Genomic DNA, 100,387 nt, shown 5'->3' with positions numbered 1-100,387 from the left:
GCGCTGTGTGGGCTACTGCTCGGTGGCGGGCGCCTGTCGGTGCGTCGGCCAACCTGATGCTGCGTGCATTCGCTCGCTGTCGATATCGATGAGTCCAAGTTCCAGCAGGTGGAGGAGGGCTTCGCGGACCGCGTTGTCGACGATGTCAGCGAGGGGCCGGTTCCGAGCGTAGGCGCCGTCGGGTCCGAGGGCCCATCCGGTGGCGGCACTCCCGGCGATCCGGTCCAGACGGTAGAAGTCGCTGTTCGGGCTCGTGTCGATCGGGATACGGGGCCAGGGGTCGAAGGTACGCGCCGGGAGCGGGGGCTTCGTGTCGCTCATGGTCGTGGTCCTCACTGCTCGATGGCGGCGTTCGCGACGGCGCGGACGATGCTGACACGGAAGCCGCCGCCGCTGACGATGCCCTGTCGCTCGGCCTCGTCGCATAGGGCCAGAACGTTCCCGATCCGGGCCTCGGCCGTCGCGAGCTGCTTCTGAATGGCCCGCAGGTCATCCAGAGTGATGCCGGTGCGAACGCCGCTGCCGTAGATGTTGCTCGTCGCCTCGGCGACCAGCCAGCCGCCGTCGGTGTCGGCGTGTGCGGCGAGCGTGTGAGCCAGCCGCTCAGCGAGGGTTGTCGGCTCGGGGCCGAGCTGCTCGATCGTCTCCTGGCGGATGCGGTTCATGGACGAAGCCATGGTCAGTTCTCCTTGTGGTGTCGGTTGACGTGGTTGTTGATGCTGGACGGGGCCCCGGCGTACCCGCACCCCCGGGGGCAGAGTTCCCAGCCGCCCCGGTCGAGGGCGGCTTCCCGGATGGTCTCGCGGTTGCCGGGGGCGAACCCGGTGTCGGAGAGAAGCTGAGCTACGGACGCGTCGTGGTGCACGGCCATGTACGCCGCTTCGGCGATCTTGTCGTGGCCCTGGGCGAAGAACTTCCCGAGCCCGATCTCCTTGCCACACCCGCACCAGCAGAAGCCGGTAGGGAGAAGGCGGGGCTTGTCGTTGCTTGGCATGAACCCAAGATAGCAAGTCAAGGCTTACAGTCAAGACTCACGACGAAAGAAAGCTCGGACGGGACTAGACTCGAACACATGTACGACCTACCGCCCGACCTGGACCGCCTCCGCACACTGCGGACCTGGCACACCATGTGGGTCCAGCGCATCGACGAGGCGATCAAGCAGGCCGAGGAGCAGCAGAAGGTCGAGGAGCTCAAAGCCCAGCGGAAAGCCGCCGCTGCACCCGACTGGGTCGTCGAACTCGACCGTGCCACCAGCAGCCCCTACGCCGACGTCCACATCGGCGGATGCCACATGATCGGGAAACGGTCCAAAGCCATCACCCGAGAACAAGCCGCCCAGCTCATCAACCAAGGCATCACACCCTGCACCCACTGCCGACCCGACACCGAACTCGGCATCCTCGGGTAGCAGCCACCACACCCCCGGCGCACCCTGGAACCATGGCCGCGCCCATCGTCATCCACCGCCCCTCCCCCACCGGCGGCCGGCGAGTCACCATCCGAGGGCGGATCGCCGGCCTCGCACACACCGACGGGGACGTCGTCGAATTCCTGCGCCGGGCCGGACTCCCCGACGCTGCCGACCTCCTCGACCAGGCCGACTGGGTCGAATGGCGGGGCGGAAGTGCGCACCACTACGAAGCGGCGTGACCGGCGGCAGGGCAGAGCAGGGGGAGTGTTCAGCCGAACCCGTGCGACGGTGAAGGCATGGACAATCCGAAGCAGCGATACCCGCTATCCGTAGCCAACAGGCTGCGCCCCCACCCCTGCCCCGACTGCCGCAAGACCAGTCAGCCCGAGATCCTCGACACGCCAGACTTCACCGCCGCCGACCTCGACCCGGACGTGCTCGTCGTCTGGATCTGCCCGGACAACCTCTGCAACCAGCACGACGGCTTCTTCATCGAGACCCGCTAGCCGAGCCGGCGCCGCCGCTCCTGCGGGGATTCAGGAGCGGCAGCCGACCACTGTCAGACCCGGCAGCGAAGATGTCCTCATGCCGATCACCATGCAGAGTTACGCCCTCACCTGGACCGATACCAACGGAACCCGCCGCGCGTCCAGGGTCTCCTACGACAAGCCCAGCGCCGAGCACCGGAAGGCCGAGCTCGAAGCCGGCGGCGCCACCGACGTCACCGTCGTGCCGATCCGGCCCGGAGAACTCCCCCAGCCCTGAACGCGGGCAGCCGCGAAGCCTCCCGTGGGGAGCCGGGAGGAGCGGCAGGCCCCGCCTGGAACGGGGGGTGACACAGGCGGGGCCTGAAACGAGGCCCTCAACCTGGCGGGAATCCGGCGCCGCGAGAGCAACGATGCACCCGAATCGGCCACAGGGGTAGAGGTGTGACCGGAAACGGTTGCTCAGCTCTTCGCGCGGATGAGTGAACAGTAGGGCGTCACCTGCGCTTCACTTCGTCCAGGCGTACACCTTCTCGCCGCCGATCATCGGTGCCCCCTCTGGACCTTTGACGTGAGGGGCAATCCAGACAGGGCGGTGCACCTGTCGCTTCGGATGCCAGTGGTTGCGCCAGTGGCCGCGCACAATCCACTGGTGGTGAAACTCGCGCGATCCATCACCTGGGCCGCTCTGCTGCGGACGCCTGAGCTCGATTACGCGGACGGCAGCAGGCTCCCGTCCTGTGCGTCGCAGGCGCTTGCGGGTAGCCCGATCCGCCTCGATGTCAGAGATCTTGGCCAGGGGTTGCTGCATCAGCAGCCACATAGCTCTGATGGTCCGGGTGAATCGCTCATCTTCCTCCGAGGCTTCCACCGGGTCGTGCCCGAAGTGGATCAGCGCCTCAGCCGACATGGGCGAGAGGCGGCCCACTAGGCTCCGATGCGCCGCAACTTGCTCTGTCGTCGCACTTCCTGCGGCAAGCATTTCCGCGAGCATCACTTCCGTGTCGCAGTAGAAGTTGAGCCGCACGCCGCTGCCCATAGACCACCACTCGACCGCGGCGATGGATCGCAGGCTGCCAGCCGGAGTGTGCGTCCCTGGAGCGATGTACGCAAACCCGAACTGGGATGGCACATCCTCGGGCAGCAGAGTGAACGGTGGCAGCGACTCCGCTGCCGCCTTGGCGAGCTCGTACATCTCCTCGGCGACGAAGAAGAGTTCGTCGCAGAGCAGCCCCAGGACTTCCTTCTCTTGCAGCTCCCCTGGAGTCACGTGCTGGTCAAGGCGACGACTCAGCGCAGGTGCACGGCCCTCGTAGAACCACGCCATTTCAGGCTTGGCGAGCACCGTCGCCAACTCAGCTCGCAGTTCCGGCAGGTCAACGGGGCGGATGCTCATGCGCGTGCCCCCTTCTCTAGGTGGCGGTAGATGGTGGGCCTGCTGACGCCGAACTCGTCGGCGATCTGTTGCACGGTGTACTTCCGCTTCCCGTCCGAGCCGAGCTCGTCGTACATCTCCTGCGCGAGCTTGATCTGGCGGGCCTTGAGCTTCGGCTTCTGCCCGCCGGTCCGGCCACGGGCTCGCGCGGCGGCAAGGCCGTCCATCGTGCGCTGCGACATGAGGGAGTGCTCGAACTCCGCTACCGCCCCAAGGATCTGGAAGAACATGCGGCCCACCGGCGTGGAGGTGTCGATGCCCTGATCAAGGACCGTGAGGCCGACGCCCCCTTCGTCCAGCCGACGGGACAGGGCAAGCAAGTCCTCCAGGGAGCGCCCCAGGCGGTCGAGCTTGGTGATGACGAACTGGTCGCCTTCACGCACCACCATCAACGCCTGGTCCAGGCCGGGGCGCTTGGCGAGCTTCCCCGTGATCCTGTCGACGAAGACCTTCTCGCATCCAGCCGCCTTGAGGGCGTCCTCTTGGGCCTCCGGGTTCTGTTCGCGCGTGGAGACTCGCGCGTATCCGATTCTCATGACCTCAGTGTACTTAAAGGGGGTTGAGCGTTACATAGGTGCGTACACGGGAAGTGGACGTATTTTGCCTACGCCAGGGCTGATCGCCGCGACCTGTACGTAGACGTTCGTTTCTCGACACTGCGATGACGTGCTCCTGGCACGACGAAGGGCCCCGCTCCGAGAGAAGCAGGGCCCGCGATACGGCATGTTATCGAGAGTCGTGGCGGCCAAGAGGCCGCGCTTCGCAAGACGTGGCGCGCTACCTCGCTCGTGCTGTCACCCCACCGCGCTACCGTCTTCTCATGACGACCGCCACGCGCACGACCGTCGACTGGGTTCGCCTCACGCTCGGCGGCGCGGAGATTCCCCTATCCCCTTCGCCGGGTATTGAGCTGCGGCTGATCTTGGACTCGGTCGCGGACAGCCTCAGCTTCGATCTGCTCACTCCACCCGGCCCGCCAGAAGTTCGGGTGGCGGTCGACCTGATTCCCGCCGACGGGAGCGCGGTCGCCCAGTGCGAGTCATGGGCAGCGCGCGTCGCCACACACCTCGGGGCAAACGCTGCACCCCTGGGGGACCTCAAGGAGTTCTCACTGGAGGCGGCCATCAGCGGAGGGGAGCACCCCTACAGCCGACTGGTAGTACCGCACCTCACACTCACTCCAGGGCCTCCGCCCTTCCTGGACAAAGAGGAATCTCTGCCTGGCGTCCGCGTCTTCACCGCGAAGGCCCACACTGGCAGCGATGGCAGCAAGTACCAGCTGTATCGCGCCTGACCCGCCGGAGGCGACACTGCGCCCCGCCCTCGGATGAGAGCGGGGCGCAAGCGCGTCTACCTCTCCCCCGCCGTTTGGTCACAACTCCGTCACCACCGGAACATGTGGCACCACAGGTTGTGCAGGGGTCGTTACGGTCAGGCCCTCATGAACCACCTCTGGGGGACACCTTGAACACCCGCACACTCTCTGTCGCGCTCGCATGTATCGCCACGGCAGCCCTCGTTGGCTGCGACCCGGCAGCCACAGAACCCGCACCGGACGCCCCGGCCGCGACTGAACCGGCGACCAAGACCCCCTCCCCCTCGGCCACCGAGGAGGAGCCGGCGGAGAAGAAGGCGGTGCCGAACTTTGTCGGTATGGGCCTCCAGTCCGCGCAGGACACGGCGCAGGCCGAGGGCTTCTTCGTTCTCACGTCTCATGACAGTGCCGGGCGGGGCCGGGCGCAGGCCTTCGACAGGAACTGGAAGGTGTGCTCGCAGAACATGGCGGCGGGCAAGACCGTCCCTGTCGACACCAAGCTGGACTTCGGGACGGTGAAGCTGGAGGAGGACTGCCCCGCCCGCGATGCGGAGGAGCCTGAGGCGGTGGGCGGGAAGATGCCGGACTTCGTTGGGAAGTCCGTGAAGGTGGCCCGTGATGCGCTCGACTCCGGCACGTCGATCACCGTCACCGACGCGGCCCAGGGCCGCATGGTGTTGCTGGAGTCCAACTGGCAGGTGTGCACCCAGAAGCCCGCCGCCGGGGCTGCGCTGAACGGGCAGCCGGTCGAGTTCACCGCGGTGAAGTTCGAGGAAGGCTGCCCGTAGCCGGATCGTGGCGGGGCCTCGTCAGAGCTGGGTGATGGCGAGGTTCCGCCAGAACGGCCGTACTGCGGTGTCGGTGATGCTGCCGTTGCTGAGCCCCAAGTAGCCGCCGCGGTGTGTGGTGTCGGCGATGGGCCCGGTGGTCCAGGCGGCGTTCCCGAGCCGGCGGGCTTCGATCGTCGTCGGAGTGACGTCGACCTGGATGGTCATGGACTGGCCGGCCACTACGGCTTCCGTCGCGATGTCTCCGCCCCCGAGGGCTACACCGCCTGTCTGGGTGGTGAGGTGCCGGTAGAGGCGTAGCACCCCGTTCTGGCGGAGGATGAGGTGGTATCCAGCGGTGGCGTTGAGGGTGGAGAACTCGTAGACATCGTCGGACGCCTTCCCGAGGTAGAGGCCTCCGTGGACGGCGAGGTCCCCGCTGAGCTGGTCGTACTTGATTTCGATCTGGATGCGGTACCCGCCTGCCCCGGGGGCGATGGGGCAGTACCGGCCGAGACCGTAGGTGCCGCGGGATCGGTTGATGGAGACCCAGCCGTCGGTTTCGGAGAATTTGAGGGCGGCGGCTTCGGTGTAGTCCGACATGGGTGTGCCGCCGGATTCCTTGACTTGCTGGTCCCACCTGGATGCGGTGGCTTGTGCGGTGGTGCCGCGCACGTACACGGGGTCGGACGACATGAGGCCGACGACTCCGTCAGCTTCGAGGGCGGCCCGCTGGGAGCGCCGGTACACCGGCCACGAGAAGACCGGCTTCCCGCCCGGCCGCTGGACAATCTCCTTGCGGCGGGCGGACGACATGGACGTGGAGACCCCCCAGTAGTCCACCAGGCTGTCTTTGCCGTCGAGGACTGCGTTGCTCGAACCGTCATCGACATAGCACCAGGTGCGGTACCCCTGCTGCTTCGGCCACACGAAGGACGTGCCGACGTGGGCTTTCCAGATCACGGAGGCCGGGGCGTGCGGGTACGACGTGGCCAGCAAGGTCTGGAGGGGCACGACAGCATCGTTTCCCTTGGGCTCGACGAAGAGGACGACGCGGCCGAGGTATTTGTCGAGCATGGTCCGGAGCGGCGCCATCGGCTGGTCGGTCCAGCCTTGGCCGTGTAGCACCCTGCCGTTCGTGAGGACCCGGTTCGCGATCCCGGTCGACGGATACGTGTTGAGCGCCCCGGTGCTGTACGTCGTCCGGTCCAGGCTGAGGTCGTGCAGGCACCACAACTGGCCTTCGCTGTCGACGTTGACGCTGAGCTCCATGGCCTGGATGCCGTGCGAGATCGCGTAGTCGTAGGAGACCTCGGTGTGCTCCGGGCAGACCATGCCGGCGCCGCGGTGGCCGAACACCTTCGTGCCCGCCTGGGCCATGAACGTGTCGACGGTGAGGATCGCCTTGGGGAGGTAGAGGCCGGCTGCGGCCGAGGCGGCGGTGGACACGGCGGCGCTCTGGGCGGTACCTGCCTTCGTCGCCGCGTCCGCAGCGGCCGTGGCGATTGCGGTGTCCCGTGCGGTGTTCGCCTTCGTGGTGGCGTCCGCCGTTGCGGTGTTGATGGCTGCGACCTGGGCTGCTGTGGCGGCGCCGGCTGGGTCGTAGGCGGTGTCCGCTCGGGCGACTTCGGCGGTGAGGGCCTGGCCGAGCTGTTCGTCGGTGTAGTCGTTGGCTGCGGTGATGTCGCCGGGTGGGCCGACGAGGCTCGCGAGGAAGTCGTCTTCGTCACCGTCGTTGCCTGCGCGCCGCCATGCGTCGTAGGCGGATTCTCCTGGTACGGCGAGGTACTGGGCGAGGTCGGGGGCGAGCTGCTGAACAGCTCCGAGGTCGACTTCTTCGGCGTCGGCGTCGAGGGCGAAGTAGAAGTGGCGGGGTTGGGTGCCGTTCACGGATTCGATGCCGAGCCACGCCCACACCGCGGGATTGGCGCCGGCGACGTTGGTGGGGAGGAGGCGTATCTGCTCGCCCTCGCCGTCAACGAGCTGCCCGCCGGCGAACTGGTAGGTGCCGCCGCCGGTGAACACCCCGTCCTGGCCGGGGATGCGGATCGCGGGGACGGTCGGCATCAGCTGCAAGGTGCCCTCGCCGGGGCCGCCGCCGGCTGGGGAGGTGATGCTGTAGCGGACGGGCACGGACGGGACGTCCTCGGGGAACGGCATTAGTGCTCCTTGTGGCGCTGGGCGCGGATCACCATGACCGTGCGCTGGATGAACAGTGCGGCGATGGCCAGTACGACGAGGGTGCGGACGACGCGAAGGGGCCACAGTTCGGGCCAGGCGGTGATGGCGACGGTGTAGGCGCTGAGCGCGGTAACGGCGACCCCGAACGCCATCAGGTGCCTGCCCGTCTCGGACTTCCACCAGGGGGCGAGGAGGTGGTAGGCGGCTATGAACACCAGGCCCGCACCGACCATGACGGCTGAGGTGATGACGTTCAGGAGTCGGTCCCAGGTGCCCATCACTGGCCACCGCCTTCCATGACTGCTCTGATCTTTGCTTCGAAGTGGTTTTCGTGGCGGAGGGCCCGGAGGCGGTCGCTGAGGTGGCTCGTCTCCGGGCGCTGCCGTTCGAGGTCTGTGCTGGCCTTTTCGGCTCGGGCGATGGCCGCCTTGGCGTCTGTGGGGCCGTTGCGCCGCTTACGTCGCCAGAGTTTGATCCCCATCGGCTGTCACCTCCTCCCCGCGGGGTAGGGCGTTGAGGAGGTGGACGCCGGTACGGGACAGTTCGATCAGTTCGCTGGTTTGCCGTATCGCTTCGACTCGGGCCACTTCGCTTTTGCTGTGGGCCGTGCGCCAGTCGTTGCGGTCCTCTTTCATGTCGTCGAAGGTGCGCCGTGGTACGAGTCGGCCGGTGAGGACCATGAGGACGACGATGGCGAGGAGTGCGACAGCGCCGCCTTCTGCGACGTTGACTCCGAACAGTTCGGCTGTCATTGGCCGCCGCCCTTCTTGGTGGTTCTGTGCACGGTTGGTCAGGCGGCGGTCTTGACGGGGCTGGTCTGTTCGACCCGGGTGGTGGGCAGGGGTGCTTCGACGGCGGGCCGCTCGATGACGATGAGGACTGCGGACACGAACGCCATCCATCCGGCCTGCTGTTCGACGGTCATGTCGAGGCCGAAGCCGACGAAGAGGGCGAGCCCGGCGGAGGCGGCCTGGAGGAGGGCGGCGTAGAGGGCGCCGTTCTTGAGGACGACGGCGGAGGCGACGGCGACGGCGACGGCGAGGAACGTGTTGATGAGGGTCTGCTGTGTCTCGGACACTTCGATGCCGTAGCCGGCGAGGAGCTTGAGGAACACGGCGATCGCGCCGAGGATGACGACGGGTTCGCGGCCGAAGATGCGCATGGTGGTCTCGTTTCTGGGGTGGGGTCAGGGCTTGGGGACGTGGAGCTTGTCCCAGGTGGTTTTGCCGGGGGGCCACTTGGCGGCGGTGCCGGTGTAGCCGCATTTCCGCTGCCAGGCTTCGTAGCTGTTGACGTCGGCCTGGCCGAGTTCGGGGCCGGGGCCGACTGTGTATCGGCCGCAGCCGACGGCGACGAGGCGTTTGCCCATGGCGGTGAAGATGGGGGACTTCTTGCCGAGGGCGGGCCGGCTGCCGTTGAGGAAGAAGCTGGCCCCGGGGTACGGCTCGTACTTCACGGCGGGGGGCTTCACGGCCGGGGGCTTGGTGGCGGGGGCCGGCTGCGGCTTCGCGGGGACTTTGAGCTTCTGCCCGATGGCGAGCTTGTTGGGGTCGGCGAGCCGGTTGAGCTTGGCGAGGTCGGGTGGGTTGGTGTTGTGGGCGGCGGCGATGCTGGTGAGGGTGTCGCCGCGCTTCACGGTGTACGTGCCGGCGGGCGGCTGGGCGGCGCCGGGCTCGTCGTCGTCCTCGGCCGGGCGCGGGGCGCCCTTCTTCACCCAGGCGTAGAGGGGTCCGCCGGGGCAGGCGGTGGCGTATCCGTCGCGGTGGCCTTTGATCTCGTTGCCTGCGCCGTTGTTGCGGTGGAGGTCGATGCCGTCGCGGATCGCGGTGAGCATGGCGTCGGTGGGTTCGGTGAGGCCGCTGCTGCCGACGAGTCCGACGATGGCGTAGTGCCCCTGGTTGAGGCTCTGGTTGCCGTTGGCTCCGGTCCGGCGACGTAGCCCGCGCCCTTCGAGGAGGTAGCCGTGGGGGCAGGCGGCGTGGTTGTAGGCGACGTCGCTGTAGCCCTCGGTTTTGTTGGCGAGGTGGCTGCGGCGGATGTCCTTCCATAGGGCGAGGCATTCGCCGTGGTCCGACAGCAGCTTCGTGCTGACGGGAGACCCGAGGTAGTGGACCTTGACGCCCTTGGTGGTGGCCTGTGACGGGGCGGCGGATGCGGGCCATCCGAGTTGGGCTCTGGTGATGAGCTTCATGGGTGTCTCCTGCGGGGTGGCGGGGTGCTGGCCCGCATCGACCGTTGACCTTTGAATCATAGGCTTTCGATTCGCATATGCCTACGATTCCAAGGCTTAGGGGTTATGGTGCACCTAGGTCGTTGCCGCGAGGCGACCTCGGTGGCTGGCCCGGCCGTGCGGGTCTGGGCCAGCCACCCCAACCCGCACCCACCCGCACCGGAGGCGGACATGACCGCTATCGATTACGACCTTGAGTTCCTCGAAGACGGCCGCACCATCGAACTGATCTCCATCGGGATGGTGAGCGACGACGGCCGCGAGTACTACGCCGTCAGTGCCAACCTGGCGGGCCGGACATGGCGCGGCTGGGTCGTCCCGTTCTCCGGCTGGAGCCTCCGCCGCCGGGTCCGCAAGCACACGTGGCTGATGGAGAACGTCATCACCTCCCTGCCACAGCCGCACGGTGACTGGCGGCTCCACATGCCGAAGTCCTGGCTGTTCAACTACCGCGACCCAGCGGTGAAGCCCCGGAAGCGGATCGCCGCCGAGGTGGCTGCGTTCATCCAGGCCACTGACGACGTCGAGCTGTGGGCGAACTACGGGGCCTACGATCACGTGGCGCTCGCTCAGCTCTGGGGGCCGATGATCGCCCTGCCGGACGGGGTGCCGATGTTCACCCACGACATCCAGCAGGAAGCGCGGCGCCTCGGGTTCGACTGGGACGACCTGCCGAAGCAGGCGTCCGGCGAGCACAACGCGCTGGCGGACGCCCGTCACAATCAGACCGTGCGCCGCTGGCTCGCCCGGCGGGCATGGAGGGGGGCGTCGTGACTCCCGTCGAGCGGGTGGCTGCGAACGTAAAGCTGCTCCGCACCCGACGCGGCTGGACCCAGAACGAGCTAGCCGCCGAGATGGGGCTAAAGTTTTCGCAGGTCGTGGCGACCACCGAGGGCGGCAAGCGGCGCATCACCGTGGACGACCTGGTCGACTTCGCCAACGCCTTCAGCGTGACACCTGAGCAGATGATGTCCGACGATCCGGACGCAGGCGGCCCCCAGGTGTACGAGGTGACCGTGGACGGCGGCCACACCCAGTCGTTCTCTGCCGACACCGTCGACCCGGGCGACACGTGGACGTCGTTCTACCTGCGGGAGACCCGAGTGTTCCTCGCCCCGACCGCCCGTGTTCTCGGCATACGGCTGACCACGGAGGAGACCCCCGATGCGTGAGGCTCAAGGCTCCTTCGTCCCGCCGTCCGACGCTGCGGCCCTAGAGCTGGCGCTCTGTCGCTTGCGGGATCAGCTCGCCGTCATTGCAGGCGCGCGCCCCACGCCACAGGAACTCGCCGATGACCATGCCGCTGACATCGCCACGGCAAGGCGCATCCATCAGGCCAGGCCCGGGGTGCCCGTGCACCACGTGCTCGCCGTTCTGGAAGTTCTCCGGGCGATGAGCGAGATGGAAGCCCCCGATGCCTGACGCTCCCGAGGTGCAGCCTCTGACCGATGCGGACCTGCTGGCGTGGGCAGTCGTCCTCACCCACCGGGCAAGGCAGCAGCGTGACGGCATCAAGTACGTGTTGCAGACGTACCCGCCGTGCCCCACCTGCGGGGAAGACGTACACGGTGCAGAGCAGGTCACCCTTGTCGACCCGCCCAGCACCCGGCTCACCCTGCGGCCTTGCGACCACATCCACATGGTCAGCGACAACGACATGTACCGCCTATGGCGGCACGTGAACGAGATGGTGGCCGACGTCGTCGACCGCTACGACAGTCACCTCGGCGAGACACGGCCGTGGACCACGGAAGAGATCGTCCACGAAGCCCGCCGTCGCGTAGACGGCAAGACGGCCGAGGGGGAGAAGCGCCCGGCCCCGGCCCGTGGCCACACCCAGGTCTACCCGGATCCCCGCCAGCCCGCCTACGACGCCGTGTACGAGAACATCCGCAACCTCGGCGAGTACCTGCCGCCCGACACCGCGCACCGCAACGCGCTCATCTGGCGGGCTGTTCGCGCGGCTCTCGACGCGACCCCGGTCGGGCGCTGCATGTCCTCGCACTGCGTTGAGGGCGACCACATCATCGACCTGGGAGACGCTCATGCCTGATGTTCAGGGTCGTTGCCCGGCGTGTGGTGCCGCCAGCCTGTTCCTCGGCGAGGGCGGGCATGTGACCTGCTCCCGCAGCGACTGCCCGGACCCGTGCGCCGCCGACGACATGCTCGGCCAGGGAGCACCGATGCTGCACCGCGTCGCCGTCCTCGCCAGCGACCTGTTCACCGCAGGCACGCCGGGCCCGGAACGGGAGACCGCACGGAAGTTCCTAGCCGCGCTCCAGCGCGAGGAGCCCCGCCTACTGGGCTGTGGGTTCTGCTACGAGGAGCAGGGCGAGGAGGTTCACCCGCACCCGGAATGCCCCGTCGGGGCCAACGAACGCCAGCAGCCGCCGGTTGTGGCGACGGCACGCGTTGCCCTCGATGTTGCGGTCACGGCATCTGACTACGCCCTCGCACGCACAGCGGCCCAGCCGTCCGCCGAGCGTGATCTGGCCGAGCTTCAGCGACGCGCCGCCAGAGTCACGCGGAAGACCGACGCAACTGTCACCGTGGCCCCCTACGGCGAGGGGTACGAGGTCACCATCATGCGAGGGGGCGGAACGACTCGCCACGGCGGGTACGGCTTCCATGCCGTCCAGGGCATTCTCCTGGGGGTCATGGCAGCTGCCGATTGCCGCGAGGCGCAGACTCCCACCGCCGAGGAGGCCCCGAATGCCTGAGCCGACCGACCCCATGACCGAGCTGGCACAGCAGGCCGCCCAGCTGCACGAGGTGTACGAGACCTACGTACAGGCCGGGTTCACCGAACAGCAGGCGTTCGAGCTCACCAAGGCCATCCTCCTCGCCAACGTCGGAGGAGGAGCATGACGGGCCGAGACCTGCGGCTACACACCCTCCGGCAGCAAGGTGCACGGGAGGAACTGGTCACGGTCGCCGAGTGGGACGTAACTCCTGGCCTGCACGCGTGGATCACCGAAGAGATCGAAAAGTTGGAGGCGGCCGCCAAGCCCCTGGTCGGTCTCGGAACCTGCCCCAACTCGGGGCACTGCGAACCAGAGTGCTACCACCCCGAGGGCCTGCCGACCAACGACTCGGCAGGGGTCCTCCGCCGCTGCGCCGCCGACCGCAAGATCATGGCCGCGCACCCGTACACCACCCAAGTCATCAACCCTGGCTACGGGCCACACACCGCCGGCTTCGGGTGCGAAACCTGCCACGACTGGGACGGGGTCCCCGAAGGGCGCGGGAACTGCCCCACCATCCTCGCCCTCGCCGAAGGCTACGGACTCGACGACGAGGAGACCGACGATGCATGAGCCGACCGGGCGCGTGCCCACCACCTTCGAGGAGTTCCTGACCCGCGCCGTCGCCCAGCACGGCAACAGCTTCCGACCTTCCGCATTCGAGTACGCCCGCAACTTCGCCGCGACCTGCCGCGCCCAGAGCGAAGAAGAGGGCCCGGAGGACGCCGCCGTGTTGCGTCGGCTCGCTGAGCAGATGGACCCAGATCTGCGCCCCGTACACGTCGTCGCGGAAACCGTCCGGGACTTCGAGGCGTGGTGCTGGGACAACCAGCGGTGCCCGCGCGACCCGAAGGTGCGTCACGTGACCCGGCCGGATCAGCTCCGGGGGATTCGGCAGCAGCGTGTCGAGCTGGGCAGGGGGTACAGGCGGCTCCCCCGCTGGCCCGAGCTGGCCAGGCTCATCCTCGCCCACGAGATGCTCGCCGACACCGACGCGCTCGGGCTCGCGGGCATCACCAGCAGCGAGGGGACCGACGATGCGTGACCACGACACCCTGCGCACCGTGTGGCTGTTCGGCAAGCCGTACTGGTGGGAGCGGCAGCCCGACGGGCGACTGGCCCTTCAGAAAGCAGCTTGGCTCAGCACAGGGAGGAACCCGTGAGCAGCACGTACTACGTCCTCTGCCTGTCCCACGACCCGGCGACGAGGACACAGTCCGAGTTCACCAACCATGGCGAAGCCGCCCAAGCCATCAAGGACGGCATCGAAGGCCACGCCCGCTGCGACCTGCTCATCGAACGCGTCTCAGGCGCACCCGTCGAATACGCCTGCCCACCCCGCGACGACCGCAAAGTCGGACCGCACTGCCACCACCGGGACGTCAGGTGGATTGATACCGAATGGCTGCGCCTCCTCGGCCGCGCCCAGCAGTCCACTGACCCGCGCCTGCAAGAGGTGCTCGTACAGGAGCGGTTCTACTGCTGGCCCGTGGACCGGGTGCACCGGCTCCGGGTAGCGCTCGACATCGGAGACGAAGCGAGGGAACGCCCATGACCGCCCGCCCGCTTGCCGTCGGGGACATCATCCACGGCTTCGCCTACGGCGCCTTCGGCCGCGACCACTACCACTGCGTTCGCGTCGAAGCCGCCGGGCCGGACTGGATCGTCGCCCGCGACCCTGACGAACCCCACAGAGAACCGTCCTTCGCCTCCGGCGCCCGTGCCCTCGATCTCTGCGCCCAAGCTCGCGACGAGGGGCACAAGACGCCCTGGGGTGAGCCCACACAGCCGTGCCCGGCCGCCGGTAAGCCCCACGCCCTACAGCCGCCCGTGGACGTCATCCTCGTCGGTGCGAACGGGAAAATCCTCGCCCACGGAACCGCCACCAGCATCAACGACGACGGCACCATCGCTATGCAGAGCCCGCCAGTAGCCCCGGGCGCGCTCCCCCACGGCATGAACTGGCGGGACTACATCGACTAGCCACCGGCTCCGCGAGGCGCTCCCCATAGGCGCCATCGTGGGGCTCGTTTTCGAAAAGTTGCCTGGATCGCAACTTTCCTGGGTCGGAAAAGTTGGCGATCCAGGCAAGTCATCACAGCTGGGTCACCACCAGGTTCCGCCAGTAGGGCCGGGTTGCCACATCCGTGATCGACCCGTTCGACAACCCGAAGTACCCGCCCCGGTACGTCGTATCCGCCAACGCACCCGTCGTCCACCCGACCCCGTCCGTGCGCTTCGCCTCAATCGTCGTCGGCGTCACATTCACCTGGAAACTCATCACCCCATCAGCAGTCGGCGCCGTCGTTGCGATCACCGAGCCCAGCGTCGTCCCCGACGTCGACCCGGCCGTGTGCCGGTTCAACTGCATCTGCCCGTTCGCCCGCATCACCAGGTGATAGCCGCCCGTCGCGTTCGACTGGGAGAACCGGTACGGGTCGTCCGACTGCTTCCCGAAGTAGATCCCGCCGTGCAATGTGTTCGTCGCGGGAAGCACCTTGAACTTCATGTCGAAGCTGAGCCGGTACCCGCCCGCACCAGCCGCCACCGGGCAGTACGTGCCCAGCCCGACCGACTGGAACGGCACCGCCGGCACCGACACCCAGCCGACGTCCGGGGTAGGGGCGAACTGGAGGGCGTAGTCAGGGTCGTAGTCGATCGTCGGCGTGCACCCAGGCTCCTTGATCTGGAGATCCCAGCGGGACGCGGTGCGCTGCGGGGCGCTGGTCGACACGTACCGGGGGTCCGACGACATCATGCCGACGACACCCAGACCGGTCAGCCGGGCGACCTGCGACCTTCTGTACACCGCCCACGCGAAGACGGGCTTCCCCCGGTCCTTCACCTGGGTGATCCGGGCGTCCGAGAACGTGGTGTTGACGCCCCAGTAGTCGACCATGGAGTCCTTGGCGTCCATCGTCGCGTCGCTGGTACCCGAGTCCAGGTACACCCACGTGCGGTACCCCCTGGCCTTGGCCCACGGCAGCGACAGGGTACCTATATGGCACTTCCAGATCACGCTGCGCGGGGCGTGCGGGTACGAGGCGTCCAGCAACTGTTGGGTAGGCACCACCGCGTCGTTCGCTTTCGGTTCCAGCAGGATCGGCACTTTGCCCAGGAACTCATCCAGCACCTGCCTGAGCGGCACCAACCGCTGCTCCGACCACCCGGCCCCGAGGAGCGTCCGCGCGTTCGTCTGGATCTGCTGCCCGATCTCCTCGGTGGTGTACCCGTTGAGGTTCCCGGTCCGGTTCGTCGTCCGGTCCACCGTCGGGTCGTGCAAGCACCACAGCTCCCCGGAGGCGTCGACGTTCACGGACACTTCGAGCGGGTAGCGCATGGCGGCAGCAGCCCGGTAGGCGACGAGGGTGTGCTCGGGGCGGACCATGCCCCCGCCGCGGTGGGCGAAGTACACGGGGGCCACGGGGGTGGCGGGCCCGATGATGCTGTCGATTGTGGCGATGGCGTTCGGGAGGTACAGGGCGGCGGCGTTGCTAGCGGCCGTGGAGATCGCAGCGGCCTGTGCGTCGGCGGCCTTCGCCGTAGCATCGTCCGCAGCTTCGGCGACTACCCCGGCGACCCGTGCGGACACGATCTCGGCAATGTCTGAGGCGACCATGGCGTACCGGCGGCCCAGCCCGAAGTCGAGGAAGACGGTGGTGACATCCTCCGGCCCGTAGAACGCGACGAACCCGTCGGACGCCGCGATGACCGACGTGACGGGGAGACCGCTGGTGTCGGTGAGGTCGGTCAGTTGAGTACCGCCCGCCACCGCATCCCACACGGCGCCAGTCGCACCGGGGCGGAGGAGGAGCTGGTCGCCGACCTGCTCCATGGCGTAATCGCTGGTAGTACCCCCGAAAAAATGACGCATGAGGGTTCCTTTCGGGGGTCAGGCGGTCCAGTAGGAGCCGTCGATGTCGATGATGTCGCCGGCCCGAATGTTGAACGGGCTGTTGGTGAACAGGCTGAACGCGTTGGGTTTTGCCGACTGGGTGGTGCCATTCGTCATCGAGTAGCGCAGCCGGGAGATTTTCGTGGTGGAGATTGACGGGGCCGTCACCGCGGCACCGAACGTGGTCCCCTCCCCGTTGTCGGACGTGTAGTGCCAGTCGAAAAGCGACCGGTGTGCGGTGGTGCAGGGGTAGCCGGGCGGGAGGGCGACGTTGAGCGGGTCCGCATACCCGGGCGGGTTCGACGTCACGACCACGTGAATGTGCAGGTCGACCCGCTTGCCCCGCACCTGGTACAGGCCGCGGTTGGTGGACGACGTGCCCCAGTGGAAGTTCGTGGCCCCTGCCGACCACTGGGGGGTGTAGGTGCCTTCCTCCACGCCTGGTGAGCCGATCCACTGCCAGCCCGCCCCGTCGCCGATGTAGAGGCGGGTGCCTTCGGTGAGGAGTCGGCCGCGGACGCTGGGGCGGCGGGCGCCGGGGAGGCCGGGGGTGGTGCCGCTGTCGGTGAACCATCGTCGGTCGATGACGTTGACGGCGGTGACGACGGAGGATCCGGCGGCGACGGTGCATTGGGCGAGGGGGATTTCGTAGACGCCGTCCTCGGCGGCGGAGAGGCTCGGGGCGCTGCTGCCGCCTGTCTTGTAGAAGGCGCGGACTGTTTTCGCGGCCATGGAGGCGCGGAGGATGACCAGGTCGACGCGGGCGACGGTTCCCGCGTTGGGGGTGACGGCGACGTTCTTGACGGTGTCGTTGAGGTAGTAGAACCCATTGGCGAACGCCTCGCCGGGTTGGAGGACGACGTTGCCGGTGCCGTTGCCGCTGATCTTGAGGGCGGTGTCGGCGGGGTCGGAGGCGTGGACACCGTCTGCTCCCCACCGGCGGGCCATGCGGGACCACTGGGACTGTGTGGCGATCGGCGACTCGTCGAACGGCGCACTGAACTCGGCCATGCTCAGGCCGCCTTCCTGGTCTTGAGGCGCCCAACGTCTCGTTTGACCTGGGCGAGGTACTTGTAGATGCGGGCGACTGTGCCGTCACCGTCGCTGGACCCGACCGCCGCCTTGACGGTGGTGCCGTCACCAGCCGTGCAGGTGAGGGTGACTTCGCGGACGACGTCGGTCATCCACGACTCCCGCACTCGGGCGGACACGGTGTCGCCCACGTTGTAGTCCCGCCCGTACTGGAGCAGCGGAATATCGATCGGGCTGATCGCCAACGAGCCTTGCCCGGCACCGGCGGTGAGGGCCTCCTCGGCGGCCTGGTCCATCTGGGCCACCAGGTCGACCGATGCGGTATCGACGGAGGTGAGGTCGACGAACTGCTCGATCACCAAGCCCGGGAAGAGCGGGTCGGCCCGGTCGACGGTCTTACAAGCCCGCGGTGTGGACTGCCCGCCGGCGACGACGAGGGCCCGAGTGCAGGTGGGCGGTGTGGTGGTGTAGCTGGCGTCGGTGAGGTTCCCGAGGTTGAACGCGAACCGGGCGGTGCCGGACCGGTCGACGGGTTCGTACACCTGGAACTGGAGGCCGGAGCCGACTTGGACGACGCGGAACCCGAGCCCGGCAGAGTTCGCGATGTCGGTGAGGACGGCGAGGAGGGAGTCGAACTGGTTGAGCTGCCTTGTGATCGTCGGCCCGTGGCCCCCGTTGGCGGCGAGGGTCAACAGTGCGTTCTTGCGGGAGGCCAACGCCCCGGGTCCCGCGTTGACGTTGACGAGGGTCCGCATGGCGGTCTCTGCCACCACGCCGGAGATCTTGTACACCGTGTCCGCCTGTGACCCGATGACCGAGCCGGGGGCAGGCCAGCAGGTGTAGCGGGCCAGGACTTCGGTGTCGGAGACCCCGCCGACGGTGAGTTTCCCGGCCCCGGAGTCGTCCTTGGAGCGGGACCAGTCGACGGTGCGGATCGGCCCCGAGTCGACAAGCGTCCCGTCGGCCGTGCGGATGATCAACCCGTTGCCTTCGGCCAGGAGGTTCGCCTTCCCGGAGTCGGCGGAGATCTCCAGAACGAAGCTGCCGATGGCGTTGTAGCGGGGCATGACGATGAGGCTGGTGTAGTCGTCGATCTGCCCGATGCGTTCCAGGGCGGGGTTGCGGACGTAGACGCGGAGCGCGCTGTTCACTGGGTGTCCTCCTCTCAGGCGGCCAGGTAGCGGGGCTGGTACGTCATGCGGACCTCGGTGGTGGAGGTGGACCCGGCGACCGTCAACGTGAGCTCGTTGATGCCGGTCTCCAGCGGCCACAGAGAGGAGTCGCCGAGGTTGGGCCACAGGTTCGTGACCCCGTTGAGGAGGGCGGTTTGCCTGCGTTCCCGGGTGTCGATGACGATGGTGTCGGCGCCGGTGATGGTGCGGGTCAGGACGAGGGTCTGCCCGGTCGTGACGTTGGTGAGAGTGACCGAGGTCGCCGGGCCGGTAATCGTCCAGACGGGGAAGGCGTCGTCGTCGCCGTCGTTGTCGACGGTGACCGCACCGAGCACCTGGGAGTCGCCGACGACGAGCGGCAGGAACGGGAAGAAGTCCCCGCCCAGGTCCGTCCGCCACGCGTGAGTGACCTCTCCCCCAGTCCAGTACGGGGACGGTACGGCGAACACCAGCGCTGTGATGCACCAGCGGCGACCAGCAGTATCGAGGGACTCATCGCCTTCCATGCCGCCCTCGTAGCGGACTCCGATGCTGCGCTGCGCCCCGTCTGGCTCGGTGAGGGTGAGAGTCCCCTGGCCTCTCTTGGGGTTGAGAGAACGGATGAGTGTGCGGCGGCGGGTCTTGTAGGCGGCGCGGCTGTCGTTGGCCCAGAACGCGACCGGCAGGGTGATCGTCTTGCCTTCGGCGCGGACCTGCCGCACCTCGTACCCATCGATGCCCGGCGACTCGTCCTTCGCGAAGGCGTAGGACGGCATGTCCAGCCCCTTGGCGCCGGGCTGGACTACCCAGCCGTGCTCCCAGTCCGTGAGGAGCGTCGTCACCCCTGCCGGGTCGGTGAACGACAGGAGCGGCATTTCGACGAGGCGTTGCGGCCACTCCCACGGCGGCTGCTGCTCAACCGGGGGAGTCGATGAGGCGACCAGAATCGGCATCAGTTAGCTCCGATCATGGCGGGGCGGTGGAGCATGTCCTGGGCGTCAAGCGCGTCGAGGATGCTGCGCCGTGAGGCGACCTCGGTCGTGTGCGCGTTGTAGTTGAGGACCCGGTCACCGGTGGTGTTGTTGACGGTCCGGGTCTCGGTGCGGGCAACGGTGGCCGCTGCGGTGGACCGGACGGTGCGGGCCATGGTGGCGGCTGCGGCTGCGGCCTGCGGGATGGTGTCGCGGACACCGCGGGCGAAGCCAAGCCCGGTGAACCGGCCGAGCGCGGCGAGGACTTGAGACGGTGACTTGATTTTCAGTTCGACCTTGATGGTCTTCTGGATCTTCTTCGCCAGGTCGACCATCGCCTTGACGATCGCCGCTTCCTGGGCCTTCAGCCCGGCCAGGTACCCCTTGCCGGACATGGCCCCGGCGTCGTACATGACGTCGGCGGCGGACTGCCCGTAGGCGGTGGCCGCTTTCCCGATCTGCACCTGGGTCGCGTTGATGGACTTGAGCTGCGCACCGGTCGCCTTCACCAGCGCGGCGGCATACGGTGCGGCCTGGTCGGGGCCGGCGGAGATGAGCTGCCCGATGAACGCCTTCGACAGGCCGCGCTTGCCCAGCGTGATGATGTTCTTGGAGAACGTCTGGAGCTGGCCGAGGCGGACCTTGAGCCCGTTGAGGATGCCGTCCGCACCGAACGGCAGGCCGGAGTTGGGGAGGCCGGTGAGGGAGGCGAAGGAGGAGGCGGACGCGGTGGTTTCGGTGGCGAACGTCCTCGCGGCGGCGATCTTCGCGGTGAGCGCGTCCCGTTTGGCCGCCAGGTTCTGGAGTGTTTTGCTCTGGGCGTTCAGGGATTTGATGAGCCGGTCATCCAAGGTCGTCTTGACGCCCTTGAAGGCGTTCTTCACCGCGGTGGCGACCTGGGTCATGGCGGTACTGATCGCGGACGCGGTCCCGGATAGGGCCTTGAGGAATCCGGCGCCGACGCTGGCCGCGATGGGCCCGGTGTCGATGCTCTTCCCACCGACCTTGATGATGCCGCCGGTGGCGTACCCGCCGCGGCGCAGCCCCGTGCTGATCTGCACCCCGCCGCCGACGATGCCGCCCTGGGCGTACCCGCCGATCCGGTTGTACGCCGCAGGCAGGGACCCGTACCGGCTGAGCGCGTACTTCATCGACGCGTAGATGTTTGCCATCGGGTCGACGGACACCCCGTACAGCTTGGGCCCGGTCTTGCGGTACTTCCCGGCGTAGGCGTTGAACGTGGGCTCGATGACCTGCATCAGGCCGACGGACGGGGTGCCGTTGATCCAGTTGATGTCGTTGCGGTTGACCGCCCGGGTGTTGCCGCCGGACTCCTGGTTCATGCGGCGCAGCGTGGTGTTGACCAGGCTGAGGGACTGCCCGACCTGTCCGAGGGCCTGGGTGACGACACCGCGGAAGCGTTCGACGCCGGCGCCCGCGTCGCCCCCGGTGCCGCCTTCGAGGTAGCGCATCGGGTCGACGGTTTTGCCGCCCTGTCGTGCTTCGAGGTGGAGGTGGGGGCCGGTGGTGTTGCCGGTCGCCCCGACTTTCCCGATGACCTGCCCGCGGGTGACGCCTTCGGTGGCTTTGGCGACCATCGCCGACATGTGCGCGTACAGGGACGACAGGCCCGACCCGTGGTTGATCTCGATGTGCTGCCCATACGGGCCGCCGGAAGTGGCGGTGCGGACCTGCCCGTTGTCGACCGCCCGAATGCTCGTCCCGGTCTTCGCAGGGAAGTCCAGACCGGTGTGACGGCCGGAGGACCACATCAGGCCGGGCTTCCCGAACGGGGTCCCATACGGGGCGTCGACCGGCTTCAGCCACTGGCCGGTGGACTCCAGGATGTCCTTGCCGCGGATGTAGTCGACGACTCGGTTGATGAGCCCGATGGGTGCCTGCCCGATCATGCCGGGCCAGGTGTTGGTGTTCTTCCCGAGGGTTTTGGTGATGCCCTTCTTGACCGGGGAGAGAGCGGACTCGGCGAGGTCGGCGAGGCCACCGCGGGCGACGTCGGCGCCCTTGGTCAGGACGCTGCCGACGGCGCTGGTGATGCCGGAGAAGATGCCGCCCTCAGCGAACCCACGGAACGCGCGCAGGGATTGGCCGCGCATAGCGGCCTGGTTGACGGCGTGGAGTCGGGCCCGCTCGTAGGGGTCCTGCATGGCCTCGGAGACGTAGACGCCTTCGCCGCGGCGCATGGGGACGAGTTGGTCGTCGCCCTGCCGGTAGGAGGACTGGCCGGGGAGGATCCCGCCTCGGGCGAAACCCTTCGGCATGGACATCGGCTTGAGGTCTTCAACCCCGGGGATCTTCGCTGCGGTCTTGTTCCAGACGGCGACGATGCCCTTGTTGTAGACGACGTCGATCCAGAACTTGATCGGCGCCTTCACCAAGTCCTTCAGCCCGGCCCAGATCTTCCCGAGGCCCCTCTTCAACGTCTCGAACGCGCCGGACAGCTTCTCGGCGAAGTTGTCGAAGCCGCGGCGGACGGAACCCCAGGCGTCAGTGGCGGTGGATTTGATGTTCGTCCAGAGGTCGGACCACGCGTCGGACACCTTCGTCTTGATCGCGTTGAAGATCAGGAGCGCCTTGTTCCGCAGGTCCGTGAACCAGCGGATCGCCCCGTTGACGATGTCGGGGATGATGCTGTGCCCGAGGAGGATGTCGTACAACCAGCGGAACGCCTTCGCGATGGCTTCGGTGAGCCACTTCACCGCGTCGACACCGGGCTGGATGTCCTTGCGAAGGTTGGTCATCGACTTGATGAACAGCTTCAGCGCCGGGATGACGACCTTCAGGATGATCGCGGTCGCGAGCTGCGTCATCAGCATCGAGAACTCGATCAGCGGCGGCAGCAGCGGCATGATCGCGGGCAGCAGCTGGATCAGGAACTCGGTCCCCAGCAGCGCCAGCTGAGGCAGCAGCGGGGCGAGGGCGAGGAGGATGTCGCCGATCGACTGGCCGAGCTGCATCAGCGGCGGCACGAGCATCGGGATGATCGGCAGCAGCGCCTGCAACACTCGCATGAATGCGGTCGCGTACTGGCCGGCCAGCTCGGCTATGACCGCAGACAGGCCCTCGATGATCGGGGAGAGGATCGGGCCGAGCATCCCGGCGATCTGCGTGACCACGGGTACGAGGTCGTTGAAGACGCTGATCAGCATGTCGAAGATCGGGATGACAAGCGGCAGCAGGTCAGCGATCAGCTTCCCGAGGACCGGCAGCAATGGCGACACCGCCTCGACCAGGCCGATGATGGCCTGCGCCGCGACGACAAGCACCGGGCCGAGCGCCTGGGCGACCGGGAGCAAGGCCTCACCGAGGGTCTTGAACAGGTCACCGATGGCGGGCCCCAGCAGCTTCGCCACCGCGGTCACTGACGGTGCCAAAGCTGCGAGGACAGGCAGCACCGCCTGAAGGGCATCACCCAGCGCGCCGGCGAGGAGCCCGGCGACAGCCTGGACGGCAGAGAAGATCGCCTTCAGTGCGGCTTGCACCTCGGGCAGGGCGGTGACCCTGCGGATCTCCTCCAGGGCGGCGCCGACGACGGCGAAGAAGTCGCCACCACCCGCAGCTGCGGCCCCGAAGACGTTTTGGATGATCCCGCCGATGTCGGCCAGGACCCCACCGAAAGACACGGCGACATCGAGGGCGGCGCTGATGGCGTCTTGGAGGCCGCCGCTCTCCAGTCCCTTGGCGAGCTTGGCGATGGCTGTGTCTAGGGCTTCGGTGGCCCCGTTGGTGATGCGGTCCCACGCCGGTCCGGCTCCGATGGTGAGCTGGGACAGGGCGGTGAGGATCTGTCCGGGGACCCGGTTCAGGTTGCCGAGCCCGTTGCGGATGACATCGAAGGTGCCCTTGAGCTGCCCAGTGCGTTCCAAATTTTCGACGGCGGTGAGCGCGTTCTTCGCCATGTTGCCGAGTTCGGCGGCGGCCCCGACGAGGCCGGCCCGGACGGTGGGCAGAATGAGACTGCCGACGGTCTGGAGGCGGGTGCCGAGCCCGGCGAAAAGTGCGTCCTGGACGTCGAGTTTCATGGCCCGCCAGGCGGGCGCCATCTCCTGGAGGATGGCGACGAACCCGCGGGCGTTCGGGCTGAGCTTCGAGACGGCGTCGTTGAGCTTGGTGGTTTGGGTGGCGGCGGTCTGCTGGGAGTCCGCTACTGCCCGCGCGGCGTCGGCGACAGCCCGGTGCGCGTCCGCAAGCCCACGCTCCTGGTCGGCGACTTGCAGACTCGCTGCCCGGATCCGTTCCTGCGCCTGCACCACAGCGTCCGACCCGGACACCCCGGCCTTGTTCGCGGCGGCGGTGTCGACCTGGCGGCGCTTCTGCTGCCGCGCTTGCTCCTCCGCCGACGCCTTGGCCTTCTTCAGGGCGAGGTCGGCCTGCTGGATTTGGAGCTGTGTCGCGGTGGGGTCGGACCTGGTCTTCTGGAGGTCGAGCTCGGCCTGCTCAATGTCGAGTGCGGCTTGCTTCTGGTCCAGGGCGCCTTGGCGGAGGCTCCGGTTCATGTCCTCCAGGTCGCGGGTGGCTTGGCGTCGGGCGCCGGACAGTTCCTGCTGTGCTTGGCGGGCGGTGCGCTGCGCTTCGGACAGGTTCCGTTCAGCGTCGGCGACACCGCGCTGAGCGTTGGCAAGGGAGCGTTGCGCGGACTCGACCTGCCGGGCAGCAGTCACCGCGGCCTTGGCCTCGGCCGGGGCCGGGTTGAACGCGGCCTTGATGGCGTCGCCGACCCCGGATGTACCGAGCTTGATCGCACCGAATGCGGTGGCGAGGGTGAGGATGGCGGGTGCGGCGACGGCGGCGAGTGGCCCCATCTGGGCGATGGACTGGCCCATCGCGGCCAGCTGTGGTGTGGCAAGGAGCGCGGCTGCGGCGATCTTCGCTATTCGGCCGGAGAGGATCCCGGCCTGGGCGGATGCGTTGCCGCCGCTGCCGCCGAAGCTCCCGAGCGCCGACGTGATTCCGGCTAGCCCAAGGATCCGGGTGCGAATGTTGACGATGCGGTCGCGCGCCACATGGTTGAGGGCGGTGTTCGCCGCGGCGGTGACGGCGCGGGCATCGACCCGGGCGGTGCGCCGGCGGGTGAGGTTCGCCAGGTCGTTCGCTGCGACACGGGTGTCGACGTCGACACCGAGGCGGACCCGCTGCCGTTGGGTGAGGCTGCGCAACTCGTTCGCGGCGACCCTGGTGTCGAGGGTGGCCCGGATTTGGACGAAGCGGTCGGCGGTGAGCTTGTCGAGGGCCTTCTCGACCCGCTTGTACGCGGCGTCCTGGATCTTCGCGACGATGTCGACGGTGGTCTGCCCGAACCCGGCGAGCTTAGTCTTTGCGGCGGTGTCATCGACCTGGGCGACGATCCGGACGGTGCGTTCGTCGGTGAGGCGGGCGAGGGCTGTCTTCGCGGCTTTGTCGTCGAGCTGCGCTGTGATCTTGACGGTGCGCTGGTCCGTGAGCTTGCCGAGCGCAGTGCGGGCCGCAGAGTCGTCGAGCTCGGCCCGGACCTTGACGGTGCGGTCGCGGGTGAGGCGGGTCAGGGCGGTGGTGGCGGCCTTGTCGTCGAGCTCGGCCGTCAGCTTGATCGTGCGCGGCTTGGTCAGCTTGGTCAGCTTGGCCTCAACCACCGTCGTCAGGAGGTCGACACCGACCCGGACGGTGGGTGTGGCGGCAGCCAGTTTCCGCCGGATCCCGTCAATGATCTGGTCACCGGCGACTTCGCCGGCGAGCTTGGCGGGCTGACGGATCGCGGAGGGCAGCTCACGCAGGAGCACCGGGCCGAACCGGGTCGTGTCTGGGATGACGGAGACCCGGGTGGATCCGACGAGTGTCGGCTCGGCCATGCTGCCCTCCCCTCTTACCGTGCTGCTTCGAGTTCGCGGATTTTGCGTTCCCAGTGGTCGACTTCCGCCTGGTCGGTCTGGGTGGTGCCGGGTGAGTACTGGTTGAGGAGCGCCTCGCTGTACGCCGCACCGGCGGCTTCGAGTTCGGCTTGCTGCTCGTCGACCTCCGTGGCCGGTGATTCGACGGGCGGCATGTCCGGCGGTTCGCCCTTGAGGTGGGCGGCCCACAGGATGCGGATCATGAGGAGGAGTGCGTTGTAGTGGGCGGCCTGGATGTAGGTGTTCTGCGTCCACCGCCTTCCGTCGACGTCCCCTGCCGCTGCCGCTTTGGTGGCGGAGTCCTCTGGCAGGTGTTCGACCAGGTCCCGGAGTTCAGCCCAGTTCATGGACCCTTCGCCCCAGGACATGGCCCAGAACTCGTCTAGGCGGCGACCGGGGTAGTACCGCTGGATGTCGGCTCGGAGGGCTCCTGGGTGCTCTTGGAGGACCTGGAGGAGCCGGAGTCTTCCCCCGTGTCGGTGCCCGCCTCCCCGTTGATCTCCTTGAGGAGTTCGGTGAGTTCGCCGACGGTGAGCTGGGCGACTTCGACGAGCTGGTCGAACGCCTCGGGCGGGGTGGCGATCTTGCGGAGGATGCTGAGGTTGTTGTTGTCGCCGTCCGCTTCGACGGCCTTGACGACGGCGAGGGGCCAGTAGTCCTGGGTGAGGAACGAGCAGCGGCGCTCCTCGACCTCGTACTCGGTGTCGCCGGGAACCTCGAAGACGAGGTCGACGTGCTTGACCCCGGCCTTCTGGGCGATCTGGGCGCGCATCTCCTGGAGCTTGATGACCTTGCGGTTCGGCTTGGACATGGTCCGGGTTCCTTACTCAGGCGGGGGCAGGCGGGGGCTTTGCAGGTGATCCGTCGTGCCGCCCCCGCCAGGGATTGGGCGCGACGGATCACCAGTCGGAGGGTCAGGCGGGGAGGGTGACCTCGGTGATCATGTGCTGGACGGACTGGGCGCCACCCGGGGCACTGAGGGCGGTGAACGTGAGCTCGTAGTTCGAGCTGTCGTCGGCCGAGTGCTTGCGGGCGCCCCGGTCGGACACACCGCAGCGGGCGATCATGATGCGGTGGCGCTTACCTCCGTAGATGACATCCAGACCCAGGGCGATCTCCACCGTGTCCTGGGTGCTGCCCGACCCGAAGCTGAGGAACTGCTTCGCCGCCGGTTCGACCACCGCAGCGGTGGACGTCATGTTGTCCATCTGCACCTGGTAGTACAGGGACAGCAGCTGGGCGGTCGTCTCCCGGAAGACGAGCTTGAACGTCTGCGTCCTCTTCTTCGCGAGGTCGACGACGGGCGCGTCCTCACCCCACGCGTCGAGCTGGGTCCGCTCCTCCGCCAGGGCCTCTTCGAGACCGTCCGGGGTGATGAAACCCATGTCACTGAAACCAGCAGGCCAGGCGACTTCGGGTCCGACGGGGAAAGTAGTGCCGACGGGGGCGGCATACGCCTTGCCCGCTGTGCCGACGATGATGTTGGTTGAGTCGCCCACGACGGGCCTCCTAGCTGTTCGGGAGGGGTGGGCGGACGCTCATCCCCAGGATCATGCCGACGCGTGCGATGCCGGTGTTGGGCTCTTCTGGTCGGTCTTGCGGGCCGGTCTCCTGCGAGATCCCGCTGACGATGCCGTCCTCCGTGGACTGGTTGGGGAGGAGCTCCCACTCGGCACACACCCGGAGTGCGAGGCGCATGGCCGCACCCTCGTCCGCGGCGAAGCAGTCGAAGTTGAGCCTCGGCCGGTCGGTTGTGGCGGGGTCGGACCAGCCACGCATGGTGCTGGTGCCGCCGATCCTCAAGACCCTGACCGCCGGAAGCACGGCGTTGAGCGCCTTGCCCTCGGGAAGCTTCGACGCCACATAGGCGTTGGGCATGGCGAGGCTGAGAAGGTCGATGGCGACCTTCTTGCCGTCAGGGAGGACCAGCAGCGCGGCCATCGCTACTTGCCTGCGGCCTTCTGCGGCTGGCTGCCCGTGGTCTGCGCCTTGGCGGCGTCCTCGGTCTTCTGGTCGTTCTTGACCGGCTCGGCGTAGCCCTTCCAGCGGTGGACCTCGTCGGCCGCGACGTCGACGATCTCGCCGGGGAGCTGCTTGCCCCGGGGGAACGTGAGCTTCATCTTCACGGTGTCGGACATCAGTGGTCGCCTCCTGCGGCGTCGAGAGCGTTGCCCAGCACGTGCCGGGGCAGATGGATGCGGCGGCCGTTCCGGTCGGTCTGCCGGGTGCCGAACTCCACGTAGATCGCGTAGTGGACCGGGGCGTCCACGTGCACTGCCCCCGTGTCCGGGTCCGGGCGTTCGACGCGGTGGATCGTGGCCCGGTACAGCCCGGTGTCGACCGGGGCAGCAGCCTTGGCCACCCCGACGACTGCGTCCCCGCGGGCCGCCATGTCGGCCTGAACATCGGGATGAAGCACCAGCCCGGCGATGGCGTCCTCATCGACGTCGATACGGATGTTGGTCATCCGGCCACCTCCAGCAGCCGCACCGTCTGCCCCGACAGCGGACCGGCCTCCTGAACGTCCTTGGGAACGCCGTCGACCTCCCAGGTGCGGCCGTCCCACTCCACGCGCTGCCACTCCGACACCCTCGGGGCACGGCGCGGCATGAACAGCTGGGCGGTGGTGACCGTCTGGTCCTTGGCTTCCTTCGACTCCGACGACGACGAGTAGTCGACGGTGCACCCGTACACAGGGGTGCGGGTGGCGTGAGCCCAGTCCCTCACCTCGGTGTTGTAGTCCCCGTTGACCAGCGGTGCATCAACGAGCACGATCGTCTGGCGTCCGATGTGGCCCGGCATATCAGCCCACCACCAGCGGATCGAACCGGAACAAGCCGCAGGTGCGCAGCAGGTCACCGACGGACGAGGCGAGCCGCTGCGGCTGCTCCCCATCCCGCAACGGGCGCTTCGAGTACGACCTGATCCCCGTCGACTGCGACGCAAGATCCGACTGCGACTCGGTCTCATCCCCGCGCTCCAGCATCCAATGCACCTGCTGGACCGTCGCCTGCCGCAGCACCTCCACGACGTCGGCGTCCTCCGCGTCGTACCAAGCCCCCAGCAGGGCGCGGTCGACACGCTGCGACGCCAACGTCAGCAGACGCACAGCGTTCGGCGGGGCAGGCTCGGGGGCCAGCCACGCCGCGAGATCGGGGACGGTCGCGTAGGGCACCGGCTACTCCTGGCCCTCGGGGTCGACGGCGGTCTCGCGGGAGTCCTCGACGACCTGGGCGTAGTCCTGGCACTCCTGCTTGGTGGCGTCCTTCGCCTGGTCCGGGTCCATGCCGAGGGCGATGGCGTACTCCCGCCAGTCGGCGACCTTCGCATTCCCCGCAGGCCGATCGGGCACCTCGGTGGCGGGCGTGGCCGGCGACTCCGGGGCCAGGTTCGGAACCGGCGCCGGGGTGCCCACGCCGAGAGCGTCCTCGTGGGCGGCCACCCACTCCTGGAGCTGGGTCAGCGTCAGGGAGTAGGCATGGTCGGCGAGGAGACCGAGGGTGACCGCGTAGGTTGCCCACTCCTTCGCCGTGCCGCCATCGCCCGGCTTCTCTCCCACCGGGGGCTTCGTGCCGATACGGTCCGCCGTGGTCGCCTCAGCACCGTCAACGACGACGAGCGACTTGTCGCCGTCCGGGACGTCCGGGGCGCTGCCGGAGACGGGGACCAGGTGGCCGCGGGCGACCTGCTTGGCCATCTCCCCGGACGGCGGGTCATCCAGGTGGAGCCGAAGCCCACCTGCTCCCTGGTACTCGCGGGCCCCCATGTCAGTACGCCTTCGGGAGCTTGAACACGGTGATTGTGCCGGTGGTGCCGGACGCGAAGTCGACGTACAGCTTCGAGCCCTTCTGCTGGAACCGGGCGGACGTGAACGGGCCGATGAACTGACGCCCAGACGTCGCCGCCACGGTGGTGGCGCTGTCGCCCTGGCCGCCCATCCACGCCTGGGTGCCGGTACCGGCCTTGACGGTGACGACCTTGTCCGTGCCGGCGCTGTTGGTGACGCGGATGAGGGTGCGTTCGGGGTCGACGTTGTTGATGACGACCCCGTTCGTGACGAGGGTGGCGTCGATCGTGGTACCCGCCGGGTCGGCGAGCGCACCGTTCGGGACGAACGAGGTGTACGGAACTGCGGTGCGAGGCATGGGAGTCTCCCGGGTCGGATCGAAGGGTTACGCGGGGTCGATGAACGCGACCGCGATCCCGGTGGGCCGCAGGAGCTTCGCGCCGTACACGTGGAGACCACGGATCGCGTCGGCGATCGTCGACTGGAGGCGCAGCGCCTCGGTCTCCAGGATCTGCTCGGCGTAGGTGATCGCACCCGGATAGCCGGCCTGGACGACCTGGATGTCACCGGTCGGGTTGGGGGTGTTGTTGGATTCGAGGATGTCGAATCCGGCGGCCCGACCCACGAAACCGTTGCGGAGACCCTCGGTGGTGCCGGAGGCGTCGGCGCGGATGAACCGGTCGTCGGAGAGAAGAGAGCCGATGAACTCCGGGGAGCCGACCAGGTACCGGCCCTCGGAGGGGACGTTGGCCCGGTTCAGCTTCGTGCGGAGCGGGACGAGCACCTTGTTGTAGGCGTCGGTCGCCGTGGTGTACGTGTTGATCGGGGCGCCGGTGGAGCCGAGGGTGTTCGCTGCGGCGACCCCGGTGTACAGGGAGGCGACGTAGGCGTCGGCCTTGTCGCGGAGACCGTAGGCGGCGTTCTGTGCCATCTCCTGCATCGGCGACACGAGGGCCTGCGCCTTGTCCACGTCGTCGATCTTGAACGCGAAGGCCTTGCCCTGGTCGATGACGAGGTCGGTGCCTGCGGTCTCGACGTCCTCGTAGTTGATGGTGTCGCCGGACGCGTAGTCGAAGATCGTCGGGTCGCCGATCGTCGTGATGTGCACCGACTGCCCCTGGGAGGTGATCTCTCCCTGGTAGTTGGTGTTCACGAGCTGCGGCTGCGCGTACACGAGGCTGCTACGGAGCGCCGTGAGCGTCAGGTTGCTCCAGATCTCCGGCTTGAAGTTGTTGATGGACAACGGAGGCTCCTAGGGAGGCATCAGCCACTGCCGAGGTAGGCGTTGAAACGCCCCTCCTTGGTGGCCTTGGTGATCTCGTCGGGGGTCATGCGTGCCGCGTCTGCTGCACCCAGCTGCCGCTTGCCGTTCCCGGCCCCGTCCATCGGCGCGCCACCTGCGGGGGTGGGCTCCGGCTCCTTCGGCTGCGGCGCCTTGGCCGCGAGCTTTGGGTTCGCCTTCAGTGCCTGCTTGACCGCTTCCTCCATGGCGGAGGTGAAGTCGTCGGCGCTGGGGTCGAGGTAGCCGAGGGCCTTTTCGAAAGCCCGTGAGTCCAGCAGGGCTTCCGGGTCGGCGCCGAGAAGTGCAGCCTTCCGGTGCACGGCGCTCTCTACCTGCGCCTGACGGGCCGCGTCACGAAACGCCTTGGTCTCGTTCTGGGCCTCGGTCAGTTGCTTGGCGAGCTCTTCGGGGGTGGGTGGCTTCTTCTCGTCGCTCTCGATGCCGAACGCCACAGCGACCTTCTTCATGAAGGCGGCCTGGTCGTCCTTGGCCTTCTGCTCTGCGGCGGTTCGCTTGGCCTTCTCGGCTTCGACGTCGCCACGGAGGTTCTCGACGAGCTTCTGGAACTTCGCCGGGTCGAAGTCGCCTTCGAACGTCGGGGACTTCCCCTTGGTTTCGGTGGCGGGCTCAGCCGGCTCGGTAGGTGCGGCGGGTGCGGCCGGATCTGGCGGAGTCGGTGCGGCCGGGGGTGCGGGCGGGGTGGCCGGCTGGGTGCCGGGGTCCGGTGTCGTTCCCTCGGGTGTGGCGGGGGCGGGGGTGCTCATCTCGGTGCCTCCTTGGGCGGCCTACACGCGGTTGGCGGCGCCTTGTCCGCTGGCGTGTTAGCCCAGATGCTAACCCTGAACCCACCACAATGCTGCACAATCAAAGGTCATAGCGCAAGATGTCCTTAGAATCCAAGGATCAAGGGGGTGGGTGGTGGCAGCCAACAGCAACCAAATCGCAGCAGCGGCACGGCACCAGTCCGCCGTCATCCGCCGCATCGAACAACAAGCCGCCCGCGACGCTGGGCAGCCCCTCGCCCAGGCCCTCGCGGCAGCACAGACCGCGGCGACCCGGCAGTGGGTCCACGCCACCGACCGGCAAACCCTGCCGTCACCCGGCGCCCTGGACCTGCTCATCAAGGCCATCAAGCAACTGCTCACCGAAGCGTTCCGCGGCAAGGGCAAGTTGGCGGCCGACACCATCCGGATTGCCGCCTACAGCTCGGCGCAGCTCAGCGCCCGGCAAGCGTCCGCGCTCGCAGCCGCCATGCGGGAAACCCCGACGCCGCCCGTCCAGCCCGTCATCGGACCCGACGCCGCCGCAGCAGCCGACGCCGTACCCGCCGCTGTTGAGGAAGAGCACGGGCACGCGCTGGCGCTCCTCACCACGGCAAGCCTCACCGCCCTCGGATACTCGGGCGTCACCGGGGTGTTCAACCGGGCCCGGCGTGCGATCACCCGCATCGCCCGGCACGCTGCCGTCGCCGTCACCAGTGCCGCCGCACACGCCGCCGCTGCTGTTGCCCGCGCGATCGGCCCCGCCACCCGGCTCCTCTGGGTCGCCGAACCCGGGGCCTGCGCAGCCTGTGCCGCCTACGCCGGACTCAGTGTCATCGCCGGCCGGCGGTTCCCCGCCGCCCTCTCCCTCGATCCGCGGCGCACCGTGTTCGCCACCGCACCCAAAGGGCCCCCGCTGCACCCGTCCTGCCGGTGCTGGACCATCCCCTACTCCCCCACCTGGCGTGTCGACGGCACAAGGCTGCCGGCTCTGCTGCGCCAGTACGCACGAACTGAAAGGGGGGCCTGATGCCCCATGGAGTGATGGCCGAGGACCGTTGGGATGAGCTCCGGGACCTCCACGCCGAAGGCAAGGGACGGAACGTCATCGCCCGCGAGATGGGCATAGCCACCGGCTGCGTATCCCGCACCGCGGCGCACCTTGGGCTGACGTTCGACCGGACGGCGATCCAGGCCGCGACCGCGGCCCGGCTCGCGGACCTTGCGGAGCGGCGCAGCATTCTCGCCGAAGAGCTCACCAGCGACGCCGAACGCCTCCGGACGAAGTTGTGGGAGCCGACGTTCGTGTACGCGTTCGGCGGGGCGCAGAACATTTTCACCAAGGAGCCCGTCGACGAGCCGCCGCCCGCCGACAAGCGCTCACTCATGAGCACCGTCGGCATAGCCGTCGACAAGTCACTCAAGCTCGCCCCCGCAGAGGCCAACAGCGGCGGAGCCGACGACGCCAAGTCCATGATCGGGAAGCTCGCCCAGGGGATCAGCGCCCTCGTCAACGAGAACGGTGACAACAGCAGCGAGACCACCACGTGACAACAGCCGAGCTCGGGATGTCCCGGAAGCAGTTGGACTTCGTCGCGAACAGCAACGCGCGGATCAACATCGCTTCCGGGTCTATCCGTGCCGGTAAGACGATTTCCACCTTGCTGCGTTGGTTGATGTACGTGGCGACGGCGCCTCTTGGTGGCGAGCTGGTGGTGGTCGCGAAGACCACGAACACTGCGGCCTCGAACGTGTTCATCCCGTTGCAGGATCCCGCCCTGTTCGGGTCTCTTGCGCAGCATGTGCATTACACGCGGGGCGCACCGACTGCGACTATTTTGGGGCGTTCGGTTCGGGTCATTGGTGCGAATGACATCCGGGCCGAGGAGCGTTTGCGCGGTATGACCTGCGCTGGGGCTCTTGTCGATGAAGCGACGCTTGTCCCACAACAGTTCTGGACGCAACTTTTGGGTCGAATGTCCGTTCCTGGGGCGAAGCTTTTTGCCAGCACCAACCCCGGGAGCCCCGCACACTGGCTGAAGCGGGACTTCATCGACCGCCGCGACGAGCTGGGCCTCCGCTACTGGCACTTCACCCTGGACGACAACCCGTCCCTTGCCACCGAGTACACGGACGCAATCCGCGCCGAGTTCGTCGGCCTCTGGTTCAGGCGCTTCGTCCTCGGCGAATGGATCGCGGCCGAGGGCTCCGTCTTCGACATGTGGGACGAGGAACGCCACGTCGTCGACGAGCTGCCGAAAATGCACCGGTGGATCAGCGTTGGCGTGGACTACGGGCAAACGAACCCATTCCACGCCACGCTGCTGGGCCTGGGAAGCAACCGGCGCCTGTACGTGGCGTCGGAGTGGCGGTACGACGGCCGGCAGCAGCGCCGCCAGTTGACGGACATTGAGTATTCCGAGCGGATGCGCGGCTGGCTCAGTGACGTCCCGGGGATCGGCCCGGTGCGCCCGCAGTTCGTGACAGTCGACCCGTCCGCGGCGAGCTTCAGCGCACAGCTGCGCCGGGACAAGCTGACGCCGACGCCGGCGAAGAACGATGTCCTGGACGGGATCCGCACGATGGCGAGCCTTTTGGCGTCGGGGAGGCTCCTTGTTCATTCGTCGTGCAAGGGGCTGATTGCCGAGATGCCTGGCTATGCCTGGGATGACAAGGCGGCTGAGAAGGGCGAGGACAAGCCCATCAAGGTTGCTGATCATGGAATCGACTCGGCCCGCTATGCCCTATTTACTACCCGTGCCCTGTGGCAGCGCCAGCTCGCCCTGGCCGCCTGACCGAAAGGATCTGTCATGCCGCTGCCTCCGTCTGGGAACACTCCGTGGCCGCCTCCGCAGTTGGAGATCCCGCACGCTGATATGGATATGTGGCGTGCCTGGTATTCGGGCGACACCGGGCATTTGGCTCAGGTGTACGGGGGGCCGGCGAGCTACACCCGGAACGGTGTGGCGCGCGCGTTCTTCGAGACGGACCAGCGTCGTGCGGTGGGTGGGGATGAGCTGCGGATGTTCTGGGGGCAGGAGCCGTCTCCGGGCCAGCAGGCGGCGAAGCTGCATGTGCCGATCGGCGGGGACATTGCGGAGATGAGCGCAAACCTGCTGTGGTCGGACGTCCCGACGGTGACGGTCGACGTGGACTCAACGACAAGCGACCTGGCGAAGACCACCCAGGCCCAGATCGGCCGCTATCTGGACGACCGCGGCCACGCCAAGTTCCGGGAAGCCGCCGAGTTGGCCGCTGGGCTGTCGAACGTTTTTGTGCGGGTGGTGTGGGATGTGGAGTTGCGTCCGCGCCCGTGGCTGGACGTGATCCCGGCGACGGCGGTGGTCCCGGAGTGGACGTGGGGCATGCTTTCGGCGGCGACGGTGTGGCGTGAGCTGGAGCCGGCGGAGGACGCCGTGTGGCGGCTGCTGGAGTACCACACCCCGGGGGCGATCGAGTACGGGGTGTACAAGGGCGACCACGCCACCTTGGGCATGCTGATGGACTTCGCCGACCATCATGAGACTGAGTTTCTGGTGAAGCGCACTGACAGCAAGGGCCGTCAGGCGACGAAGGTCGACCGGCTGCTGATCACGCATCTGCCGAACGTGCTGCCGAACCGTGTGTGGGACGGGGTGCCGAACACGGCGCCGCTCGGCCGCAGCGACTATGCGGGCATCGAGCCGATGATGGACGCCCTGGATGAGTCCTGGACGTCCTGGATGCGTGATCTGCGGCTCGGTAAGGCGAAGGTCGTGGTGCCGCAGTCGATGCTCGAAACGGACGGCGCTGGCTCGGGGGCGACGTTCGACCTGGACAGGGAGGTCGTCGTCGCGCTGGGTGGTCTGATCGGTGCGGAGACGATGAAGGACTCAATCACCGAGATCCAGTTCAAGATCCGGGTCGAGGAGCACGAGCGGACGACGAAGGCGTTGCGCCGTCAGATCCTGGCGTCGGCCGGCTACTCCGCCCAGTCGTATGGCGAGGAGGGCTCGGTGGCGGTGACGGCGACGGAGGTCGCGGCCCGCAAGGAAGAGTCGTTGACGACCCGGGGTCTGAAGATCCTGTATCAGCGGCCGGCGCTGCTGGAGGTGCTGACGACGATGATGATGGTCGACGTGACGCATTGCGGGGCGAAGGGTGTGGATCCGGCGGCGGAGTTGACCGCGAGCTGGCCGCAGGCGGTGCAGCCGGACCCGGAGGCGACCGCGCGTTCGTTGTCGCTGCTGGATGCGGCTGGGGCGATCTCGACGTACATGAAGGTGAAGATGCGGGAGCCGTCGTGGGATGAGGCGGAGGTGTTGGCGGAGGTGCGGCGGATCCGGGACGACAAGGCGGCGGCGACACCGGCTGGGGACCCGTTCAACGCCCGTGGCGGCGAGGCTCCGAACGAGGGGCGGCCGGACGACGAGGTTGAGCCCGGGTACGACGAGGGCCAGGAGCAGGACCTGGACGAGGAGGAGCCGGTGGGCGCGGCTTCCCGCCCTGAGTTGGCGGCTTAGCGGCGGCGGGCGCTACGCCGGGCGGGGAGCCGCCGGTAGCGGGTGACCTTCCCACCCTTCGTGGCGTGGGCCTTACCTCGGGCGTACCGGCGAAGTCGCGGGTTGGCCCAGAACAGCTTCCACTGCGCCTTACTGCGGAAGCCGGTGTGTCGTTGGCCTGGCATGGTCACCTCCGGGGTCTCCATGGAGTGTTCCCGCTGCCGCCCTGCCCCAACGCCTCGGCCCGCCTGATGGTTCAGAGGCGGGCCCAGGGTGGGGGTTACATCTGCTGGAGGTCTTCGTTGTGCATAGCGAGGGCTTCGTCGGTGCTTGCCGCTTGGTCCACCGTGCCGTCAGGGAGAACGTGGGTGGCGGTGACGATGATCCATCCGCCGTCGGGACGAAGGTGGATACGGTGGTCGGCGTCGGGGTCTCGGTGCTCGGTGAGTAGGGCGATGATCTGATCGCGGGGCAGGCTGATGCGCGGATAGTTGGCCGTCACGAGTCCTCCTGTACGTATCCGGTGCGGCGGGGTGCCCCGTCGCGGGTGGTGGGTGTCGGGTCGTCGGCGCGCTGGTGTTCTCCGGACCGGCAGAGGACGCAGAACTTGCTGTGCGGGCCGACGTGTTGCACCGGCGGGAGTGGGGCCTGTTCCGCGTCGGGCTGGATCATCGCGGGGGCTCCTTCGCCGGGATGGTCGCGGTGGAGTTCCACCAGGTCTCACGGGTCTCGGGGTTGTCGGGCCCCGGGCGGCGGGCGAAGTCCCGGGTGGTGAGGACCCGGTACTCCCAGGTGCCGTCGTTGCAGGGGCCTTTAATCTCCTGGACGGTTGCGGTCCCGGACCGGGCGGCGGGCCACTGCTGGCCGTAGTGCCTGACCCGGGTGCTCACTGGCAGCGGGTGGTCGCTCATCGCGGGTGGCCGCAGGAGGTGTGGGGGCGGATGGTGGTCGTCGTGATCGTTTCGTTCACGGTGTTCTCCTTCGGTTGTGGGCCGCCGTGCCGTACACAGCGGCCCAGGGGCGGTCAGGGCGTGAGGCTCCGCAGCAGGGACATGGCCTGTGCGATCTCCCCTTCTCGATGAGGTCGGCGGCGCGCGCGGCTTCGCGGCGGATTTCCCGGTTCTCGGCGGCACGGTCGGACAAAGCCGCCTGCGTCGAGACCGTGGCCTCCGACTCAACAGCGTCGATGTACGGGGCGATGCTGTCGGCGGTGATGGTGCGGGTGGACGCGGCGTAGGTGGTCAGGTCGTCACGTGCGCTCATCGGTCTACTCCTCGTCGTTGTTGGCGTCGATGCGCTGGTGCTCCCCGGATAGGCAGAGGATGCAGAACCTGGTGTCGGGCCCGGAGTGCTGCACTCGCGTGACCGGGCTGGGCTCGTCGTCTTCCTGGTCGCTACGCCAGGTGTCGCAGTTCTGGCAGTGCTCGTCTTCCTGCTGGTTCTCGGTGCCGCAGGTCTCGCAGGTCCACATGGTCAGTCCTCGTCGTCGTTGTCATAGTCCCGCTCCAACCATTCGCGGTCGCGGCGTTTCACCTCGGCCAGGGTTTCCTCCCACGGCGGCAACGGGGCCGGGGCAGACGGCGGGGTCACGGGGTGATCCTCACGGCCCGGCGGGCGCGCATGCGGGTCTTGATCTGGTCCTGGGTGGGGGCCGTCCACTTGTGCCAGCCGACGGGGGGCTTCCACCGCCCCATGTGCTCGCGCTCGTCGATGCCGCAGTGCTGGCACCCGGACGGGGACGGCATCGCGATGGCTACCACGGCTCACCACCCCACGTACCGGGCTTCGACCTCTCGGAGCGAGCCAGGCCCCACCTGATCCGCTCGATGCGCCTCTGTACCCGTAGCCAGGGCGCGCAGCTCTCGGTGAAGCACCCGCCGCACAGGGGGATGCCTTCCTCCGGGTTGCTGGAGGCCACCCACCTGGTGGTGGCGTGGTAGACGGGCTTCACGTTCAGGCGGCGTTCCCGGCGAGCTCGCATGCGGGCGAGGATCTGCGTGTTCGTGGGCTGCTCCCAGGTGTGCATGCCCTGGGAGCTGACGTACCGGTGGCCGTGGCTTCCGGCGGCAACACCGCACCACCGGCAACCGAACGGGGACGGGGCAACGTGGTGGCGGACGACCTCGGCCATCAGCTCTCCAGTCCGAGTGCGTCGAGGAGCAGGTCGGTGTCGACGGTGTGGTTGCACTTGTCGCGGGCTTCCTCGGCCAGCATCTCCACGGCGGTCAGTCGGGACTCGGCGGTCTCCAGCTCAGTCTCACGGGTGCGCAGCTTGGTGTTGTCCTCCAGGCGCATGCGGCGCTCGGCGCGCCAGTTGGCCTCCCAGCGCCCCGCCCTTTCCTGCATCGCCGACAGGGCGGCCGACGATTCAGACGCCGCGCCGGATAGGGCCTTCCGCAGCCGGTCGACCTCGGCCTTCTGTTCGGCGCGCGCCTCGGCCAGCGCAAGGTCAACGATCCGCTGGGCAATGGTCTCGTCGCGGGCCCCGCCGTGAAGCAGCATGAACAGCAGCTCTTCGCGGCGGGACGGGTCACGGTCCGGGGTCATCGGGGTGTCGGTCATCGGGGTCCTTCCGTGCCCGCGATCCGGGCAGCGTTGTCCATGTCGTTGTCGGTCTGCGGGGTGCCGCCGCCGTTGACGAGGAGGTAGAACGCCGCCTCGTCCGCCTCGGTGGCGCAGTCCTTCGTCTCGGCGACGAGGAGCGAGCAGTAGCGCTCCATGAATCGCTGCCCCTTGAGCGTCAGCCCGTTCTGCCGGACGTAAGGGCCGTCATCGGTGTCCTCGGTAGCGTCCACGTGGTCGGCGGGCAACCAGGTGGCAGGGATGGCGAACTCGCTGCCGAACCACATGACGGCGGTGGTGAGGCGCTGCTTTCCGTCCACCACGGCCCAGATCCCCTGCCCGGTGTCGTAGGGGTCGTGGCCCGGATTCGCGGCGGCCCATTTCTGGTTGCAGCGGTCGGCCAGGATGACGACACCGGCGGGCAGGCCGCGAAGCCAGGTCTGGATGAGGGCAATGCGCTGATCGAGCGTCCAAACGCCGCCGCGCTGGTATGGCGGGTTGGCGTCGATCTCACCCTCGGCTACCCGACGGGCGAGCCACCGGGCCGACTGGAAGGAGGGGTTGAGGCTGATGTGGTCGAACGGGGCGGGGATCTGTCGGGTCATCGGGGTCCTTCCGGAGGTGGAGCGGGGCCGCCTGGTTGGGCGGCCCCGGAACTGTTCAGGAATCGGGCGGCTACCGCGTGTAGTAGTCGTCCGGGTTGTCGTAACCCCGGTGGGTGACACCGTCCTTCAGGAGCCGGGTAGGGCCGGCCGCCGAGTGAACCTGGTACGCGTAGTAGGCGTTGCCTTCGGCCCGGTTGTCGGTCGCGGTGTCATACGTGCCGACCGTCTTCCACTCGTTCCCGGAGTAGTCGTAGGTCTGGAGCTCGAACACGGGGGCGGTGGAGTTGGTCATCGGGGTCCTTCCGGAGACAGGGCGGGGGTTCATCGGTCGAGTTCGAGGGCGGTGACAACCGGGTGGGGCTCCAGGGCGATCCAGTCGCAGCCGCCCTCGATATGGACCGAGCCGTCGTCGTCCTGGCGGGCGTCGTCGATCGTGAACCGGTCGTGCAACTTCTGCGCCCGTGCGGTCAGGGCGCCGCGAGCCAAGTCACGGTCGAGGTAGACGCCGACGATCGTGCCACCCTCGTGCATCTCACCTTCGGAGAGGATCCACACGGTCAGCCCGGTCAGCCCGGTCGGCTGCTGCTTGATGTCGGGCAGGTTCATAGCGGCCTCCTCAGGCGGCGTTGCGGAGCCGGGTGGCGTGCGCGGTGTACGCGTCGGCCAGCACGTTGCGGACGGTGGGGGTGGTCGGCTGCCCGTCGATGGCGGCGAGCAGCTGGGGCAGGGTCTCCGGGTCACCGGGGAGGTGCAGAAGCTCCGGCTCGTGCGGGGCGACGTCGACGATCGGGTACTGGTCGGCGAGCACCTGCCCCGCCTGGTGGGCGACCAGGGCGGCGAACGCTTCGCTGCGGTACGGGCCGGCTGCCACGGTGTCGTAGCCGAGGCGGGCGATCGTCACGGAGAACAGGGCGGTCGTCTGCTGCGCCGTGAAGTTGGTCTAGGCGACCTCCATGAAGTCGGCCTGGACGAGGTGCCGGGTCTGCTTGTACGTGGTGAGGCCGATGAACAGGGCCTGGTCGAGGGGCTGGTAGGCGGCGACGTGGATCCAGCGGCCGGTGGTGCGGTGCTGCGCCCAGACCATGACCGGGGGCTGCCCGTTTGCGGCGATGTACGCCTTCTTTACGAACTTGCCGTACCAGGACTTGTACCCGTCCTTGAGGTCGTCGGCTCCGAGCCGCTCCAGCATGTCCCCGGTGCGGATGAGGGTGCCGGCGTCGACGGCGACGGCGATGTCCCCGGACAGGCACCGGTAGCGGAGGGCCTTGGTCGTAGTGCGGGCGGCCTGGTGGGTGCGGGCGATGACCTTGGTGAGGCGGGTCGGCATGCCACCGAGGGGGGTGGGGCGGTACGCGGTGAGGGCTGCGACCGCGGCGCGGAGGGTGCGGAAGGCGGCGGTGATGCGGCGGCCGATCAGGTGCCAGGTGCGGCCGGTGCGCTGGATGGTGAAGGTGCCGGCGGTGGTGGCGGCGGTGTAGTGGCCGGCTGCGCGCTTCACGATCTGGGTGAGCTTCATACGGATCCCCCTCGGTGCTGTGCTGCTTGGTGATGACCCAACCCTATAGGCCAACACGTTGCCCACGCAAGAGGCCAACCTATTGGCCACCATGATTCTTTAGCTAGGGCAACCGGGTGGCCTTATCGGTGGCCAACAAATGTGGGACCATGAACCCATGGCCACCGACTACGCCCCCGACGAAGAAGCCACCCGGCTGTACGCCCGTTACAAGCGCGCCCGTGAAGCCGAAGCCGAGCTCAAGGACCCCATCCGGGAGCAGGCGGCAGCCGACCTCAAGGCCGGCGCAACCGTCAGCCAACTGGCGAAGCTCACCGGCCTTACCCCGGAGTACTTCCGGCGCATCGCCCGCGCCGAGGGAGTCGAGCGCCTCCGCCCGCCGACCGTGGGCAAGCTCAAGCCCGAGGGAGACCACTCATGACCGACGCCTTGGCGGCTTTCGTGAAGGCCCAACTCGACGACGACGCGCAGGCGGCGCGGGCGGCGTCGTGGGACGAGTGGGACAGCGCCCACTGGACCGCGCACCACCGCGAGAAGTGCGACGGGCGATGGGTCATCGTCGACCACGCCGATGAGGGCGTCACCGAGGTGACGCCGCACGCAGCTGACGATGCAGGGGTGGCGCGGCACATCGCCCGCCAGGACCCGGCCCGCACCCTGCGGGGAGTCGTTGCGGCGCGGGCCGTACTGGACCTGTACGAGGAGGCTGGGGACCGCATGGACCGGGCCATGAGCGACGGAGACACGGTCGCGTACCAGGAAGCGCGGATCGAGCAGAGGACGTTGCGCAAGGTGCTGCTGCGCGAGGCCGCCGTCCACGAAGCCCACCCGGACTACTTGGAGGAGTGGCGGACGTGAGTGACCCGACTGTCCTGTACGACGTGACCGAGCAGGTCCGTGACTCGCTGACCTCGGCTCCGCTGATCGGCTGGACCGGTGACCGGCACTACGACATCGCCGCCACTCACGCCGCAAGCACCGCCCTGTATGAGGTCGCGGACATCCTGCGGGAGCGCGCCGAGGTGTACGCGGCCGACGGCAAGCACGAGGCCGCACGGGCGCTCCTCGATGAAGCGGACCGGCTCGCCGGCAGGGAACGGACACGCCCCGACTGCCCTTAGCGCTTCACCGGTTCGCCCCCACCGCCTCTGCTCCCCCGGCAGAATGCGGTCATGGCGAGGTACACGGTCCACGGTGCGACGCAGCGCGAATGCCAGGACGCCCTGGATGAGCTGCTGGCCGCCCTGCCCGTGACGGTGGCCCTCCGCCCCACCCACTCCCTCGGCGGCTCCTGGATCGCCCGTGCGACACGAAAAGCCCCGGACCAGACGGTCCGGGGCCTTGTCGTGCGGTGAACTTCAGCGTCCCACGATCATGCTGCCGTGGCCGTTGAGCATGTGGTTCACGCAGGCCGGGCAGTCCTCCCGGGGCGCGAGGTGCTTGTGCTGCACGCGGCTGTCGTAGGCGTGCAGCCAGCACTGGCGACACTCGCCCTTCGGGGGGTTCAAAGCGGTCTTGCTGGCCATCAGGGACTCCTAGCTGGGCAGTTGGTTCCGGTTGTTAGCGATGACGCCGCGGGTGGTGCTGGTGACGGTGCGGGCGTCCTGGTGGACGGGGCCGTGGAAGTGGTTGGTGACCGGCGCCGGCGCTGCCTCAGCGGCCTCCCTGACGTTCTTCATCAACGCCTTCAGGGCCAGCACGGGCAGCGTGAGGACGACGGGCACTCCTACGATGCCGCCGCAGATCCAGGCGATGACCGTCTCGTTGGCGTGCCCTGAGGTCCAGAGGACGAGGCTGACGGCCCCTCCGGCGACGGCGGTGAGGATGCTGCTGGTGAGGATGGTCGTGTTGCGGTCGACGGCCCGCTGGCTCATCGACGCCCGGCCGGGCTGCTCGACGGGCGGGGCGGTCCCGACGACGGGGAGCGGGGTGTCGTCGCGGTGGTAGGTGCCCTTCTCGATGTCCTGGATGGCGGCCAGGAACCGGGCGGCATTGTCGTGGACGGTGGGGTCGGGCTGCCCGACGACGGGCTGCTCGGGCAGCTGCATGAGAGGGCTCCTAAGCGGTAGGTCACTCTTGGTTACATAGTTCGAGGTGAAGTCATTTGTGCGGGTTTAGGGCCGGACGTGAGGCCGGACGCTTGGACATCAGTGCAGGTCAGTCCCGGACAGACCCCGGACGAGAAGACGCCTGAGCCGGACGCGCCCGTCCGGCTCAGACACCGCTCGTCCGGCTCGACCGCCAATGCGTCCGGGGCTTGACCTGGGAAAACCGGCAGACCGTCCGGGGTCCGTCCGGGCTATTCGCCCAATCCAAGCCGGTCACGCACAGTTGCTATGACGCGGGAACGGGGATAGCCGAAGACCCTCGACCCCTCCCATGCCCGCTTCACCTTGTCCTCGTCGGTGCGGACCACTAGGCGCCCCAGGGCGTCCGCGGACACGTCCATGCCAGCTGCCGTCAGGTACTCGATGAGCACGGCGCCGGGGAGCCATTCGGCAGGTCGCCCCTCGCTGTCGGAGCGCACGTCGAACGCGTCGACGAGGGCGGCCAGGATGTTCGCTTGGTCGTCGCCGAGGGCGCGCAGCTGATCGGCCAGCGACACCGAACCGGCCGGCAGTGTGCCCGCCTTGGCCCGCAGATCGAACGCCCGCTCCAGGATCAGGGCGACCTCGTCGTCGTCGTAGTAGTAGCCGCGGGTCAGCTCCGGTTCGGCGCCTTCACCGTCCATGTAGATCCCGACACCTCGCTGCGACTTGAGGATGTCCTGGGCGTTGTGCCCGGCCGCCGCGTACCCCTGGCCGAGGATGGTGTCGGAGGCCTGGGGGGTGAGGCAGCGCATCGCCCACCGGATGGAGAGGATGTCGCGAATCCCGGACGGCACCGAGTCCGCGTCCGGCTTCTGCGTCGCGCAGAGCGTGATGATGCCGAGCGCCCGCCCCTGCTGCACGATGAGGCGCAGCAGGCGCTCCATTTCCTCGCGGACCTTGCGGTCGGCGGCGGCCCCGTAGGACGACCACTCGTCGACGAGGAGAACCGCCAGGTTGACGCGCGAGTCCTTGGCCGCCATCTCGGCGGTCAGCTTCCGCGACCCGTGCTCCTTCGCAAGGGCGCGGCGCTGCGGGATCTCCACGGTCCAGATGTGCTCCAGGATCTCCAGCAGCCGTTCGGGGTCGCCGTCGGTGTCGTACATGGTGGCGATCTGCTCGAACGGGGTGATGTCCGCGCCGGCTTTCCCGTCGCACAGGTACAGGGGCACCGTCGGATCGAGGGCGGCGGCGAGCAGCAGGTCGTTCGCTGCGGCGGACTTGCCTGCACCTGGCTCACCACCGAACAGCCCGGATCGTTCGACCCATTCGGTACTGACGACCTGGCCCCGAAGGTTGATCCCCATGGGGATGGCCTGCCACAGGTTGATGGACTCGACGTCGAGGAGCGGGCCACGGGCGGGGGCACCGGTGAACGGCAGGTTCAGGGAAACTCGCAGCCGGATGCGCCCCTCCCGGTCGCCGCGGCCCTGGTTGAGCTGCTGCACGGCGACTCCGAGGGCGCCGGCGACAGCGTCCTTCGCGGTGAGGGCCTTCTTCGTGGGGATGCCGGACGGCAGGTCGAAGACGACTTCCCAGGCCTGCCCGTCGGCGGTGAGGGTGCAGGGGGTCAGTAGGGTGAGGGTGTCGTCGGTGCCGATGACGCGGGCGTTCTGGTAGACGTGGGTGAGCATGGTGTCGGTGAGGGTGTGGGTGTCGCCGAACTTGGCGTCCCGGTCGTCGTAGAGCTCGCCACCCATGGTGCGCCGGCCGATCAGTGCGAACGCGAGGAGGGCGGATCCGGTGGCGATGACACCGCCAGTGCCACCGATGAGGTAGATCCCGGCGCCCTCCGGGACGGCGATCGCCGCGGCGACGAGGGCGCCGCGTGCCCCGCGCCGGGTCCGGGCGTCCTTGCGGGCCGACTTGTACTTGGTCATGGCGGTGACGGATCCGGCGAACGCGGTCTCCATCTCGCGGCGCCGCTTGTCCTTCTCCTTGCCGGGGACGAGCCGCTTGTCGTGATGCCACTTCGCCGTCTTGTAGTCGGCTTGGGCTTGCTGGACTTCACGCCGTGCGGTGCCGATCTGGACGCCCTCGGTGCCCTGGATCCAGAGGAACGTGCGCTGCATGCCGCGGAAGACTTGGGCGGTGTGCCCGTGCTCGGTGTTCTGCCGGCGCACCCACCGGCGGAACGCCCGCACACTGTTGACCTTGCCGACGGCGGCACGCGCCCGCCACCCCGTCGACGTCCGCGCCCACTCCGGAGTGAGGGGCATGTCGCCAAGGAGGTCCGGACGGTTGACGGGGGCATCGGCGGTCTTCTGGAGGACGGGACCGGCGGGCTTGCCGGCCGGGTCGGTGGACAGTCCGGAGATGAGCTTCTCCCACTCCGGGTCGGGAGTTGCGGGGGTGGTCTCGATGCTCACTGGTTGTCTCCCTGCGTTTCGGCGCGGACTGCGTCACGGAGTCGGAGCCCGTAGTCGTTGCGGCAGCCGACGGCTTCGCGGACGTTGCGGGCGGACAGGCGGTCGGTTCCGCCGAGTGCCCCGGCGAGCTTCCTGACGGTTTCCAGATCGGCCTCATCGAGGGGCCTGTCTGCCTCCGTGGCGGACGTTCCTCGAACCGGCCGCTTCCCTTTACCCCCAAGGGCTGTACGCCCCTTGGGGGCGCCGCCACGGGGGCCGCCCTTCGGCTTGCTGCCACTGGTTCCGGAAGGGCCCCCGTCACCCCGGTCGCGGCCGAAGATGTCGGCCAGGAGGAGCTCCACTGCGAGCTTCTCCTCGGCGTGCTCGCCGCTCGCGAGGACCGCGGCAACATCTGCCTCCGCGTCGAGCCGGTCAGCGATCGCGTCGGCGGTAACACCACGCGGGGCGCCCTTCTTGTCGAGCCACGCCTGATCGAAAGCGTCCTCCTCGGAAAGCGTCCCGAAGGGAGCAGCAAGCAGCAGTTCGCGCTGCCGGTCGGTGACGTCCTTGAACTTCTTCGCTCGGTCCTTCCGGTGCTGCTCCCGGGCCTTGTCCTCGGACTGCTGCTTCGGTGTCGCGGTCTTCGCGGCGAGGGTCATGACCCACTGCCGAACCTCGAAGAACAGAGGCCCACCAAGGGTGACCGCGGCAAGTCCGACGCCAGCTGCCTGCGCCTCGCTGGCCGTGAGCCCTTCGGCAGTCAGGGATGTGCCGTACTTGTAGTTGATCGTTGCGGCGAACCCGGCCGCCGACATCGACAGTCCGCGCAGCGTCCACCGCACCCAGCCGGCCAGCTTCCGCTCGTCGGCGTAGGCAACACCGGCGGCCATGACCCAGGCCGCGCCTTCGACAGCAGGGCCGATCGGGAAGAGCATCCACGAGATGGCAACGAAGTGGAGGATCTGCGCGGGCAGGGACGCGGCGGCGGACAGTGCGACGAGGAGGAGGGTGCCGCGGCGGTACACGTTGCCGGGGGTGAGGGTCTTCTCCCGCTTCGCCGCACGGGCCTGGCGGCGCTGCATCCGCTCCCGGCGCCGCTGGGCGCGACCGGTTCGCTTCTCTTCGGCGTCCTTGCGGCGCTCTTCGCGCTGCCGTTTGTCGGCGATCTCTTGCGCTTTGATGCGGCGCGCCTCGCGGGCGTCTTCATCGAGCCGGCGCTGCTCGGCTTCGGCAGCCTGGTTGCGCCGGCGCTCTTCGCTCCAGCTGCTCATGACGTTGGGCTCCTTCCGGTTCAGATGCGGGCGGTGGCGGGGTTCTTGCCACGCAGGTGGGCGAAAGCGGCGATACCGAGCCCGAAGCCGATAAGAACCGGCTGGGCGGCAACGAACTGCACGGTTACGGCCAGCACGGTGGCCACCGCCTGGGCGAGGTTGGGGAAGAGGACCAGCAGCACCAGGGCTGCGGCAATCAACATCAGCTTCTTCACGGGGTGCGCCCCTCCGGGCTCGGATTGGGTAGTGCGGGAGCGCCCCGGGCGGGAGTCGACCCCGCGCCCTCGCGGCTGAATGCCGGGGCTGCGATCACTACTTGTGCGGGCAGCGGCCCTTGCAGGTGCAGGGGACGTCGATCTGGTTGCGGATCGGGGCGAGGACGGCGTTGGCGACGGCGTCTCCGGCGCGCCCTCCTGCCTTCCCTGCGGCCTTGGTGCCCGCCCGGTGCAGAGCACCGGCGGCGGAGTCGAGCTTTTCGGCAGCCTTGCGTCCGAACATGGAAGTCCTCCTGTGGTGTGACCGACCGGCGGGTCGGAGTGCCCCGGGCCGGAGTCGATCCGGCGGCCTCGCGCCGTGATCCGGGGCGGTAACTCAGCGGTTCAGCCAGCCGGCGCGCCGGCCGTCGCCGTCCGCAGCGACGACCTTCTCGACGTAGGCCACAACCTCCTCGCCGCGGGCGTTGCAGCCTTTGGTCGTCAGCGCAGCCGCGAGGGTGCCGGTCCGGAACGTGGCCGCGGCCTCCTGGTCGCCGCCCTTGACGGCCTTGCGAATGTCCTTGGTGAGTGCGGCGTGACCGCTGACCTCGGTCGCGGCGTCAGTGATCCGGTTAAACAGGCCCATGACGGTCCTTTCGGGTCAGTGCCCGGCGGATACGGCCGGGCGTGGGGGTGCATCCGCAGGGGGCGGGCAGGTCTTGGGCGAAGTACCGCTCGTGGTCGAGTTCCTGCGGGCAGTGATCCGCGCACGGGTCACCGCGACGGGCGTTGGTACCGGGGCACTTGCACATCAGCGCTGCTCCTCGGTTTCGGGTCCGGCTGTTCCGGGCCGTACTGCCGCCGCCAGCTGTGGGGGCTGGTGACGACAGAGCGGGCCGGAGTCAGTCGCCGTAGTTCTCGGGGAGGCCGTGGCGTCGCAGCCACTCCCCCTCGTAGTCGTTGCGCCCGACGGCCTCGAACGTGGCGCGGGCGTCGTTGACCTCGGCATCGGTCATCTCGGGTGTGGTCTTGGTGGCCCAGGTCTTGCCGGTCAGGTCGGGCCAGGGGTCTGCGGATCCCATGAGGTGTCCTTTCGGGGTTAGGTGTTGTTCAGGTCGTTGAGTTCGTCGAGCCCGATGTCGATGGCTGTCCGGAGGAACGCGGCGATGTCGTGATGCCCGTCGCCCTCGGCCAGACGGCGGGCGGTGGCGGCGCTACGGATCTCACGCTCAACCCGGGCCGGGGTCCGCTCGGCCGGCTCGCCCGTGGAGGCCCCCATCAGGACCGCCGCCGGGAGCGCCGGTGGGCGTTGATCGCGTCGGCCTCGTCGGCCTTCGCCCGCCACATCGGGCTGCTGTCACCGGTCACCCGGTAATGGCGGCGGGCAGCATCTCCGCGGGCACGGAACCCGGCGCTGATCTCCTGCTCGTCGGCGGGGGACGGGGTGTTCGTCGGCGAGACCTGACCGGCGACGCCGATCGACCCGGCGGAACCGGACGAAGGTGAGCCAACCAAGCGGCTGAAGAGGCCCATCAGGCGGCCAGGGTGTGCACGCCGTCGATACCGTCCAGCTCGTCCAGCAGCCGCGGCCCGAACCGGTTCCCGGCGTCATGCTCCGCGGCCAGAGTCCGCAGCCAGTACCGCGTCCCGTGGTCGCGGCGGGCCGTCGCGTACCGGGTAACGATCTCCCCCGGCGACAGACCCTCCGCCTCCTCCCACGTCACCAGCACGTCCGAGGTGAGGAGCGCAGCCCGCAGGTTGTGGATCTCATCGGACACGGTGGCGAGGTCGCCGGAGAACAGGTCAGTGACGGACGAAACGTAAGGAGACATGGGGGTGCCCTTCGAGTGGTGGAGTGATGGGTTGAGTGGGGGTTACTTCAGGTCGTCGGCGATACCGAGGAGCCAGTGAGCCGTCATGTCGAGGCCGTCGACGATCTCGTCCTCGTCGTCACCATTGGCGTGGGAGTAGGCGACGCGGTACGCCTGCTTCACGGCCTCCAACGCCTGGGCGACAGCGGCGGACACGTCGGCGGCGGTCTGCGGGCTGTCGAGGTGCAGGGTGCCCTCAGCGGCCAGGAGGACGTGCAGGTCAGGAATGTCGAGACTGGGCATGACGATCCTTCCAAAGGTGGGGATGGAGAGCCGCTCCCGCCCGGGACGGGGGTGGCCGAGCGGGAGCGGCGGGCTGTGGGTACTACTTGCGGGTGCCGCCGTGCCACCGGGACACCTTCGAGGCGGCGTCGTTCGCAGCACCGTTGAGGCGCTGATAGTCGGGGGTCTCGTCGAAGATCCCGGCCTTGCTCTCCCGGTCGGTGTTGTTGTTGAGGGCCCGATCAGCGGCCTTCATGTCGGCGATGGCCTGCTTCTCGGCAGGGGACTTACGGAACACGCCCATGGCGATCTCCTTAGGAGGGGGTGGGAAGCCGTGCTGGCGGGGACCGCGGGGGTTCGATCAACCCGCCAGCACGGCGGTCAGTGGTGCTACTTGCGGCGGGACAGCTGGCGGGCCATCTGCGCCCGAACATCAGCGGCGGCCTCGTAGTCGCGGCGGCACGCATCCGGGGTTGCGGGCTCCGCGACGATCGTGTTCTCGCGAGGGGCCTCGGCCGTAGCCATCAGAGCTTCCGCTGCGCGATCAGCCGGCGGCGAGCAGCCGGATCAGCGGGGAGGGTGACCGTCTCCTGGGAGATCTGGGCCGGGCGGCGGTGCGACGCCTTCTCGTGCGCCAGGTCATCCGCAGCAGACATCGGGGCGGCCGGCGGGGTAATCGGCGGGGTCATGCCGCCACCTCCGTGGCGGGGTACTCCGAGTCACGCATGAAGTCGACAACGACCGACCTCCAGCACCGGAAGCCTCGCCGTCGGCTCTCTCCCCTGCCGAACCGCATGGCGCGCAGCTGGCCGCTGTCCGCGAGGCGGTAGACGGTCGCTACGTGGACCTTCATGAGCTCGGCAATCTGCTTAGCGGTCAGCAGCTCATCGCCCTGGGCGGGCTCAGGGCTCCTGGTGTCGGTCGTCATTCGATCTCCAATAGCTAGCCGGGGAACTCCTTCGAAGGAGAAGGCGATGGGTTAACCATGACCTCCTTCGAAGGAGTTGTCAAGCTCGCTCAGCGGTCAGAGTTCGCAGAGTTTCCGGGCACGCAAAAGGGCCCCGCAGGCAGTGCCTGCGGGGCCCGATGAAACGCGACGCTAGAGGTTGAAGTCGTACTCCAGGATGTAGCGAGCAGCATCGAGCGTCATCTCGTTGACCTCCAAGATTCGACCCTCGGCATCGGTGACCGTGCGCTCGATGACGATGACGCACGAGCCGACACCCACCTCAAGGACGTCCACCTCGTCCGGCATGGCCACACGACTCCTGATGCGCTCTTTCGCAGCCACGGGCGCGCGCCCGATGTCCGCAAGCCGCGCGTACATCCCCCCGGGCCCGGTGTCGACCTGCCCGATGCCAGCAGCAGCCGCAAGGCTGGCATCCAGGTAGGAGGTTGCGACCTGGAGGGTACGGTCATCGAGGGAGAAGACCCGGCGCCGGCGACATACGCGGCGGCTATCCAACACCCCCGCGATGTACTCCGGAGCTTCGATCTCCGCGTCAACTTCGACCTCGGCGTCTGGATCACGCCCTTCGAGGTCAACGCTCCAGATCGACCGCCCAGACTCCCAGACCTCTCGGGACAGCCGCTTCTGCGCGTTCCGGATGACCTTCTTGGGGTTGAGCGCGAAGACACCCTTGCCCTGCTTGGCCGTCGCCAGGCCTTCGGCCTTCAGGAGGTCGTATGCCTGGCGAACAGTTGACCGCGCGAGACCGCGCCCCTCCATCAGGGCAGCCTCACTTGGCAGCGCGTCGCCAGGGGCCAGCGCACCCGACTGGATCTGCGCCCGAAACTCCGCCGCGAGCTCCTTGTACAGGAACCGCCCGGGTTCTCCCTTGCGTGGTGCCAAAACTCCTCCTAAATCGACCCCTTCGAAGATGTTAGCCACCCCCCGATCTGGCGCGCGAAGTGGGCGAAACCCGCGAAGTCCTTGACTCCTTCGAAGGAGATAGGTCACGGTAGGCGTGCGACAACACGGAGCAACCGCGTGAATCGCGATGGTCACCATGCGTGCCGAAAGGAAAGGACGCCTTGAGCACTCCTCGCTTCACCGACCACCCGACCCCCCAGTCCTGCCCGGAACGAGAGAACGCGGAGGCAGGGAGGTCTGGGCGCATCGCGCTCTACCGCTACCTCGACACCAACGGAAACCCGCTCTACATCGGAATCACCAGCCACCCGGAAGACAGGCAGAAGGCTCACGCCCGCGCTCCGTGGGCGCAGGAAGCCGCCTCCCTCACGACCGAGTGGTACGACACCGACGCCGAAGCGTCAGCCGCCGAAATAGTCGCCATCCGAACCGAGCGGCCGATCTACAACGACGCCGAGAACTTCGATCGCGTGCCGGCGGCCCCAACGACATGGCCATCCCTCGCAACAGCGGGACCGCGAAAGGCAGCCAAGCTCGTCGAGCTGATCCGCGCCGAGATCGACAAGGGCAACTGGCCTACCGGCCACAAGATCCCAGCCCCCCGAGACCTGGCCGCAGCTGTCGAGATCGGGCTCGGTGCCACGAACCACGCCATTCAGCTACTAAGGCAACAGCGGTACGTCTACCGCTACAAGAGCTTCGGCTACTTCGTCTGCGAGCGCGACCACCCGGCCTCGTAGCGCGCCGCGCCAGTTACCTCAGGTGCGGACATGAAAAAGCCGGGCGTTGGAGCGCCCGGCCTGTTTCACCAGCGAGTCATCAGCTCGCTGATCAATGAACCCACCTCAGTGAAAGGTTCAGTCATGACTGTAGCGCCTTCCCCTGCCCTCGTCTCCCCGGTGTTGTCGGCCCCTGTCCCCCCGCAGCCGCCGACTCCGTCCGCCGCTCCCGCCCCGGCTCCGGACCCGCGCCGTTGGTCGTTCGTGGACCGTCACACGGGTCGCCGCCTGGAGGTCACCTGCATGCGCGGCTGCGACGTGGACCACAGCATGGACGCGGCGACCCCGTCGGATCCGGATGACATCTGGTGCCAGATCGATTCGACGACTGTGTGCCTGCCGATCAACTCGAACGGGACCCCGGAGAACATGCGGGTGTTGTCGGCGACGTTGAACTTCCTGCCGTTCGCCCAGTCGATCGCCCTACGCGCCCCACATGTGTCGGTCGAGGTCGTCCAGGACGAGTGGATCGAGGGCCTGGACCCGGACGGACTGGCGACGGTGATCGGCACTCTACGGGAACGCCTGGAGCACCTGGAGCAGATGCACGGTCGCCTGGAGGCTGCGCGGGCGGAGTGGCGAGCCGGCCGATGACCTACGTGGCGTGCGAGCTGATCTCCGGGGACGCCATCGTCGGGGACGCCGACGAGATCGCCGCCGTGGCGTGGATCGGGCACGGGGACATCCCGGAGTACGTGCCGTGGGGGCTGTTCGGGCCGGTGCAGGAGTACCTGGATGAGGCGCTCCCCCGCTGATCGTCCGCACGCCGAGCCTCCGCCTGGTTCGCCGGCGGGGGCTTCTGAGTGCCAGCGGTGTCACCCGGCGATGCGGTTCTGAGCTGGGGTTTCTGATGGGTTCTCACTCTTCTGGGTGACACCCGTTGCACTTCCTAAAGCAGGAAGGTACTGTTGTCGTCATGAGGTCAGGGGAACAGCCCCAGACTCCACCGGAAGGAACCGGACATGAACGTCACCACCAGCTACGGCACCTGGGTCAACCACGGCGACAGCACGAACCTGTCGGTCGAAGCCACCATCCTGGATGCCATCAACGGCGGCGACAGTGACTGGCGGGAGCGCATGGAGAGTAGTGGCGCCCTGGACCTCATCGCCTCCGACTACCGTGACGCCATCGACAACGCGCTCCCCGAGGGCATCTCCATCGCGGGCGACGAGTTCATCGGCCTGCACCACACCGACCCCGACTACACCGACGAGATCGGCGACTTCGACATCCGCGCAGCGATCCAGGGGATCGACCTGTTCGCGATCGTTCAGAAGCACGACGTCGACAACTGACGCCCAACGAGCCCCGGCTGCAAAGTCGGGGCTCTCCTATGCCTGGAGACGCCATGACCGAGTACGCCGACCCGCCCGGGATGCCCGACGACGAACGGATGACGGACGCCGAGTTCCGTGTCGTCCGCGACTGGCTAGGGCTCACCGGGGACTGGCTCGCCGCCCACCTGAAGGTCTCCCCGCGCACCGTGCGGCACTGGGAACAGGGCAAGTACGCCATCCCCGACGGGGTCCGCCTGGAGCTGGAGCGCCTGGAGGCCCAGACCGGGGAGTTCGTCGGCAGCGCGGTTACCGCCCTGCTGGACATGCCGGAGCCCGGGGTTCTGACGTACCGCACGGACGCCGAGTACCACGCAGCTCATCCCGAGGTTCCCTTCCCGGCGTCGTGGCATCGCGCAGTCGTCGCTCGTATTGCCCAAGAGGTGCCGGGGCTGGCCATCGCCTACGCGCCCCAGGGCGAGGGCTGACCGCCAACCCCGCACAGCCGAAGCGGCCCCCACCCGTCTGGGTGGGGGCCGCGGTGCGTCCGGGGTCAGTGGTCGATCCCGCTGCTCACCGTTTCCGTCGGAGCATGGCGGCGATGATGGCCGGCAGGGCGAGGAGCACCGTCACGACGTCGCCGCGGTGGGCTCGGAGGATCGCGACGAGGCAGACGAGGGTGGCGCAGAGCACGGCCGTTAGAAGCGCGAGAGGTACGGCGGTGGCGAGCAAGGCGAGATAGTCCATGGGCGGTCTCCTGGTTGAGGGTGTGCCGAGGTAGGTGTCTGTGTGTTGTGGCGATGGGGCTACAGGGCAGGCGGGTGCGGCGGTCCGCACTACCTGTTGGGGCGGTGGGGGTCATGGCAACGCCCCGTCCTGGATGGCCAGGCGGGGCGTTGTCGGCGGTATGAGGTTTTAGGAGCACTGCGGGTGTGGCACGAAGCCGAGGCTCAGCTAGAGCGGACCGCTCATCGGTTCCTCTTCCGTGCTGCTCGCCGCGTGGCCCGGTTGGGCCGTGGTTCTTGCGGCTGGTTCATGTCCGGCCCTGTCGTGTCGGGGAGTGGCCGGTCCTGGACGACGTGTTCGCCGGTGCTGCGGAGCACGGTTTCCCACCCGACCCCGGGGCGGCCGGCACGCTCACCCCGGGGCGTGGTCGACGGCTGGGTCACAGGCGGTCCTCACCGAACGCGGGTCGGTCGAAGTCGGCCTGAATACGGGCGATGTGACGCCTCCGCTGCGCCCTGAGTGCGAGGGCACCGGCGAGCGCCATGGCCTCGACGGCAAGCATGGTCACCCACCATGCCGGGGTGTCGCCGATGACCAGCCAGACGAGGCCGATGAACAGGGCTGCGGCAAGGGCGCCGAGGATGAAGTGCTGAACGAAGTCGTGGCTGCGGGCCATGCGGTTCTCCTTCGAAGGGTGTGGCACCCGGGCGGGTGACCTGTTGGCGGGGTCAGAGGTAGTCGCCGACGGGGACGGTCACGGTGTCCCGTTCGACGGCTGGCGGGGGCGGGTTGTCGCAGGGGCAGGTGCCGACTTGGTCGTCGTAGTGGCAGGGGTGCCCGTAGGCGCACGGTGGCGGGCCGTTCACGGGGTGGTCCCCGCGGTGAGCCGGCGCACCTCGGCCTCCAGGTCGCGGATGCGGATGGCCTGGGCGAGGACCTGGGTCTTGTGCCGGTCGTCGGAGCAGACGAGCGGTACGCCGGCGGCGAGGGCCAGGATTTCGGAGCGGAGATCGTCGGCGAGGGTCATGCCTGCTCCGGCCGCCTGCTTCCAGTCGCCGAGGCGGGCCTCTTGCGCGCGCACCAGCCCGGCGAGGTGTTCGGCCTCCTCGGGGAGCAGCACCCCGCGTAGCAGTCGGTCGAGGAGGTGGTGGACGGGCTCGGGCTGGGTCACGGCCCCTCCTGTCGGTGTGCGGCGTTGACCTGGTCGCGGATGGCTTCGGCTCCGGTGAGGAAGTCCCGCCATCTGGTGGGTTCGGGCCCGGTCTTGCCGAAGTGGGCGCGGAGTTCCGCGACCAGGGTGTCGTCGCCGGGGTTCTCGTCGCCGTGGCCGAGGGCTTCGGACAGAACGTCGCGGAACCGGTCGGCTGCACCGGCGGCGGTCTGCTTGGCCTCCCGCTGGTCGTCGAGCTCGGCACGTAGCCGGGAGAGTTCGTCACGCTCGGACTGGGTGGTCACCGGGCCCCCTCGGTGGTGTCGTCGGGTGCGAGGTCGTCGAGGCGGTCGGTGTGCGCGGGGAAGTACAGCGGCGCGACCCCGCCGCCTTCGTGGCCGTCTTCGAGGGGGTTCTCGTCGAGGCTGTACAACGCGCCGGTCTGGCCGATCCAGCCGACTTGGCGCAGGACGTGCAGGTGGGTGGCGGTGGCGGCGATGAGTTCGGGGCCGTCGGCGTGCATGGGCCGGTTGGGGCGTTCGGTTAGGCGGGTGGCTGTGGGGCCTTGCGGAGTGCTGGGCGGCCAGTTGAGGGGGCAGCGGTGATCGGCGCTGGCTCCGCAGGGGCACTTCCAGTGGATGGTGGTGCTGGCCACGGCGTGGTCCTTCCGGGTTGGGGTGTGGCCGCCTGTGGTGGGGCGGCCACACAGCAGACGGGCAGTCAGGCGGCGGGGGCGGACGGCTCGGCGGCGTAGTCGAGGTGCGGGATGCCCGCCATGACCATGGCTCCGCAGTAGTCGCAGTGGTACTGGCCGATCGGCGCGTCGACGAGCTGCTGCGGCCCCCACGGCCACGGGCAGCGGTCGCCGTTCTCGTTGAGCGGGGCGGTGATGGTCAGGTCCGTTGCCAGGTCGAGTTCCGTGGCGTCAGCGGGGGCGATGTCGGTCCAGGCGCGCTGGGTGTGCGTGGTCATGTGGGTCTCCGTGGTTGGGCCGGGATCACCCGGCAGCAGGGGCGGGGGTCCACTCGTCGTTGCGGGTGGGCCGCTGGACGAGGTAGGCGTGGGCGAGGGGGCCGCCCATCTCCTGGTGCGCCCGGACGCGGGCTTCGGCGAGGTGCTGGTGCGGTGTGGGCGTCTCGCGCATCAGCGTTCCGTCGGGCCAGGCGACGGCGTACTCGGGCGTGGTCATCGTGTGGTCTCCTCGGGCGCTCGGGTGCGGGCGGTCCGGCAGTTGGGGCAGAGGTCGAGGAGCCGGCCGGGGGCGCGGCGGGTGGTCCACCCGTCGGCGCGGCCGTCGGCCCGGACCTGCCGGGCGGTGCGGGACGCGAACCGGGCGGCCACGGCGGCGCTGTGCGGGCAGTCGTCTCGGCCGGTGGGTCCGTCGCAGGCGACCTCGACACCGAGCTGGCGTGCGGTCACGGGCGCTCCTCGGGTACGGCAGGGGCGGCGGGGGCCTTGTCGTCGCACTGGCAGCCCATGCCGAAACCGGCGCCGCAGGTGATGGCGTGCCCGGTGACGGCCTCGTAGCTGTCGCTCTCGGTGGTCTGCTGTGCCCCGGCAGCGGTGGTCTGCTCCAGTGCGTCCCAGACCCGGATCGCGGTCCCGGCGAACAGCCCCCGGGCGGCGTCCCGGACCTGCTGGACGGCGGCGTCATGGCTGTGCTGCCGGTACTCGGTGGGGGTCATGCCGAGCGCGGCGGCTTTGTCGGCGGTGGTGGGGTGCTGTGCCCCGGCGGCAGCCTCACCGGCCAGGACGGCCCGGAGCTCCCGTGCGCGGTCGGTGATGCTGGAGTCGCCGTACTCGCCGCGCCGCTCCCACTCGGCGGCCAGCGCTTCGAGCGCGGCCCGGTCGGCAGGCGCGGGCGGGGCGGCGGTGGCCAGCCACGTGCAGGCCTTCAGATGCCAGGCGGCCCCCATGCCGTCGTGACCGCAGTCGCATCCCGGCGTGGACACGCCCGACTGGGCCAGCCGATCGCTCGTGGTGCCGAGGAGCTGCCGGGCCACCGCCAGGGCAGGCGCGGGCAGCACGGACAAGACGGCGTCGGTGAGGGCGACGTCGTCGACGCGGGACGACTCGGCGCGGATGGCGGCGGCCACAGCGGCGCGCAGCGGGTCGGCGGGGCGGTCAGGGGTGGTGGGCATCAGGGGCTCCAGGTGGTCGGTACGGTGTGCGGTGGGCGCCCGCCCCGGGTAACGGCCGGGGCGGGCGTACTGCGTGGTCACGGAGTGGTGCAGCGGTTGAGCCAGAACCCGTCGCCGTGCTCGTCACGGTGGCGGCGGCCGATCTCCCACCCGTCCAGGCGGGCCAAGTCCTGCCATGTCCACCGGCGTGCGAGCGACGCCCACCCGTCGTCCGGGCGGTTCATCAGGTGAAGCCAGCCGTCCGTGGGGTTGGTGCGCACCAAGACCTGGTCGTCGAGCGAGTCCAGGTGCCGCGGTGCGGACTGGAATATCGGGCACTCGGCGCACTTGCCGCCGGTGACGCACGGGCCGTAGCCGCCGTAGCGGGCACGCCGGGTGTCCTGCGACTCAACGAGGTGGCTGTAGTCCCGGGGCCGCAGCGCGCACTCGTCGCCCGCGAGGCCGCCCATGGAGTTCACGGCAAGCCGCGTCCAGCCCTGGCCGTCAGGGCCGCCGTTCTGGTGAGCGGGAGCGGGCAGGTAGATCGGCATCACTCGGCCCTCGCTTCGACGATCAGCCGGTCGACGAGGAAGCGGGCGGTGTCGGCGCTGTAGCCGTAGACGGTCAGGGCGTGCTCGATGACGGCCCGCGACATGTCGAGTTCGGACGGGGCGACCGAGGCGGGGCGGTCAGGGGTGGTGGGCATCAGGGGCTCCAGGTGGTCGGTACGGTTGGCGGGCCGGCTGCCCCCGGTTACGACGGGGGCAGCCGGTACTGCGTTCACGACGCTTCGTCCAGGAGGTCGAAGAGCGTCTCGGCATGCGGGGTGGGCAGGGTGGAAACTGCTGCCGGCTCCGAGATGGCAGCCGCCGGGGGCTTAGCCAGGGCGGCGGCCACCTTCTCGAACTCGGCGGTCGCCTGCCGGAGATCGGCCACGATCTGCGCGGCCAGCTCGGCAGGGTCACCGAACTCCGCTGCGTCCTGCACGGGGATGTCGCGCTTCGGCCAGACAATGGGCTTAGCGTCAGCCGGGCGGGTGGCGGGGATGGTGACGATGACGGTGTCGACGGTCGTCCCCGACTCGGCGAACGCCCGTGCAGGCAGGGCCTCAACGGTGCCGCCACGCTGCTCCACCAGGGCCCGGAACTGGGCGGCGCCACGAACGTCTTCGGTGACCGCCCACGACATGACCGACACCAGCAGCCCGCCCGGGCTCAGGAACCGCAGGGCATGCGTTACGTGGGTCATGTCGGCGCCGCGGGTGAACGGGGGGTTCATCACCACCCGGTCGAAGCGCGGGTCGGCGGGCACGGTCAGGAAGTCGGCGACCTGCACACTCCGGGCCGCGCCGGCTTCCGTGAGGACGGTGGCGTACCCGGGGTCCCGCTCGATGCAGTCGACGGCCGCACCGTGGGTGGCTGCGGCAGTGGCTATGGCGCCGGACCCGGCCGACGGCTCCAGCACCGTCATGCCCGATTCCAGGCCGGCCAAGGCGATGAGACGATCAACCACCGGTGCAGGGGTCGGGAAGTACTGGGCCAGGGTCCGCTTCTCCCGCAAGGTCACCACCTCACCGGAGGTCAGGACCGGGGCGAGCGCCTCGGCGGCGTCGATCGGGAACACGTGGGCGGACTCGTTCTTCGCCCACCGGCCGCCGACCGCTTCGAGAACCTCGTCGACCCGCTGGTACAGGGCCGTGGTCATACGCGGGCCGGTCAGGACCAGGCGCGGGCCGTCGGTCACAGTGCGCTCCGTCAGAGCGGTGAGGACTTCGGGGGGAACTCGCATCAGAGACTCCAGAGGGTTACTTGCCGGTAGGTGAGGGGTAGTTCGGTCTGCCCGGGGATCCGTTCGACCGGATCGCCCCGCTGGGCTTCTCCCTGACGTTCCCGGCCCCGCTGGGATCCCCGGGCGCCAGAGCCCTGTTCGCCCGCGAGAGGCCCCGTTCTGGCCCGCGACGGGGCCCTGAGGCCTCGCGCCCGCGCTCCGCCCGATGACCGGTCCCCCTCACCTCAGGGTTCAACGTGCGCATCACGCCGCCTCCGAAAGCGCCGCCAGGAGTGCCCGCCGGTTCGCTGCGGCCTGCGCCGGCGAGGTCTGCACTCGGGTCGGCTGATCCCCCAGCACCCGCCCGGTGGGCAGCGCTTCGGCGTACAGCCGGCCCAACTGGTCGGCGGGCGGGTATCGCAGTGCCTGCCGGGCTCGGCCGACGGTGGCGGGGTTGCAGCTGAGGCGGTGGGCGATGGAGGCGTTGGTGTGGCCTTGGCGGATGAGTTCGGCGATGTCGGCGCGGATCTTCATGCGGCGCTCCGGTCGGCTTCGACGTGCCGGGCGGGGTGGACGACCCCGCCTTCGAGGGCTCGTCCGTCGGCGTGGCAGGGGGTGGTGGGTGCGACCTGGCAGGTGGGGCAGCAGGCGACCATCTGGGCCCGTGCGTCGATGCGCTGCTGGTGGACCTGGGCGAGGGCGACACCGCGGGACGGGATGCGGCACGGCTTGTGGGCGGCAACCCCGCAGTGGGGGCAGGGGAGGGCGCGGGCGGGGTGCTGGCCGGCGCGCATGAAGTGGCGGATCGAGTCAGGCATCGGGGCGGGCTGGCCGTAGCGCTTGGTGGTCATGCGGCCACCTCGCCGGTCCGGTCGGCCAGGCCCAGGACGACAGCCGAGGTGCAGGGCCACGAGACGCGAACCCAGTAGTGCACCCAGCGGTTCTCCCAGAGGACCCCGGCACGGTCGTCGTAGCCGGTGGTGTAGGAACCCCATTCGCGGACGGTGCGGCAGCAGCGGGCGCAGACCGGCTTGTCGTCGGGGGTCTCACCGAAGAACTCGGTCTCGTTGACGACTGGCTCGTGGCCGAAGTCGTCGGTGGCTGCGGCGAGCGGCGGCTTACAAACGGCGCAGGGGGTCTTGCCCTGCTCCGCCGCCTGCTCGGCGGTTACCGGCTCGGTGGCGTGGCAGACCGCGTAGGGCGCTCCGGGCACCCAGTCCGAGCCGCCCATCTCTTCGTTGATGAACTGCATGGCTTCGAGGGCGCGGCAGTCGACTGTGCGGTGGTACCGGGCTCCTCCGGCGGTGACGTACACGGGCTGGTTCATCGGTCCTCCGTGGTGGTGTGGTTGCAGTTGCCGCAGTGGCAGGGGTCGTTGTCGTGGCCTTGGCCGGTCCGGTACCGGTCGAGTTCTCGCTGCCAGTCGGCTGGGGCGTGCCGGATCGGCCGCGGGTCGGGCGGCCTGGTCCCGGTCGGCCAGTGGCCGTGGCGGTGACCGGGCGGCCTCGGCGGCGGTATCGGCGGGGCGGTCTTCCCGGTTCGGCCGGCACGGAGCTGGCCGCGGAGGAAGCCGCTGAGGTCGCCCTCCCGGCGCATCGCCGCGATGTCGGAGGCGTCGAAGTCCGTCACGACACCTCCTCGCCCAGCGCCTCGTTGGCGGCAAGCCGCTCAAGGTGGGCCAGCGATGCCGCGCGACGCTGTTCGATCAGCTGCGGGGACTCCAGCTCCGCCGGGCCACCCAGGGCGACACGCGACCTTGCAGCGTGCGGAGTGCGCAGCTCGCGAGGCGGCCGGTTCCCGGGGACGCTCGCCCGGCACGGCCGCCCCATCGGGGCCTGGCACGACGGGCATTCGACGCCGAGCGGTCCCGGCCGCCGTACTTCGGCGATCTCCTCCTCGGCGTCCTCAGCCGGGATGCGGCCGAAGCTGCCGGCCACTCCGGCGATGAGCTCAGCGACGGGGCGCCGCTTCAGCTGTTCGCCGTCGGCGGCGCGGGTCCTCTGGGTGCGGAGGGCTGCGAGGTAGGCCGGGATGTCGTCGGGGTCCGCGTCGGGGACTTCGGCGGGAAGGCCGGGCCCTTGGAAGCTGTCGGCTTTGGTGTCTCGCTGCTTGCGGATCTCGGCGATGATCTCGGCCGGGCTGACGAAGGGCTGCTTCTTGGCGACGGCCGCTGCAGCGGTTCGGGCTGTTGCGAGGGGCCAGTCACCGAGGACGTCGTGCCAGGCGTCGGGGGTGTACTCGTCGAACTTCTGCTGGGGGCACAGGGCCCGCACATAGCGGGCAAGGATCACGGTCTCGTCGGGGGTCACTGGTCCTCCTGCATACGGGACTTGGCGCGGAGCATCGCGCGGTCGAAGAGGTCATTGGTCTCCTGCTGCTGGCGGCTGGCGAGAGGTCCGCTGCCGACGACGGCGGGCAGGTAGCTGACACCGGGTTCGTCTGGTGCAGCTTCGAGAGAGCGCCACCCCTGGACCCAGGCGGAGGCTCCTGCGGGGAGGCCCTTGAGTCGGGCCGAGTTGGCGGCGAAGGCGACCATCGCGGGAACGCCGACTCGGGCCATCGCTTGCCGGGTGTACTCCCAGCCGGATTCGCGGAGGTCCCATGCGACTCCGGTGAGGCCGGCTGCGGCGATGCCGCGCTTGAGTTCGGCGAGCTGGTCGGGGAGTCCGGAGCGCTCCTCGCCTGCAGCAGCACCAGTACTTCCGTAGGAAGTACTGGGGTTAGGAACAGGAGCGGCACCGGCATGGATACCCGTGACGTTTTCGTCACGGCGTGACAGGTGCCCCTGACCTGCGGTGGAGCCTGAGAACGGGGATTTTTCTGGGACACTTTCACTTTTTTTCGCGGACGATTCGTCGGCGAATCGATTCGTTTTCGCAGAACTTTCGTCTCCGGAAGTGCGCGATTCCCGGTGCTTGGCCTGCCGGTCGCGGGCCTTCTTCCGCTCGGATTCGTGCTTGGCCCGGGAGGTGTTGCGGCCGTCCTCAAGGAAGTCGTGGACGACGTAGTCGCCCTCCTGGGGCTGGGGGCAGCGGTCGCAGGAGTGGCCGTGCTCGTGCCACAGGCCGGCCTTGACGAGCTTGTTGGCCTGGGGGGTGGTGCCGTACAGCTGGGCGACGACTCCCGGCACGATGCCCTCGGTGAGGTGCTGCGCGGCGTAGGAGCCGCAGCGCAGCCAAAGACCGAGCGCCGCGTTTCCTGCCCGCATGAACTTGGGGTGGGAATGCGCCTTGTCATCGATCTTGAACCAGGGCATCGGGACTTCCTTCTGGCGGTACGGATAGGTACGGGCGTCAGCGGTGTGGGGCCCGCGGTCGGGTCAGGTGGGGGCGGGGTCCGGGCGGGCGGTCACGCGGCGGCTGCCAGCTGCTGGTCGGCGTACCGCTCCAGCTCTTCGCCGGTGACGGCTTCGACGAGGGCGCAGAGGATGATCTCGGCGGCGTTGGGGGTGACGGCGTTGCCGTACTGGCGGACCTTGTCGCGCTTGGAGCCGAGGACGATGTAGTCGTCGGCGAAGCTCATGGCCCGGCCGATTTCGTGGGGCTCCAGCATTCGGAACCGGACGTCGTTGATGTCGACGTCGCCGCGGACGAGGGCGTACCGGTCGCGGGTGGTGAGGGCGCCGATGGGCTCCCGGACGGTGCGGGCGGTGCCGTTGGAGTAGTAGGGGACGAGGATGTCGTTCCACGTCACGAGGGACTGGTGGCCAGCCGTCGTCAGCGCCCTCACAGGCTCGGTGACCGGGGTGCTCAGGTATCCCGAGTCCCCGCGAGCCGAGTTGTTCCGCATGACCGTGGCGGGCAGTTCGGGGGTGACGAGCCCGTGGTGGTTGCCGGAGGCGGTGACGGTGGCGAGGGCGTCGGTGACGGACCGGGCCACCGATCCGCCGCCGCGGAGCTCGGCGATGAACGGCAGCCAGGCGAGCCCGGTCTCGTTGCGCGTCGTCATGGTGCGCAGGGGGTCGTTGGCGGAGCGGGCTTCTTTGCCGTCGCGGCCTTCGACGGGGACGAGGAGCGGCGGGACCATGAGTCCGTCGTTCTCTCGGGTGGTGCGGGCACCCATGGGTTCGCCGATGCTGACGGCGGTGTCTCTCCAGGTGCCGCCGGCCGGGACCATCATCGGGACGGGCTGGGAGAACTTCTTGAGCCCGGCTTGGATGCGGGCGAGCGTCTTGTCGGCGAGTGGCTTGGCCCGGTCGCCGATGCGCTGTCCGGGGATGGTCCAGTCGATCGCTGCGGCGGCGGGGAGGGCTTCGGGTTCGACGATCTGGTTGCGGCAGGTGGTGGAGGGGCAGCGGTAGACGTACTGGGTGCGGTAGCGGCCCATGTCCCGGCCGGGGGTCTTGAAGACCTGCATGGCCTGCACCCAGGCGTCGCATCCGGAGCACCAGGCGCGGGGGCGTAGCCACTTGTCCCAGTCCGGGGTGCGGCCGAGGGATTCGTGCCAGTAGCCGACGTAGAGGCGGTCGCGGGACTGGGGTGCGGCGTGCACGGACCGCGGGTTCGCGTGCATGGAGTTCAGGGCGATGATGCGGGTGTGGTAGCCCATCTTGTGGAGCTCGCCGATCCACCGGTCCCACTGGTCCCAGGCCCGGACGTCGGTGACGTTCTCAACGACTCCGGCCTTGACGAGCCCGCCACGCTCCTGGACGCCGCGGAGGTACAGCGGCACCTCCTCCATGAGCGCCCGGGATTCCTCCTCCAGGTCGGCAGGCTCCTCCTCGGACTGCTCGACGAGGAGGTCGAGGAGGGAGCCCTGCATGGCGGTGTCGAAGTTGCGACGCTTGCCCTTGGCGACGGACCAGTTGGTGCACTCCGGGGAGGCCCAGAAGATGTCGGTGACGGGCCAGTCCCAGACGGGTGCGGTGCGGATGTCGCCGCGGTAGTGGCTGGCCTCGGGGAAGTTCGCTTCGTGCGAGTCGATGGCCTTCGCCCAGTGGTTCGCGGCGCGGGTGACGCGGACGCCGGGGACGGAGTGCGCGCCCTGACTGGAGCCGCCTGCACCACAAAACCAGTCCATAACGGTCAGCGAATCGCCGTCATTTCGGTAGCTCATCGGAGCCCCTTCGTGAGTCGTGTACGAGCGATTCGGGCGCACGGAACCAGGCCCGTCGACCGCTCGGTTTCTGCGATCTCTCGACCGCCAACATGAGAATAGCGTTCGCATAGCCCGTTCGCGAGCCCTATGCGCGCATGGGTAGCGGAACGGTGTTCGCGCATGGCAGCATGTGTGTCATGGAAGAGATCCGCGACAGGGTGCAGGCCGCCGCGAAGAAGCGCGCGCGGGCCAAAGACGCCTTCACTCGCGCCGACGCAGAGCTGCGAGACCTGCTGGTCGCAGCCCGGACCGAGGACATCGGACCGTCCGAACTCGCACGGCTCACCGGGCTCACCCGCGAGTGGGTCGCGAAGATCGCCCCGGACCCCGCCGCGCCCAAGCGCAAGATCGTCGTGCGCCGCAAGAAGCCGGCCGCTGAGGACTGACGTCACGTCTCCTCCTCCCTCCCCCGCTACGGCGGGGTTTTGTCGTGCCTGTGGGCGGGCCACGTGTGGTGGCCCGCCCGTTGTCATGCGGCTTTCGTCATGCGTCGTCGTTGGTTGCGTGTGGTGCCGCCCCAGACGCCGTGGTCTTCGGGTGCGGTGAGCGCGTGGTCGAGGCAGCGGCGCCTCACCGGGCAGCCGAGGCAGACCTTGATGGCGTTGCCGGCGCCACCGCCTTCGGGGAAGAACAGGTCGGGGTCGGTGGTGGCGCAGATGCCTTCTTCGTGCCACTTCATGTCGATGTCGGTCATGCCGCCGCCTCCTGCTTGTCGTCGACGGCCGGGTGCCGGCGGAGTTCCTGGTGCAGGTGCTGGGTGGTGATCCCGAGGCGTTCGGCGGCGTGCTCGAAGGTGTAGCCCTGGTCGAGGAGTTTGCGGCCGTCGTGGGCGATGCTTTCGCCGCGGCGGGAGGCGCTGGCCTTGGAGGCGCAGAGTGCGGCCATGAGCTGGGGGCGGGGCAGGTGCCCGTGCTCCTTCTTCCATTCGGTGTGGGCCTGGTCGCACGCCTCGCACGTGGGGATGTTCTGCTGCCGGTGGGTCCACCAGCCGCGGTCAGTGCCGCAGAACCCAGTCCACTCCGGCCTGACGTCAGGGTCGTCAATCGTGTCGTCATCCCAGGCACTTGGACCCGCCCACCGGTTGCGCTTGGCCCCGGTGCGGGCCTGCTTCGCCGTGGCCGTGGGGACGCCGTGCTTCTCGGCGGGACTTCCGCACACCTGCCGGTAGAAGTCCCGCACTGCGCGGGCGAGGCGTGCAGTGACCTGCTCGCGGCCTTTGAGGTTCGCGATGGTCCTGACGTTGACGAAGTCGATCCTCTGATGCACTGCCGGGGCGACCCAGCCGAGGGTGGCGAGGGCCTGCATGCGGCGCCTGGTTCCGGTGGCGTCGATGACAGCCAGGTCCACGTAGTCGTCGAGGGTGGGCCAGTAGCCGAGGAGGGCTGCGGCGCTTTCGGATCGGATCTGACGCGCGGGCGGGAAGCCGGTGACGCCGTAGATCAGGTGTTCCAGGGTTCCGATGTTCACGCCGGTTGCTGCGGAGATGTTGCGGAAGGACATGCCGGCTTGGTGGCGGATGTTGAGGACGTGGTGGCGGACGGGTTCGGCGGCGACGAAGGGTTCCCACTGGCCGTAGCCGATGAGGCGGCGGCGCATGCGGGTCCGGCGCGCGTTGGCTTCGCGGACGGCCTGGTCGGTGGTCATCGTTCTTCCCCCTCGTCGGCGAGGTCGGGTGTGGTGTCGAGATGGGCTTCGAGCCGGGCGTTGATGAGCGCGGGCGGCATGGCGAGGAAGGCGTCGGCGCTGTCGGCGACGCGGCAGAGGCGGTAGGCGCGCGCGGTGTACTCGCGCCGGTCGGCCCGGTCCTGGAGCCACTGCTCGTAGCGGTGGACCGCCCACCGGCAGGTGCACCAGGCGGCGGCGACCGCGGCGGCGGCCAGGACGCCGGGCCCGTAGTAGAGGGCGGCGTCGATGACCTGGTCGACGGCGGTGTGCACGGTGGCTGCGGCCTGGCCGGCGGCGAGGAAGGTGTCGATGTTCACGCTGCTGCCTCCCGTCGTGCCGCCGCGGTGCCTTTCCAGGTGCGGACGCCGGAGTGGTGGGTGGTGGGCCGGTCGGAGCACGCCCACCCGGTCTTGCGGATGTAGCCCTCGTCGCGGAGGAGGGTCATGAGGCGTCCCCACTGCGCCTGCGGGTTCGGCGGGTTGGGCAGCTTGTGCGCGTCGGCCACCGAGTAGCAGGTGAAGGTACGGCCGGTCGCAGCCGCGGCTATGAACACGGGCCACACGATGGCCAGCCACGTCTCGTAGTCGGCGGACTGGGCGGGGGCGGGGACGTTGCCGTCGAGGGTGGGCTGCACGGTGGAGGTCATGCCACATCACCGTCCAGCCGCTGCTGGGCCGGGTAACGGTCGGCGTAGAACTCTTCCCAGACCCTGTCGAACAGCGGGCGATCCGCCTCGGTGTACGACTTCACCGGCCGTTCTCGCCCGTCGACCAGCCCGTAGGAGTCCTTCGGCTTCTCCCCCTTGTGCGCCATGCGGTACGCCACGGACATCTTGATGCCGAAGGAAGAGCGCACCGACCGCCGCTCCGCCTTCGACAGGCCGCGGTCAGTCAGGTAGGTCTCGACGAGCAAGGCCCGGTCCTCCGGGGCGATCTCGGGTATCTCGCCCGTGGCTTCCGCGTAGTGGTGGAGCTGCCGGGTGCGCTTCCACCGTGGGTCGACTGAGTCATCCATCGCCGCCACCAGGGAGATCAGCCCGTGCGCCCGACGGATGCGACGCTCCTCGATCTGCTGCCGGAGTTCGTCGAGTTGGTCGTCCGTGGCGCGCTCGCTGATGACGCCGCCGCGGGTCCAGTAGCCGTTGACGGCTTCGGTTGTCTCGCGCTGGTAGGCGACAAGAGTCGGCCGGACGGCCTCCGCGACCTTGTTCTCGTTCACCGTGGCGAGCCACATCAGGAACGTGCGGACGTCGACCGCAGCCATCAGTCGGGTCTTACCGTCTTCGGCAACCGTTGCGATATCGCTACGGTTGGCCCACGAGCGGTCGCGGAGCTTACGAAGCTGCGCCGGGTAGCTGAGACCGATCGCCTCGACCGCCGGGCGCAGTACCACGAAGGGCTCACCGTCGACGAGAACCGTCTCGATAGATCCGGTGGAGAGATTGATGCGAGCGACCTCGGGCGCCTGCTGCTCGTCCTCATTCGGCTCGTCGGGGTCGGGGGTGGCGATGAGGGTCTTCACGGGTTCCTCCTGGCGTGTGGTGTGCTGGAAGGTGGGGCCGCCGCAGGTTCGGGCCGCGGCGGCCCCGAAGTGCGGCTGGGCTAGAACGGCGGGTCCGACGGGTCCGGGCCGAGGGTGAGCGCGGTGATGCGCTTCTCGATCGCCCCGGTCAGGTCCGCGCCCTCGGCCTTGAGGGCGAAGGTGAATCGGCGGGCCTGCTCGGCGTGCCAGCCGTCGTCGCCGCGGTCGAGGAGCATGTCGGCGAGGCGCTCGGTGATGACCCGCCGGACGGGCTCCGGAACGTCGGCGGTGATGTTGGGCTTCGACGCCCACGACTCGGCGTGCGGCATGAGGTCTGCCGGGGTCTTCCAGGCGGACCGGGGGTCCCAGCCGTTCTCTTCGAGCCAGTCGTCGACCTGCTTGTCGACGTTGGAGTCGGCCTCGTCGAGGGCCTTGGCGAGTTCGATGGCGGCGGCCCACCGCCCCTTCTCGCGGCTGGCGAGCGCCTTCGCGATGTGGGTGGCGATCAGGTCCCGCATGGCACTGTCGCGGCGGCGAAGGAGGGTGTTGGCGTAGCTCATGTCCTGGAGGGTGGAGGTTGCGATAGTCGTGGTCTCAGGCTCGGTCCGCTCAGCGGTCATGTGTGGTTTCCTTCCGGTGGGCCGCCCCCGCATTGCCCGCGGGGGCGGCCTGTTCGTGGGGTGATTACGGGTTGACGTTCTCGCCGGCCCACTGGTCGTCGCCCGCAGTGATGGCGGCGGGTGCCGGCTCGTTGAGGTAGTCCGGCGGGACGTCGATGACGTCGGGGTTGGCGTCCGTGCGGACGGTGTCGTCGTTCGCCATGGCGCGTGCGAGTTCGGCACTCTTCGGCAGGGCCTTGAAGTGGTTGCGCAGGACGGTCTTCTTGGCCATCTCGTCGAAGCTGTTCCGCCAGGCAGGGCTGTTCTTCGAGGGCAGCTTCTGGCGGCGCTCTTCGATCTCCGTCGGGTACATGACCTTGAACGTCCGGCCGCCGTTGACCAGGCGGGCCACGGAGTAGTAGGCGATCGCCTTGCCGCGGGGGCCCGTCTTGCAGGGGCGGTGGATGAGCTTCTCTTCGAGGCCTTCCTCGTGCTCGAAGTAGTCGTGCTCGCGGACGGTCTCGACCTTGATCGACGACGCCATCGGGTGCTGGTAGAAGAGCGTCACCATGCCCTGGTAGCCGAGCTGGAACGTGGCCTCCCCCTTGTAGGGGACGATGAACGCCTCCTGCGTCGGCGAGCCGGGCTCGAAGCCCAGCTGCGAGCAGGTCATGAGCGCGCCGAGGAACGACTCCGTGGTGCAGTTCGCGAGTTCGGGGTTCTTGCGGATCAGCGTGAGAGCGATGCGCGCCATGCGGTCCGCGCTCATGTGCTTAGGCAGGGCGCGGGCCAGTTCGGGCTTCATGCGCTCGATCTGCTGGGCCAGGGTCGGCTTCTGGTTTTCGTTCTGCTGTACGGCGCCAACGTTCTCGGCGCGGCGGGCAACGGCGTTGCGGGCTGCGGTGGTCACAGGTTCTCCATCACGATGTTGAGCGTTCGGGTGGGCTTGCCGCGGTAGTCCTCGGCGTTGATGTCCGGGTCGGCTTCGAGTGCCGCCTTCTTCCAGCTGATCTGGCCTTTTCGCTGCCGCCACGTGTAGGCGAGTTCGCCGCGGATGTAGACGTCGGTGCCTTTGCCGGCGATGTCCTTCAGGTGGTTGTCGGCTTCGGTGATGTCCCGGTCGGCCTCTTCGGCGCGGACCTTTGCCGCGACCCGCTGCTTGAGCCAGTGCTCGACTTCGGTGGCGTCCGCTGTGACGTCCTTGTCGGTGGGGTTGGCGTGGAGCCTGTCGAGGAGCTGGCCGGTGGCGGCGGAGGCGTCGATCGGGGGCTGTGTGCGGGATTCGACCCAGCCCCAGAACTCGGAGGCGATAGTAAGGAGGTCGGCGATCATCTGCTCGTCGCGCTCGATGCGGTGGACGATCGTTCGCTGCCCCCCGATGAGGCAGGCTGTGTAGCCGAAGGTCCAGCCGGTGACGGCGAGCTGCCACTGCACTTGGACTTGGGTGTCGACGGGAACGTCGTCGAGCCAGTCGCTGAGGGCGTAGCTGGATCGGGACTTGAGCTCGACGATGCCGGGCTGGCCGTCTTCGACGGTGTACCGGTCGAGGTTGACGATGGCGTGGGCGATGTCCGGCCGGCGGAGCGTCCCCGGGTTCTGCAGGGCGGGGAGGCCGGTGATCTTCGTGAACCGGCGGGCGGTGATGGGCTCCAGTTCGTGGCCCATCTCGGCGGCCTCGTCGAGCACCAGGTTCTCCCGGCGCGGGACGGGCTGCCCGACCTTCTTGAACCAGATCTCCAGCGGGCTGGTGTAGATATTCAGGCCGCAGATCGCGGGGAGGTCGGAACCTCCGAGGCCGGTCCTGCGGACCGCGTGCCAGTCGCTGCGCTCCGCGTCGGCGCCGAGGACGACGATGGCTCCGGAGGGGAAGGTGAGTGGTGGGAACTGCTGAGTGGAGGTGTCCATGACGTGGCGTCTTTCAGTTCGGGGTTGCTGCGGGCCGCCTGGGGGTTGGCGGCCCGCAGCGGGCAGACGGAGCCGGGCTCAGACGCCTGCCGGAAGGTGGGTCAGGCGGTCGCGAGCGGCTCGGGCTCGGGCTGGTCCTCGCGGAGACCGGCAAAGTGGTAGCGGCGGACCGTGGCGGCCAGGGCCTTCTTCGACGCGTCGGTGAAGTCCTCCGACGTGGCCGACATCCAGTCGATGTACGGCAATACCCGGCCGATCGCAGCAGCAGCCAGCCCGGCGTCCTCGCGGGTGAACCAGCCGGACAGGAGCTTCAGCCCGGACCCGGTGACGATCTGCCACTCCGCACCGAAGAACCCGTTGCCGTCCGCGCGGAGGAACAGGCCGTCGGTGTCGGTCTTGTACGCGAGCTGCCAGAACTGGCGGGGCTCCGGGTCGTCCCCGGCGTGCGAGACCATCAGGATCGGCACCGCCCCCTGGGTGTCCTCGTCGAAGGTGACGCGGAGCAGGATGCCGATAGCGACACCGGTGATGCGGTCCTGCTCGGCCTGCGTCAGCTCCTCGTGGGGCTTGCCGTACATGGCGTGCGCCAGCGGCATGCGGAGCGGCTCGGTGGGCAGCAGGCGGTTCTCGCTGGCGTTCGGGGAGTGGATGTACGGGCGGAACCCGGCGGGCAGGTCCGGGGCGTCGTTGGGCTCCTGCGACTTCTGGAACGCGTGGTAGGTGGAGAGGAGCTCGCGGCGTTCGGCGGGGTCGATGATGTCCGCGATGGTGTCGCCGTTGGCGTCGAGGATGTGGCGGGTCATGCGCCGCCCGTCGTGCTCGCGCTCGCCGTCGTTCAGGAACCGGTCGAGGGCCTCGTTGGCCTCGTCGAGGGGGAAGCTGATCTGGGTCATGGCGTCCTTCTCTGGGATGCTGGTGGTGGACGCCCCGGCACTTCTACTGCCGGGGTGTTCTGGTTCGCCGGGCCGGCGACCGGTGTCATCCGCGCGGCCCGGCGGGTTTCAGGCGGCCGGTGCCGGGATGTGCGTCGGGTCTGCGGCCTGCGGGGAGTGGTGCAGCGACACGACCGGGCCGGCGGCGAACCGGTTGCGGAGTTCGCGGACGTCGATCGGGGCGGTCGCCTGGTCCTCGAACGCCGTGGTGTCGCGCTCGGCCGGCGGGACGGTGATCGCGTTCGCGTTGGCCTCCGCCGCCTTGTACGGGGCGAGCTCGGCCCGCAGCCGCTCGACCTCGGTGAGGGCCTGGTCGCGCTCGGCGGTCCGCTCGTCCAGATCTGCGGCGAGGCAGATGACTACCTGCTCGGCCTCGGCCCGCTTGGCCCGGACGTCGGCCAGCTGGTGCTGCAAGGTGGCGATGGTGTCGCCCGCCCCGATCAGCTGGCCGAACGCCTGCGACGTCTGCTCCTGCTGGTCCCGCAGCAGCCGCTTCAACTCCGGCCTGCTGGCAAGGCGGTGCTTCCGGAACGGCTTCGGCTTGCTGCGGGGTATGAGGGTGAGGCTCATGACTTGCCCTTCCGGGTCCAGAGGCTGGGGGCCACCGCCATGGCGCAGAACACGACGCCGATGACGGTGGCGGTGATCAGGTAGGTCACGCGGTGGGCTTCCGGTGCTGCTCGCACTCCCACTGGGCCGCGATCTCGTTGCGGTAGCGGGCCATGGTGATGAGCTCCCACCGGTAGCCGTTGCGGATCTCCCGGTCCCGGTCGCGCTTCCGAGGGGTGTGGTTCTTGTGGGCCTGCTCCTCGGTGGCGTGGATCCGGTCACCGACTACGGCCATGGAGACCGCGACCATGCAGCCGCACTTGGCCCACATCGACCATGAGCAGTCCTTCAGCAGCACCATCCGGCTGTCGATCTGCACCATCAGGTCACCCATCGGACCGCTCCATCCGGTCCTGGAGCATCCGGATCGCCGACCTTTTCCCCGGGTCCGTGAAGCAGTCCTTGGTCAGTCGGCCGAAGGGGCGGAGCTTGTCGAACCTGGGACCGCCCGTGGCGTCATACGCCGCCCGGTACGCCCCTTCGTTCGCCTCCTGGAGGGCCAGGCGCCGGTCTTCGAGGGCCGCAACCTGCTGGCGGGCGGACCGCAGTTCGGCGCGGAGACGGATCTCGGTCGGTGTGCTCATCGGGTCCCCCGGGGGGTGATGGTGGCGAGGTAGCGGTTGGCGGTTTCGGTGGCACGGGCGCGGTGTTGGCTGGCTGTCCGGACCCGGCAGGCGTCGCAGGTGCAGCAACCCGGGTGGATGGCTGCCTCCTGCGCCCGCTTGGCGGCCAGCTGGCGGATGAGCCCGGCTTCGGCCCGTGCGGTCATGAGGCGGGCGGGGAACTCGGGGCTGCTTACGTCGCCGGCCATCACGCACCGCCCCGGAAGCCGCGGAGGACGCCCTGGAACCCGTCGAGCGGGTTGGGTGCCAGCTCAGCCCAGATGTCGTTCAGCTCCTCCGTAGTCGGGAGCGGGGCAGGCTTCGGGATGGAGCAGCCGGCGGGGAGGTTGATGTAGCCCTCGTCATCGCTGTCCGCGTAGTCCCGCTCGGCCTTCAGGTCCCGGGGGCGGTCGAGTCGCAGCGACCGGACGAGGGCGTTGGCGACCGCACCGGTGATGACGGGCGGGGCGTCGTCGCAGAGGAGGTGGGAGACGGCCACCGTCTCCGTGCGGGGGGTCATGCCGCGCCGCCGGTGTGCCGGGCGTAGACGCGGTGCTCGTCGCCCACGGTGCTGGCGACAGCGTCGAACGAGCGCCAGTCGTAGGCGGCGAGAGAGGCGTTGCGGATCTGGCTGGCCAGAGAGCGGGCGGCCTGGATGGTGGTGGCCGTTGCGACGATCCCCCACTCCCCCGACCTTTCCCGCAGGGCCTTCGCGATCTCGAAGTGAGGTCGGCTGCGCGGGTCGCGGTAGGTCTCCGGCGGGTCCTCGAACCTGATTGCCGGGTAGGCGATGACGTTCATGCCACCTCCGCCCCGTGCTGGACGGGCTCGCGCTGGAACGGGACCCCGACGAACCGGTACCCGTCCTCGGCTGCGACCTCGTCGGCCACCTGGGCGGCCCGGATGCGGTCCCGCCTGACGTCCGCCAGGTCCGCCGCCACCTGGGCCAGTCGGTCCAGCTGATTCAGGGAGGTGTCCGTCACGTCGACCCGCAGCTCTGTACCGAGGCGGAGGAACTTGCGGCCGTCCTCGTTCTCCAGTTGGATCGGGCGGTCGCCCCAGGAGAGGTTGAACGTCTTCATCGGGTCCTCCGGGTGGCGGTGTTGAGGTTCTGCTGCTGGGTGATCCAGGCGTCGAAGCCCGGGTAGTCCGCTGCGGTGGAGACCGTGGTGCAGGTGCACGGCAGGGTCGCGAAGGCGGTGTCGTCGAGGTCGCACTGGTGGCGGTCCTCGGCCAGTAGCCCGGCGGCCATGCGGGTGCGCTTCAGCGCGGTCAGGGCGTCCACCCGGGCGGCCAGCACGGCGAGCGAGACGTCCAGGCGCCCAATGTCGGCGGCAGTCACGACGTCACCTCGGTCCACTCGCCGTAGTGCACCGTCCGCTGAACGAGGTGCACGACCGGGTACATGTCGCGGTACCGGTCCGCACGGGCAGCCGCCTCGTCACGGCTTGCCGTCGGGGAGTGCACCTCGACGGGGGCCTGTTCCGACGCACGGAACGCCGTGCCGTACTCGATGACACCGGGGACGGGAACGGCGGCCTCGGCCAGCACCTCGGTGCGGTTCTCGTCCTCAACGGCGGTCAGAAGCTTGTCGGCCTCCACGTCACCGACCGACTTACGCAGCGCCTCGAAGGCGGCCTGGAAGGCGCTCACAGGGCACCTGCCTCACGCTGCGACGGGGTCGCCAGCGCCATCAGGCCGTAGGAGCGCAGCCGGTCGTACCGGGCGACGCCACGGACGATCCCGTGCAACGCCCACAGGAACCACCAGTCGAAACCCTTGGCCCCGGAGAACCACTCCCAGGCGTCCTCGAAGCGAACGTCCGCCTCGTGCCGGTAGTCGAACTCCTTCGAGGCGTCGTTGTAGAACGAGAACTCCTCGACGGCCCGGTACGCCTCCTCGGCGGTGGAGCACAGCCCGCCTTCGACGATGTCGTCCTTGATCGCCTGCCGGAACCGGTCAGCCTGGCCAGGCTTCACGTACTCCTGCTCGATCAGGTGCTCCGCCTGCTCCCAGACCAGCTGCACGAACAGGTCGTCCTGGAAGGACTTCACGCTGTCGCGGTCGCTGGACAGCTTCTCGGACCAGTAGCCCGGGTTGATGTGCACCGAGCCGTCCCGGCCCAGACCCGAGCGGAAGAACTGGAACATGTCCGTAGTGCGGCGGAACACGAAGCTCTCTCCGTCACCGGAGAACACCAGCTGGCCCGGGGTGGTGATGAGCTCAAACCAGTAGAAGGAGTGCTGCGGGTCCCGGAACACCAGGTGCCGGTACACGCCGTCGTCGTGGACGACAGTCAGCTTGTGCCCGGCAGCGTCACGGGCGAAGCGGGCTGCCACAGCAGCCTCAGGGGATGATTGGATGGACATCGGTCCACCTCTCTGTTCGCGGAGGATTGCGGGTGGATCACGAGGCCGTTCCCGGGGCTGGCGTTTCGGGGGCGGCCTCACAGCTGCTCAGGCAGCGGCGGCGTGCTGGCGCGGACGGCCGGCCCGGGCGGAGGGCACTGCGTGCACCTGTGTCGCCCGGAAGTACTGGTCGATCGCCTCGCGGCTGACGGTGATCCGCCCACCCTCGGTGTCACGGCTGACGCTGATGCGTCCCGCGGCGATGCGTCGGCGGAGGGTCTTCACGCTGATGCGCATCACGTAGGCGGCTTCACGGATGTCGAAGTAGGGGGCATTCAGGTCGTCGGGCTTGATCGGCTGGTCGGTGGCCCTGGCGGTCATCACGTCTGGTTCCTTTCTGTTCGGTCCTCGGTGGGGGCGAGGAGATCGTCGTCAGTCGCTTTGAGAGCGGTGCGGAGGCGGACGTACTTGCTTGGGCTCATGCGGGAGCGGGTGCCTCTTTCGAGCTTTCGCAGGTAGCTGGCGGTGCAGCCGACCTGGTTGGCGAGCTGCTGGACTTCGATCCCCGCTTGCATGCGCTTGGTGCATATGGCCGCCCCGTCCACTTCGAAAGTGGTTGGGGGTTGGTGCATGAGTAGAACTTACCCATAGTTGCCCACGTCGTCTAGCCATACATGCCCATGACTTGCCCACGCTTGGACAATGCTTGGCCCTAGATGCCCTTTGACCTGGGGTTACGTGTGGATTACTTTGAGCCCAATCGGGGCTCAGTCCTGGCTGGTCCCGCCCGGTCCTGCCAAGATGTGGGCATGGCACCCCGTGACCTAGACCGCCTCGCGACAGCCGCGCGCAAGCGCCGCCTCGACCTCGGGCTTGCCCTCAACGACAAGAACGCCAAGGCCGCCGGCACATCCAAAGGCACCTGGCAGCGGGTCGAGCGGGGGGAAGCCATCCGCCCCATGAACTACAAGAAGATCGACGGGCTGCTCCAGTGGGCGCCCGGCGGCTGCCTCGCCATCCTTCGCGGAGACGAGCCCATCGAGAGCTCCCCCTCGGAAAACGACCCGAGCGTGATGATTTCCAAGCTCCCGCCCGAGGAGCTCGACGAAGAGGCCCGCAACGTGGTGAAGCTTGCAGCCATCGCAACAGCCGGTGGCCTCACCTCGGACGAGATCAAGAAGCTGGCAGACCAGGTCGTAAAGGATCTACGGGCCAACGGGATGCTCTGAGGCAAAAACCCGCGCTCGCCGTACAACCTTTGACGGTTACCCCACTGTTACCAACAATCTCGCACGTAACTTGGCCATAGATGACCTCAACTGGGTCACTCCGTGGCAGAGTTTGACTACGCCCTTGGAGGCTCCCGTCAGTGCCGGACAGTAGGGGGAGCCATGCTGTATCAGGACGCGCTCATAGTCGACTACGGGCCCAACTTCAAAGGACAGGCCCTCAAAACCGACAAAGGGATCGTCTGCGTGATCCCCCGGCAGTTGCACCCCCGCACCGCAGCCAGCACCGCGATGAGGGAACTGGTCGAGGGGCTTGGTGGAAACTGTGGTGAATGCCGCAACTGCCCTGTCGGCAGAGACGGCTGAACCCATGAGTACGTGGGGCTGCCTCGGCGGTAGGGGTACCTGCCGAGCTCCCACGTCCCACCTGACAAGGGGGACCTATGGCCCGCATCAACCAACACGTCCACGTCGAGTGGCGCGGCGGCACCTGCCGGGTGAAGTGGTGGAGCGGCGAACTCCTACCGAACGGCCGCAAGCGCTACGAGTCCAAGGGTGGGTTCACCGATGAGACGGCGGCCTACGAGCACGGCCAGAACAAGCTGTACGAGATCCGGCACGGAACGAACGTGAAGAACCGTGACGGCGCCACCCTCATGACGGACTGGCTTGATGACTGGCTCGACGCCATGGACCACCGGCACCTGACCGAGCGGACCTACCGGTCGGCCGTCGAGACGCACATCCGCCCTTACTTCAAGAAGCAGAAGGCGTCGGTCGCGGACGTCGACATCCTCGCCTATCGGGCGTTCAAGAAGCACGTGAACAGCAAGCTCAAGGCCGGTTCGGCCGGCAACGTCATGATGGTGTTCGGCATGATCCTCGACGACGCCGTGCCGCGCCTGATCAAAACGTCTCCGGTTGAGCGGACCAGGCGCCGGGGCAAGTTTGTGAAGAAGCCCAAGGAGCGCAAGAAGGACATGACCCCGGAGGCCGTCGAGCAGCTCGCCCGCAACGCCCGGACCGTCTTCGGGCAGGCCGGCTACGTGTTCATCTGGACCATGGCGATGACGGGCATGCGGCCCGCCGAACTGTTTGGGCTGACGCGGGAGTACTGCTACCCGAACTGGCCGGGTACAGACCCGCGGCCGGACCCGGAGGAATTCGAACGCTACGAGGAGGACGTGGAGCGGTACGGGCGGGGTGGGGAGCTCATGCCTGCGATCCGAGTGGAACGCCAAGTTCAGTACGCAGACAGCAAGCTCCAGTTCTTCCCTCCGAAGTACGACTCGGCCCGCACTTTGGTGGTGCCGTCCTTCCTCGCGGGCCTACTGGCGGAGCTGCTGGAGTCGCATGACCGGGACTGGGTGTTCCCGGCGATCCTGGGGGGCTCCTTGGGGGCGGTGAACTTCGACTACAAGTACTGGCGTGACATCGCGGACGGGGCTAAGGAGCGGAGCGGCCCGCGAACGCGTGGGGCGCGCCCGGCGATCCCTGCGGTGCCGTCGTTCAGGGGGAAGCGCCTGTATCTCCTCCGCCACGGGGCGAAGGCGTGGCTGGACGAGGACGGGCACAGCAAGTTCGCGACAGAGTCCCGTATGGGGCATGAGGTGCCTGGGGTCGAGGGCGTGTACAGCAGCGTGACGGTTCCGATGGAGCGTGCCATCATGAAGACGCTGCAGGAGCGCTGGGATGGGTTGCAGGAGCGGCTGACCAGCAGGAACGTCTAGATCATCTCCCAGTTGTTTCCCATCCACCACTGATGGATCAAGGGATATGCAGGTGAGGGGCCCACAGGCCGCCAATTCATCGACTTCCAGATGAAGTTGAGGGCGGTGATGGCGAGCGCGATGGGCTTGATCGCGGGCCAGGTGACCGTACGGAAGCGGCGCCAGGCGCCCGCCCCGTCCAGGGCCGCCGCCTCGTGGAGTTCGTGCGGGGTGTTCTGGAGTCCGGCGAGCAGGGCGACGGTGGTCTGCGGCATACCGGCCCAGATGCCGACGAGGATCACGGCGGGGAGCGCGGTGGCGAGACCGGTGAGCCAGTCCCGGCCGTCGCCGAGGCCGAGGTCGCGGATGGTCTCGTTGAGGATGCCCGCGTCGGGGTTGTAGACGAGGCGCCACATGATGCCGACGACGACCTCGGGCATCGCCCAGGGGGTGATCGCCAGCGCCCGGGCCAGCCAGCGCATCCGCAGTCGCTGGTTGAGCAGCAGGGCGAGGCCGAGGGCGAGCAGGAACTGCGGGATGGTGACGCCGAACGCCCAGAGGAGGCCGATCCGGAACGAGTCCCAGAAGAGGGTGTCGTGCAGGAGGTCCTGGAAGTTGAGGGTGCCGATCCACTGGGTGGAGCGGGTGCGGCCGGACTGGGCGTCGGTGAAGGCGAGCACGATGCCGTAGAGGAGCGGGCCGACGCTGAGGATCAGGATCGGGAGGAGGGCGGGGAGGACGAGGAACCAGGCCGCCGCGCCGCCCGGCCCCTTCTCCCGTGCACGCCTCGGCCCGGACCGCCTCTCCGGCGTCGCCAATGCCACGAATAGCCCTTCTGAGCAGCAATAGGGGCACTCATCCCGTTCTGGCCGTCCCGGTGGCCTAGGTCATCGTGCTGACGGGCCGTCGGTTCGTCAAGGTGGCCTGCGCGGATGCGAAAATCGCACCCATGGACGAGATGCGTGCGCGTGAGGTGCTGACGGCCGCCGGTTTCCCCGGCACTCCGGAGCTGCTGGCGCTGGGCGAGAACGCGGTCTTCGCGGCCGACGGTCTGGTGGTGAAGGTCGGACGGGACGCCACCGGCCACCCGGAGCTGGCGGCCCGGGCGGAGCGGGAGGTGGCCGTCGCGGAGTGGCTCGCCGCGTCGGGTGTTCCGGCCGTGCGGGCCGCCGAGCACCGGGCACGCCTGGTGGAGGGCCACCCGGTGACGCTGTGGCACCGCCTGCCCGACCCCGTACGCCCCGCGGAACCGCGCGACCTGGCCCCCTTGCTCTCCCGGGTGCACGCGCTCCCGGCCCCGGCGGACTTCGCGCTCCCGCGCCGCGAACTGCTCGGCGGGGTGGAGCGCTGGCTGACCCTGGCGGGCGACACGATCGACCCGGACGACGCCGACTACCTCCGCGGCCGCCGCGACGGCTTCGCGGCGGCGGCCGCCGCCCTGGCCCCGCACCTGCCCCCCGGCCCGATCCACGGCGACGCGCTCCCCCGCAACGTCCACGTCGGCCCCGAGGGACCGGTCCTGGTCGACCTGGAGACCTTCTCCACGGACCTGCGGGAACACGACCTGGTCGTCCTCGCCCTCTCCCGCGACCGCTACGGCCTGCCCGCCGCGGCCTACGACGCGTTCACGACCGCGTACGGCTGGGACGTCCGGGAGTGGGAGGGCTGCACCGTCCTGCGCGGCGCCCGCGAGACGGCCAGCTGCGCCTGGGTCGCCCAGCACGCCCCGGCCAACCCGAAGGCGCTCACCGAATTCCGCCGCAGGGTGGCATCACTGCGCGAGGGAGACCCCGAGGTTCGCTGGTACCCCTTCTGAACGGACAGGACAGGTGCACCTGCGACCGGCCGATTTCGCGGACCGTAGGCTGGACCTCATGGGCGTCTTCGACGAGCTGACCGGCACCAGCACCCCGAGGCCGGAGTGGCGCCGCGACCGGCCGAGGAGCTGCGGGCGGCCCTGCTCGGGCTGAACGGGCCGGATGTCCCCTGCCTCATCAGCGATGGCGCGGCGCACAGCGCCGATCTGGTGGCGGAGTGGCGGATCGCCGAGCCCGTCTGGCAGCCCTTCTTCATCGCGTCCCAGCTGACGCGCGCCATCCGGATCCGGATGCGGCTGGCCGAGGACGTCCCCGAGGTGCCTGCCGTCGAGCAGAGTTGGGAAGTCACCCGCGTCGGGAATCCTCCCCGGCTCCGGACCTCGGCGACGTACACACGCGGCGGGAACAGGAACGTCTCGCGCCGGTACACGCTCAAGCGAGGCAGGAGCGGCCGCCTCGAAGCGACCGAGTCGTTCAGCTTCGACAGCGCGCAGCTGACGGACCCCCTGCGGAACACCGCCCTCGATGCGGGCTGGACCTGGCGCGGAGTGATCTTCGGCAAGCTCCGAGGCCGGCTGAGGCCCCCCACCGGTCACCTGCTCCGCGGGATCACCGGCCAGGCCTGCTCCACCACAGCCGTCGGGTTCGCCGTGCGGCGGAGGTACGCCTGGAGCGAGGCGGACTGTTCGGCGGCCGCCCGGACCTGGAGGGCGTGGAGCTCGGTGGGGGGCAGGGTGCTGACCGGGCGGTGGCGCTCGCCCATCTGCCGGACCACGCGGACCGCCGCCACCGCGTCGGCGGTCGCGTCATGGGCGTCGGACAGGGTCACACCGTAGTGCTGGCACAGGGCTTGGAGGGCCCGCTTGCCCTTGCGGTACTTGTCGACGTGCTTGTCGATCACCAGGGGATCGATGACGGGCGATGGCACGCCGCCGATCCGCTCGTCGACGGACTCCAGTCCGTACCGCCCGCATTCGCGGTCCAGGAGCGAGAGGTCGTAGCGCGCGTTCATCACCACCAGCGGCACCCCGGAACGCAGCACCTCGGCGACCGCGTGGGCGATCTCCTCCACGGCTGAGGCCGCCTGGGCGCCGTGCTTGCGGGCGTGGTCGGTGCCGATGCCGTGGATCGCGGACGCCTGCTCGGGTATCGCCACCCCTGGGTCGAGCAGCCAGGTCCGCTGCTCGGCGACCGTCCCGTCCGGCTCCAGCCGGACCAGCGCGGCGGTGACGATCCGGTCGGTCTCGACGTCGGTCCCCGTCGTCTCCAGGTCGAAGCCGACCAGTGGTCCCTGATGCCAGCTCATCCCGATACCTCCTTCGTGGTGCTCCCCCGTGGTGCTCTCCCCCGAGTGATGACCACCTTCGCACGCAGCACTGACAACGCGGGACGGGGCTCAGGAGGAGGCCTCAGGACACCGGGCGTGAGTCCGTCCAGACCGACTCGAACTCCTCCCGATACGTCTCGAAGAGACCGTGCTCGCTGTCCTGCCCCGCCCGCACCACCGTGCGCCGCCCCCCGCCGCGCAGCACCAGCACCGGCGCCTCCATGCCCCGGGCCCGCCGCAGATAGGGCTGGACGACGCCCACCGCGTCCGTCCCGTCGCCGTCCACCAGGTACGCGGTGAACCGCGGGGTCTCGTCGAAGACCTGGATCTCGAAGGCCCCCGGGTCGCGGAGCTTGGAGCGGACCCGGCGCATGTGGAGGATGTTCATCTCCACCGAGCGGCTCAGCTCGCCCTTCTTGAGGCCCAGTTCCCGCTCCCGGCGCTTGACCGCGCTGCTGGCCGGGTTGATGAAGAGCAGCCGGACCCGGCACCCCGACTCGGCGAGCCGGACCAGCCGGCGGCCGGAGAAGTTCTGGACGAGCAGGTTGAGGCCTATGCCGATGGCGTCCAGCCGCCGCGCCCCGCCGAACAGGTCCTCGGCGGGCAGCTGCCGCTGGAGCCGGACCCGGTCGGGGTGGACGGAGACCACGTCCGCGTACCGGTCGCCGACCAGCTCCTCCACCGCGTCCACCGGCAGCCGGTCGGCCGAGGGAACGGCGGCCCCGCTGCCGAGGATGTCCAGGAGGCGGGCGGAGGCCCGCTCCGCCTGGGCGAGCACCGCCTCGTTCAGCGCGCGGTTGCGGGAGACGACGTTGCGGGTCACCTCCAGCTCGTCAAGGGCCAGCTCGACGTCCCGCCGGTCGTCGAAGTACGGCTCGAAGCAGGGCCAGTGCTGGACCATCAGCTCCCGCAACTGCGGGAGCGTGAGGAAGCTGAGGACGTTGTCGTCGGCCGGGTCCAGCAGATAGCCCTTGCGGCGCGACACCTCGCGTACGGCGACGGCCCGCTGCACCCACTCCTGCCCGGCCGGCCCGGCCGCGGCCACCACCCAGTCGTCGCCGTGAACCGGCTCGTAGATCGGCCGGAGCACCGCGGCGACGACCGCACGCAGTCTCTGTTCGACCAGATTCAGCCAGATATAGGCGCGCCCGGCCCGCTGCGCGCGGGTGCGTACCTCGCTCCATGCCTCGGCGCCCCAGTCCAGCTCCGCACCGATCTCCATGGGCTGCGCAAGGGACACCGCCCCGGGCGGCGCATCGGTCGATTCCCCCTCGTGACCTGCGTCACCTGGGGGTAGCTCGAACCCTCCCGAGCTCACCCGCGTACCGCCTTCCACTCCCCCACCCAACGATCAAGGAAGGGTACTCCGGGAGCGGGATCCGGTGCAGCCCGATGGCCGGGCCGGTTTCACAACTCCCTTCACGCGACGGCCTGTTCCTTGCGACGAGATAGGGTGGAGTGAGCGGATTCATAGTGATTCGGCACCCCGACGAAGGCCGCGATCCGGACGCCGGCCGGCCGGGCGCGTCCGTAACCGCGTCCGGGGCGGCACCCCGGTGTCCGAAGTTGACCGGTGTGGCCGGGAGCAGGGCGACGGAACCCGGCCGCACCGCGTGACGTACTAGGTGCGCGCCCCACTTTCGGGGAGTATTCGGGGAGTAACGGGCCGAGGAATGCCACCGCACCCGGATCAGAAGTGGAAGAGTCCTATCTATGCAGGTCTGGCCGGGACACGCTTATCCCCTCGGCGCCACCTATGACGGCGCCGGTACCAACTTCGCGGTCTTCTCCGAGGCCGCCCACCGGATCGAGTTGTGCCTGTTGCACGACGACGGTTCAGAAACGGCGGTGGAGCTCCGCGAGACCGACGCCTTCGTGCGCCACGCCTATCTGCCCGGGGTGATGCCGGGTCAGAGGTACGGCTTCAGGGTGCACGGGCCCTACGAGCCCCAGCGCGGGCAGCGGTGCAACTCCGCGAAGCTACTGCTCGACCCGTACGCCCGTGCGGTCGCCGGGCAGATCGAGTGGGGCGAGTCGGTGTACGGCTACCCGTTCGGGAAGCCCGACGCCCGCAACGACCTCGACTCGGCCCCGCACACCATGAGCTCGGTCGTGGTCAACCCGTACTTCGACTGGGGCGACGACCGCCGTCCCCGTACGGACTACCACCGCACCGTGATCTACGAGGCCCACGTGAAGGGCCTGACGATGCTCCATCCGGGGCTCCCGACCGAGCTCCGCGGTACGTACGCGGGACTCGCGCACCCGGAGGTCATCGCCCACCTGACGGAACTGGGCGTCACGGCGATCGAACTGATGCCCGTTCACCAGTTCGTCCAGGACCACCGCCTGGTGGACATGGGGCTCGCCAACTACTGGGGCTACAACACCATCGGCTTCTTCGCCCCGCACAACGCGTACGCCTCCTGGGGCGAGCGCGGGGAGCAGGTGCTGGAGTTCAAGCAGGCGGTGAAGGCGCTGCACCAGGCGGGCATCGAGGTCATCCTCGACGTCGTCTACAACCACACCGCCGAGGGCAACCACCTCGGGCCGACCCTCTCCTTCCGCGGCCTCGACAACGCCTCCTACTACCGTCTGACCGACGACCAGCGGTACTACATGGACACCACGGGGACCGGGAACTCCCTGCTCATGCGGTCCCCGCACGTCCTCCAGATGATCATGGACTCGCTGCGGTACTGGGTGACCGAGATGCATGTGGACGGCTTCCGCTTCGACCTGGCGGCCACCCTCGCCCGCCAGTTCCACGAGGTGGACCGGCTCTCCTCCTTCTTCGACCTGGTCCAGCAGGACCCGGTGGTCAGCCAGGTGAAGCTGATCGCCGAACCGTGGGACGTGGGCGAGGGCGGCTACCAGGTGGGCAACTTCCCGCCTCTGTGGACCGAGTGGAACGGCAAGTACCGCGACACGGTCCGCGACCTGTGGCGGGGCGAACCGCGCACGCTGGCGGAGTTCGCCGGGCGGCTGACGGGATCGTCCGACCTCTACCAGGACGACGGGCGCCGCCCGCTCGCCTCGATCAACTTCACCACCTGCCACGACGGCTTCACCCTGCACGACATGGTGTCGTACAACGACAAGCGGAACGACGCCAACGGCGAGGGCAACCGGGACGGCGAGAGTCACAACCGGTCCTGGAACTGCGGAGCAGAGGGCGAGAGCGACGATCCGGAGGTCCTGGAGCTGCGGGGCCGGCAGATGCGGAACTTCATCGCCACGCTGATGCTGTCGCAGGGCGTGCCGATGCTGAGCCACGGGGACGAGTTCGCCCGGACGCAGCAGGGCAACAACAACGCCTACTGCCAGGACAACGAGCTCTCCTGGATCCACTGGCCCGATCCGGACGCCCCGGACGACGAGTTCCGCCGGAACCTGCTGGAGTTCACCCGCGCCATGGTGTGGCTCCGCCGCGACCACCCGGTCTTCCGGCGCCGCCGCTTCTTCCACGGCCGGCCGGTGGAGGGCACGCACGACGAGCTCTCCGACATCGCCTGGTTCACTCCCAAGGGCCAGGAGATGACCCAGCGGGACTGGCAGGCGGCACACGCCAAGGCGATGACCGTGTTCCTCAACGGCCAGGCGATCTCCGAGCCCGGGCCACGCGGGGAGCGGATCTGTGACGACTCGTTCCTGCTGATGTTCAACGCGAGCGCCGAGACGCTGGAATTCGCCGTACCGGTGGACCACGGGGAGCAGTGGCAGGTCGTCGTGGACACCGCACGGCCGGAGGGGGTGCCTCCGGGGACGGGGCCGAAGGTTGCGGAGGGCGAACGGGTGACGCTGATCGGACGCAGCCTCACCGTGCTGAAGCGTCCCGGCTGAAACCGCGTCGAGGCCGCCGCCCGACGGGCCGGCAGGGGTGAGCGTACGGCCCGGGGTGACACGGATCGCCCCGGGCTGGGTACGTAGGTGAGCATGACGCCCACCGCCACGTACCGGCTTCAGCTCCAGCCCGACTTCCCCTTCCCCGCGGCCGAGAAGGCGGTGCCGTATCTGGCCGCGCTCGGCGTCTCCCATCTGCACCTCTCGCCCGTCCTGGAGGCCGTCCCCGGTTCCCGGCACGGTTACGACGTGGTCGATCACAGCCGCGTACGGGAGGAGCTGGGCGGGGAGGAGGGGCTGCGCAGCCTCGCCGCCACGGCCCGGGAGCACGGGCTCGGGCTGGTCCTCGACATCGTGCCGAACCACATGGCCGCCGTGCCCCGGCACAACCGGCAGCTCTGGGAGGTGCTCCGCGAGGGCCGGTCCTCCCCGTACGCCCGCTGGTTCGACATCGACTGGGCTGCGGGCGGCGACAAGGTGCTGCTCCCGGTCCTCGCGGGGCCGCTCGCTGAGCAGCTGGACGCGCTTTCGGTCGACGCCGACGCGGAGGTGCTGCGCTACGGCGAGCAGGAGTTCCCGCTGCGGGCGGGCACGGCGGACCTTCCGCTGACCGGGCTTCTCGACGCTCAGCACTACCGGCTCGCCTGGTGGCGGCTGGCCCGCACCGAGCTGAACTACCGCCGCTTCTTCACCGTCTCCGAGCTGATCGGGGTCCGCGTCGAACACCCCGAGGTCTTCGCAGCGACCCACGGAAAGGTGCTCGAACTCCTCCGTGACGGGGTGCTGGACGGATTGCGCATCGACCACCCGGACGGCCTCGCCGAACCGGCCGCCTACCTGCGGCGGCTGAACGAGGCCACCGGCGGCCGGTGGACGGTCGTGGAGAAGATCCTCACCGGCGACGAGCACCTCCCGGCCGGGTGGGCGGTCGCCGGGACGACGGGGTACGACGCGCTGCACCGGATCGACGGGCTGTTCACCGACCCGGCGGGCGCTGCGGAGCTGCTCGGCCGCTACCGGCGGTTCGCGGGTCCGCCCGGCGACCGGGGCGGCTACTGGAAGGCGACCGTCCGCCGGGCCGCGTACCGGGTGGCCACCCACGAACTGGCCTCCGAGACGGCCTGGCTGACCCGGCTCGCCGCCTCAGTCTGCGCGGCCGAACCCGCCCTGCGCGACCACGCGCCGTGGGCGCTGCGGACGGCGATCCGGGAGCTGCTGGTACGGGTGCCGGTCTACCGCCCGTACGTCACGGCGGGCGTACCGCCGACCCGGATCGCGGAGGAGACCCTTCCGGACGATGCCGTACGGGACGCGAAGGCGGTGTTCTCCGTGCCGGAGGAGGCCGCCGCCGTCGACGTCGTACGGGATCTGGCGCTCGGGCGACTGGGTGACGGCGAGGAACAGGCTTCCTTCTGCGCCCGGTTCGCACAGACCGCCTCCGCGCTGCACGCCAAATCGGTGGAGGACACCGCCTTCTACCGGTACGTGCCACTGATCTCGGCGACGGAGGTGGGCGGGGAACCGGGACAGCCCGCGGTGACGGTGGACGAGTTCCACGCCTTCGCCACCCGGATCGCCCGGGACTGGCCCGCCACGGGGACGGTCCTGACCACGCACGACACCAAGCGCAGCGCCGATGTCCGGGCCCGGATCGCGGTCCTGTCGGAGTGTCCGGAGCGGTGGGCCGGGCTGGTGGCCGAGCTGACCGGGGTGACACCCGTCGCGGCGCCGGACCCGCAGCTGGCGTGGCAGGCCTGGCAGTCCAGTTACGGCTGCGCGCCACTGCCCGCCGACGAGCTGGGCGCCCGGCTGGAGCCCGCGCTGCTCAAGGCGGTGCGCGAGGCGGGGCTCTTCACCAGCTGGACGGAGCCGGATGCCGCGTACGAGAGGGCGGTGACGGACTTCGTCGCCGCGGGCCCGGGCAGTGCTTCCGGGGCGGCCCGGAGGCTGGTGACCGGCTTCGCAAAGTCGCTGGCCCCGCACGTACGGGCCAATGTGCTCGGGGCGGCGCTGGTGCAGCTGACGATGCCGGGGGTGCCGGACCTGTACCAGGGGACGGAGAGCGAGTATCTGGCGCTGGTCGACCCGGACAACCGGCGTCCGTTCCGGCGTCCGGACGAGCCGGCGCAGGAGAAGCAGGAGATGACGGCGGCGGCGCTGGGGCTGCGGCGTGAGCTGCCGGAGGTGTTCGGGGAGTCGGGGACGTACGTGCCGCTGGAGGCACGGGGTGCGGCGGCCGGGCATGTGGTGGCGTTCAGCCGGTCCGGCGAGGTGGCGGTGGCGGTGACCCGGCTGTCGCTGCGGCTCGCGGAGGACGGGGGGTGGCGGGACACGGTGGTGGAGCTGCCGGACGGGGGCACGTGGCGGGATGTGCTGGCACCTTCGTCCCCGCCGGGGCGGGAGTTCGCCGGGGGTGCGGTCGCGGCGGGCGAGCTGTTCGGGGAGCGGCCGGTGGCGCTGTTGCGGCGGGTACGGGGGTGATGCCCGGATGCCCGGTCCCGGGAGATCGATCAGGACGGGCGTACGAGCAGGGTCCTCGGCCCCCGCGTGAGCACCCCGCTGGACGCCGGGCGGAAGCCGTCGGCCCAGCGGATGCCGGGCATCGCCGTCAGCAGCGCCCGCAGCCCGTGTTCGGCCTCCAGCCGGCCGAGCAGGGCGGCGGGGCAGCCGGCCGGGCCGCTGAGCAAGGGGTCGGCGTCGGCGCGCAGCGGGTCGAACCGGTCGGGGGCGGCGAACCGGGCCGGGTCGCGCCCCGCCGCGCCGATCAGGCAGGCGACGGGCGCCCCGCCGGGCAGCATGCCGCCGCTGACGCGGACCTCGGTGCGGGTGCGGCGCAGCACGATCTGGACGGGCGGGTCACGGCGCAGCGTCTCCGCCCAGGCCCGGCGGAGCAGCATCCCGGCCCCGGCACCTGTCCCCGGTCCTGCCGCGCCCGCCACCGCGGCCAGCAGGTCGGGGTCGTCCAGCATGTTCGCGAGGAACGAGGCGAGGGCCCGCTCCCGGAGCCCGGTGTGCCGGGCGCAGTCGTCGGCTCCGCCGGCGTTCAGGTGCGGGGAGGAGGGCCTGGCCGCCGCGGCGTCGGCCCCCGCGGGGAGCCATCGGCAGAACTCGGCGACCAGGTCGGCCTGGTCGCGCCCGGCTATCCGGCGGGCCAGGACGTACGCCGTGCGCTCCAGGGCGGCGGCCGCGGCAGGCGTCCTGTCCGGGACCCGGTCCGTACCGCTGCCGGGCAGCGGCGTACAGACCAGGCTCCCCCGGCAGAGCCCCAGCGGGGCGGGGACCGGGCCGCGCGGGGCCCCGTCGCGCGGGTAGCCGGTGAAGCGGGGGTCGGTGAGGGCCAGGGCCACGTCCGCGTACCGGCTCAGCAGCCAGGCGCCGAGGCCCGGGTCGTATCCGAGCGGGAAGTCCGTGCGGAGGGCCCGGTAGAGGCGCAGGCGGTACGGGTCGGTCGAGGCGCCCGGCTCCAGCAGTCCCGGCTGCCCACCCGCGAGCCGGTGCGGGCGGCGGGCGGCGGGCAGGGCCTCGGAGCGGTCGGCCGGCATCCCTCGTCGCCCCCTGCGGTCGTGGCGTCGCCTGTCGACGCACCTTCCTCTCAGCGGACCACCGTCGGGGGCTCGGCGCAGTCGGCGTACGCCCGTTCGGGTGAGGGGGCTCCGGGGCGGAAGGGACTCAGCCGGCCGGTTGGCGGTGTCCCGGAGAGCGGTGATCAGCTCGGTGAAGGCCGCCGCCGCGCCGGTCAGGGCGGCCCGGGGCCTGACCGAGGCACAGGCCCGGGACACGGGACACGACGTGGTGGTCAACACCCTGCCGCTGACCGCCGTCGCCGGCGTTCCTGACGCTGGCCGGGCGTGGCCTGCACCAGCAGCACCGAGAGCGGGCGCCCCTCGATCAGGCGGGCGGGCGCAGCGACGGGGTGGTCAGGCGGAAGCTCATCCGGCCGAAGCTCACCTGGTCCCCGTCGCGCACCGGGATGGAGCCGACGAGCCGCTGGCCGTTGACGCAGGTGCCGTTGGTGGAGCCGAGGTCGCGCAGGACCCAGCGGCCGTGCTGCACGGTGAGTTCGGCGTGCAGCCGGGAGACCGTCTCGTGGTTGAGGCGCAGCCCGTTGCCCGGGTCGCGGCCGATGAGCAGCGGATACGGGCTCGGCGCGGGCAGCAGCAGCTTCGGCAGCCGCTCGGTCCGCCAGGCCCGGCGCAGCCGTCCGGGGAAGGCGGATATCCCGCCGACCGCGCGGACGAGCCCCTGCGAGAAGCGGCTGCCGGTGTCCAGGTCCGAGGTGAGGGCCGCCAGCTCCTCGGGGCGGCGGGCGACGAGGGCGAGCTCCATGCGCCGCATGAACGTGTCGTGCGACAGCTTGCCCTGTGCGGCACCCTCTCTGAGCACGCCGAGGACACGGTCGCGCTGGGCGTCCGACAGCCGCGCGGGATACGTGTGGAACTCGAAGGAGGACGTCACATCGACGATTGTCGGGCCGAGGGGCCCGAAGTGTCCAGAACAGCTCCGCTTCCCGCCCGTGCTGACCTGCGCCGGGGCTTTTCCACTCCCCTGCACGACACCGCCCTCGTCGGCCGTGGCGCCTTCGGCCACCGGTACGCCACCGTGGCGGCCGGCGGCGAGTACGCCCCGACCGGACCTGGGTCGCCCTGCGCGACGGCACCGTGGTGGCCAGGGCCGCCTGGTGGGGCGCTCCCGACGACACCGCGCCCATCGCCCTCGACTGGTTCGACTTCGCGCCGCGCGAGGAGGAGGCGGGCGCCGAACTGCCGCGCCGGGCCCCCTTCCGTAGCGAACACTCGCTGCTGGTGCCGCCCGGCTGGCGGGAGGCGCCCGAGGTCCGGGCTGCCGCCGAGAGCCGGATCGCCGCAGCACGGGCGGCCGGTGTGGAGGTCCTCGTCGAGCGCTTCCGCTACGTGTGGACCACCGACTGCCCGCTGCCCGAGCGGCCGGGCCGGCTCACCTTCCGCCCCGAGCCCGGCGACGCCGTGATCCTCGACGTCCTGCGCCGGGTCCACCCGGTCACGCTGGATGCCCACGCCCGGCGGGACATCGAGGGCCCGGGCGGCCTGGATGCGGCGGCACGGTCGGAGCTGCCATCGCGGGCGCGACGGACCGCGCGAACACGCCGATGGCGGCCGCGTTCGCCCGCGCCGGTCACCCCGTCACTCAGGAGCGCATCGACCTGGTGTTCGCTCAGGGTTGAGTGACCCGCTCGCCGTCTCCTCGGCGAGCCAGTCCAGCCGGAGTTGCTGCTCGGCGGGGATCGTCGCGTCCTCGCCGCGCGGCCCCACGTTGAGCAGCAGGTTCCCGCCGTCGGCCGCCGTGTCGCGGACCAGTGAGGTCAGCGCGCGGCGGCCGATGAAGGCATCCGGGCCGGAGTTGCGGTTGTAGCCGAAACTGTGGTCGATACCCCGGGTGATCTCGTACGGGTCGGAGCCGGTGTACCGGGCGTACTCCGGCGTACGGAAGTCGAAGTCGGGCGGCGTGCGGGGGACGAACCCCTCCCCCTGCGCCACCGTGCGCCGGTCCCACCAGTTGTGGAGGGACTTGGCGCCCGGCAGGTGCAACGCCCGCCAGTGCGGGGCGTACGGCAGCAGGCGGTCGTTGACGACGCCGTGCGGGACGGTGAAGCGGTAGAAGTCGGTGAGGGAGCGGATCCCGGTGGCGGAGGCCGGCCAGGCGATGTCGTTCCAGAGGATGTCGGGGCGGTAGCGGCGGATCAGCTCCCGCAGCTGGGCGTCGGCGTACGCCGGGTAGCGGCCGCGCGGGACGGCGGAGAACATGTCGGCGGCGGTGCCGATGGGCCGGTCGTCGAAGGTCCAGTCGAGCCCGCCCGAGTAGTAGACGCCGAACCGCAGGCCCTCGGCCCGTACCGCTTCGGCGAACTCACCGACCACGTCCCGGGTGGTGTGCCAGCCGGTGCGGTGCGGGTTTCGGACCTCGGAGGGCCAGAGGCAGAAGCCGTCGTGGTGCTTGGTGACCAGGACCGCGTACCCGGCGCCCGCCTCGCGGAAGCCGCGGGCCCAGGCGGCCGGGTCCCAGCCGCTGAGCCCGTCCTCGAAGTCGTGGCCGAAGTCGGTGTAGGGGCGGTCGCGGTAGGTGGCTCGGTGGTGGGCGGCGGCCGGGGAGCCGGGGAAGCGGAGGGAGTTCTCGTACCACTCCGCGTACGAGGTCCAGCCGAGCGGCGCACGCCGGCCCGCCGCCGGGAGCTCACCCGGCGGGACGTAGGGCGGGGCCCAGCCGGGGACGGAGGCGGGTGTCCAGTGAACGAAGATCCCCAGCCGGGCCCGGGACCACCATGAAGCGACCATGGCGGGAGTATTGATCATTCGGGGGGCCGTGCGTAAGCCCCTTCGGCGGCCTGGATCCGCGTCTGCGTCCTCTGTGCCCGGATCAGGTCGCGGTACCAGGCGTAGGAGGCCTTCGGCGTACGGGTGAGGGTCTCGTAGTCGATGTGGACCAGGCCGAACCGCTGCGAGGCCCCCTCCGTCCACTCCACGTTGTCGGTGAGCGACCAGGTGAAGTAGCCGCGTACGTCGACCCCGGCGTCCATCGCCGCGCGCAGGGCGTTGAGATGGCTCTCCAGGTAGGCGATCCGGCGGTCGTCGGCGAGCGGCTCGTCCAGGGCGCAGCCGTTCTCGGTGATGTGGAGCGGGGGGAGGCGGTCGCCGTAGCGGCGGTGCAGCAGGGTGAGGATCTCGGTGAACCCCTCGGGGACCACGGGCCAGCCGAAGCCGGTCTTCTCGTACCCCTCGATCTCGCGTATCCCGAAGGGGAGTTCGGCGGGCATCGCGAAGCCGGAGAAGGTCTCCAACGCCTCCGGCCGGGGCGCGCCGACGAGGGTGGGGTTGTAGTAGTTGACGCCGTACCAGTCGAGCGGGGTCGAGATGACCTTGAGGTCGTCGGCGACCGGGCCCGGCATCAGTGCGGCGATCCCCTCGTCCGGGTAGCGGCCGGTGACGACGGGGTCGGCGAAGAGCCAGTTGGTGAGGGTGTCGTACAGCTCGGCCCCCGCTCGGTCCTCGTCCGAGTCGCCGGCCGTCCAGACCGGGGCGTGGGAGAGCGCGAGGCCGATGTTGTCGGCGCCCGCAGCACGCAGGGCGCGGACCGCGAGGCCGTGGGCGAGGAGCTGGTGGTGGGCGGCGGGCAGGGCGTCGAAGAGGAGGGTGCGGCCGGGAGCGTGCTCGCCCAGCGCGTAGCCGAGCATCGTGACCTCGGCGGGTTCGTTGATGGTGATCCACATCGGGACCCGGTCCGCGAGGCGTTCGGCGACGATTCCGGCGTACTCGGCGAAGCGGTAGGCCGTGTCCCGGTCGAGCCAGCCGCCCGCCTCCTCCAGCGGGAGCGGGGTGTCCCAGTGGTAGAGGGTCGGGGCGGGGGTGATGCCGTGGGCGCAGAGCTCGTCGACGAGCCGGTCGTAGAAATCCAGGCCGTCGGCGTTGACCGCGCCACTGCCGCCCGGGACCACGCGGGGCCAGCTGACGGAGAACCGGAAGGCGTCGGCGCCGAGCCCGGAGAGCAGGGCGACGTCCTCGCGGTAGCGGGCGTGGAAGCCGGTGCCCCGGGTGGTGTCGGTGCCGTCCTTGATCCGGCCCGGCTGGGCGGCGAAGGCGTCCCAGCCGGAGGGGCCCTTGCCGTCGGCGTCCACCGCCCCTTCGGTCTGGAAGGCGGAGGCGGAGACTCCCCAGAGGAAGCCGGGCGGGAACTGCGGTACGGGCATCGCGGCCTCCATGAGCCGTACGGATGAACGGGACCTGTATGAGCGGGGAGCAGGCCGGGCAATGATCAGGACCAGACCTTAATGGCCGGTGACGGGCCGGTTCCAGGGGTGCGCGGTCACGGGCGGTGTGCGCCGGTCACGGCGCCCTCTCTCCCGGGGCCGCGCGGCGATCCGGCGATCTGACGATCCGGTACGGACGAGGAGTGGTGGATGCGGTTCGAGGTGTGGGCCCCCGAGGCGGACACGGTCGTGCTGGAGGCGGCGGAGGTCCGGTACCCGATGGAGCGCGACCCGCGGCGGAAGGGGTGGTGGAGCACCGGGGCGGAGGCGGCGGACGGGGAGCGATACGGGTTCCGGGTGGACGACGGGCCACTGCTGCCCGATCCTCGGTCGCGGCGCCAGCCGGACGGACCCGACGGGCTGAGCGCGGTCGTCGACCAGGGGGCGTACGCCTGGCGCAACGACTGGGCGGGGCGGCGGCTGAACCGCGCGGTCCTGTACGAGCTGCACGTGGGGACGTACACCCCGGAGGGCACGTTCGACGCGGCAGCGGCACGGCTGGGCCATCTGGCGGAGCTGGGCGCCACCCATGTGTCGCTGATGCCGGTCTGCCCGTTCCCCGGCACCAACGGGTGGGGGTACGAGGGTGTCTCGCTGTGGGCGGTGCACGAGCCGTACGGGGGGCCCGAGGGGTTGAAGCGTTTTGTCGACGCGGCGCACGGGCTGGGGCTCGGGGTGGTCCTGGACGTGGTCCACAATCACTTGGGCCCCTCCGGCAACTACCTGCCCGCCTTCGGCCCGTACTTCACCGACACCCACCACACCCCGTGGGGCGCGGCGGTCAACCTGGACGCCCCGGGCTCGGACGAGGTACGGGCGTTCCTGCTGGGCAGCGCGCTGGCCTGGCTGCGGGACTACCGGCTCGACGGGCTACGGCTCGACGCGGTGCACGCGCTCGCCGACACCCGGGCGCTCACGTTCCTGGAGGAGCTCTCGACGGCGGTCGACGCGCTCGCCGTGGAGCTGGGCCGGCCGCTGGGGCTGATCGCCGAGTCCGACCTCTGCGACCCGCGCACCACCACCCCGCGCCCGGCGGGCGGCCTCGGGCTGCACGCCCAGTGGAACGACGACTTCCACCACGCCCTGCACACCGCGCTCACCGGCGAGTCCCAGGGCTACTACGCGGACTTCGCCCAGGCCCCGCTCGCCGCCCTGGCCAAGACGGTGACGTCGGCGTTCTTCCACAACGGGACGTACTCCAGCTTCCGGGGCCGCACCCACGGCCGCCAGGTCGACGTCTCCCGCACCCCCGCCCACCGCTTCGTCGGCTACGCCCAGACCCACGACCAGATCGGCAACCGGGCCCTGGGCGACCGGCTCGCCGCCTCCCTCTCCCCCGGCCTCCAGGCGTGCGCCGCCGCCCTCGTCCTCACCGGCCCGTTCACGCCGATGCTCTTCATGGGCGAGGAGTGGGGGGCCCGTACGCCCTGGCAGTTCTTCACCGACCACACCGATCCGGAGCTGGCGGAGGCCGTACGCAACGGCAGGCGGCGGGAGTTCGGCGCGCACGGCTGGGCGGAGGAGGAGATCCCCGACCCGCAGGACCCGGCGACCCGCGACCGCTCCTGTCTCGACTGGGCCGAGCCGGAGCTCGAACGGCACGCACGGCTGCTCGCCTGGTATCGCGAACTGATCGCGCTGCGGAGGTCGTTGCCGGACCTCCACGACCCGGACCTGGCTTCGGTGAAGGTCGCCTTCGACGAGGACGCCCGCTGGATCGCCTACCGCAGGGGGGATCTGCGGATCGCGGTCAACCTGGCGGACGACCCGGTGGCGATCCCGCTCGGTCTCGGGCGTCACCGCCGGTCCGGCGGGCGGGTGCTGGCAGCTTGGGAGCCGGTGGAGGCGCCGGGGGTGGACGGGGTGCTGCGGCTTCCGCCTGAGTCATGTGTGGTGCTCGCGGACGACTGAGTTCACCCGGGCCTCGTGACACGCTCCGTCTGACGGACCGCCCCTTCCGACGGAGCACCCGGACCCGACGGCGCGGCCCTCGAGATCATGCCGACCGCCGGCCTCGCCCCGCGCCAGGCACACAGGATCGTGGAGTCCGCCCGCCGCGAGGTGGAGCTGGGGCGCAGGGCCGGGCACCCCCGGCTGATCGGTCTCCCGGATTCCTTCGTCCTCACGTCGGCACCCGGCCGCCCCTCGCTGAGCTGACCGGAACGCACGGGCACGTTCCTGCGCTGGGCACCCTGGACTACTTCCCGCCCGAACGCTGGCGGGCGCCCCTGGGAGAACTCGGCGTACGAGTCCGGCCCACCGCGGAGCGGGTGGGCGTGCCGGAGTGCTTCCAGCCCTCCTGCCGCTCCATCCCCCGGTATCCGCCGCGCCCCTCGTGTCCTCGCCTCCAGCCAGGGCGACGACACCTCCGCCGTAGTCCTGCTGTTCGTTCGGCCCTCGCGGCGCGGGCCGACTGCCGGCGCCGGGCCCGCGAGGCACGCCCCTGCGAGCCCGGCCCCGCTCCCGTCAGCCCCCCACCGCGACGGGTGGTCCCGTCGCGAAGCGCTCAGGGCTACTCCACGATCGCCAGTTCGCGCGCGGTGGCGTTGAGGCGTCGGCCCCCGTCCTCGGTGACGGTCACGATGTCCTCGATCCGGACCCCGAAGCGGCCGGGAAGATAGATGCCCGGCTCCACGGAGAAGCACATGCCGGGGACGAGCGGCTGCTCCTCGCCCTCGATCATGTACGGCGGTTCGTGGGTGGTGACGCCGATGCCGTGGCCGGTGCGGTGGATGAACCGCTCGCCGTAGCCGAACTCGGTGATCACCGCGCGGGCGGCCCGGTCGATCTCCTGGCAGGCGACCCCGGGCCGGACGGCGGCGCACCCCGCCTGCTGGGCCTCGCGGACGATGTCGTGGACCCGCTGCTCCTCGGCGGTGGGCTCGCCGACGTGGACCGTACGGGAGGTGTCGGATCCGTAACCGTGCTTCAGGCCGCCGAAGTCCAGGACGACCATGTCACCGCGCTCGATGGTGCGTGTCCCCGCCTCGTGGTGCGGGTTGGCGCCGTTGGGGCCCGAGCCGACGACGGTGAAGTCGACCTGGGAGTGCCCGAAGTGCTGGAGCAGCGCGGCGAGATCGGCGGCGACGTCGGTCTCCCGGCGGCCGGAGAAGCGCACCTTCAGGATCTCCTCGTACGTGGCGTCCGCCGCCGCCCCGGCTGCCGCCAGGCGCTCCAGCTCGGCGGCGTCCTTCACCGCCCGGAGCATGGGTAGCGCCTCGGTGAGGGAGGCGTACGACGTGGCGGGCAGGGCTCGTTGGAGGCCGAGGAGGTGCATCGCCCAGGCATTGTCGCTGACGCCGAAGCGGCCTTCGGCGTTCAGCAGTGGGGCAGCCACGGCGTACGGGTCCTTGCCGTCGGTCCAGTCCCGCAGGGCGAGGGCGGGCGCCCCGGCCGCCGCCGCCGCGTCGGGCGCCTCCAGTGTGGGGACGACCAGGACCGGTTCCTCACCGGCCCGCAGCACGAGGAGGGTGAGGCGTTCGGTGGAGACGGGCTGGTAGCCGGTCAGGTGGACGAGGTCGGGGCCGGGCGCGACGATCAGCCCGGCCAGCCCGGCTGTGGCGGCGGCTTCGGCCGCCGCCGCCATGCGGGCCCGGTAGTCCTCGGCGGTGAAGGGTACGGGGGGTGGCGCGGGCTCGTTCAGGCTGGACATCGGGCCTCCTGGGGGTGGCGGCTGGCGCAGGACATGGGTCCCTTCATCCTGCCCGCCGGGCGGCGTGTAAGCGCACGTAGGTGAGGGCGTGGACGGCGTAGGGGGAAGCAGCCGGACAGTTCGAAAGGCGTACCGGACGCAGGCGTACGGACTCGGAGGCCGATGGGAACGCACGCGTACGGGACGGGTCGCCCGGAAACCGGCGCCTCCGGTTCACCTCGGCAGCCGCACCACCACGTCGGCCCGCTCCTGGCCGCCCTCCACCAGCCGGGCGTTCACCTCGTCCGAGCTCTCCACCCACGCCCGCGCGTACGCCGGAGGCTTCCCGTACCGCACATGGCGCTCGACGAGCCGCTCCACCCGGACCTGCGGATCGAGATCCAGGTACCAGACCTCGTCGAGCAGCCCGCACACCGGCGCCCAGGGCCCCTCACCGAACAGCAGGTAGTTGCCCTCGGTGATGACGAGCGGCACGTCGGGCGGTACGGCCACAGCTCCGGCGACCGGCTCCTCCAGAGCCCGGTCGAAGGCAGGGGCGTACACGGGGTGGACCGGGTCCGGGTCGCGCAGCCGCCGCAGGAGCGCCGCGTACCCGGGCGCGTCGAAGGTGTCGGGAGCGCCCTTGCGGTCGGCGCGGCCGAGGCGTTCCAGCTCGGCGGCGGAGAGGTGGAAGCCGTCCATCGGGACCAGGACGGCGCGTCCCTCCAGGGCATCGGCCAGCCGTCGCGCCAGGGTGGACTTGCCGGCGCCGGGCGGTCCGGCGATGCCGAGGATGCGGCGCTGCCCGGCCTCCGTGAGGCGGCGGGCCCGGTCGGCGAGGTCCAGGAAGTCCATGTGGGGCATTGTGCGGGGCCGGGGCCGGGAGCGTTAGTGTTACGTATAACCGCCATCGCACCCGTAACGGACCCGTGAAGGACGCCCGCCTCATGTCCCACATCGCCCTGGTCACCCTGGTCGTCCGCGACTACGACGAGGCCGTCGCTTTCTACCGCGACGCGCTCGGCTTCGAACTGGTGGAGGACACCGAACGGGGCGACGGCTCCCGCTGGGTCGTCGTGCGCCCGCGGGGCGCGGCGGCCGGTACGGGGCTGCTGCTGGCCCGCGTGAAGAACGGAGGGCAGGAGGCGAGCGTGGGCGCGCAGACGGGCGGGCGGGTCGGCTTCTTCCTGCACACCGAGCACTTCGCGCGCGACCACGCCCGGATGAGCGCGGCGGGGGTGCGCTTCCTGGAGGAGCCCCGGCACGAGACGTACGGCACGGTCGCCGTCTTCGAAGACCTGTACGGCAACCGCTGGGACCTGCTGCAGCCCGCCGCGGCCCGGCCATGACGCGCATGACGGTACGGAGGCCGCCGGGCGCCCCGCGGCGTGACGCAACCGCATCCAGGCCGCTTCGCCGATGACGGGACGGGGAAGCCGCTGACCTGCTGGGACGTATCCGTCCCGGGAGGCCGGTGCAGCGCCGAGGGGCACGTCCCCGGCCTCTGGAAGGGACCACGCCGGGGTGGTCGCGAACTCCCGGACAGTGACCCGCCGGGGATCTCGGGCTCCCGGGGCTCCCGGGGCTCCCGGGGCTCCCGGAGCTCTCGGAGCCGGGGTCTCACACCCTCGCCAGCCCCGCCTCCCGCACCGCCACCGCCTCCATGGCGTCCAGTACCGGCCGGATCAGCGGATGGCCCTCGGCCCCCTGGCGTACGGCGGCGAAGACGCGGCGGGTGGGGGCGCTGCCCTCCACCGGGCGGACGACCACCCCGGTCAGCTCCATGCCCCGCAGCGCCGACCTCGGCACCAGCGCCACCCCGGCGTCCGCTCCCGCCAGCGCCACCACCGCCCGGAAGTCGTCGGACGAGTGCTCCAGGCGCGGCTCGAACCCGGCGAACTCGCAGGCCAGCACCACCACCTCATGGCACGGGTTCCCCGGGTACGGTCCGATCCACGAGTCCTTGGCGAGGTCGGCGACCGCCACGTGGTCCTGGTCCGCGAGACGGTGGCCGACCGGGAGCACCGCGTCGAACGGCTCCGAGTAGAGCGGGACCCGGGTGAGGCGCCGGTCGTCCTCGGCGGGCGCGCCCCGGTACTCCACGGCCACCGCCACGTCCACCTGCCGGTCCAGCACCATCGGGACGCTCGCGTCGCCCTCCGCGTCCTGGACCTTGACCCGGATGCCGGGCGCCGTGCGGACCAGCTCGGTGAGGGCGGGGGCGAGGACGAGGCCGATGCCGGTGGCGAACGCGGCGACCGTGACCGTACCGGCGACGCCCGCGCTGTAGTCCGCCAGCTCCGCCTCCGCTCGCTCCAGCTGGGCCAGGACCACGTTGGCGTGGCTGAGCAGGATCTCACCGGCGGCGGTGAGCCGGGCGCCGCGCGCGCTGCGTTCGACGAGGCGGTGGCCGGTCTCCTGCTCCAGGGCGGCGAGCTGCTGGGAGACGGCGGACGGTGTCAGGTACAACGCGGCGGCGGCCGCGGTCACCGTGCGGTGGTCGGCCACCGCACGGAGGATTCGCAGCCGCCGCGCATCGATCATGTGCCCATTGTCCCAGGTCGCGGCCGAGGCCCCGACCCGCTGGTCACGCCTCCGCGTCGAGGGCCGCCCGGGCGTCGACGAAGGCGTCCACGGCGCGGTTCACGTCGGCGGCGGAGTGCGCGGCGGAGAGCTGGACGCGGATGCGCGCGGCCCCCTGCGGGACGACCGGGTACGAGAACCCGATCACGTACACCCCGCGCTCCAGGAGCAGCTCCGCCAGCCGGGCCGCCTTCGCCGCGTCCCCGATCATCACGGGGGCGATCGCGTGGTCGCCGGGCAGGATCTCGAAGCCCTCCTCGGTCATCCGGGTACGGAAGAGCGCGGTGTTGGCGTTGAGCTGGTCGCGCAGGTCGCCGGCGGACTCCAGCAGGTCGATGACCTTGAGGGAGGCGGCGGCGATGACCGGGGCGAGGGAGTTGGAGAAGAGGTACGGGCGCGAGCGCTGGCGCAGCAGGGCGACGATCTCGGCGCGGGCGGCGACGTAACCGCCGGAGGCGCCGCCCAGCGCCTTGCCCAGGGTGCCGGTGATGATGTCGACCCGGTCCATGACGCCGTGCAGCTCGGGCGTGCCACGGCCGCCGGGGCCGACGAAGCCGACGGCGTGCGAGTCGTCGACCATGACCATCGCGTCGTAGCGGTCGGCCAGGTCGCAGATGTCCTGGAGCGGGGCCACGTACCCGTCCATCGAGAACACGCCGTCGGTGACGATCAGACGGCGGCGGGCGCCGGACGCCTCCTTGAGCTGCTTCTCCAGGTCGGCCATGTCGCGATTGGCGTAGCGGAGGCGCCGGGCCTTGGAGAGGCGGATGCCGTCGATGATGGAGGCGTGGTTCAGGGCGTCGGAGATCACCGCGTCCTCGGGGCCGAGGATCGTCTCGAAGACGCCGCCGTTGGCGTCGAAGCAGGAGGAGTAGAGGATCGTGTCCTCCTGGCCGAGGAAGGCCGACAGCCGCGCCTCCAGCTCCTTGTGGACCTCCTGGGTTCCGCAGATGAAACGGACCGAGGCGAGCCCGTAGCCCCAGCGGTCCAGCGCCTCGTGGGCGGCGGAGACGACCTCGGGGTGGTCGGCGAGGCCCAGGTAGTTGTTGGCGCAGAAGTTGAGGACCTCACCGGCGCGGCCGCCGGAGGTGACGGCCACGGTCGCGGACTGCGGGGTGCCGATCACGCGCTCGGGCTTGTGCAGGCCGGCGGCGCGGATCTCGTCGAGGGTGGTGCGCAGATCGTCGCGTACGGAGTCGAACATGCTGGATTCCTTAAAAGGGATGCGAGAAGAGGTTCGAGAAGGAGTTCGACGGGTCAGATTCGACGGGTCAGGCGGTCCAGTCGAGGATGACCTTGCCGCCGAGGCCGCTCGCGGCGTCGTCGAAGGCCGCTTCGAAGTCGCGGAAGCCGTACCGGCCGGTGATCACGGGGGCCAGGTCGAGGCCGCCCTCCAGCAGGACGGACATGGCGTACCAGGTCTCGTACATCTCGCGGCCGTAGATCCCCTTGATGGTGATCATCGAGGTGACGATCCGGGACCAGTCGACGGCGAACTCCTCGGCGGGCAGGCCGAGCATCGCGATCCGGCCACCGTGCGTCATGTTCGCGACCATGTCGCGCATCGCCTCGGGGCGGCCGGACATCTCCAGGCCGATGTCGAAGCCCTCGCGCAGGCCGAGCTCGCGCTGGCCGTCCGCGATGGTGCGGTCGGCGACGTTGAGGGCGAGGCTGACGCCGACCTTGCGGGCGAGGGCGAGGCGGGCCTCGCTGACGTCGGTGATGACGACGTTCCGGGCGCCGGCGTGCCTGGCGACGGCAGCGGCCATGATGCCGATCGGCCCGGCGCCGGTGATCAGGACGTCCTCACCGACCAGCGGGAAGGAGAGCGCGGTGTGCACGGCGTTGCCGAACGGGTCGAAGATCGCCGCGATGTCGAGGTCGACGGGGACCCGGTGCACCCACACGTTGGAGGCGGGCAGGACCACGTACTCCGCGAACGCCCCGTCCCGGCCGACGCCCAGGCCGACGGTGGAGCGGCAGAGGTGGCGGCGGCCGGCGAGACAGTTGCGGCACTTTCCGCAGACGAGGTGGCCCTCGCCGCTGACCAGGTCGCCCACCGCGATGTCCGCGACGTCGGAACCGAGGGCCGCGACCTCGCCGACGAACTCGTGGCCGAGGATCAGAGGGGTGGTGACCGCCTGCTGGGCCCAGCCGTCGTAGGCGCGGATGTGCAGGTCGGTGCCGCAGATCCCGGTACGCAGGACCTTGATCAGGACGTCCCCGGGGCCGTACTCGGGCTCCGGCACGTCCATCAGCCACAGTCCCGGTTCGGCCTTCTGCTTGACGAGTGCCTTCACGGCTGCGGCTCCCTGCACGTGGTACGCGGGTGGTGGATACCCCGGGCCTCGGGGCCTGTCGGAGGAGCCCTGCGGCCCGGGGTGGTCTTCGGGGGGTTCCACCCCCATGGTGGGGGCGGGGAGACGGCGGGACGGGACGGAACACGCCCGTGCGGCTCCACGCGCCGTCCCCGGCCGTCACCCAGAAGGCTGCCGTACGGCGGGGCCCGGGTCCATCGAGGATTTCTTAAGCGGGGTCGCAGGAGATCTTCACGCCTGGGCAACGGTTCACCGACCGCTGCCGTCCGCAAGCCTTCGCTTTCGCGGTCACAGCTCGCCGTACGGGCGCAGAAAGCGGAAGCGGCCCTTCTCGACCCGGTAGTGGAAGGCCCGCCCGGATGCCGGACCTGGCGTGTGGAGGGTTCGAACGTCAGGGTGCGGACGATCCCCTGGTGCTCGGTCCGCAACAGCCGTTGCGCCAGCCCGCCGCGTTCCTCACCGCCCGCGCTCGTCGCCGCGGCCCGGGCGATCAGGCCGACCGCGTCGTACGCCTCGGCGACCCAGGTGGCGGGCGGTGCGCCGAAGCGCCTGCGGTGGGCGGCGGTGAACTTCGCGGCCGACGGAGTGCCGCGGCATCCGCGTACGCCTCGGCGCTACCGCGATGTGCGGGTGGAGCCGCTGACGTAAGGCCGACGGGTCCGGGGAAGGGGCGGCGGGCCCGGGCCGCCGCCCC

General features: G+C 69.6%; 149 protein-coding genes and 3 pseudogenes. 43 read left to right on the top strand and 109 right to left on the bottom strand.

The features are described from left to right. Nucleotides 1-12: 12 nt before the first annotated feature. From ABZ154_RS15800 to ABZ154_RS15790, 3 genes are read right to left on the bottom strand one after another with little or no spacing between them, the layout of a single operon-like run. On the bottom strand, nt 13-321 hold the full coding sequence (locus ABZ154_RS15800; RefSeq protein ID WP_356832883.1) for a hypothetical protein: 309 nt from the start codon (nt 319-321) through the stop codon (nt 13-15). 11 nt (nt 322-332) lie between these two features. Then, the gene (locus ABZ154_RS15795) at nt 333-677 is read right to left on the bottom strand and encodes a hypothetical protein (RefSeq protein ID WP_356832881.1); all 345 of its coding nucleotides are present in this window, start codon (nt 675-677) and stop codon (nt 333-335) included. Nucleotides 678-679: 2 nt separating this feature from the next. Beyond that, nucleotides 680-994 carry a hypothetical protein gene (locus ABZ154_RS15790; RefSeq protein WP_356832879.1) on the bottom strand — a complete coding sequence of 105 codons (315 nt, stop codon included), beginning with the start codon at nt 992-994 and terminating at the stop codon, nt 680-682. A gap of 78 nt (nt 995-1,072) precedes the next feature. Here ABZ154_RS15790 and ABZ154_RS15785 point away from each other — a divergent pair, with 78 nt between their 5' ends. The 4 genes from ABZ154_RS15785 to ABZ154_RS15770 all read left to right on the top strand — a co-directional run bounded on the left by ABZ154_RS15785 (nt 1,073) and on the right by ABZ154_RS15770 (nt 2,179). Next, nucleotides 1,073-1,411, top strand: a complete 339-nt coding sequence (locus tag ABZ154_RS15785; protein WP_356832877.1) for a DUF6233 domain-containing protein — start codon at nt 1,073-1,075, stop codon at nt 1,409-1,411. A 32-nt stretch (nt 1,412-1,443) separates the two neighbouring features. Then, nucleotides 1,444-1,653: a hypothetical protein gene (locus tag ABZ154_RS15780; RefSeq protein WP_356832875.1), complete on the top strand. Its 210-nt coding sequence runs from the start codon at nt 1,444-1,446 to the stop codon at nt 1,651-1,653. 57 nt (nt 1,654-1,710) lie between these two features. Then, complete coding sequence (locus ABZ154_RS15775) at nt 1,711-1,920, top strand: hypothetical protein (RefSeq protein ID WP_356832873.1); 210 nt, start codon at nt 1,711-1,713, stop codon at nt 1,918-1,920. A 79-nt stretch (nt 1,921-1,999) separates the two neighbouring features. Beyond that, the gene (locus tag ABZ154_RS15770; protein ID WP_356832871.1) at nt 2,000-2,179 is read left to right on the top strand and encodes a hypothetical protein; all 180 of its coding nucleotides are present in this window, start codon (nt 2,000-2,002) and stop codon (nt 2,177-2,179) included. 228 nt (nt 2,180-2,407) lie between these two features. Here the strand turns inward: ABZ154_RS15770 and ABZ154_RS15765 are convergent, their stop codons facing one another. Together ABZ154_RS15765 and ABZ154_RS15760 are read right to left on the bottom strand one after the other, a co-directional pair. Continuing rightward, entirely contained in the window at nt 2,408-3,295 is an 888-nt protein-coding gene (locus ABZ154_RS15765; RefSeq protein WP_356832869.1) for a hypothetical protein, read from the bottom strand. Beyond that, nucleotides 3,292-3,870: a recombinase family protein gene (locus ABZ154_RS15760; RefSeq protein ID WP_356832867.1), complete on the bottom strand. Its 579-nt coding sequence runs from the start codon at nt 3,868-3,870 to the stop codon at nt 3,292-3,294. The genes ABZ154_RS15765 and ABZ154_RS15760 overlap by 4 nt, the downstream gene beginning before the upstream one ends. 284 nt (nt 3,871-4,154) lie before the next feature. Between ABZ154_RS15760 and ABZ154_RS15755 the strand changes: the two genes are divergently transcribed. Together ABZ154_RS15755 and ABZ154_RS15750 are read left to right on the top strand one after the other, a co-directional pair. Beyond that, the gene (locus ABZ154_RS15755; protein ID WP_356832865.1) at nt 4,155-4,628 is read left to right on the top strand and encodes a hypothetical protein; all 474 of its coding nucleotides are present in this window, start codon (nt 4,155-4,157) and stop codon (nt 4,626-4,628) included. A 170-nt stretch (nt 4,629-4,798) separates the two neighbouring features. Continuing rightward, entirely contained in the window at nt 4,799-5,437 is a 639-nt protein-coding gene (locus ABZ154_RS15750) for a PASTA domain-containing protein (RefSeq protein ID WP_356832863.1), read from the top strand. Nucleotides 5,438-5,458: 21 nt separating this feature from the next. Here the strand turns inward: ABZ154_RS15750 and ABZ154_RS15745 are convergent, their stop codons facing one another. The 5 genes from ABZ154_RS15745 to ABZ154_RS15725 form a co-directional block, all read right to left on the bottom strand. Then, on the bottom strand, nt 5,459-7,576 hold the full coding sequence (locus tag ABZ154_RS15745) for a glycerophosphodiester phosphodiesterase (protein ID WP_356832861.1): 2,118 nt from the start codon (nt 7,574-7,576) through the stop codon (nt 5,459-5,461). Next, complete coding sequence (locus tag ABZ154_RS15740) at nt 7,576-7,875, bottom strand: hypothetical protein (RefSeq protein ID WP_356832859.1); 300 nt, start codon at nt 7,873-7,875, stop codon at nt 7,576-7,578. The genes ABZ154_RS15745 and ABZ154_RS15740 overlap by 1 nt, the downstream gene beginning before the upstream one ends. 177 nt (nt 7,876-8,052) lie before the next feature. Continuing rightward, nucleotides 8,053-8,349: a hypothetical protein gene (locus ABZ154_RS15735; RefSeq protein ID WP_356832857.1), complete on the bottom strand. Its 297-nt coding sequence runs from the start codon at nt 8,347-8,349 to the stop codon at nt 8,053-8,055. Nucleotides 8,350-8,387: 38 nt separating this feature from the next. Next, the gene (locus ABZ154_RS15730) at nt 8,388-8,759 is read right to left on the bottom strand and encodes a hypothetical protein (RefSeq protein WP_356832855.1); all 372 of its coding nucleotides are present in this window, start codon (nt 8,757-8,759) and stop codon (nt 8,388-8,390) included. Between the two features lie 24 nt (nt 8,760-8,783). Further along, nucleotides 8,784-9,788: a peptidoglycan-binding protein gene (locus ABZ154_RS15725; RefSeq protein WP_356832853.1), complete on the bottom strand. Its 1,005-nt coding sequence runs from the start codon at nt 9,786-9,788 to the stop codon at nt 8,784-8,786. 210 nt (nt 9,789-9,998) lie between these two features. On the opposite strand from ABZ154_RS15725, the gene ABZ154_RS15720 reads away from it, so the two are divergent. Genes ABZ154_RS15720 through ABZ154_RS15670 form a run of 11 tightly spaced genes read left to right on the top strand, consistent with a single transcriptional unit; the run spans nt 9,999 to nt 14,554 of the window. Next, complete coding sequence (locus ABZ154_RS15720; protein WP_356832851.1) at nt 9,999-10,601, top strand: 3'-5' exoribonuclease; 603 nt, start codon at nt 9,999-10,001, stop codon at nt 10,599-10,601. Nucleotides 10,602-10,615: 14 nt separating this feature from the next. Continuing rightward, the gene (locus tag ABZ154_RS15715) at nt 10,616-10,999 is read left to right on the top strand and encodes a helix-turn-helix domain-containing protein (RefSeq protein ID WP_356832849.1); all 384 of its coding nucleotides are present in this window, start codon (nt 10,616-10,618) and stop codon (nt 10,997-10,999) included. Continuing rightward, entirely contained in the window at nt 10,992-11,249 is a 258-nt protein-coding gene (locus ABZ154_RS15710; RefSeq protein WP_356832847.1) for a hypothetical protein, read from the top strand. The genes ABZ154_RS15715 and ABZ154_RS15710 overlap by 8 nt, the downstream gene beginning before the upstream one ends. Beyond that, the gene (locus tag ABZ154_RS15705) at nt 11,242-11,880 is read left to right on the top strand and encodes a hypothetical protein (protein WP_356832845.1); all 639 of its coding nucleotides are present in this window, start codon (nt 11,242-11,244) and stop codon (nt 11,878-11,880) included. Before ABZ154_RS15710 ends, ABZ154_RS15705 begins: the two co-directional genes overlap by 8 nt. Beyond that, entirely contained in the window at nt 11,873-12,547 is a 675-nt protein-coding gene (locus ABZ154_RS15700; protein WP_356832843.1) for a DUF6085 family protein, read from the top strand. Before ABZ154_RS15705 ends, ABZ154_RS15700 begins: the two co-directional genes overlap by 8 nt. Continuing rightward, nucleotides 12,540-12,695 carry a hypothetical protein gene (locus tag ABZ154_RS15695; protein WP_191046170.1) on the top strand — a complete coding sequence of 52 codons (156 nt, stop codon included), beginning with the start codon at nt 12,540-12,542 and terminating at the stop codon, nt 12,693-12,695. The genes ABZ154_RS15700 and ABZ154_RS15695 overlap by 8 nt, the downstream gene beginning before the upstream one ends. Beyond that, complete coding sequence (locus ABZ154_RS15690; protein WP_356832841.1) at nt 12,692-13,144, top strand: hypothetical protein; 453 nt, start codon at nt 12,692-12,694, stop codon at nt 13,142-13,144. Before ABZ154_RS15695 ends, ABZ154_RS15690 begins: the two co-directional genes overlap by 4 nt. Continuing rightward, complete coding sequence (locus tag ABZ154_RS15685; protein ID WP_356832839.1) at nt 13,137-13,616, top strand: hypothetical protein; 480 nt, start codon at nt 13,137-13,139, stop codon at nt 13,614-13,616. Before ABZ154_RS15690 ends, ABZ154_RS15685 begins: the two co-directional genes overlap by 8 nt. Beyond that, a complete protein-coding gene (locus ABZ154_RS15680) occupies nt 13,609-13,734 on the top strand; it encodes a hypothetical protein (RefSeq protein ID WP_356832837.1) in 126 nt (41 codons plus the stop codon). Before ABZ154_RS15685 ends, ABZ154_RS15680 begins: the two co-directional genes overlap by 8 nt. After that, on the top strand, nt 13,731-14,126 hold the full coding sequence (locus tag ABZ154_RS15675; RefSeq protein WP_356832835.1) for a hypothetical protein: 396 nt from the start codon (nt 13,731-13,733) through the stop codon (nt 14,124-14,126). Before ABZ154_RS15680 ends, ABZ154_RS15675 begins: the two co-directional genes overlap by 4 nt. Beyond that, a complete protein-coding gene (locus ABZ154_RS15670; RefSeq protein ID WP_356832833.1) occupies nt 14,123-14,554 on the top strand; it encodes a hypothetical protein in 432 nt (143 codons plus the stop codon). Before ABZ154_RS15675 ends, ABZ154_RS15670 begins: the two co-directional genes overlap by 4 nt. Before the next feature lie 112 nt (nt 14,555-14,666). Here ABZ154_RS15670 and ABZ154_RS15665 read toward each other — a convergent pair whose 3' ends face one another. The 17 genes from ABZ154_RS15665 to ABZ154_RS15585 form a co-directional block, all read right to left on the bottom strand. Further along, nucleotides 14,667-16,445 carry a glycerophosphodiester phosphodiesterase gene (locus ABZ154_RS15665; RefSeq protein WP_356832831.1) on the bottom strand — a complete coding sequence of 593 codons (1,779 nt, stop codon included), beginning with the start codon at nt 16,443-16,445 and terminating at the stop codon, nt 14,667-14,669. An 18-nt stretch (nt 16,446-16,463) separates the two neighbouring features. Further along, nucleotides 16,464-17,477 (bottom strand): hypothetical protein, encoded by a 1,014-nt coding sequence (locus ABZ154_RS15660; RefSeq protein WP_356832829.1) that lies wholly within the window; start codon nt 17,475-17,477, stop codon nt 16,464-16,466. Nucleotides 17,478-17,479: 2 nt separating this feature from the next. Further along, nucleotides 17,480-18,649, bottom strand: a complete 1,170-nt coding sequence (locus ABZ154_RS15655) for a siphovirus ReqiPepy6 Gp37-like family protein (protein ID WP_356832827.1) — start codon at nt 18,647-18,649, stop codon at nt 17,480-17,482. 14 nt (nt 18,650-18,663) lie between these two features. Beyond that, nucleotides 18,664-19,602 carry a phage tail family protein gene (locus ABZ154_RS15650; RefSeq protein WP_356832825.1) on the bottom strand — a complete coding sequence of 313 codons (939 nt, stop codon included), beginning with the start codon at nt 19,600-19,602 and terminating at the stop codon, nt 18,664-18,666. Continuing rightward, on the bottom strand, nt 19,602-25,463 hold the full coding sequence (locus ABZ154_RS15645; RefSeq protein ID WP_356832823.1) for a peptidoglycan DD-metalloendopeptidase family protein: 5,862 nt from the start codon (nt 25,461-25,463) through the stop codon (nt 19,602-19,604). Before ABZ154_RS15645 ends, ABZ154_RS15650 begins: the two co-directional genes overlap by 1 nt. 14 nt (nt 25,464-25,477) lie before the next feature. Further along, nucleotides 25,478-25,849, bottom strand: coding sequence for a hypothetical protein (locus ABZ154_RS15640; protein WP_356832821.1), 372 nt, complete (start codon nt 25,847-25,849; stop codon nt 25,478-25,480). A gap of 35 nt (nt 25,850-25,884) precedes the next feature. Continuing rightward, entirely contained in the window at nt 25,885-26,313 is a 429-nt protein-coding gene (locus ABZ154_RS15635; protein WP_356832819.1) for a hypothetical protein, read from the bottom strand. A 103-nt stretch (nt 26,314-26,416) separates the two neighbouring features. Further along, nucleotides 26,417-27,001 (bottom strand): phage tail protein, encoded by a 585-nt coding sequence (locus ABZ154_RS15630; RefSeq protein WP_356832817.1) that lies wholly within the window; start codon nt 26,999-27,001, stop codon nt 26,417-26,419. A gap of 10 nt (nt 27,002-27,011) precedes the next feature. Further along, on the bottom strand, nt 27,012-27,443 hold the full coding sequence (locus ABZ154_RS15625; protein ID WP_356832815.1) for a hypothetical protein: 432 nt from the start codon (nt 27,441-27,443) through the stop codon (nt 27,012-27,014). A gap of 2 nt (nt 27,444-27,445) precedes the next feature. After that, nucleotides 27,446-27,640: a hypothetical protein gene (locus tag ABZ154_RS15620; protein ID WP_356832813.1), complete on the bottom strand. Its 195-nt coding sequence runs from the start codon at nt 27,638-27,640 to the stop codon at nt 27,446-27,448. After that, nucleotides 27,640-27,969 (bottom strand): HK97 gp10 family phage protein, encoded by a 330-nt coding sequence (locus tag ABZ154_RS15615; RefSeq protein ID WP_356832811.1) that lies wholly within the window; start codon nt 27,967-27,969, stop codon nt 27,640-27,642. The genes ABZ154_RS15620 and ABZ154_RS15615 overlap by 1 nt, the downstream gene beginning before the upstream one ends. Next, a complete protein-coding gene (locus ABZ154_RS15610) occupies nt 27,966-28,304 on the bottom strand; it encodes a hypothetical protein (RefSeq protein ID WP_356832809.1) in 339 nt (112 codons plus the stop codon). Before ABZ154_RS15610 ends, ABZ154_RS15615 begins: the two co-directional genes overlap by 4 nt. 1 nt (nt 28,305) lies before the next feature. Then, nucleotides 28,306-28,677: a hypothetical protein gene (locus ABZ154_RS15605; RefSeq protein WP_356832807.1), complete on the bottom strand. Its 372-nt coding sequence runs from the start codon at nt 28,675-28,677 to the stop codon at nt 28,306-28,308. A 3-nt stretch (nt 28,678-28,680) separates the two neighbouring features. Continuing rightward, nucleotides 28,681-29,268 carry a hypothetical protein gene (locus tag ABZ154_RS15600; RefSeq protein WP_356832805.1) on the bottom strand — a complete coding sequence of 196 codons (588 nt, stop codon included), beginning with the start codon at nt 29,266-29,268 and terminating at the stop codon, nt 28,681-28,683. 1 nt (nt 29,269) lies between these two features. Then, nucleotides 29,270-29,647: a hypothetical protein gene (locus ABZ154_RS15595; RefSeq protein WP_356832804.1), complete on the bottom strand. Its 378-nt coding sequence runs from the start codon at nt 29,645-29,647 to the stop codon at nt 29,270-29,272. A 27-nt stretch (nt 29,648-29,674) separates the two neighbouring features. Continuing rightward, the gene (locus ABZ154_RS15590) at nt 29,675-30,532 is read right to left on the bottom strand and encodes a phage capsid protein (RefSeq protein ID WP_356832803.1); all 858 of its coding nucleotides are present in this window, start codon (nt 30,530-30,532) and stop codon (nt 29,675-29,677) included. Between the two features lie 20 nt (nt 30,533-30,552). After that, nucleotides 30,553-31,335, bottom strand: coding sequence for a hypothetical protein (locus ABZ154_RS15585; protein ID WP_356832801.1), 783 nt, complete (start codon nt 31,333-31,335; stop codon nt 30,553-30,555). A gap of 154 nt (nt 31,336-31,489) precedes the next feature. Between ABZ154_RS15585 and ABZ154_RS15580 the strand changes: the two genes are divergently transcribed. The 4 genes from ABZ154_RS15580 to ABZ154_RS15565 are packed head-to-tail and all read left to right on the top strand — an operon-like array spanning nt 31,490 to nt 35,834. Then, the gene (locus tag ABZ154_RS15580) at nt 31,490-32,362 is read left to right on the top strand and encodes a hypothetical protein (protein WP_356832799.1); all 873 of its coding nucleotides are present in this window, start codon (nt 31,490-31,492) and stop codon (nt 32,360-32,362) included. Then, nucleotides 32,362-32,883, top strand: coding sequence for a hypothetical protein (locus ABZ154_RS15575; RefSeq protein ID WP_356832797.1), 522 nt, complete (start codon nt 32,362-32,364; stop codon nt 32,881-32,883). The genes ABZ154_RS15580 and ABZ154_RS15575 overlap by 1 nt, the downstream gene beginning before the upstream one ends. Next, entirely contained in the window at nt 32,880-34,127 is a 1,248-nt protein-coding gene (locus tag ABZ154_RS15570; protein WP_356832795.1) for a PBSX family phage terminase large subunit, read from the top strand. The genes ABZ154_RS15575 and ABZ154_RS15570 overlap by 4 nt, the downstream gene beginning before the upstream one ends. 60 nt (nt 34,128-34,187) lie before the next feature. Continuing rightward, nucleotides 34,188-35,834 carry a hypothetical protein gene (locus tag ABZ154_RS15565; protein ID WP_356832793.1) on the top strand — a complete coding sequence of 549 codons (1,647 nt, stop codon included), beginning with the start codon at nt 34,188-34,190 and terminating at the stop codon, nt 35,832-35,834. 259 nt (nt 35,835-36,093) lie between these two features. Here ABZ154_RS15565 and ABZ154_RS15560 read toward each other — a convergent pair whose 3' ends face one another. The 12 genes from ABZ154_RS15560 to ABZ154_RS15505 form a co-directional block, all read right to left on the bottom strand. Beyond that, nucleotides 36,094-36,315 (bottom strand): hypothetical protein, encoded by a 222-nt coding sequence (locus tag ABZ154_RS15560; protein WP_356832791.1) that lies wholly within the window; start codon nt 36,313-36,315, stop codon nt 36,094-36,096. After that, nucleotides 36,312-36,485, bottom strand: coding sequence for a hypothetical protein (locus ABZ154_RS15555; protein ID WP_356832789.1), 174 nt, complete (start codon nt 36,483-36,485; stop codon nt 36,312-36,314). Before ABZ154_RS15555 ends, ABZ154_RS15560 begins: the two co-directional genes overlap by 4 nt. 294 nt (nt 36,486-36,779) lie before the next feature. Further along, nucleotides 36,780-37,076 (bottom strand): hypothetical protein, encoded by a 297-nt coding sequence (locus ABZ154_RS15550; RefSeq protein WP_356832787.1) that lies wholly within the window; start codon nt 37,074-37,076, stop codon nt 36,780-36,782. 4 nt (nt 37,077-37,080) lie between these two features. Next, nucleotides 37,081-37,284: a hypothetical protein gene (locus ABZ154_RS15545; protein ID WP_356832785.1), complete on the bottom strand. Its 204-nt coding sequence runs from the start codon at nt 37,282-37,284 to the stop codon at nt 37,081-37,083. Nucleotides 37,285-37,399: 115 nt separating this feature from the next. After that, entirely contained in the window at nt 37,400-37,573 is a 174-nt protein-coding gene (locus ABZ154_RS15540) for a hypothetical protein (RefSeq protein ID WP_356832783.1), read from the bottom strand. After that, nucleotides 37,567-37,944, bottom strand: coding sequence for a hypothetical protein (locus ABZ154_RS15535; RefSeq protein WP_356832781.1), 378 nt, complete (start codon nt 37,942-37,944; stop codon nt 37,567-37,569). Before ABZ154_RS15535 ends, ABZ154_RS15540 begins: the two co-directional genes overlap by 7 nt. Beyond that, on the bottom strand, nt 37,944-38,375 hold the full coding sequence (locus ABZ154_RS15530; protein ID WP_356832779.1) for a hypothetical protein: 432 nt from the start codon (nt 38,373-38,375) through the stop codon (nt 37,944-37,946). The genes ABZ154_RS15535 and ABZ154_RS15530 overlap by 1 nt, the downstream gene beginning before the upstream one ends. Beyond that, nucleotides 38,372-38,980, bottom strand: coding sequence for a DUF262 domain-containing protein (locus tag ABZ154_RS15525; RefSeq protein ID WP_356832777.1), 609 nt, complete (start codon nt 38,978-38,980; stop codon nt 38,372-38,374). Before ABZ154_RS15525 ends, ABZ154_RS15530 begins: the two co-directional genes overlap by 4 nt. 70 nt (nt 38,981-39,050) lie before the next feature. After that, nucleotides 39,051-39,272, bottom strand: a complete 222-nt coding sequence (locus tag ABZ154_RS15520; RefSeq protein WP_356832775.1) for a hypothetical protein — start codon at nt 39,270-39,272, stop codon at nt 39,051-39,053. 29 nt (nt 39,273-39,301) lie between these two features. Then, complete coding sequence (locus tag ABZ154_RS15515) at nt 39,302-39,586, bottom strand: hypothetical protein (RefSeq protein WP_356832773.1); 285 nt, start codon at nt 39,584-39,586, stop codon at nt 39,302-39,304. 10 nt (nt 39,587-39,596) lie between these two features. After that, the gene (locus tag ABZ154_RS15510; protein ID WP_356832771.1) at nt 39,597-39,881 is read right to left on the bottom strand and encodes a hypothetical protein; all 285 of its coding nucleotides are present in this window, start codon (nt 39,879-39,881) and stop codon (nt 39,597-39,599) included. A gap of 39 nt (nt 39,882-39,920) precedes the next feature. Next, nucleotides 39,921-40,496, bottom strand: a complete 576-nt coding sequence (locus tag ABZ154_RS15505; protein ID WP_356832769.1) for a hypothetical protein — start codon at nt 40,494-40,496, stop codon at nt 39,921-39,923. Nucleotides 40,497-40,653: 157 nt separating this feature from the next. Between ABZ154_RS15505 and ABZ154_RS15500 the strand changes: the two genes are divergently transcribed. Genes ABZ154_RS15500 through ABZ154_RS15485 form a run of 4 tightly spaced genes read left to right on the top strand, consistent with a single transcriptional unit; the run spans nt 40,654 to nt 41,851 of the window. Further along, entirely contained in the window at nt 40,654-40,917 is a 264-nt protein-coding gene (locus tag ABZ154_RS15500) for a hypothetical protein (RefSeq protein WP_356832768.1), read from the top strand. Next, nucleotides 40,914-41,354, top strand: a complete 441-nt coding sequence (locus tag ABZ154_RS15495; protein ID WP_356832766.1) for a DUF6221 family protein — start codon at nt 40,914-40,916, stop codon at nt 41,352-41,354. The genes ABZ154_RS15500 and ABZ154_RS15495 overlap by 4 nt, the downstream gene beginning before the upstream one ends. Continuing rightward, a complete protein-coding gene (locus ABZ154_RS15490) occupies nt 41,351-41,617 on the top strand; it encodes a hypothetical protein (RefSeq protein ID WP_356832764.1) in 267 nt (88 codons plus the stop codon). Before ABZ154_RS15495 ends, ABZ154_RS15490 begins: the two co-directional genes overlap by 4 nt. Before the next feature lie 51 nt (nt 41,618-41,668). Further along, nucleotides 41,669-41,851, top strand: coding sequence for a hypothetical protein (locus tag ABZ154_RS15485; protein ID WP_356832762.1), 183 nt, complete (start codon nt 41,669-41,671; stop codon nt 41,849-41,851). A 3-nt stretch (nt 41,852-41,854) separates the two neighbouring features. Here the strand turns inward: ABZ154_RS15485 and ABZ154_RS15480 are convergent, their stop codons facing one another. The 17 genes from ABZ154_RS15480 to ABZ154_RS15400 form a co-directional block, all read right to left on the bottom strand. Beyond that, the gene (locus ABZ154_RS15480; protein ID WP_356832760.1) at nt 41,855-42,022 is read right to left on the bottom strand and encodes a pRL2-8; all 168 of its coding nucleotides are present in this window, start codon (nt 42,020-42,022) and stop codon (nt 41,855-41,857) included. A 9-nt stretch (nt 42,023-42,031) separates the two neighbouring features. After that, nucleotides 42,032-42,544: a hypothetical protein gene (locus tag ABZ154_RS15475; RefSeq protein WP_356832758.1), complete on the bottom strand. Its 513-nt coding sequence runs from the start codon at nt 42,542-42,544 to the stop codon at nt 42,032-42,034. 251 nt (nt 42,545-42,795) lie between these two features. Further along, a complete protein-coding gene (locus ABZ154_RS15470; RefSeq protein WP_356832756.1) occupies nt 42,796-44,952 on the bottom strand; it encodes a hypothetical protein in 2,157 nt (718 codons plus the stop codon). After that, nucleotides 44,949-46,202: a hypothetical protein gene (locus tag ABZ154_RS15465; RefSeq protein ID WP_356832754.1), complete on the bottom strand. Its 1,254-nt coding sequence runs from the start codon at nt 46,200-46,202 to the stop codon at nt 44,949-44,951. Before ABZ154_RS15465 ends, ABZ154_RS15470 begins: the two co-directional genes overlap by 4 nt. A gap of 20 nt (nt 46,203-46,222) precedes the next feature. Then, a complete protein-coding gene (locus ABZ154_RS15460; RefSeq protein ID WP_356832753.1) occupies nt 46,223-46,417 on the bottom strand; it encodes a hypothetical protein in 195 nt (64 codons plus the stop codon). A 97-nt stretch (nt 46,418-46,514) separates the two neighbouring features. Then, a complete protein-coding gene (locus tag ABZ154_RS15455) occupies nt 46,515-46,700 on the bottom strand; it encodes a hypothetical protein (protein WP_356832751.1) in 186 nt (61 codons plus the stop codon). 93 nt (nt 46,701-46,793) lie between these two features. Beyond that, a complete protein-coding gene (locus tag ABZ154_RS15450; protein WP_356832749.1) occupies nt 46,794-47,042 on the bottom strand; it encodes a hypothetical protein in 249 nt (82 codons plus the stop codon). A gap of 256 nt (nt 47,043-47,298) precedes the next feature. Then, nucleotides 47,299-47,478 carry a hypothetical protein gene (locus ABZ154_RS15445; RefSeq protein ID WP_356832747.1) on the bottom strand — a complete coding sequence of 60 codons (180 nt, stop codon included), beginning with the start codon at nt 47,476-47,478 and terminating at the stop codon, nt 47,299-47,301. 17 nt (nt 47,479-47,495) lie between these two features. Continuing rightward, nucleotides 47,496-47,675, bottom strand: a complete 180-nt coding sequence (locus ABZ154_RS15440; RefSeq protein ID WP_356832745.1) for a hypothetical protein — start codon at nt 47,673-47,675, stop codon at nt 47,496-47,498. Next, nucleotides 47,675-47,929: a hypothetical protein gene (locus ABZ154_RS15435; RefSeq protein WP_356832743.1), complete on the bottom strand. Its 255-nt coding sequence runs from the start codon at nt 47,927-47,929 to the stop codon at nt 47,675-47,677. Before ABZ154_RS15435 ends, ABZ154_RS15440 begins: the two co-directional genes overlap by 1 nt. Continuing rightward, nucleotides 47,929-48,228, bottom strand: coding sequence for a hypothetical protein (locus ABZ154_RS15430; protein WP_356832741.1), 300 nt, complete (start codon nt 48,226-48,228; stop codon nt 47,929-47,931). The genes ABZ154_RS15435 and ABZ154_RS15430 overlap by 1 nt, the downstream gene beginning before the upstream one ends. A 42-nt stretch (nt 48,229-48,270) precedes the next feature. After that, complete coding sequence (locus ABZ154_RS15425) at nt 48,271-48,510, bottom strand: hypothetical protein (RefSeq protein ID WP_356832739.1); 240 nt, start codon at nt 48,508-48,510, stop codon at nt 48,271-48,273. Nucleotides 48,511-48,592: 82 nt separating this feature from the next. Beyond that, nucleotides 48,593-48,793: a hypothetical protein gene (locus ABZ154_RS15420; RefSeq protein WP_356832737.1), complete on the bottom strand. Its 201-nt coding sequence runs from the start codon at nt 48,791-48,793 to the stop codon at nt 48,593-48,595. A gap of 86 nt (nt 48,794-48,879) precedes the next feature. Next, nucleotides 48,880-49,014 (bottom strand): hypothetical protein, encoded by a 135-nt coding sequence (locus ABZ154_RS15415; RefSeq protein ID WP_356832735.1) that lies wholly within the window; start codon nt 49,012-49,014, stop codon nt 48,880-48,882. Next, nucleotides 49,014-49,178, bottom strand: a complete 165-nt coding sequence (locus tag ABZ154_RS15410) for a hypothetical protein (RefSeq protein ID WP_356832734.1) — start codon at nt 49,176-49,178, stop codon at nt 49,014-49,016. Before ABZ154_RS15410 ends, ABZ154_RS15415 begins: the two co-directional genes overlap by 1 nt. Beyond that, nucleotides 49,175-49,417 (bottom strand): helix-turn-helix domain-containing protein, encoded by a 243-nt coding sequence (locus tag ABZ154_RS15405; protein WP_356832732.1) that lies wholly within the window; start codon nt 49,415-49,417, stop codon nt 49,175-49,177. Before ABZ154_RS15405 ends, ABZ154_RS15410 begins: the two co-directional genes overlap by 4 nt. Nucleotides 49,418-49,588: 171 nt before the next feature. Then, nucleotides 49,589-50,341 carry a GntR family transcriptional regulator gene (locus ABZ154_RS15400; RefSeq protein ID WP_354402636.1) on the bottom strand — a complete coding sequence of 251 codons (753 nt, stop codon included), beginning with the start codon at nt 50,339-50,341 and terminating at the stop codon, nt 49,589-49,591. Between the two features lie 182 nt (nt 50,342-50,523). Between ABZ154_RS15400 and ABZ154_RS15395 the strand changes: the two genes are divergently transcribed. From ABZ154_RS15395 to ABZ154_RS15375, 5 genes are all read left to right on the top strand, one after another. Further along, entirely contained in the window at nt 50,524-51,102 is a 579-nt protein-coding gene (locus ABZ154_RS15395; RefSeq protein ID WP_356832730.1) for a hypothetical protein, read from the top strand. Nucleotides 51,103-51,225: 123 nt separating this feature from the next. After that, nucleotides 51,226-51,735: a hypothetical protein gene (locus ABZ154_RS15390; RefSeq protein ID WP_356832728.1), complete on the top strand. Its 510-nt coding sequence runs from the start codon at nt 51,226-51,228 to the stop codon at nt 51,733-51,735. Further along, on the top strand, nt 51,732-51,896 hold the full coding sequence (locus ABZ154_RS15385; protein ID WP_356832726.1) for a hypothetical protein: 165 nt from the start codon (nt 51,732-51,734) through the stop codon (nt 51,894-51,896). Before ABZ154_RS15390 ends, ABZ154_RS15385 begins: the two co-directional genes overlap by 4 nt. 207 nt (nt 51,897-52,103) lie before the next feature. Then, nucleotides 52,104-52,439 carry a hypothetical protein gene (locus ABZ154_RS15380; protein WP_356832724.1) on the top strand — a complete coding sequence of 112 codons (336 nt, stop codon included), beginning with the start codon at nt 52,104-52,106 and terminating at the stop codon, nt 52,437-52,439. Between the two features lie 53 nt (nt 52,440-52,492). Next, a complete protein-coding gene (locus ABZ154_RS15375; protein WP_356832722.1) occupies nt 52,493-52,906 on the top strand; it encodes a DUF1870 family protein in 414 nt (137 codons plus the stop codon). 85 nt (nt 52,907-52,991) lie between these two features. Here the strand turns inward: ABZ154_RS15375 and ABZ154_RS15370 are convergent, their stop codons facing one another. From ABZ154_RS15370 to ABZ154_RS15275, 20 genes are all read right to left on the bottom strand, one after another. After that, entirely contained in the window at nt 52,992-53,165 is a 174-nt protein-coding gene (locus ABZ154_RS15370) for a hypothetical protein (protein WP_356832720.1), read from the bottom strand. Nucleotides 53,166-53,583: 418 nt separating this feature from the next. Next, nucleotides 53,584-53,820: a hypothetical protein gene (locus tag ABZ154_RS15365; protein WP_356832718.1), complete on the bottom strand. Its 237-nt coding sequence runs from the start codon at nt 53,818-53,820 to the stop codon at nt 53,584-53,586. A gap of 52 nt (nt 53,821-53,872) precedes the next feature. Continuing rightward, on the bottom strand, nt 53,873-54,010 hold the full coding sequence (locus tag ABZ154_RS15360) for a hypothetical protein (protein WP_356832716.1): 138 nt from the start codon (nt 54,008-54,010) through the stop codon (nt 53,873-53,875). Then, complete coding sequence (locus tag ABZ154_RS15355) at nt 54,007-54,315, bottom strand: hypothetical protein (RefSeq protein ID WP_356832714.1); 309 nt, start codon at nt 54,313-54,315, stop codon at nt 54,007-54,009. Before ABZ154_RS15355 ends, ABZ154_RS15360 begins: the two co-directional genes overlap by 4 nt. Then, nucleotides 54,312-54,599 (bottom strand): hypothetical protein, encoded by a 288-nt coding sequence (locus tag ABZ154_RS15350; protein WP_356832711.1) that lies wholly within the window; start codon nt 54,597-54,599, stop codon nt 54,312-54,314. Before ABZ154_RS15350 ends, ABZ154_RS15355 begins: the two co-directional genes overlap by 4 nt. After that, a complete protein-coding gene (locus tag ABZ154_RS15345; protein ID WP_356832709.1) occupies nt 54,596-54,949 on the bottom strand; it encodes a hypothetical protein in 354 nt (117 codons plus the stop codon). The genes ABZ154_RS15350 and ABZ154_RS15345 overlap by 4 nt, the downstream gene beginning before the upstream one ends. A gap of 65 nt (nt 54,950-55,014) precedes the next feature. After that, the gene (locus tag ABZ154_RS15340) at nt 55,015-55,266 is read right to left on the bottom strand and encodes a hypothetical protein (protein WP_356832707.1); all 252 of its coding nucleotides are present in this window, start codon (nt 55,264-55,266) and stop codon (nt 55,015-55,017) included. 25 nt (nt 55,267-55,291) lie between these two features. Beyond that, nucleotides 55,292-55,483: a hypothetical protein gene (locus ABZ154_RS15335; protein WP_356832705.1), complete on the bottom strand. Its 192-nt coding sequence runs from the start codon at nt 55,481-55,483 to the stop codon at nt 55,292-55,294. Beyond that, the gene (locus ABZ154_RS15330) at nt 55,480-55,713 is read right to left on the bottom strand and encodes a hypothetical protein (RefSeq protein WP_356832703.1); all 234 of its coding nucleotides are present in this window, start codon (nt 55,711-55,713) and stop codon (nt 55,480-55,482) included. Before ABZ154_RS15330 ends, ABZ154_RS15335 begins: the two co-directional genes overlap by 4 nt. Continuing rightward, entirely contained in the window at nt 55,710-56,435 is a 726-nt protein-coding gene (locus ABZ154_RS15325) for a hypothetical protein (RefSeq protein WP_356832701.1), read from the bottom strand. The genes ABZ154_RS15330 and ABZ154_RS15325 overlap by 4 nt, the downstream gene beginning before the upstream one ends. A gap of 77 nt (nt 56,436-56,512) precedes the next feature. After that, on the bottom strand, nt 56,513-56,965 hold the full coding sequence (locus tag ABZ154_RS15320) for a hypothetical protein (protein ID WP_356832699.1): 453 nt from the start codon (nt 56,963-56,965) through the stop codon (nt 56,513-56,515). Then, on the bottom strand, nt 56,965-57,120 hold the full coding sequence (locus ABZ154_RS15315; RefSeq protein ID WP_356832697.1) for a hypothetical protein: 156 nt from the start codon (nt 57,118-57,120) through the stop codon (nt 56,965-56,967). Before ABZ154_RS15315 ends, ABZ154_RS15320 begins: the two co-directional genes overlap by 1 nt. 74 nt (nt 57,121-57,194) lie before the next feature. Beyond that, nucleotides 57,195-58,202, bottom strand: a complete 1,008-nt coding sequence (locus ABZ154_RS15310) for a class I SAM-dependent methyltransferase (protein ID WP_356832695.1) — start codon at nt 58,200-58,202, stop codon at nt 57,195-57,197. 243 nt (nt 58,203-58,445) lie between these two features. Further along, a complete protein-coding gene (locus ABZ154_RS15305; RefSeq protein WP_356832693.1) occupies nt 58,446-58,715 on the bottom strand; it encodes a helix-turn-helix domain-containing protein in 270 nt (89 codons plus the stop codon). Beyond that, nucleotides 58,712-59,032, bottom strand: coding sequence for a hypothetical protein (locus tag ABZ154_RS15300; protein ID WP_356832691.1), 321 nt, complete (start codon nt 59,030-59,032; stop codon nt 58,712-58,714). The genes ABZ154_RS15305 and ABZ154_RS15300 overlap by 4 nt, the downstream gene beginning before the upstream one ends. Further along, entirely contained in the window at nt 59,029-59,508 is a 480-nt protein-coding gene (locus ABZ154_RS15295) for a hypothetical protein (RefSeq protein ID WP_356832689.1), read from the bottom strand. The genes ABZ154_RS15300 and ABZ154_RS15295 overlap by 4 nt, the downstream gene beginning before the upstream one ends. After that, nucleotides 59,505-59,810 carry a hypothetical protein gene (locus ABZ154_RS15290; RefSeq protein WP_356832687.1) on the bottom strand — a complete coding sequence of 102 codons (306 nt, stop codon included), beginning with the start codon at nt 59,808-59,810 and terminating at the stop codon, nt 59,505-59,507. Before ABZ154_RS15290 ends, ABZ154_RS15295 begins: the two co-directional genes overlap by 4 nt. After that, nucleotides 59,807-60,490, bottom strand: a complete 684-nt coding sequence (locus ABZ154_RS15285) for a hypothetical protein (RefSeq protein ID WP_356832685.1) — start codon at nt 60,488-60,490, stop codon at nt 59,807-59,809. The genes ABZ154_RS15290 and ABZ154_RS15285 overlap by 4 nt, the downstream gene beginning before the upstream one ends. After that, the gene (locus tag ABZ154_RS15280; protein WP_356832683.1) at nt 60,487-61,437 is read right to left on the bottom strand and encodes a mucin-2; all 951 of its coding nucleotides are present in this window, start codon (nt 61,435-61,437) and stop codon (nt 60,487-60,489) included. Before ABZ154_RS15280 ends, ABZ154_RS15285 begins: the two co-directional genes overlap by 4 nt. 92 nt (nt 61,438-61,529) lie before the next feature. Then, nucleotides 61,530-63,236 carry a DNA cytosine methyltransferase gene (locus ABZ154_RS15275; RefSeq protein WP_356832681.1) on the bottom strand — a complete coding sequence of 569 codons (1,707 nt, stop codon included), beginning with the start codon at nt 63,234-63,236 and terminating at the stop codon, nt 61,530-61,532. Nucleotides 63,237-63,415: 179 nt separating this feature from the next. Between ABZ154_RS15275 and ABZ154_RS15270 the strand changes: the two genes are divergently transcribed. Beyond that, nucleotides 63,416-63,664: a hypothetical protein gene (locus ABZ154_RS15270; protein ID WP_356832679.1), complete on the top strand. Its 249-nt coding sequence runs from the start codon at nt 63,416-63,418 to the stop codon at nt 63,662-63,664. Nucleotides 63,665-63,747: 83 nt separating this feature from the next. On the opposite strand, the gene ABZ154_RS15265 is transcribed toward ABZ154_RS15270, so the two are convergent. From ABZ154_RS15265 to ABZ154_RS15165, 21 genes are all read right to left on the bottom strand, one after another. Continuing rightward, nucleotides 63,748-63,972, bottom strand: coding sequence for a WhiB family transcriptional regulator (locus ABZ154_RS15265; RefSeq protein WP_356832677.1), 225 nt, complete (start codon nt 63,970-63,972; stop codon nt 63,748-63,750). Continuing rightward, entirely contained in the window at nt 63,969-64,922 is a 954-nt protein-coding gene (locus tag ABZ154_RS15260; RefSeq protein ID WP_356832675.1) for a hypothetical protein, read from the bottom strand. Before ABZ154_RS15260 ends, ABZ154_RS15265 begins: the two co-directional genes overlap by 4 nt. After that, nucleotides 64,919-65,260 carry a hypothetical protein gene (locus ABZ154_RS15255; RefSeq protein ID WP_356832673.1) on the bottom strand — a complete coding sequence of 114 codons (342 nt, stop codon included), beginning with the start codon at nt 65,258-65,260 and terminating at the stop codon, nt 64,919-64,921. The genes ABZ154_RS15260 and ABZ154_RS15255 overlap by 4 nt, the downstream gene beginning before the upstream one ends. Continuing rightward, complete coding sequence (locus tag ABZ154_RS15250; protein WP_356832671.1) at nt 65,257-65,589, bottom strand: hypothetical protein; 333 nt, start codon at nt 65,587-65,589, stop codon at nt 65,257-65,259. Before ABZ154_RS15250 ends, ABZ154_RS15255 begins: the two co-directional genes overlap by 4 nt. Next, the gene (locus ABZ154_RS15245; RefSeq protein ID WP_356832669.1) at nt 65,586-66,464 is read right to left on the bottom strand and encodes a phage antirepressor N-terminal domain-containing protein; all 879 of its coding nucleotides are present in this window, start codon (nt 66,462-66,464) and stop codon (nt 65,586-65,588) included. Before ABZ154_RS15245 ends, ABZ154_RS15250 begins: the two co-directional genes overlap by 4 nt. A gap of 80 nt (nt 66,465-66,544) precedes the next feature. Then, entirely contained in the window at nt 66,545-67,084 is a 540-nt protein-coding gene (locus ABZ154_RS15240) for a hypothetical protein (RefSeq protein WP_356832667.1), read from the bottom strand. A 64-nt stretch (nt 67,085-67,148) separates the two neighbouring features. Further along, nucleotides 67,149-67,973 (bottom strand): recombinase RecT, encoded by an 825-nt coding sequence (locus ABZ154_RS15235; protein WP_356832665.1) that lies wholly within the window; start codon nt 67,971-67,973, stop codon nt 67,149-67,151. Further along, nucleotides 67,970-68,968, bottom strand: a complete 999-nt coding sequence (locus ABZ154_RS15230; protein ID WP_356832663.1) for a lambda-exonuclease family protein — start codon at nt 68,966-68,968, stop codon at nt 67,970-67,972. Before ABZ154_RS15230 ends, ABZ154_RS15235 begins: the two co-directional genes overlap by 4 nt. Before the next feature lie 101 nt (nt 68,969-69,069). Continuing rightward, complete coding sequence (locus ABZ154_RS15225; protein ID WP_356832661.1) at nt 69,070-69,861, bottom strand: hypothetical protein; 792 nt, start codon at nt 69,859-69,861, stop codon at nt 69,070-69,072. Nucleotides 69,862-69,969: 108 nt separating this feature from the next. Then, nucleotides 69,970-70,470 carry a hypothetical protein gene (locus ABZ154_RS15220; RefSeq protein ID WP_356832659.1) on the bottom strand — a complete coding sequence of 167 codons (501 nt, stop codon included), beginning with the start codon at nt 70,468-70,470 and terminating at the stop codon, nt 69,970-69,972. A gap of 85 nt (nt 70,471-70,555) precedes the next feature. Further along, complete coding sequence (locus tag ABZ154_RS15215; protein ID WP_356832657.1) at nt 70,556-70,843, bottom strand: hypothetical protein; 288 nt, start codon at nt 70,841-70,843, stop codon at nt 70,556-70,558. Continuing rightward, nucleotides 70,836-71,093 carry a hypothetical protein gene (locus ABZ154_RS15210; RefSeq protein WP_356832655.1) on the bottom strand — a complete coding sequence of 86 codons (258 nt, stop codon included), beginning with the start codon at nt 71,091-71,093 and terminating at the stop codon, nt 70,836-70,838. The genes ABZ154_RS15215 and ABZ154_RS15210 overlap by 8 nt, the downstream gene beginning before the upstream one ends. Then, nucleotides 71,090-71,320, bottom strand: coding sequence for a hypothetical protein (locus ABZ154_RS15205; protein WP_356832653.1), 231 nt, complete (start codon nt 71,318-71,320; stop codon nt 71,090-71,092). The genes ABZ154_RS15210 and ABZ154_RS15205 overlap by 4 nt, the downstream gene beginning before the upstream one ends. Further along, nucleotides 71,320-71,631 carry a hypothetical protein gene (locus ABZ154_RS15200; protein ID WP_356832651.1) on the bottom strand — a complete coding sequence of 104 codons (312 nt, stop codon included), beginning with the start codon at nt 71,629-71,631 and terminating at the stop codon, nt 71,320-71,322. The genes ABZ154_RS15205 and ABZ154_RS15200 overlap by 1 nt, the downstream gene beginning before the upstream one ends. Next, the gene (locus ABZ154_RS15195) at nt 71,628-71,912 is read right to left on the bottom strand and encodes a hypothetical protein (protein WP_356832649.1); all 285 of its coding nucleotides are present in this window, start codon (nt 71,910-71,912) and stop codon (nt 71,628-71,630) included. The genes ABZ154_RS15200 and ABZ154_RS15195 overlap by 4 nt, the downstream gene beginning before the upstream one ends. After that, nucleotides 71,909-72,193, bottom strand: a complete 285-nt coding sequence (locus ABZ154_RS15190; protein WP_356832647.1) for a hypothetical protein — start codon at nt 72,191-72,193, stop codon at nt 71,909-71,911. The genes ABZ154_RS15195 and ABZ154_RS15190 overlap by 4 nt, the downstream gene beginning before the upstream one ends. Further along, nucleotides 72,190-72,453 carry a hypothetical protein gene (locus ABZ154_RS15185; RefSeq protein WP_356832645.1) on the bottom strand — a complete coding sequence of 88 codons (264 nt, stop codon included), beginning with the start codon at nt 72,451-72,453 and terminating at the stop codon, nt 72,190-72,192. The genes ABZ154_RS15190 and ABZ154_RS15185 overlap by 4 nt, the downstream gene beginning before the upstream one ends. Continuing rightward, a complete protein-coding gene (locus tag ABZ154_RS15180) occupies nt 72,450-72,764 on the bottom strand; it encodes a hypothetical protein (protein ID WP_356832643.1) in 315 nt (104 codons plus the stop codon). The genes ABZ154_RS15185 and ABZ154_RS15180 overlap by 4 nt, the downstream gene beginning before the upstream one ends. Next, complete coding sequence (locus ABZ154_RS15175; protein ID WP_356832641.1) at nt 72,761-73,480, bottom strand: hypothetical protein; 720 nt, start codon at nt 73,478-73,480, stop codon at nt 72,761-72,763. Before ABZ154_RS15175 ends, ABZ154_RS15180 begins: the two co-directional genes overlap by 4 nt. 87 nt (nt 73,481-73,567) lie before the next feature. Beyond that, nucleotides 73,568-73,840, bottom strand: a complete 273-nt coding sequence (locus tag ABZ154_RS15170; protein ID WP_356832922.1) for a helix-turn-helix domain-containing protein — start codon at nt 73,838-73,840, stop codon at nt 73,568-73,570. Then, nucleotides 73,840-74,091, bottom strand: coding sequence for a helix-turn-helix transcriptional regulator (locus ABZ154_RS15165; RefSeq protein ID WP_329217473.1), 252 nt, complete (start codon nt 74,089-74,091; stop codon nt 73,840-73,842). The genes ABZ154_RS15170 and ABZ154_RS15165 overlap by 1 nt, the downstream gene beginning before the upstream one ends. A gap of 177 nt (nt 74,092-74,268) precedes the next feature. Between ABZ154_RS15165 and ABZ154_RS15160 the strand changes: the two genes are divergently transcribed. The 3 genes from ABZ154_RS15160 (at nt 74,269) to ABZ154_RS15150 (ending at nt 76,418) form a co-directional block, all read left to right on the top strand. Further along, nucleotides 74,269-74,688 (top strand): hypothetical protein, encoded by a 420-nt coding sequence (locus tag ABZ154_RS15160; RefSeq protein WP_356832639.1) that lies wholly within the window; start codon nt 74,269-74,271, stop codon nt 74,686-74,688. Nucleotides 74,689-74,850: 162 nt separating this feature from the next. Continuing rightward, nucleotides 74,851-75,054 (top strand): hypothetical protein, encoded by a 204-nt coding sequence (locus ABZ154_RS15155; RefSeq protein WP_356832637.1) that lies wholly within the window; start codon nt 74,851-74,853, stop codon nt 75,052-75,054. A 77-nt stretch (nt 75,055-75,131) separates the two neighbouring features. Next, the gene (locus ABZ154_RS15150) at nt 75,132-76,418 is read left to right on the top strand and encodes an integrase (RefSeq protein ID WP_356832635.1); all 1,287 of its coding nucleotides are present in this window, start codon (nt 75,132-75,134) and stop codon (nt 76,416-76,418) included. Here ABZ154_RS15150 and ABZ154_RS15145 read toward each other — a convergent pair. After that, entirely contained in the window at nt 76,415-77,215 is an 801-nt protein-coding gene (locus tag ABZ154_RS15145) for a sugar ABC transporter permease (RefSeq protein WP_356832920.1), read from the bottom strand. The two genes, ABZ154_RS15150 and ABZ154_RS15145, sit on opposite strands and share 4 nt — an antisense overlap. A gap of 131 nt (nt 77,216-77,346) precedes the next feature. Here ABZ154_RS15145 and ABZ154_RS15140 point away from each other — a divergent pair, with 131 nt between their 5' ends. Together ABZ154_RS15140 and ABZ154_RS15135 are read left to right on the top strand one after the other, a co-directional pair. Beyond that, the gene (locus tag ABZ154_RS15140; protein WP_356832633.1) at nt 77,347-78,213 is read left to right on the top strand and encodes an aminoglycoside phosphotransferase family protein; all 867 of its coding nucleotides are present in this window, start codon (nt 77,347-77,349) and stop codon (nt 78,211-78,213) included. A 58-nt stretch (nt 78,214-78,271) separates the two neighbouring features. Then, a pseudogene (locus ABZ154_RS15135) lies at nt 78,272-78,780 on the top strand (hypothetical protein); the annotation flags it as partial. 26 nt (nt 78,781-78,806) lie between these two features. Here ABZ154_RS15135 and ABZ154_RS15130 read toward each other — a convergent pair. Together ABZ154_RS15130 and ABZ154_RS15125 are read right to left on the bottom strand one after the other, a co-directional pair. After that, the gene (locus tag ABZ154_RS15130; protein ID WP_356832631.1) at nt 78,807-79,520 is read right to left on the bottom strand and encodes a 3'-5' exonuclease; all 714 of its coding nucleotides are present in this window, start codon (nt 79,518-79,520) and stop codon (nt 78,807-78,809) included. A 103-nt stretch (nt 79,521-79,623) separates the two neighbouring features. Continuing rightward, on the bottom strand, nt 79,624-80,859 hold the full coding sequence (locus ABZ154_RS15125) for an SAV2148 family HEPN domain-containing protein (RefSeq protein ID WP_356832629.1): 1,236 nt from the start codon (nt 80,857-80,859) through the stop codon (nt 79,624-79,626). Nucleotides 80,860-81,254: 395 nt separating this feature from the next. On the opposite strand from ABZ154_RS15125, the gene glgX reads away from it, so the two are divergent. Next, on the top strand, nt 81,255-83,384 hold the full coding sequence (gene glgX, locus ABZ154_RS15120) for a glycogen debranching protein GlgX (RefSeq protein ID WP_356832627.1): 2,130 nt from the start codon (nt 81,255-81,257) through the stop codon (nt 83,382-83,384). Nucleotides 83,385-83,477: 93 nt separating this feature from the next. Further along, on the top strand, nt 83,478-85,865 hold the full coding sequence (treY, locus tag ABZ154_RS15115) for a malto-oligosyltrehalose synthase (RefSeq protein ID WP_356832625.1): 2,388 nt from the start codon (nt 83,478-83,480) through the stop codon (nt 85,863-85,865). 29 nt (nt 85,866-85,894) lie between these two features. Here treY and ABZ154_RS15110 read toward each other — a convergent pair whose 3' ends face one another. Then, the gene (locus ABZ154_RS15110) at nt 85,895-86,926 is read right to left on the bottom strand and encodes a cytochrome P450 (protein ID WP_356832623.1); all 1,032 of its coding nucleotides are present in this window, start codon (nt 86,924-86,926) and stop codon (nt 85,895-85,897) included. Between the two features lie 346 nt (nt 86,927-87,272). Further along, entirely contained in the window at nt 87,273-87,839 is a 567-nt protein-coding gene (locus tag ABZ154_RS15105) for a DUF1707 and FHA domain-containing protein (protein ID WP_356832621.1), read from the bottom strand. Between the two features lie 66 nt (nt 87,840-87,905). Between ABZ154_RS15105 and ABZ154_RS15100 the strand changes: the two are divergent. Then, nucleotides 87,906-88,584: pseudogene (locus tag ABZ154_RS15100) on the top strand (hypothetical protein). Here ABZ154_RS15100 and ABZ154_RS15095 read toward each other — a convergent pair. Together ABZ154_RS15095 and ABZ154_RS15090 are read right to left on the bottom strand one after the other, a co-directional pair. After that, nucleotides 88,544-89,692 carry an alpha-L-fucosidase gene (locus ABZ154_RS15095; protein ID WP_356832619.1) on the bottom strand — a complete coding sequence of 383 codons (1,149 nt, stop codon included), beginning with the start codon at nt 89,690-89,692 and terminating at the stop codon, nt 88,544-88,546. The pseudogene ABZ154_RS15100 and the gene ABZ154_RS15095 overlap by 41 nt on opposite strands. Nucleotides 89,693-89,706: 14 nt before the next feature. Beyond that, nucleotides 89,707-91,101, bottom strand: coding sequence for a GH1 family beta-glucosidase (locus ABZ154_RS15090; RefSeq protein ID WP_356832617.1), 1,395 nt, complete (start codon nt 91,099-91,101; stop codon nt 89,707-89,709). Between the two features lie 210 nt (nt 91,102-91,311). On the opposite strand from ABZ154_RS15090, the gene treZ reads away from it, so the two are divergent. Then, complete coding sequence (gene treZ, locus ABZ154_RS15085; protein ID WP_356832615.1) at nt 91,312-93,072, top strand: malto-oligosyltrehalose trehalohydrolase; 1,761 nt, start codon at nt 91,312-91,314, stop codon at nt 93,070-93,072. Nucleotides 93,073-93,147: 75 nt separating this feature from the next. Beyond that, nucleotides 93,148-93,428 (top strand): annotated as a pseudogene (locus ABZ154_RS15080) (serine/threonine protein kinase); the annotation flags it as partial. 245 nt (nt 93,429-93,673) lie between these two features. Here the strand turns inward: ABZ154_RS15080 and ABZ154_RS15075 are convergent. Together ABZ154_RS15075 and ABZ154_RS15070 are read right to left on the bottom strand one after the other, a co-directional pair. Further along, on the bottom strand, nt 93,674-94,813 hold the full coding sequence (locus tag ABZ154_RS15075; RefSeq protein ID WP_356832613.1) for an aminopeptidase P family protein: 1,140 nt from the start codon (nt 94,811-94,813) through the stop codon (nt 93,674-93,676). A gap of 213 nt (nt 94,814-95,026) precedes the next feature. Then, complete coding sequence (locus ABZ154_RS15070) at nt 95,027-95,647, bottom strand: nucleoside/nucleotide kinase family protein (protein WP_356832611.1); 621 nt, start codon at nt 95,645-95,647, stop codon at nt 95,027-95,029. A gap of 92 nt (nt 95,648-95,739) precedes the next feature. Here ABZ154_RS15070 and ABZ154_RS15065 point away from each other — a divergent pair, with 92 nt between their 5' ends. Further along, nucleotides 95,740-96,141 carry a VOC family protein gene (locus ABZ154_RS15065; RefSeq protein ID WP_356832609.1) on the top strand — a complete coding sequence of 134 codons (402 nt, stop codon included), beginning with the start codon at nt 95,740-95,742 and terminating at the stop codon, nt 96,139-96,141. A gap of 271 nt (nt 96,142-96,412) precedes the next feature. Here ABZ154_RS15065 and ABZ154_RS15060 read toward each other — a convergent pair whose 3' ends face one another. From ABZ154_RS15060 to tdh, 3 genes are all read right to left on the bottom strand, one after another. Continuing rightward, nucleotides 96,413-97,336, bottom strand: coding sequence for a LysR family transcriptional regulator (locus tag ABZ154_RS15060; RefSeq protein WP_356832607.1), 924 nt, complete (start codon nt 97,334-97,336; stop codon nt 96,413-96,415). Nucleotides 97,337-97,379: 43 nt separating this feature from the next. Further along, on the bottom strand, nt 97,380-98,579 hold the full coding sequence (locus tag ABZ154_RS15055) for a glycine C-acetyltransferase (protein WP_356832605.1): 1,200 nt from the start codon (nt 98,577-98,579) through the stop codon (nt 97,380-97,382). Between the two features lie 67 nt (nt 98,580-98,646). After that, nucleotides 98,647-99,675, bottom strand: coding sequence for an L-threonine 3-dehydrogenase (tdh, locus tag ABZ154_RS15050; RefSeq protein ID WP_356832603.1), 1,029 nt, complete (start codon nt 99,673-99,675; stop codon nt 98,647-98,649). Between the two features lie 393 nt (nt 99,676-100,068). Between tdh and ABZ154_RS15045 the strand changes: the two genes are divergently transcribed. Further along, on the top strand, nt 100,069-100,341 hold the full coding sequence (locus ABZ154_RS15045; RefSeq protein ID WP_356832601.1) for a hypothetical protein: 273 nt from the start codon (nt 100,069-100,071) through the stop codon (nt 100,339-100,341). Nucleotides 100,342-100,387: the final 46 nt, after the last annotated feature.

The sequence above is a fragment of the Streptomyces sp. NPDC006261 genome, from assembly GCF_040613515.1.
Classification (GTDB): Bacteria; Actinomycetota; Actinomycetes; order Streptomycetales; family Streptomycetaceae; genus Streptomyces.
Note: the sequence above shows the minus strand (reverse complement) of the source record. Positions and strands in the feature narration are given on the sequence as shown.

What these genes read in the sequence shown, in the direction of transcription:
- ABZ154_RS15225 (WP_356832661.1), bottom strand. Translation starts at nt 69,861, where the DNA reads ATGACCCAGATCAGCTTCCCCCTCGACGAGGCCAACGAGGCCCTCGAC.
- ABZ154_RS15670 (WP_356832833.1), top strand. Translation starts at nt 14,123, where the DNA reads ATGACCGCCCGCCCGCTTGCCGTCGGGGACATCATCCACGGCTTCGCC.
- ABZ154_RS15130 (WP_356832631.1), bottom strand. Translation starts at nt 79,520, where the DNA reads ATGAGCTGGCATCAGGGACCACTGGTCGGCTTCGACCTGGAGACGACG.
- ABZ154_RS15720 (WP_356832851.1), top strand. Translation starts at nt 9,999, where the DNA reads ATGACCGCTATCGATTACGACCTTGAGTTCCTCGAAGACGGCCGCACC.
- ABZ154_RS15495 (WP_356832766.1), top strand. Translation starts at nt 40,914, where the DNA reads ATGACCGACGCCTTGGCGGCTTTCGTGAAGGCCCAACTCGACGACGAC.
- ABZ154_RS15205 (WP_356832653.1), bottom strand. Translation starts at nt 71,320, where the DNA reads ATGGCCGGCGACGTAAGCAGCCCCGAGTTCCCCGCCCGCCTCATGACC.
- ABZ154_RS15530 (WP_356832779.1), bottom strand. Translation starts at nt 38,375, where the DNA reads ATGACCGACACCCCGATGACCCCGGACCGTGACCCGTCCCGCCGCGAA.
- ABZ154_RS15310 (WP_356832695.1), bottom strand. Translation starts at nt 58,202, where the DNA reads ATGCGAGTTCCCCCCGAAGTCCTCACCGCTCTGACGGAGCGCACTGTG.
- ABZ154_RS15725 (WP_356832853.1), bottom strand. Translation starts at nt 9,788, where the DNA reads ATGAAGCTCATCACCAGAGCCCAACTCGGATGGCCCGCATCCGCCGCC.
- ABZ154_RS15690 (WP_356832841.1), top strand. Translation starts at nt 12,692, where the DNA reads ATGACGGGCCGAGACCTGCGGCTACACACCCTCCGGCAGCAAGGTGCA.
- ABZ154_RS15060 (WP_356832607.1), bottom strand. Translation starts at nt 97,336, where the DNA reads ATGATCGATGCGCGGCGGCTGCGAATCCTCCGTGCGGTGGCCGACCAC.
- ABZ154_RS15215 (WP_356832657.1), bottom strand. Translation starts at nt 70,843, where the DNA reads ATGGGTGACCTGATGGTGCAGATCGACAGCCGGATGGTGCTGCTGAAG.
- ABZ154_RS15585 (WP_356832801.1), bottom strand. Translation starts at nt 31,335, where the DNA reads ATGAGCACCCCCGCCCCCGCCACACCCGAGGGAACGACACCGGACCCC.
- ABZ154_RS15275 (WP_356832681.1), bottom strand. Translation starts at nt 63,236, where the DNA reads ATGAGCTACCGAAATGACGGCGATTCGCTGACCGTTATGGACTGGTTT.
- ABZ154_RS15800 (WP_356832883.1), bottom strand. Translation starts at nt 321, where the DNA reads ATGAGCGACACGAAGCCCCCGCTCCCGGCGCGTACCTTCGACCCCTGG.
- ABZ154_RS15660 (WP_356832829.1), bottom strand. Translation starts at nt 17,477, where the DNA reads ATGGCCGAGTTCAGTGCGCCGTTCGACGAGTCGCCGATCGCCACACAG.
- ABZ154_RS15700 (WP_356832843.1), top strand. Translation starts at nt 11,873, where the DNA reads ATGCCTGATGTTCAGGGTCGTTGCCCGGCGTGTGGTGCCGCCAGCCTG.
- treY (WP_356832625.1), top strand. Translation starts at nt 83,478, where the DNA reads ATGACGCCCACCGCCACGTACCGGCTTCAGCTCCAGCCCGACTTCCCC.
- ABZ154_RS15270 (WP_356832679.1), top strand. Translation starts at nt 63,416, where the DNA reads ATGGAAGAGATCCGCGACAGGGTGCAGGCCGCCGCGAAGAAGCGCGCG.
- ABZ154_RS15755 (WP_356832865.1), top strand. Translation starts at nt 4,155, where the DNA reads ATGACGACCGCCACGCGCACGACCGTCGACTGGGTTCGCCTCACGCTC.
- ABZ154_RS15790 (WP_356832879.1), bottom strand. Translation starts at nt 994, where the DNA reads ATGCCAAGCAACGACAAGCCCCGCCTTCTCCCTACCGGCTTCTGCTGG.
- ABZ154_RS15710 (WP_356832847.1), top strand. Translation starts at nt 10,992, where the DNA reads ATGCGTGAGGCTCAAGGCTCCTTCGTCCCGCCGTCCGACGCTGCGGCC.
- ABZ154_RS15240 (WP_356832667.1), bottom strand. Translation starts at nt 67,084, where the DNA reads ATGACCGCTGAGCGGACCGAGCCTGAGACCACGACTATCGCAACCTCC.
- ABZ154_RS15635 (WP_356832819.1), bottom strand. Translation starts at nt 26,313, where the DNA reads ATGTCCAAGCCGAACCGCAAGGTCATCAAGCTCCAGGAGATGCGCGCC.
- ABZ154_RS15705 (WP_356832845.1), top strand. Translation starts at nt 11,242, where the DNA reads ATGCCTGACGCTCCCGAGGTGCAGCCTCTGACCGATGCGGACCTGCTG.
- ABZ154_RS15210 (WP_356832655.1), bottom strand. Translation starts at nt 71,093, where the DNA reads ATGAGCACACCGACCGAGATCCGTCTCCGCGCCGAACTGCGGTCCGCC.
- ABZ154_RS15500 (WP_356832768.1), top strand. Translation starts at nt 40,654, where the DNA reads ATGGCCACCGACTACGCCCCCGACGAAGAAGCCACCCGGCTGTACGCC.
- ABZ154_RS15545 (WP_356832785.1), bottom strand. Translation starts at nt 37,284, where the DNA reads ATGTGGACCTGCGAGACCTGCGGCACCGAGAACCAGCAGGAAGACGAG.
- ABZ154_RS15440 (WP_356832745.1), bottom strand. Translation starts at nt 47,675, where the DNA reads ATGGGGGCCTCCACGGGCGAGCCGGCCGAGCGGACCCCGGCCCGGGTT.
- ABZ154_RS15070 (WP_356832611.1), bottom strand. Translation starts at nt 95,647, where the DNA reads ATGGACTTCCTGGACCTCGCCGACCGGGCCCGCCGCCTCACGGAGGCC.
- ABZ154_RS15735 (WP_356832857.1), bottom strand. Translation starts at nt 8,349, where the DNA reads ATGACAGCCGAACTGTTCGGAGTCAACGTCGCAGAAGGCGGCGCTGTC.
- ABZ154_RS15295 (WP_356832689.1), bottom strand. Translation starts at nt 59,508, where the DNA reads ATGAACCAGCCCGTGTACGTCACCGCCGGAGGAGCCCGGTACCACCGC.
- ABZ154_RS15615 (WP_356832811.1), bottom strand. Translation starts at nt 27,969, where the DNA reads ATGACCAACATCCGTATCGACGTCGATGAGGACGCCATCGCCGGGCTG.
- ABZ154_RS15730 (WP_356832855.1), bottom strand. Translation starts at nt 8,759, where the DNA reads ATGCGCATCTTCGGCCGCGAACCCGTCGTCATCCTCGGCGCGATCGCC.
- ABZ154_RS15620 (WP_356832813.1), bottom strand. Translation starts at nt 27,640, where the DNA reads ATGTCCGACACCGTGAAGATGAAGCTCACGTTCCCCCGGGGCAAGCAG.
- ABZ154_RS15775 (WP_356832873.1), top strand. Translation starts at nt 1,711, where the DNA reads ATGGACAATCCGAAGCAGCGATACCCGCTATCCGTAGCCAACAGGCTG.
- ABZ154_RS15140 (WP_356832633.1), top strand. Translation starts at nt 77,347, where the DNA reads ATGGACGAGATGCGTGCGCGTGAGGTGCTGACGGCCGCCGGTTTCCCC.
- ABZ154_RS15575 (WP_356832797.1), top strand. Translation starts at nt 32,362, where the DNA reads ATGCCCCATGGAGTGATGGCCGAGGACCGTTGGGATGAGCTCCGGGAC.
- ABZ154_RS15230 (WP_356832663.1), bottom strand. Translation starts at nt 68,968, where the DNA reads ATGGACACCTCCACTCAGCAGTTCCCACCACTCACCTTCCCCTCCGGA.
- ABZ154_RS15515 (WP_356832773.1), bottom strand. Translation starts at nt 39,586, where the DNA reads ATGAACCTGCCCGACATCAAGCAGCAGCCGACCGGGCTGACCGGGCTG.
- ABZ154_RS15445 (WP_356832747.1), bottom strand. Translation starts at nt 47,478, where the DNA reads ATGGGATCCGCAGACCCCTGGCCCGACCTGACCGGCAAGACCTGGGCC.
- ABZ154_RS15640 (WP_356832821.1), bottom strand. Translation starts at nt 25,849, where the DNA reads ATGAACTGGGCTGAACTCCGGGACCTGGTCGAACACCTGCCAGAGGAC.
- ABZ154_RS15220 (WP_356832659.1), bottom strand. Translation starts at nt 70,470, where the DNA reads ATGAGCCTCACCCTCATACCCCGCAGCAAGCCGAAGCCGTTCCGGAAG.
- ABZ154_RS15625 (WP_356832815.1), bottom strand. Translation starts at nt 27,443, where the DNA reads ATGGCCGCGCTGCTGGTCCTCCCTGACGGCAAGAAGGTCGCCATCGAC.
- ABZ154_RS15365 (WP_356832718.1), bottom strand. Translation starts at nt 53,820, where the DNA reads ATGGCCCGCAGCCACGACTTCGTTCAGCACTTCATCCTCGGCGCCCTT.
- ABZ154_RS15740 (WP_356832859.1), bottom strand. Translation starts at nt 7,875, where the DNA reads ATGGGCACCTGGGACCGACTCCTGAACGTCATCACCTCAGCCGTCATG.
- ABZ154_RS15380 (WP_356832724.1), top strand. Translation starts at nt 52,104, where the DNA reads ATGAACGTCACCACCAGCTACGGCACCTGGGTCAACCACGGCGACAGC.
- ABZ154_RS15610 (WP_356832809.1), bottom strand. Translation starts at nt 28,304, where the DNA reads ATGCCGGGCCACATCGGACGCCAGACGATCGTGCTCGTTGATGCACCG.
- ABZ154_RS15435 (WP_356832743.1), bottom strand. Translation starts at nt 47,929, where the DNA reads ATGGGCCTCTTCAGCCGCTTGGTTGGCTCACCTTCGTCCGGTTCCGCC.
- ABZ154_RS15430 (WP_356832741.1), bottom strand. Translation starts at nt 48,228, where the DNA reads ATGTCTCCTTACGTTTCGTCCGTCACTGACCTGTTCTCCGGCGACCTC.
- ABZ154_RS15595 (WP_356832804.1), bottom strand. Translation starts at nt 29,647, where the DNA reads ATGCCTCGCACCGCAGTTCCGTACACCTCGTTCGTCCCGAACGGTGCG.
- ABZ154_RS15465 (WP_356832754.1), bottom strand. Translation starts at nt 46,202, where the DNA reads ATGAGCAGCTGGAGCGAAGAGCGCCGGCGCAACCAGGCTGCCGAAGCC.
- ABZ154_RS15075 (WP_356832613.1), bottom strand. Translation starts at nt 94,813, where the DNA reads ATGTCCAGCCTGAACGAGCCCGCGCCACCCCCCGTACCCTTCACCGCC.
- ABZ154_RS15420 (WP_356832737.1), bottom strand. Translation starts at nt 48,793, where the DNA reads ATGGGCGTGTTCCGTAAGTCCCCTGCCGAGAAGCAGGCCATCGCCGAC.
- ABZ154_RS15680 (WP_356832837.1), top strand. Translation starts at nt 13,609, where the DNA reads ATGCGTGACCACGACACCCTGCGCACCGTGTGGCTGTTCGGCAAGCCG.
- ABZ154_RS15150 (WP_356832635.1), top strand. Translation starts at nt 75,132, where the DNA reads ATGGCCCGCATCAACCAACACGTCCACGTCGAGTGGCGCGGCGGCACC.
- ABZ154_RS15795 (WP_356832881.1), bottom strand. Translation starts at nt 677, where the DNA reads ATGGCTTCGTCCATGAACCGCATCCGCCAGGAGACGATCGAGCAGCTC.
- ABZ154_RS15315 (WP_356832697.1), bottom strand. Translation starts at nt 57,120, where the DNA reads ATGCCCACCACCCCTGACCGCCCCGCCTCGGTCGCCCCGTCCGAACTC.
- ABZ154_RS15760 (WP_356832867.1), bottom strand. Translation starts at nt 3,870, where the DNA reads ATGAGAATCGGATACGCGCGAGTCTCCACGCGCGAACAGAACCCGGAG.
- ABZ154_RS15425 (WP_356832739.1), bottom strand. Translation starts at nt 48,510, where the DNA reads ATGCCCAGTCTCGACATTCCTGACCTGCACGTCCTCCTGGCCGCTGAG.
- ABZ154_RS15600 (WP_356832805.1), bottom strand. Translation starts at nt 29,268, where the DNA reads ATGGGGGCCCGCGAGTACCAGGGAGCAGGTGGGCTTCGGCTCCACCTG.
- ABZ154_RS15535 (WP_356832781.1), bottom strand. Translation starts at nt 37,944, where the DNA reads ATGGCCGAGGTCGTCCGCCACCACGTTGCCCCGTCCCCGTTCGGTTGC.
- ABZ154_RS15650 (WP_356832825.1), bottom strand. Translation starts at nt 19,602, where the DNA reads ATGCCGATTCTGGTCGCCTCATCGACTCCCCCGGTTGAGCAGCAGCCG.
- ABZ154_RS15370 (WP_356832720.1), bottom strand. Translation starts at nt 53,165, where the DNA reads ATGGACTATCTCGCCTTGCTCGCCACCGCCGTACCTCTCGCGCTTCTA.
- ABZ154_RS15695 (WP_191046170.1), top strand. Translation starts at nt 12,540, where the DNA reads ATGCCTGAGCCGACCGACCCCATGACCGAGCTGGCACAGCAGGCCGCC.
- ABZ154_RS15110 (WP_356832623.1), bottom strand. Translation starts at nt 86,926, where the DNA reads ATGCCGGCCGACCGCTCCGAGGCCCTGCCCGCCGCCCGCCGCCCGCAC.
- ABZ154_RS15505 (WP_356832769.1), bottom strand. Translation starts at nt 40,496, where the DNA reads ATGAAGCTCACCCAGATCGTGAAGCGCGCAGCCGGCCACTACACCGCC.
- ABZ154_RS15450 (WP_356832749.1), bottom strand. Translation starts at nt 47,042, where the DNA reads ATGGGCCTGTTTAACCGGATCACTGACGCCGCGACCGAGGTCAGCGGT.
- ABZ154_RS15155 (WP_356832637.1), top strand. Translation starts at nt 74,851, where the DNA reads ATGCTGTATCAGGACGCGCTCATAGTCGACTACGGGCCCAACTTCAAA.
- ABZ154_RS15250 (WP_356832671.1), bottom strand. Translation starts at nt 65,589, where the DNA reads ATGACCTCCACCGTGCAGCCCACCCTCGACGGCAACGTCCCCGCCCCC.
- ABZ154_RS15385 (WP_356832726.1), top strand. Translation starts at nt 51,732, where the DNA reads ATGACCTACGTGGCGTGCGAGCTGATCTCCGGGGACGCCATCGTCGGG.
- ABZ154_RS15160 (WP_356832639.1), top strand. Translation starts at nt 74,269, where the DNA reads ATGGCACCCCGTGACCTAGACCGCCTCGCGACAGCCGCGCGCAAGCGC.
- ABZ154_RS15375 (WP_356832722.1), top strand. Translation starts at nt 52,493, where the DNA reads ATGACCGAGTACGCCGACCCGCCCGGGATGCCCGACGACGAACGGATG.
- ABZ154_RS15300 (WP_356832691.1), bottom strand. Translation starts at nt 59,032, where the DNA reads ATGACCACCAAGCGCTACGGCCAGCCCGCCCCGATGCCTGACTCGATC.
- ABZ154_RS15055 (WP_356832605.1), bottom strand. Translation starts at nt 98,579, where the DNA reads ATGTTCGACTCCGTACGCGACGATCTGCGCACCACCCTCGACGAGATC.
- ABZ154_RS15765 (WP_356832869.1), bottom strand. Translation starts at nt 3,295, where the DNA reads ATGAGCATCCGCCCCGTTGACCTGCCGGAACTGCGAGCTGAGTTGGCG.
- ABZ154_RS15785 (WP_356832877.1), top strand. Translation starts at nt 1,073, where the DNA reads ATGTACGACCTACCGCCCGACCTGGACCGCCTCCGCACACTGCGGACC.
- ABZ154_RS15340 (WP_356832707.1), bottom strand. Translation starts at nt 55,266, where the DNA reads ATGACCACGCACACCCAGCGCGCCTGGACCGACATCGCCCCCGCTGAC.
- ABZ154_RS15415 (WP_356832735.1), bottom strand. Translation starts at nt 49,014, where the DNA reads ATGGCTACGGCCGAGGCCCCTCGCGAGAACACGATCGTCGCGGAGCCC.
- ABZ154_RS15265 (WP_356832677.1), bottom strand. Translation starts at nt 63,972, where the DNA reads ATGACCGACATCGACATGAAGTGGCACGAAGAAGGCATCTGCGCCACC.
- ABZ154_RS15195 (WP_356832649.1), bottom strand. Translation starts at nt 71,912, where the DNA reads ATGAACGTCATCGCCTACCCGGCAATCAGGTTCGAGGACCCGCCGGAG.
- ABZ154_RS15065 (WP_356832609.1), top strand. Translation starts at nt 95,740, where the DNA reads ATGTCCCACATCGCCCTGGTCACCCTGGTCGTCCGCGACTACGACGAG.
- ABZ154_RS15320 (WP_356832699.1), bottom strand. Translation starts at nt 56,965, where the DNA reads ATGCCGATCTACCTGCCCGCTCCCGCTCACCAGAACGGCGGCCCTGAC.
- ABZ154_RS15520 (WP_356832775.1), bottom strand. Translation starts at nt 39,272, where the DNA reads ATGACCAACTCCACCGCCCCCGTGTTCGAGCTCCAGACCTACGACTAC.
- ABZ154_RS15175 (WP_356832641.1), bottom strand. Translation starts at nt 73,480, where the DNA reads ATGTCCATCCAATCATCCCCTGAGGCTGCTGTGGCAGCCCGCTTCGCC.
- ABZ154_RS15645 (WP_356832823.1), bottom strand. Translation starts at nt 25,463, where the DNA reads ATGGCCGAGCCGACACTCGTCGGATCCACCCGGGTCTCCGTCATCCCA.
- ABZ154_RS15770 (WP_356832871.1), top strand. Translation starts at nt 2,000, where the DNA reads ATGCCGATCACCATGCAGAGTTACGCCCTCACCTGGACCGATACCAAC.
- ABZ154_RS15480 (WP_356832760.1), bottom strand. Translation starts at nt 42,022, where the DNA reads ATGGCCAGCAAGACCGCTTTGAACCCCCCGAAGGGCGAGTGTCGCCAG.
- ABZ154_RS15745 (WP_356832861.1), bottom strand. Translation starts at nt 7,576, where the DNA reads ATGCCGTTCCCCGAGGACGTCCCGTCCGTGCCCGTCCGCTACAGCATC.
- ABZ154_RS15305 (WP_356832693.1), bottom strand. Translation starts at nt 58,715, where the DNA reads ATGAAGATCCGCGCCGACATCGCCGAACTCATCCGCCAAGGCCACACC.
- ABZ154_RS15190 (WP_356832647.1), bottom strand. Translation starts at nt 72,193, where the DNA reads ATGAAGACGTTCAACCTCTCCTGGGGCGACCGCCCGATCCAACTGGAG.
- ABZ154_RS15335 (WP_356832705.1), bottom strand. Translation starts at nt 55,483, where the DNA reads ATGACCACGCCCGAGTACGCCGTCGCCTGGCCCGACGGAACGCTGATG.
- treZ (WP_356832615.1), top strand. Translation starts at nt 91,312, where the DNA reads ATGCGGTTCGAGGTGTGGGCCCCCGAGGCGGACACGGTCGTGCTGGAG.
- ABZ154_RS15390 (WP_356832728.1), top strand. Translation starts at nt 51,226, where the DNA reads ATGACTGTAGCGCCTTCCCCTGCCCTCGTCTCCCCGGTGTTGTCGGCC.
- ABZ154_RS15780 (WP_356832875.1), top strand. Translation starts at nt 1,444, where the DNA reads ATGGCCGCGCCCATCGTCATCCACCGCCCCTCCCCCACCGGCGGCCGG.
- ABZ154_RS15090 (WP_356832617.1), bottom strand. Translation starts at nt 91,101, where the DNA reads ATGCCCGTACCGCAGTTCCCGCCCGGCTTCCTCTGGGGAGTCTCCGCC.
- ABZ154_RS15260 (WP_356832675.1), bottom strand. Translation starts at nt 64,922, where the DNA reads ATGACCACCGACCAGGCCGTCCGCGAAGCCAACGCGCGCCGGACCCGC.
- ABZ154_RS15475 (WP_356832758.1), bottom strand. Translation starts at nt 42,544, where the DNA reads ATGCAGCTGCCCGAGCAGCCCGTCGTCGGGCAGCCCGACCCCACCGTC.
- ABZ154_RS15170 (WP_356832922.1), bottom strand. Translation starts at nt 73,840, where the DNA reads ATGACCGCCAGGGCCACCGACCAGCCGATCAAGCCCGACGACCTGAAT.
- ABZ154_RS15280 (WP_356832683.1), bottom strand. Translation starts at nt 61,437, where the DNA reads ATGCCCTGGTTCAAGATCGATGACAAGGCGCATTCCCACCCCAAGTTC.
- ABZ154_RS15095 (WP_356832619.1), bottom strand. Translation starts at nt 89,692, where the DNA reads ATGGTCGCTTCATGGTGGTCCCGGGCCCGGCTGGGGATCTTCGTTCAC.
- ABZ154_RS15485 (WP_356832762.1), top strand. Translation starts at nt 41,669, where the DNA reads ATGGCGAGGTACACGGTCCACGGTGCGACGCAGCGCGAATGCCAGGAC.
- ABZ154_RS15550 (WP_356832787.1), bottom strand. Translation starts at nt 37,076, where the DNA reads ATGAGCGCACGTGACGACCTGACCACCTACGCCGCGTCCACCCGCACC.
- ABZ154_RS15555 (WP_356832789.1), bottom strand. Translation starts at nt 36,485, where the DNA reads ATGATCCAGCCCGACGCGGAACAGGCCCCACTCCCGCCGGTGCAACAC.
- ABZ154_RS15405 (WP_356832732.1), bottom strand. Translation starts at nt 49,417, where the DNA reads ATGACGACCGACACCAGGAGCCCTGAGCCCGCCCAGGGCGATGAGCTG.
- ABZ154_RS15325 (WP_356832701.1), bottom strand. Translation starts at nt 56,435, where the DNA reads ATGCCCACCACCCCTGACCGCCCCGCCGACCCGCTGCGCGCCGCTGTG.
- ABZ154_RS15410 (WP_356832734.1), bottom strand. Translation starts at nt 49,178, where the DNA reads ATGACCCCGCCGATTACCCCGCCGGCCGCCCCGATGTCTGCTGCGGAT.
- ABZ154_RS15685 (WP_356832839.1), top strand. Translation starts at nt 13,137, where the DNA reads ATGCATGAGCCGACCGGGCGCGTGCCCACCACCTTCGAGGAGTTCCTG.
- ABZ154_RS15525 (WP_356832777.1), bottom strand. Translation starts at nt 38,980, where the DNA reads ATGACCCGACAGATCCCCGCCCCGTTCGACCACATCAGCCTCAACCCC.
- glgX (WP_356832627.1), top strand. Translation starts at nt 81,255, where the DNA reads ATGCAGGTCTGGCCGGGACACGCTTATCCCCTCGGCGCCACCTATGAC.
- ABZ154_RS15200 (WP_356832651.1), bottom strand. Translation starts at nt 71,631, where the DNA reads ATGACCCCCCGCACGGAGACGGTGGCCGTCTCCCACCTCCTCTGCGAC.
- ABZ154_RS15455 (WP_356832751.1), bottom strand. Translation starts at nt 46,700, where the DNA reads ATGTTCGGACGCAAGGCTGCCGAAAAGCTCGACTCCGCCGCCGGTGCT.
- ABZ154_RS15165 (WP_329217473.1), bottom strand. Translation starts at nt 74,091, where the DNA reads ATGCACCAACCCCCAACCACTTTCGAAGTGGACGGGGCGGCCATATGC.
- ABZ154_RS15665 (WP_356832831.1), bottom strand. Translation starts at nt 16,445, where the DNA reads ATGCGTCATTTTTTCGGGGGTACTACCAGCGATTACGCCATGGAGCAG.